This is a genomic window from Streptomyces sp. NPDC058284, assembly GCF_042881135.1.
Taxonomy (GTDB): domain Bacteria; phylum Actinomycetota; class Actinomycetes; order Streptomycetales; family Streptomycetaceae; genus Streptomyces.
Map to the genome: position 1 here is coordinate 1 of NZ_JBHVYE010000021.1, position 114925 is coordinate 114925.

General features: G+C 71.9%; 96 protein-coding genes, 2 tRNA genes, 1 pseudogene and 1 riboswitch (1 of these 100 cut by a window edge). Of the genes and pseudogenes, 49 read left to right on the forward strand and 50 right to left on the reverse strand.

Annotated features, from left to right (window positions below):
* Window positions 1-110 precede the first annotated feature (110 nt).
* The 6 genes from ACFVYR_RS26255 to ACFVYR_RS26280 form a co-directional block, all read right to left on the reverse strand.
* Entirely contained in the window at window positions 111-1427 is a 1317-nt protein-coding gene (locus ACFVYR_RS26255) for a hypothetical protein (protein ID WP_384255645.1), read from the reverse strand.
* A 62-nt stretch (window positions 1428-1489) separates the two neighbouring features.
* Window positions 1490-2647 carry a hypothetical protein gene (locus ACFVYR_RS26260; protein WP_384255642.1) on the reverse strand — a complete coding sequence of 386 codons (1158 nt, stop codon included), beginning with the start codon at window positions 2645-2647 and terminating at the stop codon, window positions 1490-1492.
* A 65-nt stretch (window positions 2648-2712) separates the two neighbouring features.
* Window positions 2713-3765, reverse strand: coding sequence for a hypothetical protein (locus ACFVYR_RS26265; RefSeq protein WP_384255630.1), 1053 nt, complete (start codon window positions 3763-3765; stop codon window positions 2713-2715).
* A gap of 57 nt (window positions 3766-3822) precedes the next feature.
* A complete protein-coding gene (locus tag ACFVYR_RS26270) occupies window positions 3823-4575 on the reverse strand; it encodes an LPXTG cell wall anchor domain-containing protein (RefSeq protein WP_384255628.1) in 753 nt (250 codons plus the stop codon).
* A gap of 245 nt (window positions 4576-4820) precedes the next feature.
* Complete coding sequence (locus ACFVYR_RS26275) at window positions 4821-5330, reverse strand: ATP-binding protein (RefSeq protein WP_384255626.1); 510 nt, start codon at window positions 5328-5330, stop codon at window positions 4821-4823.
* A gap of 250 nt (window positions 5331-5580) precedes the next feature.
* The gene (locus ACFVYR_RS26280; protein WP_384255623.1) at window positions 5581-5949 is read right to left on the reverse strand and encodes an STAS domain-containing protein; all 369 of its coding nucleotides are present in this window, start codon (window positions 5947-5949) and stop codon (window positions 5581-5583) included.
* A 247-nt stretch (window positions 5950-6196) separates the two neighbouring features.
* Here ACFVYR_RS26280 and ACFVYR_RS26285 point away from each other — a divergent pair, with 247 nt between their 5' ends.
* A complete protein-coding gene (locus ACFVYR_RS26285; protein WP_384255640.1) occupies window positions 6197-7135 on the forward strand; it encodes an RNA polymerase sigma factor SigF in 939 nt (312 codons plus the stop codon).
* A gap of 121 nt (window positions 7136-7256) precedes the next feature.
* On the opposite strand, the gene ACFVYR_RS26290 is transcribed toward ACFVYR_RS26285, so the two are convergent.
* Together ACFVYR_RS26290 and ACFVYR_RS26295 are read right to left on the reverse strand one after the other, a co-directional pair.
* Window positions 7257-7997, reverse strand: coding sequence for an ABC transporter permease (locus ACFVYR_RS26290; RefSeq protein WP_384255621.1), 741 nt, complete (start codon window positions 7995-7997; stop codon window positions 7257-7259).
* Between the two features lies 1 nt (window position 7998).
* On the reverse strand, window positions 7999-8925 hold the full coding sequence (locus tag ACFVYR_RS26295) for an ABC transporter ATP-binding protein (RefSeq protein WP_384255619.1): 927 nt from the start codon (window positions 8923-8925) through the stop codon (window positions 7999-8001).
* Between the two features lie 246 nt (window positions 8926-9171).
* Here ACFVYR_RS26295 and ACFVYR_RS26300 point away from each other — a divergent pair, with 246 nt between their 5' ends.
* From ACFVYR_RS26300 to ACFVYR_RS26340, 9 genes are all read left to right on the forward strand, one after another.
* A complete protein-coding gene (locus ACFVYR_RS26300; RefSeq protein WP_157877838.1) occupies window positions 9172-9342 on the forward strand; it encodes a hypothetical protein in 171 nt (56 codons plus the stop codon).
* A 76-nt stretch (window positions 9343-9418) separates the two neighbouring features.
* Window positions 9419-10012, forward strand: coding sequence for a VOC family protein (locus ACFVYR_RS26305; RefSeq protein WP_384255616.1), 594 nt, complete (start codon window positions 9419-9421; stop codon window positions 10010-10012).
* A 27-nt stretch (window positions 10013-10039) separates the two neighbouring features.
* Complete coding sequence (locus ACFVYR_RS26310) at window positions 10040-10966, forward strand: SagB/ThcOx family dehydrogenase (RefSeq protein ID WP_384255613.1); 927 nt, start codon at window positions 10040-10042, stop codon at window positions 10964-10966.
* Window positions 10963-12234: a coproporphyrinogen-III oxidase family protein gene (locus tag ACFVYR_RS26315; protein ID WP_384255610.1), complete on the forward strand. Its 1272-nt coding sequence runs from the start codon at window positions 10963-10965 to the stop codon at window positions 12232-12234. Before ACFVYR_RS26310 ends, ACFVYR_RS26315 begins: the two co-directional genes overlap by 4 nt.
* 21 nt (window positions 12235-12255) lie before the next feature.
* Complete coding sequence (locus tag ACFVYR_RS26320) at window positions 12256-13296, forward strand: TOMM precursor leader peptide-binding protein (protein WP_384255608.1); 1041 nt, start codon at window positions 12256-12258, stop codon at window positions 13294-13296.
* Window positions 13289-14644 (forward strand): YcaO-like family protein, encoded by a 1356-nt coding sequence (locus tag ACFVYR_RS26325; RefSeq protein ID WP_384255606.1) that lies wholly within the window; start codon window positions 13289-13291, stop codon window positions 14642-14644. The genes ACFVYR_RS26320 and ACFVYR_RS26325 overlap by 8 nt, the downstream gene beginning before the upstream one ends.
* Entirely contained in the window at window positions 14622-15506 is an 885-nt protein-coding gene (locus ACFVYR_RS26330) for a CPBP family intramembrane glutamic endopeptidase (RefSeq protein WP_384255603.1), read from the forward strand. Before ACFVYR_RS26325 ends, ACFVYR_RS26330 begins: the two co-directional genes overlap by 23 nt.
* The gene (locus ACFVYR_RS26335; RefSeq protein ID WP_384255601.1) at window positions 15503-16315 is read left to right on the forward strand and encodes a type II CAAX prenyl endopeptidase Rce1 family protein; all 813 of its coding nucleotides are present in this window, start codon (window positions 15503-15505) and stop codon (window positions 16313-16315) included. The genes ACFVYR_RS26330 and ACFVYR_RS26335 overlap by 4 nt, the downstream gene beginning before the upstream one ends.
* A gap of 84 nt (window positions 16316-16399) precedes the next feature.
* Complete coding sequence (locus tag ACFVYR_RS26340) at window positions 16400-17455, forward strand: LLM class flavin-dependent oxidoreductase (protein WP_384255598.1); 1056 nt, start codon at window positions 16400-16402, stop codon at window positions 17453-17455.
* An 82-nt stretch (window positions 17456-17537) separates the two neighbouring features.
* Here ACFVYR_RS26340 and ACFVYR_RS26345 read toward each other — a convergent pair whose 3' ends face one another.
* Both ACFVYR_RS26345 and ACFVYR_RS26350 read right to left on the reverse strand, forming a co-directional pair.
* On the reverse strand, window positions 17538-18176 hold the full coding sequence (locus tag ACFVYR_RS26345; protein ID WP_384255596.1) for a response regulator: 639 nt from the start codon (window positions 18174-18176) through the stop codon (window positions 17538-17540).
* 356 nt (window positions 18177-18532) lie between these two features.
* Window positions 18533-18910, reverse strand: coding sequence for an ATP-binding protein (locus ACFVYR_RS26350; RefSeq protein WP_384255594.1), 378 nt, complete (start codon window positions 18908-18910; stop codon window positions 18533-18535).
* Between the two features lie 115 nt (window positions 18911-19025).
* Between ACFVYR_RS26350 and ACFVYR_RS26355 the strand changes: the two genes are divergently transcribed.
* Window positions 19026-19877, forward strand: a complete 852-nt coding sequence (locus ACFVYR_RS26355) for a helix-turn-helix domain-containing protein (RefSeq protein WP_384255592.1) — start codon at window positions 19026-19028, stop codon at window positions 19875-19877.
* A gap of 1 nt (window position 19878) precedes the next feature.
* Window positions 19879-20229: a DUF397 domain-containing protein gene (locus tag ACFVYR_RS26360; protein WP_384255590.1), complete on the forward strand. Its 351-nt coding sequence runs from the start codon at window positions 19879-19881 to the stop codon at window positions 20227-20229.
* A gap of 64 nt (window positions 20230-20293) precedes the next feature.
* Here ACFVYR_RS26360 and hutI read toward each other — a convergent pair whose 3' ends face one another.
* The 4 genes from hutI to hutU form a co-directional block, all read right to left on the reverse strand.
* Window positions 20294-21475 carry an imidazolonepropionase gene (hutI, locus tag ACFVYR_RS26365; protein ID WP_384255588.1) on the reverse strand — a complete coding sequence of 394 codons (1182 nt, stop codon included), beginning with the start codon at window positions 21473-21475 and terminating at the stop codon, window positions 20294-20296.
* A gap of 295 nt (window positions 21476-21770) precedes the next feature.
* Window positions 21771-23138, reverse strand: coding sequence for a formimidoylglutamate deiminase (locus ACFVYR_RS26370; RefSeq protein WP_384255585.1), 1368 nt, complete (start codon window positions 23136-23138; stop codon window positions 21771-21773).
* On the reverse strand, window positions 23129-24331 hold the full coding sequence (locus tag ACFVYR_RS26375) for an allantoate amidohydrolase (RefSeq protein WP_384255637.1): 1203 nt from the start codon (window positions 24329-24331) through the stop codon (window positions 23129-23131). Before ACFVYR_RS26375 ends, ACFVYR_RS26370 begins: the two co-directional genes overlap by 10 nt.
* A 155-nt stretch (window positions 24332-24486) precedes the next feature.
* Entirely contained in the window at window positions 24487-26151 is a 1665-nt protein-coding gene (gene hutU, locus ACFVYR_RS26380; RefSeq protein ID WP_384255583.1) for a urocanate hydratase, read from the reverse strand.
* A gap of 213 nt (window positions 26152-26364) precedes the next feature.
* On the opposite strand from hutU, the gene ACFVYR_RS26385 reads away from it, so the two are divergent.
* From ACFVYR_RS26385 to ACFVYR_RS26410, 6 genes are all read left to right on the forward strand, one after another.
* Window positions 26365-27873, forward strand: a complete 1509-nt coding sequence (locus ACFVYR_RS26385; protein WP_384255581.1) for a diaminopimelate decarboxylase — start codon at window positions 26365-26367, stop codon at window positions 27871-27873.
* Between the two features lie 343 nt (window positions 27874-28216).
* The gene (locus ACFVYR_RS26390; protein WP_384255579.1) at window positions 28217-29599 is read left to right on the forward strand and encodes an APC family permease; all 1383 of its coding nucleotides are present in this window, start codon (window positions 28217-28219) and stop codon (window positions 29597-29599) included.
* A 228-nt stretch (window positions 29600-29827) separates the two neighbouring features.
* Window positions 29828-30310: a hypothetical protein gene (locus tag ACFVYR_RS26395; protein ID WP_384255577.1), complete on the forward strand. Its 483-nt coding sequence runs from the start codon at window positions 29828-29830 to the stop codon at window positions 30308-30310.
* Window positions 30307-31164, forward strand: a complete 858-nt coding sequence (locus tag ACFVYR_RS26400) for a transcriptional regulator (protein WP_384255574.1) — start codon at window positions 30307-30309, stop codon at window positions 31162-31164. Before ACFVYR_RS26395 ends, ACFVYR_RS26400 begins: the two co-directional genes overlap by 4 nt.
* A gap of 37 nt (window positions 31165-31201) precedes the next feature.
* Window positions 31202-31639 (forward strand): roadblock/LC7 domain-containing protein, encoded by a 438-nt coding sequence (locus ACFVYR_RS26405; protein WP_384255572.1) that lies wholly within the window; start codon window positions 31202-31204, stop codon window positions 31637-31639.
* A gap of 75 nt (window positions 31640-31714) precedes the next feature.
* A complete protein-coding gene (locus tag ACFVYR_RS26410; RefSeq protein WP_384255570.1) occupies window positions 31715-32089 on the forward strand; it encodes a hypothetical protein in 375 nt (124 codons plus the stop codon).
* 171 nt (window positions 32090-32260) lie between these two features.
* Here the strand turns inward: ACFVYR_RS26410 and ACFVYR_RS26415 are convergent, their stop codons facing one another.
* Window positions 32261-35326: a BTAD domain-containing putative transcriptional regulator gene (locus ACFVYR_RS26415; protein ID WP_384255568.1), complete on the reverse strand. Its 3066-nt coding sequence runs from the start codon at window positions 35324-35326 to the stop codon at window positions 32261-32263.
* A gap of 201 nt (window positions 35327-35527) precedes the next feature.
* On the opposite strand from ACFVYR_RS26415, the gene ACFVYR_RS26420 reads away from it, so the two are divergent.
* Genes ACFVYR_RS26420 through ACFVYR_RS26430 form a run of 3 tightly spaced genes read left to right on the forward strand, consistent with a single transcriptional unit; the run spans window position 35528 to window position 40870 of the window.
* On the forward strand, window positions 35528-36358 hold the full coding sequence (locus tag ACFVYR_RS26420) for a hypothetical protein (protein WP_384255565.1): 831 nt from the start codon (window positions 35528-35530) through the stop codon (window positions 36356-36358).
* Between the two features lie 13 nt (window positions 36359-36371).
* Complete coding sequence (locus ACFVYR_RS26425; RefSeq protein ID WP_384255563.1) at window positions 36372-38687, forward strand: PQQ-binding-like beta-propeller repeat protein; 2316 nt, start codon at window positions 36372-36374, stop codon at window positions 38685-38687.
* Window positions 38684-40870 carry a PQQ-binding-like beta-propeller repeat protein gene (locus ACFVYR_RS26430; protein WP_384255561.1) on the forward strand — a complete coding sequence of 729 codons (2187 nt, stop codon included), beginning with the start codon at window positions 38684-38686 and terminating at the stop codon, window positions 40868-40870. The genes ACFVYR_RS26425 and ACFVYR_RS26430 overlap by 4 nt, the downstream gene beginning before the upstream one ends.
* A 35-nt stretch (window positions 40871-40905) precedes the next feature.
* On the opposite strand, the gene ACFVYR_RS26435 is transcribed toward ACFVYR_RS26430, so the two are convergent.
* Window positions 40906-41739 carry a MurR/RpiR family transcriptional regulator gene (locus ACFVYR_RS26435; protein ID WP_384255559.1) on the reverse strand — a complete coding sequence of 278 codons (834 nt, stop codon included), beginning with the start codon at window positions 41737-41739 and terminating at the stop codon, window positions 40906-40908.
* Window positions 41740-42050: 311 nt separating this feature from the next.
* Between ACFVYR_RS26435 and ACFVYR_RS26440 the strand changes: the two genes are divergently transcribed.
* Both ACFVYR_RS26440 and ACFVYR_RS26445 read left to right on the forward strand, forming a co-directional pair.
* Window positions 42051-43478, forward strand: coding sequence for a purine-cytosine permease family protein (locus ACFVYR_RS26440; protein ID WP_384255557.1), 1428 nt, complete (start codon window positions 42051-42053; stop codon window positions 43476-43478).
* 11 nt (window positions 43479-43489) lie between these two features.
* The gene (locus tag ACFVYR_RS26445; protein WP_384255555.1) at window positions 43490-43915 is read left to right on the forward strand and encodes a hypothetical protein; all 426 of its coding nucleotides are present in this window, start codon (window positions 43490-43492) and stop codon (window positions 43913-43915) included.
* A 36-nt stretch (window positions 43916-43951) separates the two neighbouring features.
* Here ACFVYR_RS26445 and ACFVYR_RS26450 read toward each other — a convergent pair whose 3' ends face one another.
* The gene (locus ACFVYR_RS26450) at window positions 43952-44713 is read right to left on the reverse strand and encodes an SDR family oxidoreductase (protein WP_384255552.1); all 762 of its coding nucleotides are present in this window, start codon (window positions 44711-44713) and stop codon (window positions 43952-43954) included.
* A gap of 182 nt (window positions 44714-44895) precedes the next feature.
* Here ACFVYR_RS26450 and ACFVYR_RS26455 point away from each other — a divergent pair, with 182 nt between their 5' ends.
* The gene (locus tag ACFVYR_RS26455) at window positions 44896-45741 is read left to right on the forward strand and encodes a helix-turn-helix transcriptional regulator (protein ID WP_384255550.1); all 846 of its coding nucleotides are present in this window, start codon (window positions 44896-44898) and stop codon (window positions 45739-45741) included.
* A gap of 476 nt (window positions 45742-46217) precedes the next feature.
* On the opposite strand, the gene ACFVYR_RS26460 is transcribed toward ACFVYR_RS26455, so the two are convergent.
* Entirely contained in the window at window positions 46218-47609 is a 1392-nt protein-coding gene (locus tag ACFVYR_RS26460) for a cystathionine beta-synthase (protein WP_384255548.1), read from the reverse strand.
* A 164-nt stretch (window positions 47610-47773) separates the two neighbouring features.
* Here ACFVYR_RS26460 and ACFVYR_RS26465 point away from each other — a divergent pair, with 164 nt between their 5' ends.
* The 6 genes and pseudogenes from ACFVYR_RS26465 to ACFVYR_RS26490 all read left to right on the forward strand — a co-directional run bounded on the left by ACFVYR_RS26465 (window position 47774) and on the right by ACFVYR_RS26490 (window position 53603).
* Window positions 47774-48796, forward strand: a complete 1023-nt coding sequence (locus ACFVYR_RS26465; RefSeq protein WP_384255546.1) for an SGNH/GDSL hydrolase family protein — start codon at window positions 47774-47776, stop codon at window positions 48794-48796.
* A gap of 363 nt (window positions 48797-49159) precedes the next feature.
* Complete coding sequence (locus tag ACFVYR_RS26470) at window positions 49160-49825, forward strand: hypothetical protein (RefSeq protein ID WP_384255544.1); 666 nt, start codon at window positions 49160-49162, stop codon at window positions 49823-49825.
* Between the two features lie 23 nt (window positions 49826-49848).
* Entirely contained in the window at window positions 49849-50862 is a 1014-nt protein-coding gene (locus tag ACFVYR_RS26475; RefSeq protein ID WP_384255541.1) for a hypothetical protein, read from the forward strand.
* Window positions 50863-50922: 60 nt separating this feature from the next.
* Window positions 50923-51039: pseudogene (locus ACFVYR_RS26480) on the forward strand (DUF397 domain-containing protein); the annotation flags it as partial.
* Between the two features lie 236 nt (window positions 51040-51275).
* Window positions 51276-52496 carry an acetyl-CoA C-acetyltransferase gene (locus ACFVYR_RS26485; RefSeq protein ID WP_384255538.1) on the forward strand — a complete coding sequence of 407 codons (1221 nt, stop codon included), beginning with the start codon at window positions 51276-51278 and terminating at the stop codon, window positions 52494-52496.
* 252 nt (window positions 52497-52748) lie between these two features.
* A complete protein-coding gene (locus tag ACFVYR_RS26490; protein ID WP_384255536.1) occupies window positions 52749-53603 on the forward strand; it encodes a hypothetical protein in 855 nt (284 codons plus the stop codon).
* A 114-nt stretch (window positions 53604-53717) separates the two neighbouring features.
* On the opposite strand, the gene ACFVYR_RS26495 is transcribed toward ACFVYR_RS26490, so the two are convergent.
* Window positions 53718-54029: a hypothetical protein gene (locus ACFVYR_RS26495; RefSeq protein WP_384255533.1), complete on the reverse strand. Its 312-nt coding sequence runs from the start codon at window positions 54027-54029 to the stop codon at window positions 53718-53720.
* A gap of 102 nt (window positions 54030-54131) precedes the next feature.
* Between ACFVYR_RS26495 and ACFVYR_RS26500 the strand changes: the two genes are divergently transcribed.
* Window positions 54132-54362: a DUF4287 domain-containing protein gene (locus ACFVYR_RS26500; RefSeq protein WP_355807324.1), complete on the forward strand. Its 231-nt coding sequence runs from the start codon at window positions 54132-54134 to the stop codon at window positions 54360-54362.
* 157 nt (window positions 54363-54519) lie between these two features.
* Here the strand turns inward: ACFVYR_RS26500 and ACFVYR_RS26505 are convergent, their stop codons facing one another.
* The 3 genes from ACFVYR_RS26505 to ACFVYR_RS26515 all read right to left on the reverse strand — a co-directional run bounded on the left by ACFVYR_RS26505 (window position 54520) and on the right by ACFVYR_RS26515 (window position 58160).
* Window positions 54520-55449, reverse strand: a complete 930-nt coding sequence (locus tag ACFVYR_RS26505) for a Bax inhibitor-1/YccA family protein (protein ID WP_384255531.1) — start codon at window positions 55447-55449, stop codon at window positions 54520-54522.
* Between the two features lie 67 nt (window positions 55450-55516).
* A complete protein-coding gene (locus ACFVYR_RS26510; RefSeq protein ID WP_384255529.1) occupies window positions 55517-56869 on the reverse strand; it encodes an MFS transporter in 1353 nt (450 codons plus the stop codon).
* A gap of 109 nt (window positions 56870-56978) precedes the next feature.
* Window positions 56979-58160 (reverse strand): 4-hydroxybenzoate 3-monooxygenase, encoded by a 1182-nt coding sequence (locus ACFVYR_RS26515; RefSeq protein ID WP_384255526.1) that lies wholly within the window; start codon window positions 58158-58160, stop codon window positions 56979-56981.
* Window positions 58161-58287: 127 nt separating this feature from the next.
* Between ACFVYR_RS26515 and ACFVYR_RS26520 the strand changes: the two genes are divergently transcribed.
* A complete protein-coding gene (locus tag ACFVYR_RS26520) occupies window positions 58288-60039 on the forward strand; it encodes an IclR family transcriptional regulator C-terminal domain-containing protein (RefSeq protein ID WP_384255524.1) in 1752 nt (583 codons plus the stop codon).
* 48 nt (window positions 60040-60087) lie between these two features.
* Here ACFVYR_RS26520 and ACFVYR_RS26525 read toward each other — a convergent pair.
* Window positions 60088-60170 (reverse strand) — tRNA-Leu (locus ACFVYR_RS26525).
* A gap of 394 nt (window positions 60171-60564) precedes the next feature.
* On the opposite strand from ACFVYR_RS26525, the gene ACFVYR_RS26530 reads away from it, so the two are divergent.
* Window positions 60565-61335 (forward strand): ABC transporter ATP-binding protein, encoded by a 771-nt coding sequence (locus tag ACFVYR_RS26530; protein WP_384255521.1) that lies wholly within the window; start codon window positions 60565-60567, stop codon window positions 61333-61335.
* A 152-nt stretch (window positions 61336-61487) separates the two neighbouring features.
* Window positions 61488-64019, forward strand: a complete 2532-nt coding sequence (locus ACFVYR_RS26535) for an ABC transporter permease (RefSeq protein ID WP_384255519.1) — start codon at window positions 61488-61490, stop codon at window positions 64017-64019.
* 122 nt (window positions 64020-64141) lie between these two features.
* Here ACFVYR_RS26535 and ACFVYR_RS26540 read toward each other — a convergent pair whose 3' ends face one another.
* The 18 genes from ACFVYR_RS26540 to mfd form a co-directional block, all read right to left on the reverse strand.
* Window positions 64142-65437 (reverse strand): class I SAM-dependent methyltransferase, encoded by a 1296-nt coding sequence (locus tag ACFVYR_RS26540; protein ID WP_384255516.1) that lies wholly within the window; start codon window positions 65435-65437, stop codon window positions 64142-64144.
* Between the two features lie 279 nt (window positions 65438-65716).
* Entirely contained in the window at window positions 65717-67120 is a 1404-nt protein-coding gene (locus ACFVYR_RS26545; RefSeq protein ID WP_384255514.1) for an NAD(P)/FAD-dependent oxidoreductase, read from the reverse strand.
* A gap of 805 nt (window positions 67121-67925) precedes the next feature.
* Window positions 67926-68867: an exopolyphosphatase gene (locus ACFVYR_RS26550; RefSeq protein ID WP_384255511.1), complete on the reverse strand. Its 942-nt coding sequence runs from the start codon at window positions 68865-68867 to the stop codon at window positions 67926-67928.
* Window positions 68864-69403 carry a DUF501 domain-containing protein gene (locus ACFVYR_RS26555; protein WP_384255509.1) on the reverse strand — a complete coding sequence of 180 codons (540 nt, stop codon included), beginning with the start codon at window positions 69401-69403 and terminating at the stop codon, window positions 68864-68866. The genes ACFVYR_RS26550 and ACFVYR_RS26555 overlap by 4 nt, the downstream gene beginning before the upstream one ends.
* A gap of 37 nt (window positions 69404-69440) precedes the next feature.
* The gene (locus ACFVYR_RS26560; RefSeq protein WP_384255507.1) at window positions 69441-69920 is read right to left on the reverse strand and encodes a septum formation initiator family protein; all 480 of its coding nucleotides are present in this window, start codon (window positions 69918-69920) and stop codon (window positions 69441-69443) included.
* 133 nt (window positions 69921-70053) lie between these two features.
* On the reverse strand, window positions 70054-71340 hold the full coding sequence (gene eno, locus ACFVYR_RS26565; RefSeq protein ID WP_384255504.1) for a phosphopyruvate hydratase: 1287 nt from the start codon (window positions 71338-71340) through the stop codon (window positions 70054-70056).
* Window positions 71341-71683: 343 nt separating this feature from the next.
* On the reverse strand, window positions 71684-72415 hold the full coding sequence (locus ACFVYR_RS26570) for a transglycosylase family protein (RefSeq protein WP_384255502.1): 732 nt from the start codon (window positions 72413-72415) through the stop codon (window positions 71684-71686).
* A 4-nt stretch (window positions 72416-72419) separates the two neighbouring features.
* A riboswitch (cyclic di-AMP (ydaO/yuaA leader) is annotated at window positions 72420-72620 on the reverse strand.
* A 194-nt stretch (window positions 72621-72814) separates the two neighbouring features.
* Entirely contained in the window at window positions 72815-73903 is a 1089-nt protein-coding gene (locus ACFVYR_RS26575; protein WP_384255500.1) for a transglycosylase family protein, read from the reverse strand.
* A gap of 152 nt (window positions 73904-74055) precedes the next feature.
* Window positions 74056-75318 (reverse strand): cytochrome P450, encoded by a 1263-nt coding sequence (locus ACFVYR_RS26580; RefSeq protein ID WP_384255497.1) that lies wholly within the window; start codon window positions 75316-75318, stop codon window positions 74056-74058.
* 16 nt (window positions 75319-75334) lie between these two features.
* Window positions 75335-77290 carry a sel1 repeat family protein gene (locus tag ACFVYR_RS26585; protein ID WP_384255495.1) on the reverse strand — a complete coding sequence of 652 codons (1956 nt, stop codon included), beginning with the start codon at window positions 77288-77290 and terminating at the stop codon, window positions 75335-75337.
* Between the two features lie 42 nt (window positions 77291-77332).
* Window positions 77333-78361 (reverse strand): nucleoside triphosphate pyrophosphohydrolase, encoded by a 1029-nt coding sequence (locus ACFVYR_RS26590; protein WP_384255493.1) that lies wholly within the window; start codon window positions 78359-78361, stop codon window positions 77333-77335.
* Between the two features lie 58 nt (window positions 78362-78419).
* A complete protein-coding gene (locus ACFVYR_RS26595) occupies window positions 78420-79085 on the reverse strand; it encodes a SurA N-terminal domain-containing protein (RefSeq protein ID WP_384255490.1) in 666 nt (221 codons plus the stop codon).
* Window positions 79086-79237: 152 nt separating this feature from the next.
* Entirely contained in the window at window positions 79238-80791 is a 1554-nt protein-coding gene (locus tag ACFVYR_RS26600) for a protein kinase (RefSeq protein ID WP_384255487.1), read from the reverse strand.
* Between the two features lie 2 nt (window positions 80792-80793).
* Entirely contained in the window at window positions 80794-81378 is a 585-nt protein-coding gene (locus ACFVYR_RS26605; RefSeq protein WP_384255485.1) for a hypothetical protein, read from the reverse strand.
* A gap of 186 nt (window positions 81379-81564) precedes the next feature.
* Window positions 81565-82308, reverse strand: a complete 744-nt coding sequence (locus ACFVYR_RS26610) for an N-acetyltransferase (RefSeq protein ID WP_384255482.1) — start codon at window positions 82306-82308, stop codon at window positions 81565-81567.
* 326 nt (window positions 82309-82634) lie between these two features.
* A complete protein-coding gene (locus ACFVYR_RS26615) occupies window positions 82635-83393 on the reverse strand; it encodes an HNH endonuclease family protein (protein WP_384255480.1) in 759 nt (252 codons plus the stop codon).
* Window positions 83390-84109, reverse strand: a complete 720-nt coding sequence (locus ACFVYR_RS26620) for an MOSC domain-containing protein (RefSeq protein ID WP_384255477.1) — start codon at window positions 84107-84109, stop codon at window positions 83390-83392. Before ACFVYR_RS26620 ends, ACFVYR_RS26615 begins: the two co-directional genes overlap by 4 nt.
* Before the next feature lie 106 nt (window positions 84110-84215).
* Window positions 84216-87746: a transcription-repair coupling factor gene (gene mfd, locus ACFVYR_RS26625; RefSeq protein WP_384255475.1), complete on the reverse strand. Its 3531-nt coding sequence runs from the start codon at window positions 87744-87746 to the stop codon at window positions 84216-84218.
* Window positions 87747-88082: 336 nt separating this feature from the next.
* On the opposite strand from mfd, the gene ACFVYR_RS26630 reads away from it, so the two are divergent.
* The 3 genes from ACFVYR_RS26630 to ACFVYR_RS26640 all read left to right on the forward strand — a co-directional run bounded on the left by ACFVYR_RS26630 (window position 88083) and on the right by ACFVYR_RS26640 (window position 90544).
* Complete coding sequence (locus tag ACFVYR_RS26630; protein ID WP_384255472.1) at window positions 88083-88586, forward strand: SigE family RNA polymerase sigma factor; 504 nt, start codon at window positions 88083-88085, stop codon at window positions 88584-88586.
* Window positions 88579-88953, forward strand: a complete 375-nt coding sequence (locus tag ACFVYR_RS26635) for a hypothetical protein (RefSeq protein ID WP_384255470.1) — start codon at window positions 88579-88581, stop codon at window positions 88951-88953. The genes ACFVYR_RS26630 and ACFVYR_RS26635 overlap by 8 nt, the downstream gene beginning before the upstream one ends.
* A gap of 139 nt (window positions 88954-89092) precedes the next feature.
* Window positions 89093-90544: a DUF2079 domain-containing protein gene (locus ACFVYR_RS26640; protein ID WP_384255468.1), complete on the forward strand. Its 1452-nt coding sequence runs from the start codon at window positions 89093-89095 to the stop codon at window positions 90542-90544.
* A 90-nt stretch (window positions 90545-90634) separates the two neighbouring features.
* On the opposite strand, the gene ACFVYR_RS26645 is transcribed toward ACFVYR_RS26640, so the two are convergent.
* Both ACFVYR_RS26645 and ACFVYR_RS26650 read right to left on the reverse strand, forming a co-directional pair.
* Window positions 90635-93217 (reverse strand): ABC transporter permease, encoded by a 2583-nt coding sequence (locus tag ACFVYR_RS26645; RefSeq protein ID WP_384255465.1) that lies wholly within the window; start codon window positions 93215-93217, stop codon window positions 90635-90637.
* Window positions 93214-94002, reverse strand: coding sequence for an ABC transporter ATP-binding protein (locus tag ACFVYR_RS26650; RefSeq protein WP_384255463.1), 789 nt, complete (start codon window positions 94000-94002; stop codon window positions 93214-93216). The genes ACFVYR_RS26645 and ACFVYR_RS26650 overlap by 4 nt, the downstream gene beginning before the upstream one ends.
* A gap of 501 nt (window positions 94003-94503) precedes the next feature.
* Between ACFVYR_RS26650 and ACFVYR_RS26655 the strand changes: the two genes are divergently transcribed.
* Together ACFVYR_RS26655 and ACFVYR_RS26660 are read left to right on the forward strand one after the other, a co-directional pair.
* A complete protein-coding gene (locus ACFVYR_RS26655; RefSeq protein WP_384255635.1) occupies window positions 94504-96033 on the forward strand; it encodes an MFS transporter in 1530 nt (509 codons plus the stop codon).
* 50 nt (window positions 96034-96083) lie between these two features.
* Entirely contained in the window at window positions 96084-96425 is a 342-nt protein-coding gene (locus ACFVYR_RS26660) for a hypothetical protein (protein ID WP_384255461.1), read from the forward strand.
* A 26-nt stretch (window positions 96426-96451) separates the two neighbouring features.
* Here the strand turns inward: ACFVYR_RS26660 and ACFVYR_RS26665 are convergent, their stop codons facing one another.
* From ACFVYR_RS26665 to ACFVYR_RS26675, 3 genes are all read right to left on the reverse strand, one after another.
* A complete protein-coding gene (locus ACFVYR_RS26665) occupies window positions 96452-97354 on the reverse strand; it encodes a cellulose-binding protein (RefSeq protein WP_384255458.1) in 903 nt (300 codons plus the stop codon).
* Window positions 97355-97609: 255 nt separating this feature from the next.
* Window positions 97610-100393, reverse strand: a complete 2784-nt coding sequence (locus ACFVYR_RS26670; RefSeq protein WP_389612826.1) for an SUKH-4 family immunity protein — start codon at window positions 100391-100393, stop codon at window positions 97610-97612.
* A 7-nt stretch (window positions 100394-100400) separates the two neighbouring features.
* On the reverse strand, window positions 100401-101387 hold the full coding sequence (locus tag ACFVYR_RS26675; RefSeq protein ID WP_384255454.1) for an SMI1/KNR4 family protein: 987 nt from the start codon (window positions 101385-101387) through the stop codon (window positions 100401-100403).
* A 329-nt stretch (window positions 101388-101716) separates the two neighbouring features.
* On the opposite strand from ACFVYR_RS26675, the gene ACFVYR_RS26680 reads away from it, so the two are divergent.
* Entirely contained in the window at window positions 101717-102325 is a 609-nt protein-coding gene (locus tag ACFVYR_RS26680; RefSeq protein ID WP_384255452.1) for a YwqJ-related putative deaminase, read from the forward strand.
* Window positions 102326-102398: 73 nt separating this feature from the next.
* Window positions 102399-102917 carry an SUKH-3 domain-containing protein gene (locus tag ACFVYR_RS26685; RefSeq protein WP_384255450.1) on the forward strand — a complete coding sequence of 173 codons (519 nt, stop codon included), beginning with the start codon at window positions 102399-102401 and terminating at the stop codon, window positions 102915-102917.
* A 60-nt stretch (window positions 102918-102977) separates the two neighbouring features.
* Here ACFVYR_RS26685 and ACFVYR_RS26690 read toward each other — a convergent pair whose 3' ends face one another.
* Window positions 102978-104354: a sensor histidine kinase gene (locus ACFVYR_RS26690; RefSeq protein WP_384255448.1), complete on the reverse strand. Its 1377-nt coding sequence runs from the start codon at window positions 104352-104354 to the stop codon at window positions 102978-102980.
* Between the two features lie 167 nt (window positions 104355-104521).
* On the opposite strand from ACFVYR_RS26690, the gene ACFVYR_RS26695 reads away from it, so the two are divergent.
* The 6 genes from ACFVYR_RS26695 to pth all read left to right on the forward strand — a co-directional run bounded on the left by ACFVYR_RS26695 (window position 104522) and on the right by pth (window position 109652).
* Window positions 104522-105400 carry a hypothetical protein gene (locus tag ACFVYR_RS26695; RefSeq protein WP_384255446.1) on the forward strand — a complete coding sequence of 293 codons (879 nt, stop codon included), beginning with the start codon at window positions 104522-104524 and terminating at the stop codon, window positions 105398-105400.
* Between the two features lie 26 nt (window positions 105401-105426).
* A tRNA-Gln gene (locus ACFVYR_RS26700) sits at window positions 105427-105501 on the forward strand.
* A gap of 125 nt (window positions 105502-105626) precedes the next feature.
* Window positions 105627-107075 carry a bifunctional UDP-N-acetylglucosamine diphosphorylase/glucosamine-1-phosphate N-acetyltransferase GlmU gene (gene glmU / locus ACFVYR_RS26705; protein WP_384255443.1) on the forward strand — a complete coding sequence of 483 codons (1449 nt, stop codon included), beginning with the start codon at window positions 105627-105629 and terminating at the stop codon, window positions 107073-107075.
* Window positions 107076-107188: 113 nt separating this feature from the next.
* A complete protein-coding gene (locus ACFVYR_RS26710) occupies window positions 107189-108163 on the forward strand; it encodes a ribose-phosphate diphosphokinase (protein WP_358776299.1) in 975 nt (324 codons plus the stop codon).
* A gap of 197 nt (window positions 108164-108360) precedes the next feature.
* Complete coding sequence (locus tag ACFVYR_RS26715; RefSeq protein WP_384255441.1) at window positions 108361-108954, forward strand: 50S ribosomal protein L25/general stress protein Ctc; 594 nt, start codon at window positions 108361-108363, stop codon at window positions 108952-108954.
* 95 nt (window positions 108955-109049) lie between these two features.
* Window positions 109050-109652, forward strand: a complete 603-nt coding sequence (pth, locus tag ACFVYR_RS26720; RefSeq protein ID WP_384255438.1) for an aminoacyl-tRNA hydrolase — start codon at window positions 109050-109052, stop codon at window positions 109650-109652.
* A gap of 130 nt (window positions 109653-109782) precedes the next feature.
* Here the strand turns inward: pth and ppc are convergent, their stop codons facing one another.
* Window positions 109783-112527 carry a phosphoenolpyruvate carboxylase gene (ppc, locus tag ACFVYR_RS26725; protein WP_384255436.1) on the reverse strand — a complete coding sequence of 915 codons (2745 nt, stop codon included), beginning with the start codon at window positions 112525-112527 and terminating at the stop codon, window positions 109783-109785.
* A gap of 280 nt (window positions 112528-112807) precedes the next feature.
* Here ppc and ACFVYR_RS26730 point away from each other — a divergent pair, with 280 nt between their 5' ends.
* Both ACFVYR_RS26730 and ACFVYR_RS26735 read left to right on the forward strand, forming a co-directional pair.
* A complete protein-coding gene (locus tag ACFVYR_RS26730) occupies window positions 112808-113848 on the forward strand; it encodes an acyl-CoA desaturase (protein WP_384255433.1) in 1041 nt (346 codons plus the stop codon).
* Window positions 113845-114531 (forward strand): TetR/AcrR family transcriptional regulator, encoded by a 687-nt coding sequence (locus tag ACFVYR_RS26735; RefSeq protein WP_384255431.1) that lies wholly within the window; start codon window positions 113845-113847, stop codon window positions 114529-114531. Before ACFVYR_RS26730 ends, ACFVYR_RS26735 begins: the two co-directional genes overlap by 4 nt.
* A 26-nt stretch (window positions 114532-114557) precedes the next feature.
* On the opposite strand, the gene ACFVYR_RS26740 is transcribed toward ACFVYR_RS26735, so the two are convergent.
* A complete protein-coding gene (locus ACFVYR_RS26740) occupies window positions 114558-114920 on the reverse strand; it encodes a VOC family protein (protein ID WP_384255427.1) in 363 nt (120 codons plus the stop codon).
* Window positions 114920-114925, reverse strand: the 3' portion of a protein-coding gene (locus tag ACFVYR_RS26745; RefSeq protein WP_384255424.1) for a trans-aconitate 2-methyltransferase. Its footprint extends 828 nt past the window's final position; only the last 6 of its 834 coding nucleotides appear in the window; its start codon lies beyond the right edge, outside the window; its stop codon occupies window positions 114920-114922. Before ACFVYR_RS26745 ends, ACFVYR_RS26740 begins: the two co-directional genes overlap by 1 nt.

Here is a 114925-nt window from a genome sequence, read left to right on the forward strand (position 1 = left end):
GGGGGTCGCCCGCGCCGCCCCCCCCCCCCCGGCGGGGCCCCACCCGCCGGCCCCCCTAGGGGCGCGGGGAACTGCGCGGCCAGCCACGTACTACCCGCACCCGCCAAGCGCTAGCGAAGCGTGCCCCGGCGCCTGGGGAGGAACGTGAAGACCGCGCCTCCCAGGAGGATCACCGTGCCGGCGACCAGGCCGAGCGCACGGAGCGCGCCGTCGTGCTCGGCGCCGGTCTCCGCGAGGCCGCCACCGGACGCGGAACCGCCACCCGACGTGGAACCGCCACTGGACGTGGAACCGCCACCCGTGGTCGAGCTACCCGTGGTCGAGCCACCCGCGGCGGAGCCGCCCGGTTGCGCCGCCGTGTCCAGTTCCAGGGAGACCTCGCTCTTGGTCGGCGTGCACGTCGTCGTCGTGCCCAGCGCCTTCACCGTCAGGACGCCCGGCGAAAGCGTCGACTTCCCGTCCGCGCCCGGCTTGTACGTGCCGGTCAGGTCGGGGATCGTCATCGGGTCACCGGACTTGATGGGCGCCTTGTTGGTCGGGCCCTCGACATGCACCGTCCCCTTGTCCGCGCCGCCCAGCGCGACCTCCATCGACGGCTTCACGGAGTCCGCGGGGATGTCCGCCGGGCTATCCATCACCGCCTTCTTGAACTGCACCGTCAGGCCGTAACTCCCGCCGTTCTTCTTGGCGTTGATCTGGACCGGCGACGTCGCCTCCTTGTCGCCGATGGGCGTCTTGCACTTGTACGGGGTCTGGACCTCCTTGCCGGGGAAGTCGGTCTGCCCACCACCACCACCGGACGTACCACCACCGGACGTACCGCCACCGCTGGACGTACCGCCACCGCTGGACGTGCCGCCGCCGGAGGCACCCGCGGACGTACCCCCGGAGGACCCGGCGGTACCGCCCGAGCCACCGCCCGAGCCACCCGAACTCCCCCCGCCCGCCGTCACCTTGATCGTCACGCCCGGCTTCACCTGCTCCTCGGGCTTGCACTTCGTGTCGGTCGAGATCGGCTTGCTGACGTTGATGTCGTACGCGTCCGGCGTCAGCGTCACCTCGCCCGGCGCCGTCAGCTTCAGCTTGCCCTTCATGTCGGACAGGAGCATCGGGCTGTTCTTCTTGATGGGCGGGTTGACGCGCTCACCCGCCACCGCGAGGTCTCCGCTCTGCCCGCCCGTCACCTTGATCGTGCCCGTCGGCTTCACCGTGTCCTTGTCGAGATCGAGGACGTCGGGGTTGTTGGACGCGGCCTGCGTCGTCTTCCACACGATGTCGACCTCGTCGCCGACCTTCGCCGTGGCAGGCGCGGTGATCTCCGCCTTGGTCGTGCCGTGCACGGGCGGCAGGCCGGAGATCGACGGGGGTATGCATTCGGTCTTGTAGGCGACTTCGGCGGCCCGGGCGGGGCCGGCGGACAGCAGCATGCCGCCCGCTCCGCCCAGCAGGAGCGCGACCGAGGCCGCGCCCGCTCTCCGTCGATGCGTGATCACGTGGTTCCCTTCGTCGGACTGTTGTCGGACGGTGCGGAGAGCCGGCCCGCGGGTGCGCCGGGGTCTGTGTCGGGGGTGAACCAGGGCAGCGCGGCGGTCGTCGGCTCCCCCGCGCCGGGACCGGTGGCGGGGCCGGGGGCGGGGGCGCTCGTGCCGGGGCTGCCTGGCTGCCGCGTACGGGCCCGCCGGTCCGCCTCCACCGCCCCCTGCGGGAGCCTCAACCGCGGCAGCCGCCGGGCGAGTTCGGCCAGCCGCCCGGTGCGGTGGCGTCCCGTGTGCGAGCCGCGGCGCCGGTTCGGGCGGAGCCGGTCGACGAGCACCATGCCGACGCGGAAGACGGCCGCGGGCACCACGACGCAGAGCAGGATCCAGAAGACCGTCACGCCCCAGGGGCGGCCCACCCCCCACGGCTGCTCGGCCAGCACCCTCCCGCCGAACTTGAGCGAGACCAGGTAGTCGCCGTGCGTGCCCGCCGAGAGCTCCACCGGCAGCTCGATCCGCGCCTTCTCGCCGGGCGCGATGGTGCCGCGCCACTGCTGCTCCTCCCACTGCGGGGCGAACACGCCGTGGGAGGTGCCGACCTGGAATACCGGGTCCTTGACGGGGGCCTGGCCGACGTTGCCCACGGTGAATGCGAGCTTGCGCTGCGGCGGGGCGCCGAACCAGGTCAGGACCCCGCTTGAGCCTTCGAGGCCGGTGTCCGTCAGAACGGTGAGCCTGCCGCCGCCCGCCTGCTCGGGCAGCGCCTTCACGGGATGCCCCGCGACCTTCAGTACGGCGTCGACCTGCTGCTTCTCCCCCGTCACCGTCGCGACGTGGACGACGCAGGGGCAGGGCTCGGGCGGCTCAGCCACGGGCAGCTTCCTGCGGAAGGCACCGTCCGCGTCCGTGGTGACGGCCCGTCCTTCGGAATTGGCACAGGAGTTGGTGCCGCCGACGACACCCCTGCCCGGCTCGGACCGACCGCAGACGAGCATCATCAGGAGGGCGTCGGGCCGCCACCCCGCGCCCCTGACGGTGACGGAGCCGCCCTTGCCCGCCTGGGACGCCGAGAGCCGCACGGTGGGCGCGGGCCTGTCGTCGGCGGCGGACGCGGACGCGGAGGCCTGCGTCGGCAGCAGCGCGAAGCCGAGCACGGCGAGCACGGCGAGCAGCGCCAGCAGGGCCGGACCGACCCGCCCGCTGTGCCCGGCCTGCCCGGCCTGCCTCTTCTTCCCGTTCACAGTCCCTCTCCCGTCCCCGCTCGGGCCATCTCCCGCGTACCGTCCGTACCGTCCGCGCCCCCGCTGTTCTCCCGGTCGGTCACCGGCCCGGACTCCTGAAGGCGCCGCCTCCGTCCACGTACGAGGGCGATCACCGCGCCCGCGACGCCGAGCATCAGCGCGCCCCCGCCCGCCACCGCACCCCACGGCACGAAACGGGCCGACGCCGTGGCGCTGTCGCGGGCGCCGCCCGATGCCGTGACCGTCAGCTCGACGTCGACCGCGTCGAGCGCGGGAGCATCCCGCCACGGCTCGGTCAGGGAGACCCGGCGGCCGGGCATCAGCTCGACCGGCAGTGTGCGTGCGGGGCGGTCGATGAGCGTGCCGAAGACACCGTCGGCGTGCACCGCGAGCTTGGGGGTCAGCACGGTGTTGCCGCGGTTGACCAGGTCGTACGTGACGCGTCCTGCGTCACCGTCGACCTTGACGCGCTCCACGGTGAGCGCCGGGAGCGTCGGTCCGCCGACCCTCAGGTGTACGCGCACGCCCACCGTGCGGCCGCCGCCGCTCACGACGATCGCGCCCGGGTGGTCGCCGGGCAGCGCGTCGGCCGGGACGGTGACCGTGAACGGCACCTCGGCGCGGGTCCGCGGCGGCACCTTCACCCGCCGTTCCGCGAAGGTGAGCCACGCCCCGGTCTCCTTCGGCCTGCCCTTGGCCGGGGTGATGGAGACCGCCCCGGAACCGGTGTTGTCCGCGTCGGCGCCCCGCAGGGTGACGGTGCGGGGTTCCGGGCCGGGGTTGGTGACGGACAGGGTGTCCTGGAGCACCGTGCCGGGGGCGCCCTCCGCGTAGAAGGCGGGCCGCCCGTCCTTCGCGGGGCGCGCGCCGCCGCCGCTGCCCGTGGAGGGTGCGACGGACCACTGCGCGGAGCCGCCGCCGTCCGCGAGCGCGGGGGCCGCGGCCGTCGTCACCAGGGCGGCGGCACACAGTACGGCCCCCGCTGTGGCCCGCACCGCGGCCCGTGCTCCGGCCCGTGCTGAGGACGGCATGGGCGGCTTCGGCGGCATCGGCGGCTCCCTGATCTCCTCGCGTGAACCCGTGTCTTCCGGCCGGCGCTGCCCGGTCTACCGCGAACGCGCCGCCTGGTTCCTGCGGGTCAGCCAGAGCGTGCCTGCCGCGCCGGCGAGCAGGACGGTGCCGCCGAGCGTGCCGAGTGCGACGGCGGAGTCCGCGGGGCCGGTCTGCGGGAGCTCGCCGCCGGAGGGGGCGCTGTTCGAGTCGCCCGAGGTGCCGGAGCCGCCGGTCGAGCCACCCGTCGTACCACCGGATCCGGAGTCGGAACCGCCCGAGCCGCCGGAGCCGCCGGAGCCCTTGACGTCCAGTTCGAGGGACGGCTTCGGGCTGTTGGACGGCGTGCACGTCGTGGTCGTGCCGAGTGCCTTGATCGTGAGGACCCCGGCGGTGAAGGTGACCTTGCCGCTCTTCTTCGGCGTGTACGTGCCCGACAGGTCACTGATCTTGATGGGGGTGTTGGCGGGGATCGCCGCGGAGTTCGGCGCGCCGGAGACCGGCACGTTGCCGCTGTCGGCCCCGCCCACCTTGATCACCGCGCTCGGCTTCATCGCGCCCTTGCCGAGCTCCACGGGGCTGGAGGAGACGCCCTTCTGGAAGGACATGGTGAGCTTGTAGGCGCTGCCGCTCTTGACGCTCTTGATGTCGATCGGCGAGACGGCGCCCTTGTTGCCGATGGGCGTCTTGCACTGGTAGTTGACGTCCTGGACGGTGGCCTGCGCGGCGGGGGCGGCCAGCAGCACCGCTGAGCCGCCGGCCAGGGCGGCGGCAAGCGCGAGCGCGGCCGACTTCTTCGTGTGCGACACCTCGTTGTCCCCTCATGCCGGTCGTGGCGTGCCGCGGTGCGGAGTTGCCTGTGTTGCTGACGGCACATCAGATTGGGCGCTCAAGGTACGCCCGGGGCCTTGTCGAGGGAAGACAAAGGACGCGCCGGATCCGTAGTGATCCGGCGCGTGTGCGAACCGCGGGTAACGGCGGCGTGTGCGCGGCGTGAAACCGGGCGTGGCTGTGGTGTGCGGCCCGAGGGCGGGCGACCGCCGCATACGAGGGACTAGGCCGGCGCCCCCAGCTCCGCCCATACCGTCTTGCCCGCGACCCCGGGGGTCCGGACGACGCCCCAGTCCAGACAGAGTCGCTGGACGATGAACATGCCGTGCCCGCCGGGCCGCCCCGCGCGGTGCGGGGTGCGCGGCGCGGGCTGGCCCGTGCCGCGGTCGGTGACCTCGATACGCAGCACCTTGCCGTCGCTGGAGAGCCAGAGCTCGTCCGGCCCCTCGGCGTGCAGGCAGGCGTTGGTGACCAGCTCGGAGACGACGAGGAGGACGTCCTCGGCCGCGGCGCGCCGGTCGGCGCCTTCCGCGGGCAGCCAGCCCCAGGCGTGCAGCGCCTCACGGGTGTAGTCGCGGGCAAGTGGCACGATGCCGCTCGCGCCGTCCAGGCTCAGCCTGCGGACCTGGCGGCCCGCGGGCGTTCCGGAGACCCGGTCCGCAGGAGCTTCCGCGACCACGGCCTCGGGCTCCGGGCCGCGGTCGCCCGGCGAGTAAGGCCGGGTGGTGCTCATCAGCGCTTCACCTCACCGACAAGAGGGCTGAGGACTCTGGAGAAGTAGAGAACTCTGGGCGAGTAGGGGACATCGGCTGCTTGCCGTTCTGACTGTTGACGTGAGGTCCGTTGTCGACGGATCCAGGTCTCTCCTGCCCGGACGAACCGTGAGAACACCCACTTGTTCGGCGCGGTCCTTGTGACGCTGGTAACGCCTTGATCACGCAGAGACAACTGCCGCGTAACTTTCGCGCGTGACCTTCACGGACTCACTCACCGAGCGCTTCCTCGAGCGTTTCGTGGACCGTGAAGACGGCCTCAGCGCCGGTGATCTCGAAGACCCTGGCCACCACCGGCTGCATCCCGGCCAGGTGGACCCCGCCGCCCGCGGCCTCCGCCTTGAGGCGCGCGCCGAGCAGGACGTTGAGCCCGGTGGAGTCACAGAACTCAAGACCCGAGCAGTCGACGACAAGTCGCGCGTACCCATCTTCCAGGCACTTCTCGAGTGGTTCGCGCAACACATCGGCGGTGTGGTGATCCAGCTCACCCGCCGGGGTCACGACGGCACTCGTGCCCGTCTTTCGCACTTCGACCAGAAGCCGGCCCCTGTGCGTACTGCCGACCGTCCCGCGGTCCATCGTCACTCTCTCCGACCGTCGTGGCTGTTGATGACGCCCTTGAACATTACGCCCTCGCCGCCGTCCGGGGTACCCGAACATCCCCCCGAATTCGGACATTTCGGCGCAGAACGCACTTGCGACTGACGCGCGGAAGCGGGTAGGGGTAGTAGAGACAGCAATCGACACGGACGGCTTTGGAGGCGCCGCACACCGCAGTGCACGTATTGGCATCGGCAGCCATATGCCGAGAACGATGGAGGACACCATGTCACCCCGGCTCGACGAATCGCATACTGACCAGGCGACGTCGACACTCCCGCCGCACCGCTCCGCAACCGCGATCCCGGGCCCCGCCCACGAAGCCCTGCCCGCCCCGGACGCCGTGGAAGAACTCCACGACCTTTCCGGGCTGCCCGAGATCCCGCCGTACGACGAGGTGGGGCCGCTGGACGCGAGGGCCCTGTCCAAGACCCTCTTCGAGCGCTTCGAGTCGCTCGAGGAAGGCACACACGAACACGCGTACGTCCGCAACACCCTGGTCGAGCTGAATCTCGCCCTCGTGAAGTTCGCGGCCTCCCGGTTCCGCTCCCGCAGCGAGCCGATGGAGGACATCATCCAGGTCGGCACGATCGGCCTCATCAAGGCCATCGACCGTTTCGAACTCAGCCGCGGTGTGGAATTCCCCACGTTCGCGATGCCGACGATCGTCGGTGAGATCAAGCGCTTCTTCCGCGACACCAGCTGGTCGGTGCGGGTCCCGCGCCGCCTGCAGGAGCTCCGACTGGACCTCGCCAAGGCGGGCGACGAGCTCGCCCAGCAGTTCGATCGCGCCCCTACGGTGGGCGAGCTCGCCGAGCGCCTGGGCATCTCCAACGACGAGGTCGTCGAGGGGATGGCCGCGTCCAACGCCTACACGGCCAGCTCGCTGGACGCGCAGCCCGAGGAGGACGACTCCGAAGGCGCGCTCGCGGACCGCATCGGCTACGAGGACCACGGCCTCGAGGGCATCGAGTACATCGAGTCGCTGAAGCCGCTGATCGCCGAACTGCCGCCGCGCGACCGGAAGATCCTCTCGCTGCGCTTCGTCGCCAACATGACGCAGTCCGAGATCGGCGAGGAGCTCGGCATCTCCCAGATGCACGTCTCGCGCCTGCTCTCGCGCACCCTCGTCAAGCTCCGCAAGGGACTGACGGTCGAGGAGTGAAGCGGCGCCGCCGCTTCGCCGCGCCGCGCCCGAACGGCTTGCCGTGCTCGAACGGCTCTGTGGGGCCCGCCTGTTGAAACAGGCGGGCCCCTCATCGTTCCCCTGCCCCCGCGGCTCGACCTCACACCCGGGCGAGCACCGCCGCCCGCGAACGGCTCAGGACCAGGGCGCCGAGTACCGCGCCCCAGCAGACGAGGACCAGGAGCGGGCGCAGCCATGGCGTGCCCGCGCCGCCGGGGGTGACGGCCGCGGCCAACTGGTCGAGGCAGTGCGTCGGGAGGTAGTCGGCGGCCCGGCGCAGGCCCGTGGGGAAGTCGTCGAGCGGGAACCAGAGGCCGCCGAGCAGCGCCAGCGGGAAGAACACGCCGAGGCAGGTGAACTGCGCGGCCTCACCCACCGCGAGGAGGCCGACGGCCAGCCCCGCGACCACGAACACGACGCTGGCCCCCCAGATGACGGCGAGGGCGGCGAGCCAGTCGGCGGCGGGCATCGACACGTCGTTGACCGACGCGCCGAGGGCGAAGACCACCACGGTCGCGGGCAGGGTGGCGAGCCACGCGGTGAGGGCCTTGGCGCCCAGGTAGGCGCGGCCCGAGAGCGGGGTCAGGAGGATCTGCCGGGCCCAGCCCTCGCCCCGTTCCGCGCCGAGCCGGATGCCCGCGCCGTTCAGCGCCCCGAAGAACGCGCCGGACACCGACATGGAGAGCATGTAGTCGCGGGCGAAGTGCGGGCTGTCCGAGATGGCGTCGGACGCGACGACGGTGAACATCAGGTAGAAGCCCGCGGAGAACAGCACGGAGAAGGTGAGGAAGTAGCCGCTGCGGATGAGGCACAGGGTGTCCAGCTTCGCGTAACGCAGCACGTCAGCGCTCCTCTTCGAGCAGGGAGGCGACGGCGTCCTCCAGGGACGCCGACGTGAGGGCGACGCGGCGGGGCACGGTTCCGGCCGCGCCGCCGGCCTTGGCGTAGAGCGCGGCGAGCGTCGCGTCGCTGTCGGCGGTCGTCAGGACGTGCGTGCCGTCGTCGTGCTTCTCGGCGGTGCGCACTCCGGGCAGGCCGCGCAGCATCCCGTCGGGCAGCGGCTCGTCCGTGCGGAAGGAGATGCGGCTCTCGGTGAAGGCCGAGCGCAGCGCGGCGACCGTGCCGTCCGCGACGATCCGTCCCGCCCTGAGCACCACGACGCGGTCGGCGAACCGCTCGGCCTCGTGCAGGTAGTGGGTGGTGAAGAGGACCGTCGCGCCGTTCCTGGCGCGTTCGTCGAGGATCTCCCAGAAGCGGGCGCGGGCCGCCACGTCGAGGGCGACGGTGGGCTCGTCGAGGAAGAGCAGCCGCGGCAGCCCCGCGAGGGCGAGTCCGAGGCGCAGGCGCTGCCGCTCGCCGCCCGACAGCTGCGTCACCTGCCGCTTGCGCAGTTCCCCGAGGCCGCACTCGGCCAGCACCTCATCGGCGCTGCGCCGGGCGTACAACCGGGTGACCAGGGTGAGGAGTTCGCCGACGCGGACGTTGCGCATCAGGCCCGACTCCTGGAGCATCGCGCCGAGTTCGCCCGCCGCGAGCGCGGGGCCCGGCGGGCCGCCGAGCACCTCGACGGTGCCCGCGCTCGGCCGCAGCAGGCCCAGCATGACGTGGGTCAGCGTCGTCTTGCCCGCGCCGTTGGCGCCGAGCAGCGCCACCCGCTCGCCGCGCCGTATGTCGAGGCCGACCCCGGACAGGGCCCGTACCCGGTCTCCGCCGCGCCGCCGGATGACGTCGACATCGCGTACGCGCACCAGAGCATCTGCCGCCGCCATCCTCGCCCCTCGCCCTGTTCCGACGTTCCGACGTCCCGAGCTGCGCCAGAGTAGCAGTAGATCGTTTATACAAAAGGCGCGGAATCGATTTCCCATGACATTTGTCATCGGTAATTGATGACGCACCCTCTGGAATCCTCCGTTGACAGGCGAGCTCTCCGCTTCCAATACTTTGGGAACTTGTGCGGAACAATCCCCATTCGCGTTCCGCGCTTCTCCGATAAATGATCCGGGAGGTGAATTCACTTGAAGATCGAGAGCGTGATCGTTGTCGAGCACCGCAGTTCGGCCCTGCAGCCGGGCCTGGTGTCCGCAGCCGACGGTGCCGCCTTCGGTGTCGTGGTGCCCGGGGCGTCCTCCTGCTGCGCAGGCTGTACGTCCACGTCCTGCGGGGCCGTGGTGCGCCCGCTGGCGTGAGCGACAAGGGGTGCCGGGCGCACGGGTCCGGCCCGGCACCTCCAGGGGCGCCCCGTTCGCCGCAGGAAGGAGAGAGATGATTCCCAAACCCGTCATCATCAATGTGCCCGTCGACGACGTCGACGCCGGAATCGAGTTCTACGAGGGGTTTCTCGGGCTCCGGCTCGCCCGCTCGCTCTCGCCCGACCAGATATCTTTCCACGCGCCGGTGTCGAGCGACGGGATACTCCTCACCGTCAATAAGCGGAATTTCCCCGGCGAGGGCGTGACGGTGATGTTCGCCGTCGAGGACATCGACGCCGCGCTCGCGTCCTGGACCGCGGCGGGCGGTACCGTCGTCGCCGGTCCGTACGACCTTCCCCTCCCCCGCAGAATTCGCGACGAGTTCCGCGACCAATTCCGGGACAGCCCCTTCTACCGGGGTGAGGCGGGCGATTCGATGGGCCGGGGCGCGAGCCTGCACGACGCCGAGGGCAACCGCATGGGGATCGTCGAGCTCAGCGAGTGGGCGCACGCGACGTTCGCCCTCGGCGCGTACGCGAACCCGGTGAGCGAGGAGCAGTTGAAGGACCAGTCCATCGCGCTCGCCCGGCGGGTGCCCGCCACCACCGAGATGTTCGACACCGAGACGGTCGGCGCAGCAGGCGACCGGGACGACCGGGACGGCTGAGCGGCACCGGTCAGGAGGGCCCACCGCATGAACGAGGATTCCGGTCTCACCCAGTTCAGCCTCGGCATCAACGCCTATCGCGTCCTGGCGCCCGAGTCACGGGCGGTGGGCGTACGCACGCACCAGCTCAGGTTCGACAATCTCGGCGCCGAACCGGCCGCGGCGTCCGGCAGCCGGGTCGCCGAGGAGTTCCTGACGGCCAGCCGGCTGCGGGCGCACGACCGCGAGGGCGTCCTGTCCGCGTCGGACTACTTCGGCGACGCCATGGTCACCACGCTCGCCCAGCTCGACGACGACCCGGTCGCCACCCACCAGCGCACCGAGCTGCCCGCCTCCGTCGCGGCCACGATGGAGCTCGGCGAGGCCCTGATGCGGCGGCGCAGCGTACGCCGCTACAGCGGGGATCCCGTCACCGCGGCCGAGCTCGCGACCGTACTGCGGCTCGCCGACGGGCTCACCGCGGAGGCCGACGTGGAGCTCCTGCGCGGCGGCCACGAGACGTTCCGCTTCCGTACCGCGCCGAGCGGGGGCGGCCTGTTCCCCCTCGCCCTGCACGTCGTCGCGCTCGACGTGAGCGGCCTGGACGTGGGCGTCTACCGCTACCAGCCGGTCCGCGACGTGCTGGTCAGGGAGGACGGCCAGGCCGGCGTCGACCGCATCCTCGACGCCTTCACCACCCCGGGCACCGCGATCGCCTTCGACACCGCGGCGGCGCTCGTGCTGCTCGTCGCGAGCCCCTGGCGGAGCATGCGCAAGTACGGGCCGCGGGGCCTGCGTTTCGTGCTGCACGAGGCCGGCGCCATCGCGCAGAACATGCATCTCGCGGTGACCTCGCTCGGCCTGGGCTCGACCGACTGCGCCAGCTTCGTCGACGACGAGCTGCACGCAGCGCTCGGCATCGACGGGGTGCTGCGGGCGGCCGTGCACTCGGTGGTCCTGGGGAGGCTGGAGTGAACGGCGACGTCGGGGCGGGCGGCGCGGAAGGGCCCGGCGCGGGCCGGGACCTCCTCGTATACCTGCACATTCCGTTCTGCCGTTCCAAGTGCCACTTCTGCGACTGGGTGACGGAGGTGCCCACCGCCGAGCTGCTGCTCAAGGAGACCGACCAGCCGCGGCTGCGCTACATCGACGCGCTCTGCCACGAACTCGCCGAGCGAGGAGCCGCGTTGGCCGCCGCCGGCTACCGGCCGAACATCCTCTACTGGGGCGGTGGCACCGCCTCCATCCTCACCCTGGAGGAGATCGCCAAGGTGGCCGCGGCGCTGCACGAGGCGTTCCCGCTCCGCGCCGGGCTGCGCGAGGCGACGATCGAGTGCAGCCCCGAGACCCTCGACCCCGAGAAGCTCGCGGCCTTCCGCGAGGTCGGCTTCACCCGGCTGAGCAGCGGCGTGCAGTCCTTCGACGACGCGCGGCTGCGCACCCTGGGCCGCAGCCACGACGCGGGCCAGGCCCGGCGCATCGTCCAGGAGGCGGCCGACGCGGGGTTCGACGACATCAGCATCGACCTGATCACCGGCTTCCCCGGCCAGCCGCCCGCCGAGACCCGCGACGCCGTACGCACCGCCCTCGACCTGCCTCTCACCCATGTCGCGCTGTACCCCTACCGGCCCGCGCACGGCACCGTGATGCGCCGCCAACTGGGGCGCGGCAACCGGCACATCGACCGCGACGAGCAGAAGCGCGGGTACGCCGTGGGCGCCGAACTCCTCGTCGACGCGGGCTTCCCGCAGTACGCGATGAGCCACTTCGGGACGCCGGACCACCTCTGCCACAGCGACCTCGCCTACTTCCAGCTCCGCTCCGACTGGGCCGGCTTCGGCTCGGGCGCCACCTCGGTGCTCGGCGGCCGCTACCTCTCGCACGCCCGCGGGCGCCTCCTGGACTACAACCGCGACCCGCTCGCCTTCGAGGAGGAGTACGCGCTCGCCTCCGCCGCCATCGCGCCCCGCCTGCTCTACCAGTCCCTCACGACGTACGAGGGCGCGCGCCGGGAGTGGTGGGAGCGGCGCACCGGGCGCCCGTTCGACGAGGTGATGGACCAGCGGGCCTGCCGCACCCTCCTGGACTTCTTCGCCTCCGTCACCACCGTGGTGCGCGACGAGGACGGCCTCCGGCTGCCTCCCGGCGACATCGCCGACGCCTTCATCGAGCTGCAGTACCTGAACGCGCCCCGGCAGGGGCGCACCGATCTGTCCGTGACTGCCGCCGCACTCATGGGCTGACCCGACCGGGAGGAGAAGTCCGTGTCCACGCGACGTACCAGCCGCACCGTGCGCATCAAGTCCGTCTACTCGGTGGTCCCGCACGACCGCGACACGGTGGAACTGCGCTCCGGCGTATGGAATCCGCAGTCCATCACGCTCGTCGACCACAGCGGCGCGGGCCGCCTCAGCACCCTCGTCGGCGGGCTCGACGGCACCAGGGACCGGGCCGGACTCGCCAAGGAGGCGGGCGTCACCCGCACCGAACTGGAAGCGCTCATCGACCACTTGGACCAGCTCGCCGTCCTGGAGCACGGCCCGTCCACGGCGCTCGACGCGTACGTGGACCGCACGGCGGGCGGACGCGTCGAGCAGGCCACGCTGCCCGCCGTACGGGTCCTGGGCGGCGCGGCGGCGGCGCAGGTCGCCGGGCTGCTCGGCGCCCACGAGGAGCTCACCGTCTCCATGCCCGGCGAACACGCCGAACAGCTGCGGCTGCTGGACCAGTGCCCGCTCGACGTCCTGGAGGACGGCCTCGCCTTCGAGCGGTTCGTGGAGCGGTTCGAGGACTGGCGGGGCTGCCTCCTCGTCCACGTCGGCGACGCGGTGCACCCGCTGCGCCTCGCCGTCCTGAACCGGGTCGCGCTCGCGCTCGGCACCCCCTGGATCCAGGCGGCGCTGGACGGCCCGATGCTCCTGGTCGGCCCGACGTTCGTGCCCGACAGCACGGCCTGCTTCACCTGCTTCGAGACCCGCGTGGTGATGAACCTGCGCGAGGGCGCCGCCTACCAGCGCTACAAGCAGGCCCTGGCCGCGTCCGACGGTCCCGGCGCCGAGCACGGCGACGGCGGCACCGGCGTGCTGTCCTCGCTGCTCGCCTCGCACACCGCACTCGAAGCGCTGAACATGGCGGTCACCGGCATGACCAGCACGGTCGGCAAGGTCCTCGGCGTCTACCTGCCTTCGATGGAGATGGTCTACTCCGAAGTGCTCAGGCTGCCTGGCTGCCCGTCCTGCGGCGCGGTGCCCGAACGCGACGGCACCGAGGTCTACTTCGACGTCAGGCGGTGGATCGATGCCTGAGCTGCGCACCGCCTCGGGCCTGCGCCTGGTCGAGCCGCCCGACGTGCAGACCAGGCGCCTGCGCCGCCGCATGCACGCACCGCTGTGCGGGCTCATGCCCCAGCTCGGCTTCCTCACCCGCCCCCGGTACGCGCCCCGCCTGATGGTCTCCGGCGGCGACCTCACCGGCGTACACGTCCTGCGCGGACAGCCGCGCCCGAAGCTGGGCAGCTACCACATCGGCGGCTACGGGGTCCGCCCGTACGAGTCGCACATCCGCACCCTGGGTGAGGTCGTGGAGCGCTACGCCGGGTACGTCGCCGCCGTGAGCGGGGCGTTCCCGGTCCGGTTCGCGACCGAGGCCGAACTCGCCGGCGAACCGCACTTCCCGGTCGGCTCCTACCTCCCGTACACCAAAGAGCAGTTGGCCACCGAAGGGTTCCCCTTCCGCCGCCCGCGCCCCGCCGACCCGCTCGGCTGGAGCCGCTTCACCTGCCTGCGCGACGGCACGGACACCTGGGTGCCCGCCCAGCTCACCACGGTCGGCTACGTGATCCGCGACGCCGAGGGAGAGCCCTGGGTGCAGCCCGCCGTCACCACCGGCACCGCCGCGCACACCGACCCGCACAAGGCGGCGCTCGGCGCGCTCCAGGAGATGGTGCAGATCGACGCGGCCGTCGGGCACTGGTACGGCGGGACCAGGTCGGTGCGCATCCGGCCCGGCGCGCGCTGCGCCGCGCTGTTCCGCCTCGTCGCCCGGCACTGCCATCCCCTGGGCGGGCAGCCCGAGTTCCACCTGCTGCCCAGCGCCGACCTGCCCGGCTTCACCGTCGCCTGTCTGATCCGCGAGCCGGGCGGCCAGATCCCCGCGGTCGCCGTCGGCCTCGGCGCCGACGTGTCCCTGGAGCCCGCCATGTACAAGGCGTTCCTGGAGGGCGTCGGTGTGCGGGCGCTCGCGACCTGGACGAGCGTCCAGGACCACGCGGCGGGCGTGGCCCCCGGCGACGAGGCGATCTTCGACCTGGAGAGCAACGTCGTCCTCGCCGCGTCCCCCAAGGGCGCCCGCGTGGTCGAGGCGCGCTACGGCGACTGCGAGGAGGCGGGCGCCGACGACCTGCCGCCGGACCCGGGCTCCCCCGACCCCGAGACGTCCGTACGCACCCTCATCCGCGCCTTCCACGACACCGGCAAACGCCTCTACTGCGGCGATCTGACCACCGTAGACGCCGCCGACCTCGGCTTCGTCGTCGCCCGGTTCTGGAGCCCCGACCTGCTCACGCTCCCGCTGCCCAGCGCCCCGACGGCGGCGCATCCCCGGTTCTCGGCCTACGGAGGGTTCCAGCGGCATGTCCCTCATCCGTTCCCCTGAACTGATCCGCTCCGCTGAACTGATCCGCTCCCCGGAGCTGACCGGTGCCGTTCCGGCCGATACGCGTCCGCTGCTCGCCGCCACCGTGGTCGTCCTCGGCCTCGCGTCGATGACCGTCGCCTCCCACCTGCACACCCGCTGGGCGGGCCTGCGCCGCCTCCCGATGCTCGGCCTGCACCTGGGGGTGTGCGCGCTGGCCGTGTCGGGGGGCGCCGCACTGCTCGGGACCGGCGTGCTGCAGCCCGTGCGGGACGCCGGCTGGGCGGGGCTCGCGGCGGGTCTGCTGCTCGGCCCGCTCGTCGGGTACGCGGCCACGGGCGCCGACCGGTCCGTGACGCGGTGGTGGGGACGGCGCGCCGGGCACTCCGTACGGGACAACCGGCCGGTGGCGCTGCGCTCGGGGCACGCGCGGCCCGCCGGGGTCGCCGTCGGGGGCGCCGCCGCGGCCGGGCGGCGCACCGGACTCATCGAGGCGCGCAACGACTTCGCGCCGACCTCGGCGGACCTGCGGGTACGGCTGCCGCTGCTGCTCGCGGTGGCGGTGGCGGAGGAACTGGTCTACCGGGGCGCCCTGTTGGGCCTCGCGCTGCGGGCGGGCCCGGTGGTCGTCGTGGTCGCCGCGGTCCTCGGCGTCCAGTTCGTCTTCGCCGTCTCCCACGTGTTCTTCGGCTGGGGCCAGGTCCTCTCCAAGCTGCCGCTCGCCGCGCTGTGCACGGCGGCCGTGCTGCTCACCGGAACGGTCCTGCCCGCCGTCATCGGCCACGCCCTCTTCAACACCCTGGTCTGGCGCTACCACCGGGCGCGCCCCTCGGCGGCCCGCCCCGCCCGACCCGCCGCCTCGGCCTGGGGGACGACGCGATGAGTACGCCGCTGCGCGTCCTCGTCCTGGTCTCGGTCGTGGTCGTCTACTACTGGCTCGGCAAGGCCGTGCTGTTCCGCGCCGTGCGGCACCTGGCGGCCGTGACCCGGCTCGGCCCGGCGCGCTGGGGCACCGCCCAGCGCGCGGACGTCTTCGAACTGGCGGCGGCGGGGGCGAGCCACGTCGTCGTGGTGGCGGCGCTCCTCGCGGTGACCGGCATCCCGCCCGGCATGGTCGTCAGTGGCCTCGCCCGGCCCGAACTCCTCGGCCTCGGCGCGCTCCTGGGCGTCGGCGAACTGGCCATCGGCTCCCTGATCTGCCGGGCGCTGATCGAGGTGAGGCTGGCGCGGGGGGCCGGGGCGCGACCGGCTCCTGTCCCGGCGGGCGTGGCGGCCCACTCGGCCGTGGCCGTCCGTCCGCGGGCCAGGGAGGACCACGGCCTCTCCCTGCGCTCCTGGCTCGGGCGCTCGCGCGGCGGCTGGATCCGCCACCACCTCACCGCGTTGAAGGTGCTGCCGCTGTGGGCGGCCCTCGGCCTCACCGGGGTCCAGGTCGCCTCGGAGGAACTGGTGTTCCGCGGCATCGCGCTGACCTGGCTGCGCGACGCGGGCCCCGCGGTCGCGCTCTCCACCTCCGTCGTGCTGTTCGTCGTCATGCAGGCGTTCTTCATGTCCTCCTGGCAGGGCGCGATGTTCCCCGTCGTGGGCGGCGTCGTGATGGGGGTCGTGCACGGCCTGGTGTTCTGGGCGGTGCCGGAGGTGGCGCCGCTGGTCGTGGCGCACGTCGTGTTCTTCGTGTTCGCCGTCATCTGACGTGTGCCGTCATCGGGCGCGTGCCGTCATCGTGTGCGCGCCGTCATTCACCGCGTGGAGTGAGAAGGGTCAGGTACATCCGCCATGGAGCACGGTCTGTCGTTCCTTCCCGATGCCGAACCCCGCGGGCTGCCCGCGCCGGAGTACTTCCGGACGCTGCTCGACCTCAGCCGGTACGCCGACGAGGCCGGGCTCAGCCATGTGAAGATCACCGAGCACTATCTGCGCGCGTACGGCGGCTACTGTCCGAGCCCGCTGGCGTTCCTGGCGAGCGTCGCCGCCGTCACCACCCGGATCCGCCTGATGACCGGCTGCGTCCTGCCCGTCTTCCACCACCCGATCCAGCTCGCCTCGGAGACGGCGATGGTGGACGCGCTCAGCGGGGGACGGCTCGACGTCGGGTTCGCGCGCGCGTACCTGCCGTACGAGTTCGAGGCGTTCGGCGTGCCCATGGACGGCAGCCGCGAACGGTTCGTCGCCACGGTGGACGCCGTCCGGCGCCTGTGGACCGAGGAGAAGGTCGCCACCGACACGCCGTTCTTCCGGTTCGCCGACGCGACGGCGCTGCCCCGCCCGGTGCAGTCCCCGCACCCGCCGACCTGGATCGCGGCGGTCCGCTCCCGTTCGAGCTTCGCCTGGGCGGGCGAAGAGGGCCACGGACTGCTCGTCACCCCGGCGCTGACCCCGCTGGAGGAGATGGCCGACCACATCGCGGTGTACCGGGAGAGCTTCGAGCAGGCCGGGCACCCCGGCGGGCGCTCACGCGTCCTCGCGTCCCTGCCGCTGTACGTCGGCGAGGACGACCGCGCGGCCTTCACGACGGCGGACCCGCTGCTCGCCCACTACCTGCGGGTGTGGGCCGAGTCGGCCGACGCGTGGACGTCGACGGTGTCCACGGACTACCGCGGCTATACGGGGATGAGCCGGGCGATCCGCGCGATGACCCCCGAGTCGTTCCGCACGCTCGGCGGCGCGGTCGTGGGCGGCGCGCACCGGGTCACGGACCGCATCCACCAGATCGCCGACATCCTCGACGTGGACGGCTTCCTGTGGCAGGTGGACTTCGGGGCGGTGGGCGGGGCGGTGGCGCGGGGGTGTGTGGAGCGGTTCTGCGGGGAGGTGTTGCCTGAACTCGGGTGAGGGGGTGGGGGCGGGGGCAACGATCCCTGCCCGGCGCCCCCCGCTACACCTTCTCCCCGTCGCCTCGAGGGCGGACAGGCTCTCAGATCCAGCCGAGCCGGGCGGCAGCGGCGGCGGCCTCGTGACGGTTGCGGGCGCCGGTCTTGGTGATCGCCCGGGACAGATAGTTGCGTACCGTGCCGGGAGACAGCGAGACGGCGGCCGCCACCTCGGCCACCGTCGCCAACCGCCGCGAGACGCCGAGGACTTCGCACTCCCTCGGCGTGAGGGGACATCGCTCGGTGAGCAGGGCGCGTACGGACAGCTCCGGATCGAGCACGCACTCCCCGGCCATGACCCGCCGGATCACCTCCCGCAGCCCCGTGACCGACACGGCCTTGGTGACGAAGCCGCGCGTCCCGGCCGCCACCGCCCTGCGCAGCTGCGCCACGTCGCCCGCCGTGGTCAGGACGATGCAGCGGGCGCAGGGGCAGCGTCTGCGCAGGGCCGCCACGGTCTCCAGGGCGTTCTCGGTCCGCTCCAGGTCGACCAGGACGACGTCGGGCGTGAGCCGGGCGGCCTCGCGCACCACATCGGTCCTGGCCCCGGCGCCGCCGACCAGACGCAGCCCCGGTTCCTGCTGCAGAAGGCGGGTGAAGGCCTTCCGGTCGAGCGTGTCGTCCTCCGTCACCAGCACGGTGACCTCGCGGTGCCGGGTCCTCACGACGTTGTCGGTCCCCACTCCGTGCCTCCCCCGTAAGACATGCGTGGACGTCCTTTCCAGGCTGCCATGCCCTACCGGCCATGCACCCCATGTGATTCCGGCCAAGGCCGGGCGTCCCAGCCACCCCAGACCTTCACACCGGGCCCAGGCCGCGGCCGCGGGCGGACGCCGGCCGTGGAAGCGGGGGGCGTCCCCGGCGGCGGCGCCGACCCCCCGGTGGCCTGCACGCATACACGCACCCCCGCCGCGCACGGAGCACGGCCCGAGCCGCCCGGCACCCCCGGCGGAGCCCCTGCCCCGCCTCACCCGCGACCCGGACCATTTCCGCCACCCGACGTGCCCCGCCCCGAAGCCGGAAGGAGCCGGTCACGCCCTCACCCCTCCTCCAACTCGCACCACACGGTCTTGCTGTCGGGCCCTTGCTCCACGCCCCACCGCAGCGACACGGCGTCGAGCAGGGCCAGGCCGCGGCCCGTCTCGTCGTCGCCGCCGGCGCGTCGGAGCAGGGGCCAGGCGCGGGGATCGGGATCGGTGACGGCCACGCGGATCCGACTCCGCGTCCCGGTGAGGCGGACGGTCACGGGGGTGCCCTCGCCGAGGTGCCGGATCACGTTGCTGAGCAACTCACTGACGCAGAGCTGTACGTCGGGGTGCGGGCCGTAGGGGTGCCCGCTCAGGGTGTGGCGAAGCTCGGGGACCGCCTTGGGGACGGCGAGGAGTGCGAGTTCGAAGTCGGGGGCGGGGTCTCTCATCGCGGGGTACACCCTTCCGTGCTCTCTGTGATGGTTCAGTCACACAGTGGCGTGGGGTGGCGTAGCGTGACAGGGGTTTGAGCTCCACTGCGCGAAGTGTGGAAGGCGGTCAACTGTGGCGGCACGCAAGGACATCGACGGCTCGGCGAGTGTCCCCGCCTTCTACGGCAAGGAGCTGCGCTGGAAACGCGAGGCGGCGGGCCGCACGCTCCAGGAGACCGTGGAGGGCAGCTACTTCGGGGCGTCGTACCTGAGCGAGATCGAGCGGGGCGAGCGGCGGATGCCGGTGGAACTGGCTCGGCATGTGGATCAGCTGCTGGGGACGGACGGCTTCTTCGAGCGGCGGTGCGGGGACGTGCGGAAGGCGCGGCAGGGCGCGCATGCGGAGTACTTTGCGCAGGTTGCGGAGGCGGAGCCACGGGCGAGGCTCATCGAGGAGTGGAACAACACCCTCATCCCCGGGTTGCTGCAAACCACGGCGTACGCGCGAGCGGTCATCCACTCCACGCATCCGCTGGACCTCCCGAAGGAGGTCGACGCCAAGATCAACGCGCGGTTGCAGCGGGCCAAGCTCTTCGACGACCCGAAGAAACCGGAGTACTGGACGATCCTGCACGAGTCCCTGTTGCGTGAGCCGATCATCCCGGCGGAGGAGATGGCCGAACAGCTGGACCGCATCGCGGCGTTGGCGAAGCGACGCCGCATCGTTCCACAGATCCTCCTGTGGAACGCTCCGACCCGGCCGTTCATGGGGCTGTCGCTCATGTTCATGGAGTTCGACGACGCGCCTCCCCTCATGTACACGGAGGGCCCGTATCACGGCCAGTGCGTTGACGATCCGGCCCTCGTGAAGCCGTACCGGAAGGCATACGATCGGCTCAGGGCCGCCGCACTGCCGCCGGAGGCGTCCCTCGCCATGATCGAGGATGCGGCTGAGGATTACCGAAATGGCAAGCCACGAGATTGACTTGAGCACCGCTGTGTGGCGCAAGAGCAGCCACAGCAACGGAGACGGCGGCAACTGCGTCGAGGTAGCCGAACACTTCCCCGGCGCCGCCCGCTGGCGCAAGAGCAGCTACAGCAACGGGGACGGCGGCGACTGCGTCGAGGTAGCCGAACACTTCCCCGGCGCCGCCCGCTGGCGCAAGAGCAGCCACAGCAACGGGGATGGCGGCGAATGCGTCGAGGTAGCCGACTGCCTCCCCGGCATCGTCCCCGTCCGCGACTCCAAGGTCACGGGCAGCCCCGTCCTCGTCGTCCCGGCGACCGCATGGGCCCCCTTCGTCGCCGCCGTCAGCCGCGGCGAACTGCCCGCCTGACGGAGAGCAAGGGGCCACCCGCGAAGGTGGCCCCCGCTGACGGCCTCTCTCGTTGAGCGATGAATCACCTATCCGATTTGACTCGCGTACCTCCACGCCACACCTCGCCGACCAGCGGCACCCCCGGCCGGTACGCCAGGTGGACGTGGCTCGGGGCATCCAGGAGGGCGAGGTCGGCGCGCGCGCCCTCGCGGAGTACGCCGATGTCGTCGCGGCGCAGGGCCGCCGCGCCGCCCGCCGTGGCGGACCAGATCGCCTCGTCGGGGGTCATGCCCATGTCCCGTACCGCCAGGGCGATGCAGAAGGGGACCGAGGAGGTGAAGGACGAGCCGGGGTTGCAGTCCGTGGAGAGGGCCACCGTCGCGCCCGCGTCCAGGAGGCGGCGGGCGTCCGGCCACTCGGCGCGGGTCGAGAATTCCGCGCCGGGCAGGAGCGTCGCGACCGTGTCGCCCTGGGCCAGGGCGTCGACGTCCGCGTCGGTGAGGTGGGTGCAGTGGTCGGCCGATGCGGCGTCCAGTTCTACGGCCAGTTGGACGCCGGGGCCGTACGAGAGCTGGTTCGCGTGGATGCGGGGGTGCAGGCCCTTCGCCTTGCCCGCCGTCAGGATCGCGCGCGCCTGGTCGCCGTCGAACGCGCCCTTCTCGCAGAACACGTCGATCCAGCGGGCGTGGGGCGCGCAGGCGTCCAGCATCTCGCCGGTGACGAGGTCCACGTAGGCCGCCGGGTCCTCCGCGTACTCCGGGGAGACGATGTGCGCGCCGAGGAACGTGACCTCCTCGGTGTGGCGGGCCGCGATGCGCAGGGCGCGGGACTCGTCCTCCGTGGTCAGGCCGTAGCCCGACTTCGTCTCGAAGGTGGTCGTGCCCTGGCGGAGCGCCTCGCGGAGGTAGTGCGTGACGTTCGCCTCCAGCTCCGCGTCGGTCGCGGCGCGGGTCGCCGCCACCGTCGTACGGATGCCGCCCGCCGAGTAGGCGCGGCCCGACATGCGGGCGTTGAACTCCTGGGTGCGGTCGCCCGCGAAGACGAGGTGGGAGTGGGAGTCGACGAAGCCGGGGATGGCGGCTCGGCCCTGTGCGTCGTGGGTCTGGTCCGCCGCGGGGGCCTCGGCGGCCGGGCCCACCCAGGCGATCTTCTCGCCGTCCAGGACGACGGCGGCGTCCGTGAGGAGGCCGATGGGGGTGCCGTCTCCCTGCGCGGGGTCGTTGGTGACGAGGCTGGCGATGTTGGTGATGAGGGTGGTGGTCATGGGGTCCTCTGCGGGTTGGTGGGGGCGGGCGTCGTGCCTCCGGCGGTTCCTTCCCCGATCCCGCCCCTTCCCGAGAATTCCGGCTCCGCCGACCGGGGTGGCCGTCGATCACCGGCTTCGCCGAGTTCGTCCTCAATCGCCGGACGGGCTGAAGACTCCGCCCCTGGGCAAGGGAGAGCGGGGTCAGGGGCGGGACCCCAGCCCGTCCTCAATCGCCGGACGGGCTGAAGACTCCGCCCCTGCGGCAAGGGAGAGCGGGGTCGGGGGCGGGGCCCCAGCGGGGTCGGGGGACACGTCAGTCTCTGAGTGCCGCGATCGCCTCCGTCAGTGCCGACGGCACGTCGGGGACCAGTGCGTGGGAACCGTCCCGTACGATCACGCGGCCCCCCGCCAGCACATGGCGGACATCCGCCCCCGTCGCCGCGAACACCGCCGTCTCCGCGGCCAGGCGCGGGACCGGGCCCGCCGTGCGGACCGAGTCCAGGGTGATGGTGGTGAGGTCGGCCAGGGCGCCCTGCTCGATCACGCCCGCCTCGGGCCAGCCCAGCGCCGCGTGGCCGTCGGCCGTTGCCGCGCGCAGCAGGGCCGCCGCCGTCCAGTGGCCGCGCGTGTGCGAGCGGAGGCGTTCGTTCAACTCCATCGCGCGTGCCTCTTCGAGGATGTCGATCACGGCGTGGCTGTCACTGCCCAGGGAGAGGGGGCTGCCCGCGCGCTGGAGGGCGACGGCGGGGCCGATGCCGTCCGCCAGGTCGCGTTCCGTCGTCGGGCACATGCACGTGCCGGACGCGGTACCGCCGAGGAGGGCGATGTCCTCCTCGGTGAGGTGGGTGTTGTGGACGCCGGTGGTGCGCGCGCCGAGTACCCCGTGGTCGGCGAGGAGGCGCGTCGGCGTACGGCCGTGGACGGCGAGGCACGCCTCGTTCTCCGCCGTCTGCTCGGAGAGGTGGACGTGGAGGGGGGCGCGGCGGGCCGAGGCCCACTCCGCCACCGTGCCCAGCTGGCGCGCCGGGACCGCCCGTACGGAGTGGATCGCCGCCCCGATCCGGGCGTGCGCGCGCTCCTTGAGCAGCGAGACACGCTCCGCCCAGGCCTCCGTCGTGCCGTCGGAGAAGCGCAGCTGGTGGCGGTTGGGCGGCTTGCCCCGCGTCTCGGAGAGGAGTCCCGACGCGACGTACGCCGTGTCGAGGAGCGTGATGCGTACGCCCGCGTCCGACGCCGCCTGGATCAGGGCCTCGCCCATCGCGTTGGGGTCGGCGTAGGGGGCGCCGCCGGGGCCGTGGTGGAGGTAGTGGAACTCCCCCACCGTCGTGATGCCGGCCAGCGCCATCTCCGCGTACACCGCCCGCGCGAGCGCGTGGTACGTCTCGGGGGTCAGGCGGTCCGCCACCGAGTACATGACCTCGCGCCACGTCCAGAACGTGCCGGAGCCGACCTGGACGGTGCCGCGCAGCGCGCGGTGGAAGGCGTGGCTGTGGGCGTTGGCGAGGCCGGGGACGGTCAGGCCGCGCAGGGCCGTCGCGCCGGGCGGCGGGGCGTCGACGTTCTTGCGGACCGTCGCGATCCGGTCGCCCGTGACCTCGACGGCCACCCCCGGCTCGACATTGGTGTCGAGCCAGGCGTGCTCCAGCCAGTATGTGTCCGTCCGCTCCGTCGTCACCTGCACGCCAGCCCTTCCAGTACGTCGGCCAGTGCGGTCACCCCGGCCAGGCAGTCGTCCTCGGCGGCGTACTCGGCCGGGGAGTGCGAGACACCCGTGGGGTTCCGTACGAACAGCATGGCGGTGGGGATCGAGCCGGACAAAATGCCCGCGTCGTGTCCGGCGCCCGTGCCGAGGACGGGGAGGCCCCTCTCCGAGCGCGCCCCGAGGATCGCGCCCAGCTCGTCGCGCAGGGCGTCCTGGAACTCGACGACCGGCGTGAACGACTCGCGGACGACGTCGAGGTCGATGCCGTGCCGGTCCGCGTACTCGCGGGCCGCCTTCTCGACGGCCGTGACGACCGTGTCGAGGGTGGCCTGGTCGGCCGCCCGCGAGTCCAGCCAGCCGCGGACGAGGGAGGGGATGGCGTTGACGCCGTTCGGCTCCACGGAGATCTTGCCGAACGTGGCCAGGGCGCCCGCGAGTTCGGCCTCCCGGCGAGCGGCGATGACCGTCTCCGCGTACGACAGCATCGGGTCGCGGCGGTCAGTGATGCGGGTCGTGCCCGCGTGGTTGGCCTCGCCCCGGAAGTCGAAGCGCCAGCGGCCGTGCGGCCAGATCGCGGACGCGATGCCGACGGGGTCACCCGAAAGGTCCAGGGCGCGGCCCTGCTCCACGTGCAGCTCCACGAACGCGCCGATGCGGGCGAGCCGTTCGGGGTCGGGTCCGATGCCGTACGGGTCGTACCCGGCCGCCTCCATCGCCTGCGGCAACGTCACCCCGTCGCCGTCCCTGAGCTTGTGCGCGGCCTCGACGGTGAGCTGCCCCGCGGTGAGCCGGGAGCCGACGCAGGCCAGGCCGAAGCGGGCACCCTCCTCGTCGCCGAAGTTGACGATGGCGATGGGGCGGGTGAACTCCGCGCCTCTGGCGCGGAGTTCGTCCAGCGCGGCGAAGGACGAGACCACGCCGAGGGGGCCGTCGAAGGCGCCGCCGTCGGGGACGGAGTCCAGGTGCGAGCCGGTGACCACGGCATTCCCGGCCGCCGGGTCGCCGAGCCAGGCCCACTGGTTGCCGTTGCGGTCCAGTTCGTAGGTCAGGCCCCGCGACTGCGACTGCTGCACGAACCAGGCACGGCAGTCCGCGTCGGCCGGTGTCCAGGCGTAGCGGCGGTAGCCCCGGGTGTGGGCGTCCCGGCCGATGGGGCGCAGGTCCCGCCACATCTCCTGGAAGGACGGGAAGGAGGGGGTGGACTGGAAGGAGGGGGTGGACGGCGCGGGGCTCTGTTCCGGACTCCGCTCCTCGACCGCCCAAGGGGCTGAATCACTCCCGCCCGGAGGGGTTGAATCGCTCCCACCCGCCGGCTCTCCCGTGCGCTTCACGCGCCGTCACCCTCCCGCATCGGAACCCGCACGCCCTTCTCGTCCGCCACCGACTCCGCGATGTCGTACCCGGCGTCGACGTGCCGGATGACACCCATCCCGGGGTCGTTGGTCAGGACGCGGCGGATCTTCTCGCCCGCGAGCTTCGTGCCGTCGGCGACCGAGACCTGGCCCGCGTGGATGGAGCGGCCCATGCCGACGCCGCCGCCGTGGTGGATGGAGACCCAGGAGGCGCCCGACGCGACGTTCACCATGGCGTTCAGGAGCGGCCAGTCGGCGATCGCGTCGGAGCCGTCGAGCATGGCCTCGGTCTCGCGGTACGGGGATGCGACCGAGCCGCAGTCGAGGTGGTCGCGGCCGATGGCGAGGGGGGCCGCGAGGGTGCCGTCGGCGACCATGTCGTTGAACATGTCGCCCGCCTTGTCGCGCTCGCCCTGGCCCAGCCAGCAGATGCGCGCGGGCAGGCCCTGGAAGTGGACGCGCTCGCCCGCCATCTTGATCCAGCGGTGCAGGGACTCGTTCTGCGGGAAGAGGTCGAGGAGCGCCTTGTCCGTCTTGTGGATGTCGGAGGCTTCGCCGGAGAGCGCCGCCCAGCGGAACGGGCCCTTGCCCTCGCAGAAGAGCGGGCGGATGTAGGCGGGGACGAAGCCCGGGAAGGCGAACGCCCGCTCGTAGCCCGCGAGTTGGGCCTCGCCGCGGATCGAGTTGCCGTAGTCGAAGACCTCGGCGCCCGCGTCCATGAAGCCGACCATCGCCTCGACGTGCTTGGCCATGGACTCCCGCGCGCGGGTGGTGAAGCCCGCCGGGTCCTTGGCCGCGTACGTCTGCATGTCGTCGAAGTCGACGCCGACGGGGAGGTACGCGAGCGGGTCGTGGGCCGAGGTCTGGTCCGTGACGATGTCGATGGGGGCGCCCTCGGCGAGCATGCGCGGGAGCAGGTCGGCCGCGTTGCCGAGCAGGCCGATGGAGAGGGGCCTTCGCGCGTCCCTGGCCTCCACCGCCAGCTGGAGTGCGTGCTCCAGGGAGTCGGCCTTCACGTCCAGGTAGCGGTGCTCGATGCGGCGTTCGATGGCGCGCGGGTCGACGTCGATACAGATCGCGACGCCGTCGTTCATCGTGACGGCGAGCGGCTGGGCACCGCCCATGCCGCCGAGTCCCGCGGTGAGGGTGATCGTCCCGGCGAGGGTGCCGTCGAACCTCTTGGCGGCGACCGCGGCGAACGTCTCGTACGTGCCCTGGAGGATGCCCTGCGTGCCGATGTAGATCCACGAACCGGCCGTCATCTGCCCGTACATGGTGAGGCCGAGCGCCTCCAGGCGACGGAACTCCTCCCAGTTCGCCCAGTCGCCCACGAGGTTGGAGTTGGCGATGAGGACGCGGGGGGCCCACTCGTGGGTCTGCATCACGCCGACCGGGCGGCCGGACTGGACGAGCATCGTCTCGTCCTGCTTGAGGGTCTTCAGCGTGCGGACCATCGCGTCGAAGGAGCGCCAGTCGCGGGCCGCCTTGCCGGTGCCGCCGTAGACGACGAGCTTGTCGGGGTGCTCGGCGACCTCGGGGTCGAGGTTGTTCTGCAGCATCCGGAGAGCGGCTTCCTGCTGCCATCCCAGGGCGCTCAGTCCACTGCCGCGCGGTGCCCGTACGGGGCGGGGTCCTGACATGGCGTTGCCTCCTCGCGTGAAGCTGCTGTGAGCCTGCTCGATGCGACTGCTCAGGGCGATTGCTCGATGCGACTGCTCGATGCGACTGCTCGATGTGACTGCTCGATGTGACCTTGGTATTCACATCCTGGGGTTCTGAATAGAGCTAGTCAATAGCGAACGAATGCGCGAGTACGTCAGCGGGGTCCCGTGCCGGATGATTGGCTGGATCGCATGGGCCACGACGCAGACAGCGCAGACAGCCATGACGACGACCACGACCGGACCCAGGTCCTCCGCGCGGACGGCACGCCTGAACCCGTACGCGACCCTGTAGGCGGCCCTGTAGGCGGCCCTGTACGCGACCCCGCCCCCGGCACCGCACCCGTCACCGCCCCCGTCGGCACGCCAGGGCCCTCCGCCGCCGCCCGCCGCGACCAGGCCGTTCGCGCCGCCGTCGAGCAGGGTGTCGTCGGGCCCGCCGCCCCCGTCGCGGGGCTGCTCGACGTCGTCGGCATCCGCGCGAGCGCCGCCGCCCTGCGCGCCGCCTTCGAGGCCGTCACCCCGCCCGGCACCCCCGTTCTGCACGCCTTCGCGGTGAAGGCGGCCCCGCTCGTCCCCGTACTGCGGCTGCTGCGCTCGGCCGGCATCGGCGCCGAGGTGGCGAGCCCCGGTGAGCTGGCCCTGGCCAGGGCCGCCGGGGTGCCGCCCGAGAGGACCGTCCTCGACTCACCCGCCAAGACCCCGGCCGAACTGCGCGAGGCCCTGGCGCTCGGCATCGCCGTGAACGCGGACAACCCCCAGGAGCTGGCCCGCATCGACGCGCTGACCCACTCGGCGCCGACCGACTCCCCCATCGGCATCCGCGTCAACCCGCAGATCGGCGGTGGCGCGATCGGCGCCCTGTCGACGGCGACGCCCACCTCCAAGTTCGGGGTGCCGCTGCGGGACGAGGGCGCCAGGGAGTGGGTCGTCCGGGCCTGCCTGGAACGGCCGTGGCTGACCCGCCTGCACGCGCATTCCGGGTCGCAGGGCATGCCCCTGGAGATGATGGTGCGGGGCGTCGCGGCGACGTACGAGCTGGCCGAGGAGATCAACGAACGTGCCGGGCGCCGGCAGATCGACACCCTCGACATCGGCGGCGGCCTGCCGGTCAACTTCGGCTCGGAGGACGAGACCCCGACCCACGCCCAGTACGCGCGCCGCCTCAAGGCACGGGTGCCGGGGCTGCTCGACGGGCGGTACGGGATCGTCACCGAGTTCGGCCGCTCGCTGCTCGCCAAGCACGGCACGGTGCTGGCGCGCGTCGAGTACACGAAGCGTGCGGGCGGCAGGTCCATCGCCGTGACGCACGCGGGCGTGCAGGTGGCTACGCGGACCGTGTACATGCCCGCCTCATGGCCGCTACGGATCGCCGCGTACGACGCCGGGGGCCGGCTCAAGACTGGGCCTGCCGTCGGCCAGGACGTCGCCGGGCCCGCGTGCTTCGCGGGCGACCTGCTCGCCGAGAACCGTCCGCTGCCGCTGCTCGAACAGGGTGACTACATCGCCGCGTTGGACACCGGCGCCTACTATTTCGCCCACCACTACTCGTACAACAGCCTTGCAAGGCCGGGGATTCACGGGTTCTCGGCGTACGGTGACGCGGTGCGGTTCGCGGTGGTACGGGAGCCGCAGACGCTGGACGCGATCGTGGCGGAGGCGGGCGGGGGCCCCGAACGGGACGCCCTGCACCACCTCTGACCCTGACCTCCACCCTTCTGCCGACCTTCGGGGGCCTTCCCCCAGGGGCGCGAGGAACTGCGCGACCAGCCGACGACGAGCCGCACCCGCCAGAAACCCCCCAGAGACAGACGCGACTGCGGGCCGTCCGTGGCTGAGCGCGCAGTTCCCCGCGCCCCTTGACCACACCTGCGCGCACCGGCCCTCAGGGGCGCGGGGAACTGCGCGACCAGCCCAAAACGGGCCGCACCCGCCAGGAAACCACCGCCCGTCGAAGCTCTGCGATTGCTCAAGTCGCGCATAGCGACGTGCCGCACGGGCAGATCCTTGGCCAGACGTGTTCCCGGTCTCGGGGGAGGCTCCAGTGACGGCATCCGGCACACCCAGCGCACCCGGCACACCCGGCACCACTTCATCGCCCACCGACGACGGCGCCCTGCACCGTGCCATCGGGCCCAAGTTGCTCATCCTCTTCGTCATCGGCGACATCCTCGGCACCGGCATCTACGCCACCACCGGCAAGGTCGCGGGGAAGGTCGGCGGCGCGCTCTGGCTGCCGTTCGCGATCGGGTTCGTCGTGGCGATCCTGACGGCCGCCTCGTACGTCGAGCTGGTCGGCAAGTACCCGAAGGCGGCAGGCGCCGCGCTCTACACCCAGAAGGCGTTCAAGACGCCGTTCCTCACCTTCATCATCGCCTTCATGGTGATGTGCTCCGGGCTCTCGTCCGCGAGCGCCGCCGCCCGCGCCTTCAGCGGGGACTACCTCGGCGAGCTGACCGGGGACGCGCTGCCACCCACCCTGATCGCGATCACCTTCATCGTGCTGCTCGCGGCGTTGAACATGCGCGGCGTCTCGGAGTCCGTGAAGGCCAACGTCGTCCTGACGCTCGTCGAGGTGACCGGCCTCCTCGTCATCCTCGCGATCGGCGCGTACGCCGTGCTGACCGGGGACGGCGAGCCCTCGCGCCTCACCGACTTCGAGGCGAACGGCACCGGGTACGCCCTGATGACCGGGGTGCTCGGCGCCACAGCCCTCGGCTTCTTCGCCTTCGTCGGCTTCGAGGACTCGGTGAACATGGCCGAGGAGACGAAGGACCCGGTGCGCACCTTCCCGCGGGCCATCTTCATCGGCGTCGCGGTGACCGGCACGATCTACGTTCTGGTGGCCCTCGTCTCGTCCCTCCTCGTCGACTACAGGACCCTGGAGGGAAGCAGCGGTCCACTGCTCGAAGTCGTCAAGGCGGGCGGCGTCGACTTCCCGCACAAACTCTTCGCCCTCATCGCCCTGTTCGCGGTCACCAACTCGGCACTGATCAACATCATGATGGCCTCGCGGCTCTGCTACGGCATGGCCAACGAACGCATCCTGCCGCGCGCCATGGGCCGCGTCCTGTCCGAGCGCCGCACCCCCGTCGTCGGCATCGTCTTCGTCTCGCTGCTCGCGATCGGCCTGGTCTCGACGGGTGAGATCGAGGGGCTCGGCGACACCACGGCGTTCCTGCTGCTGTGCGTGTTCGCGGTGGTCAACGTGACGGTCCTGGTCCTGCGCCGCGACCCCGTCGGGCACATGCACTTCCGTACGCCCACGGTGCTCCCGGTCCTCGGCGCCATCACGGCCCTCATTCTCGCGAGTCCCCTGGCGGACCGGCCCGCCGAGGTCTACATCCGGGCCGGTGTGCTGATCGCCATCGGCGTCGTGCTGTGGGGCGTGAACAAGGTGGTGCTCCGGGTGCGCGGCGAGGACTGACACCGCCCCGGGGGACATCTCGATCACGTGACCGACACATTCGGTCAGTGATGGGCTGCCCAACGCCAGCACCGAACGCGTCCCGTCGGGCTCGGACGCATTCCCGCGGAATATGCCCTTTCACCGCGAACCCCGGCCCCGCTGCGTACTTTCCTCTCCACCGGGTCGCGGGAGCGGCCCGGTCGGGTGGTGGGGACCACCCGGTTCCACCTGGGAGGGGGAGGCCGCGTGCCCGGAATCGACGAGTGTCTGTACGAAGCCATGACACTGCCCGGCGCCCGCGGAGCCGCGATCGTCGACTGGACCAGCGGCCTCGCGCTCGGCTCCGTCGGCGACTCCCCCAACGGTGACTACGAGGCGACCGCCGCCGAGACCGCCGAGGTGGCCCGCGCCGCCGCCGAGTACCAGGCGTTCGCACCCGTCGACGACCCGGACGGCGCGGACGGTATGGACGGTATGGACGGTATGGACAGTGAGCGCGGTGCGGACGGCTTGGGCGGCTTGGACGGTGTGGGCGGTGCGGCCCGAAAGGGGCTCCCGGTCGAGGACCTCATGCTGACGACCCGGACCGGCTTCCACCTGATCCGCTACGTGGAGACGACCTTCGACAGCAGCGTCTTCCTCTACCTCTGGCTCGACCGGCACACCGGCAACCTCGCCATGGCGAGGCTACGGCTGCGGAGCCTGGCCGAACGGCTGGTGCTGGTATGAGCACCCTGCGGGCCACCGAGCCCGCCACCGCCCCGGGGGCCACCGTCTCGCAGGCCCTCCTCCCGGGGGCCACCGTCCCGCAGGCCGTCGGCGCGCCCGCCGTCTCACCCCTGCTGACGCGGCTCGCCGCCGAACGGGCCACCGGCGCCTTCCTGCGCGCCCAGGGCACCCTCTACCTCGTGGACGGGCGCGTCGTGCACGCCGAGAGTCCCGCGGCGCCCGGCATAGACGTCCTGCTCACCGCCGGCGGCGCACTCGCGCCGCAGGGCTGGCAGGAGGCGCTCTCCATGGCGGGCACCAGGCACGAGGTGGGCAGGGAACTGGTCGCCGGGGGCCATGTCACCGCGGGTGAGCTGGAGATGTGCCACCTCGGCGCGCTCTTCGACGCCGCGTTCTTCGTCCTGGGAGCGGCGAGCGGACCCACCCGGTTCCGCTACGGCGTCGCGCACTGGCTCGGCCGGGTGCGTCCGGTGCCCGCCGCCGTCCTCGAACGCGAGACGCTGCGGCGCAGGGCCCTCCTCGACAGCATCTGGCCCCGGCCCGACGTCGACACGGCGCCGGTCGTGCCCCGCAGGCCCGCGCCCGGCCAGCCGGTCACCACGCGCCAGCGTGCGCTGCTGCGGCTCGCGGACGGCGTCCGGACCCCGACGGCCATCGCCTGGACCCTCGGCAGGCCGTCGTTCCACACCCTGGTCGAGGTCAGGCGGCTGGCGGCGGCCGGACTCGTGGAGGCCCCCCAAATGCCGGTGCGGGAGCCGGTCTCCGTGGCCCTCCCCTTCCCGGCCGTGACGGACTGCGCCGACCCCGACATCGCGCTGCTTCGCCGGGTCCGTGACGCGCTGGAGGCGCTGTGAAACCCCCTGCCGCCCCCCGGGCCGGGACCTCGACCGGATGAAATTCTTCGCGTCCTGGCGACGCGCAGGGAGGAGAGAGCTGGTGGCTGCCGAAGCCGACGTACTCGGCGAACTGAAACGGCTGCGGACCCGGATTCCCCAGCTCCGCGGCGCCCTGACGGCCAGCGTCGACGGGCTCCTGCTGGCGCAGGACGCCTCCGACGTGGAGGCGGAGGGCATCTGCGCGCTGACCGCCGCCGCGCTCGGGGTGGCGCTGCGGCTGTCCGACGCCACCCACCAGGGCGGCTTCCGTGAACTGCTCATCCGCGGCGAACAGGGCTACGTGGCCACCTACGCGGCCGGCTCGTCCGCCGTGCTCACGCTGCTCGCCGAGCCTCGCATCAACGTGGGCCGACTGCATCTGGAGGCCCGCCGTTCCAGCGCGGTCATCGGAGAGCTTGTCGACACCGCCGTCGATCGAGCGGAGGAAACCTGACCCATGCCCCCCACCACACCCTCGTCGTCCCCTTCACCGAGGACGCCCGGCAGACGGAAAGGAAGCACCAGGCACATGACCGACACGGAGACCGCACTCAAGGATGCGACCACCACGATCGAGGGCGCCATCGGTGCCGCTCTGGTCGACTACACGAGCGGCATGGCCCTCGGCACGGTCGGGGGCGGAAAGGACCTCGACCTGTCGGTGGCGGCGGCCGGCAACACGGACGTCGTACGCGCCAAGCTGCGCACGATGGAGATGCTCGGGCTCAAGGACGAGATCGAGGACATCCTGATCTCGCTGGGCAGCCAGTACCACCTCATCCGGCTGATGAAGGGGCGCAACAACAACGGCCTCTTCCTCTACCTGGCCCTCGACAAGGACCGCGCCAACCTGGCGATGGCCCGCCACCAGCTCAAGCGCATCGAGACCGGCCTGGACGTCTGACGTCTGACGTCTGACATCTGACGTCTGACATCTGACGTCTGACATCTGACGTCTGACATCTGACGTCCGGCCGCCCGGCGGCGTCGCGCTCCCCCCGGGCGCGGCGTCGCCTTCATGCCTCCATGCCTTCCTGCCGCCTTCCCGCCCGTTCCGCCCGTTCCGCCGAAGGCCCTACGCCGGGCCGGCCAGAGCCCGGGCGATGTGGAACTGCCGCTCCGCCTCGGCCGGGTGGCCCGCTGCCTCGTAGGTGCGGCCGAGGCGGCGGCGGACCTCCACCTCCAGGGGCCTGCTGGTGTGCTCGGTGAGCGTGGCCAGGGCCTCCCGCTGGAGAGTGATGGCCAACGGCAGGTCCCCGCGGCCGTGTTCCGCGGCTCCGAGCAGGGACAGGCTCGTCGCACGCAGTTGCAGGTCACCGACCTCCTGGGCCAGTTCCGCCGCGCGCCGCGCCAGGTCCTTGACCTCGGAGTGCCGGCCGAGTGCCAGGTGGGCCTCGGCGGTGAAGCACAGGGTCTTGCTGATCATTCGGGGGCGGCCGATCTTCTCGGCGAAGGTGAGGGAGGTGGCGTAGTACGTGAGCGCCTTCTCGTGCCGTCCCTGCTGGTCGTGGAGGGCGCCCAGCTGGCAGCTCGACATTCCGGCCAGCCAGTCGTCGTCGAGCCGGGCCGCCATCCCGATGACCTCGCTCAGGTGGGCGGCCGCCTCCGGCAGGCGGCCCAGCGCACGCTCCGCCGCGCCCATCACGGCGATCGCCCGCGCCTGCTCGCGCAGGTCGCCCCGGTGGCGGGCGAGGCGCAGCGCGTCGGTGCACCAGGCGTGAGCCTGCTGGAAGCGTCCCTGGTAGATGTCCGCGACGGCCAGGCAGTTGCGCAGGGACGAGGGCATGCGCCGGTCGTCGGCAAGGTCCGCGCCGGGCAGCGCGAGCTCCAGGGCGGAGCGGCACTCATGGAAGCGGCCCTGGCGGACCAGCGGGTCGACCAGGGACTCGGCGATCCAGCAGGCGTGGTCGTGCTGACCGGCGGACGCCGCGAAAGCGACCACGTCGAGCAGCTGGCCGCCCGCGGCCTCCAGCCACGCGTCGGCCTCCCGCCAGTGCGAGAAGGGCGAGTCTGAGACGTCGGGTCCCGTCGGGTAGCCCTCGGGGCCCCAGTCGCTGGCGACGCGCCCGGCGGCGGTGTAGAGGTGCAGGACGGCGGCGCGGTCCGCGGCGGCCTCCTCGGGCACGGCGGCGGCGAGGCGGCGTGTGTGGTCGCGTACGAGATCGTGCAGCCGGTAGCGGCCGGTCCGCGGCTGCTGCAACAGGCTCGCGTCGACCAGCCGTTCCAGGAGGTCCTCGGTGTCCTGGAGCGGGTGGCTCAGCATGACGGCGGGGGTGAGTCCGTCGAACTCGGCGGTCGGGGCCTGGCCCAACGCCCGGAAGCCACGTTGCAGTTCGGGTGCCAGCAGGTCGTAGGACATCCGGAAGGCGGCTTCCACGCTGCGGTCCTCCGCCCGGAGTTCGACGAGTCGGCGTTCGTCGCCCGACATCCGGCCGACCAGGTGGGCGACCGTCCAGGACGGGCGGTTCTGCAGCCGGGCCCCGGCGATCCGCAGCGCCAGCGGGAGGCCGCCGCAACGGTGCGCGAGCTCCTGTGCGGCCTCCGGCTCCTGTCCCGCGCGCGTCTCGCCGAGGAGGCGCGTGAGCAGGGTGACCGCCTCGCCCGTGTCCAGCGGCTCCACGGTGAGCCGCCGGTCGGCGTCGAGCCCCGTCAGGCGCTGGCGTCCTGCCACGAGGACCCGGCTGCCCGGACCCGCGGGCAGCAGGGGACGTACCTGTTCCGCGCTGCGGGCGTCGTCCACGACGAGGAGCAGCCGCAAGGAGCTGGTGGCGGCCCGCCAGGCTGCGACCAACTCCCGCAACTCATCGGGCAGTTCGTCGCCCGCGCCGTTGACGGAACGGAGCAGCTGGTGCAGGGCGCGCTGCGGGCGCAGGCCCTCGTGGGGCGCGCCGTGCGTGTGCAGGTCCACGAACAGGCAGCCGTCCGGGTACTGGTCCTGGAGCGTCCAGGCGGCGCGGACCAGCAGCGCGGTCTTGCCGACGCCCGCCGTGCCGTCCACGGCGGCCACGGAGACGGAACCGGCGGGCACCGGCGCGGTGAGCAGGGCGAGTTCCGCCTCCCGGCCGACGAGCCAGGCGGTGTCGCCGGGGAGTTCGTTGCGGCGGGGGCGGGGCGGGGACGGGGACGGGGAGGGGTGCTGCTCGGGTGCCGGGGGCTGTGCGGGTACGGGTACGGATACGGAGACGGGGGACCGGGGCGGTGTGCCGGTGGCGGCGGAGCCGGTGGTGGCGGAGCCCGTGGCCCGGGGTGACGGGCCCGCGCCGAGCAGCATCGCGTCGTCCCGGCGCAGCACGCCCTGGTGCACCCGCCGCAGTTCCTCGCCGGGCTCCACGCCCAGTTCGTCGCGGAGCCGGTCCCGGACCTCCCGGTAGGCGGCGAGCGCTTCGGCCTGCCTGCCGCCGCCGTACAGCGCGCGCATCCGCAGGGCGGCGAGCGGTTCGTCGTACGGCTGTGCCGTCGGCGCGGCATGCAGCTCGTCCAGGGCCTCCGCGTACCGGCCCAGGAGCACCAGGCACTCCACCCGCTCCTGGTGGAGGGTGCGCCGCTGCCGGGCGAGACGCTGCCGCTCGGCTTCGGCGAGCGGTCCCGGCAGACCGGCCAGCGGCTCCCCGCGGAACAGGTCAAGCGCGCGCGTACAGCCGTCGAGGGCGGCGGCGAGGTCACCGGCGGCCTTCGCGGCGCGTATCGCGGTTCCCTGTCCGGTCAACTCGCCGATGTCCGTGCGGGCTTCGCCGGGTACGAAGCGGTAGCCGCCGCGCTCGCCGCGGATCACGGAGGTGGCGGGGCCGGTGCCGGGCACGTCAAGGGCCTTGCGCAGGGGGTAGACGTAGCTGGGCAGGACCCGGCGGCCCGTGCCCGGTGGCTCAAGTCCCCATACGTCGTCCAGGAGTTGCTGATGGGTGACGAGCGCCTCCGCGCGCAGGACGAGGGCGGCGAGGACCGCCTGGCGCCGCACGGGCCCGAGATCGAGCGGTACGTCGCCCCGGTGGGCGGTGACCGGACCGAGCAGGGCGAGCCGCAGCGGCCTCGCCGGGCCCTCCGCGCCACCGCCACGGGTGGCCACCGCACCGGCCGTGCCTGCCGCACCGGCCGTGCCTGCCGCACCCGCCGCTTCGGCCCTGCCCCCTCCGGTCCTGCCCACTCCGGCCCTGCCCCCTCCGGCCCGACCCACTGCGAACTCGCCCATCGAACTCCCCCGTGTTCCAAGCGCTTTCCCGCGGTTCCCCGTTGTCCCCGCGGCAACCGAATCCACTGCTTCAGCGGAATTTCATCGGCATTGCAGTGTCTCGCGGGAGGGTGCGGCGGGTCATGTCCGGTCCCGGTCGAGGAAGCGAGCTGTTCCGTGAGTGAGAACCCGCAGGTTGATCCCCGGCAGGGCTTCGGCCAGGCGCCGCCCCCGATGCCCGGCCAGGCGCCGCCGCCTCTCCCGCCGCAGGCGCCGGGCGCGCCCTCCGCCTGGTCGCAGCCGGTGCCGCCCGGAGGCCCCGGCGGCCCCGGCGGTTCCGGCCCTCGCGGCGGACGCTCCCGCGGCTGGCTCATCGGTGGCGCCGTGGCGCTCGTCGCGGCTGTCGTCGTCGGCGTGGTCGTCGTCACGTCGGGGGACGACGACGGCAAGAGCGCCGCGTCGGGCAAGCACCCCGGCGGCGTGCCGGGAGGCGCCGCCAAGCCGGAGGCACCGTCGCAGGACAAGGCGTTCAGCAAGGTGCCCAAGGGGTGCGAGCTGATCAAGGCGGCCACCATCGAGAAGATCGCGCCGGGCGGCAAGTGCACGCCCGGCCTGATGGACGACAAGGACCTGGCCACGATGATCACCAGGATGCCGACGTGGGAACCGGCCGACTACGGGCGATACCAGAGTCTGAGTGTGGACCTCACGGTCGGCGCGAGCGTCAAGGGCCAGTACGACCTCAAGAAGAGGGGCGTCCTCAGGGCGGTCGCGGGGAAGGTGGAGGACCCCCACTCCGTCGACGGGCTCGGCCAGGAGGCCTTCGCCGCTCACCACGTCGACGACCGGGGTGGGACGCTGACCTACGCCAAGGTGGTCGTCCGCGAGGGCAACGCCTCGCTCAGGGTGGACCTCGCCTACAGCTCGGACACCTCGGACCTCACCCGCAAGCAGGCCGAGGACACCGTCGTCACCGCCGCCCGTGACGTGCTCTCCTCGTTGAGCTGACCGCCGCGACGACGTGCACACACAACCCTACGGAAGCGGCGACCCCACAGCCGTGCGGCCCGCGCACCCCACGGTGCCGCAGCCGTCACAGCTGTCACAGTCGTCACAGCCGCCCGCCCAGGCCGGCCCCCGGCAGCAGAGCCCCACCCGCATCGGCCCCTACGAGGTCTTCCAGCTTCTCGGCGAGGGCGGCATGGGCCGGGTGTTCCTCGCCAGGTCGCCGGGGTCGAGGCTGGTCGCCCTGAAGGTCATCCGGCCCGAGTACGCCGAGACGCCGAACTTCCGCGGACGGTTCCGGCGCGAGGCCGAAGCCGCCCGCCGCGTGAGCGGCTTCTTCACCCCGCCGGTTCTCGACGCGGACGCGGACGCCCCGCAGCCCTGGCTGGCCACGGCCTACGTCCCCGCGCCGTCGCTGCACGACGTCGTACGCGGCTTCGGCGTGCTGCCCGAGGCGGGCCTGCGGGCCCTGGGCGCCGGTCTCGCGGAGGCCCTGCCCGCCATCCACGACGCGGGCATCGTCCACCGCGACCTCAAGCCCGGCAACGTACTCATCACCGAGGACGGGCCCCGCGTCATCGACTTCGGCATCAGCAGCGCGGTGGACGCCACTCAGGTGACGCGGACCGGCGCCGTGATGGGGACGCCCGGGTTCATGGCGCCCGAGCAGATCATGTCGAGCCGCGAGGCCGGTCCTGCCGCCGACGTGTTCTCCCTGGGCTGCGTCCTGGCCTACGCGGCCACCGGGCAGGGACCCTTCGGTTCGGGAGGGACGGCCGAGATCCTCTACCGTGCCGTCCACGAGCCGCCCCGACTGAGCGGCGTACCCACGGCATTGAGGCCGTTGATCAGCGCCTGCCTGGACAAGGAGCCCGCGCGCAGGCCGTCCGCCGCCTCGGTACTGGCCGCGCTGGGCGCCACCGATCCCGCCGCGCTGCTCACGGAGGGCCTGCGGGAGGACCTGGCGCGACGACAGGCGCACGCCGCCGTTCTGGTGTCCGCGCCGCCCGTGCCCGTGGCGTCCCTCGCACCGCCCGTCGAGCCCAGCGCGGGCCCGAGCCGCCGCAGGTTCCTGTGGATCGCCGCGGCAGGCACCACCGTCGCGGCGGGCGGCGGGGCCGCGGCGCTGGCCGGGCTGCGGTCGAAGACCGGCGCGGCCCCGGACGACAGCGGCGGCGGCAGTGGCGGCGGCAGTGGCGGCAGCAAGGGCACCACCGGCCGGACCGCCGCCAAGCTCCCGGCAGGACCGAAGCCGCTGTGGTCGGTCCCGCTGAAGAAGCTGGCGACGCCGCAGCTCCAACTCCTGGGAGGCGTGTTGGTGCACTGGGAGCAGAGACGCGCGATCGCCTACGACAGCACCACCGGGAAGGAACGCTGGACGGGATCGCTGCGCCTGCCCTCCGGTGTCGCGGGGGGCCCGAAGTGGCTGGGCGTGCGCGGGTCGACGCTGTTCGCCTCGGCCTGGAGCGGCGAGCGCGGCCATCTGTTCGGTGTGGATGCCGCGGGCAGGCAGAAGTTCGCCCATGTGGTCACCGAGCAGGGCGCCGGCGCCCAGTCCGCCGACTTCGTCGAGAGCGTCCTGTCCGTCGCAGGTCCGGTCGCGGTCGTCGGCACCAGTGGTCACGAGGGGTACGGGGTGCTCGCGGCCGATCTCGGTTCGGGCGAGGTGCTGTGGTCGCGCAAGGTCAGGGGCAGCGACTTCCAGGCGTACGCCGACGGGGGCCGCTGCTTCCTCCAGGACAACGGCACACTGCGCTGCCTCGGCCTGCGCTCGGGCGCCGAACGGTGGAAGGCGGGGGACGTCGTCAGACCCGGCGCCTACCCCCACCTGTCCACCGACGGCGAGACCCTGCTCGTCACCAGCACCAAGGTGCAGGCCTTCGGTGCGGCCGACGGCGAGAAGCGGTGGACCGCCGTCAACGAGACGACCACCCTCAGCCCGGCCGGGGTCCGCGGCGGGCGGGCCTATCTCCACGACGGTCCCGGCACCGTGTTCGCCCTGGACATGCGCAGCGGTGAGCAGGTGTGGCACAGGGCGAGCCCGGTGCACCTGTCGACCACCGGCGGCGCGCTGGACCAGGGGCCCGCCGTCTCCTCTTCCGTCCTCGCCATCCCCACCTATGCCGCGGGGGACGTGCCGGGGTTCGTCGTGCTGCGCGCGTCCGACGGCAAGCCGCTCTGGGCCCACCAGCCGTCCGGCGGCAAAGCCGGGAGCAGCGCCGAGGGCAAGAACGCCGGGGGCACGAGCACATGGCTGCTGCAGATCTCCGGCGACACCCTCTTCGCCGCGTCCGAGACGACCCTCCACGCCTTCCGGAGCGACACGCCGTGACCCTGCCGACCACGCCACCCACCCCGCCCCTGCCACCGTCCGGGCCGCCCCCGCAAACCGCCTCCCCGGCCCCCGCCGCGTACATCGGCCCCTACCGGGTGATCCGGGAGCTGGGCGCGGGCGGCATGGGCCGCGTCCATCTCGCCGCGTCGCGCAGCGGCCGTGCGGTGGCCGTCAAGGTCGTACGCCCCGAGCTGGCCGCCGACCCCGATTTCCGCCGCCGCTTCAGGGCCGAGGTCGACGCCGCACGCGCGGTGTCCGGGGCCTTCACCGCGCCGGTCGTCGACGCCGACCCCGAGGGGCCGCAGCCGTGGCTGGCCACCGCGTACATCCCCGGCCCCTCCCTCACCGACGCCCTGGGCTCCCACGGGCCCATGCCCGAGCCGACCGTGCGCGTGCTCGGCGGCGGCCTGGCGGAGGCGCTGGCCGCGATCCACCGTGCCGGGCTCATCCACCGCGACCTCAAGCCGTCCAACATCCTGCTCACCTCCGACGGGCCCCGGGTCATCGACTTCGGCATCAGCCGTGCCGTCGACGCGACCGTGCTCACCGCCGAGGGCCAGGTCGCGGGGTCGCCCGGTTTCATGTCGCCCGAGCAGTCGAGAGGACACGAACTCACCCCCGCGAGCGACGTGTTCGCCTTCGGCGCCGTGCTCGCCTTCGCCGCCACCGGCGTCCCGCCCTTCGGCACCGGCGCGGTCCACGCCCTGCTCTACCGGGCCGCCTACGAGGAGCCGCGGCTGGACGGCGTCCCCCACGGCCTGCTCGGCATCATCGCCGCGTGCCTCGACAAGGACCCCGCCCGCCGCCCCACCGTCGAACAGCTCCAGGCCTGGCTGCGCCCGGAGACCACCGCGGGCTGGCTCGGCGCGGTCGAGCTGCGGGTGACCGAGGACCGGCGGACGCTCCAGGACGCGCTGCGCGCCCCGCTGTTCAGCCGGCGCCGGCTGCTGACCGGTGGCGCCGTACTCGCCGTGACCGCGGCGGCGGGCGGCGCCACCTGGTTCCTGCGCTCGCGCGACGAGGACGGCGCAGCCACGGCCGCCCCCGAGCTCGCCTGGACCAAGGAGCTCCCGCAGCCCGGCATGTTCTTGCGCGCGGTGACCCGGTCCACGCTGCTGTGCACCGAGAAGGCCTCCGGCGCCTGCTTCGACCGGGGCACCGGCAAGCTCCTGTGGAAGGATCTCGGCGGCCAGAACACCGACGCCCTGCCCGACGACAAGCGCGTCTACACAGTGCGTACCGACGGCAAGGTGCACGCGTTCGACGGCCGGTCGGGCAAGAAGCTGTGGGAGTCGCCCCCGGCCGCGGACGGCGCGCCCAAGCTGGACTTCTCGGACGGCGAGCTGGTCATGACCACGAGCGGCAGCCGCTTCCGGGCACTTGAGGCGTCGAGCGGCGAGGTGCGGTGGAGCTCACGTGACAAGCAGGACATCGGCATGACCATCGGCGCCACTCCGGCGGGCGCGCCGCTCACCTCGGGCAGCCCATCGAAAGTCAATCCGGGCGCGATGCTCAGCGGCTACTCCGCGCTCGACCGGCGGACGGGCGACCGCGTCTGGACGAAGGACCTCGTCGCCCTCTACCCGCCGGAGAAGAGCAAGCTGCTCTACGGCATCGACGCCGACATGAAGCTGCTCGCCCTCGACCCCGAGGACGGCAGGACACGCTGGAGCAGACCCACCGGACTCCCCCGCACGAACAGCGAGATCCTCGGCTACACGAGGTCCCTGAGCCTGCTCGAAGGCACCCTGTTCTGCTATCCGAGCACCGGCTTCAACGGCTCGACCCGCGGTCTGCTCACCGCCTTCGACCCGGCGTCGGGCAGGACTCTGTGGACGGTGCGGACCACCGCCCGCGGCAACCGCGGCTACGCACGCGCCGGTGCGACCGTCTGCTACCTGGACAAGCGGGTCCTGCACGGGATCGACGCCGCGACCGGCGCCGAGCGCTGGACGGCGGGGTCGGGCCTGGGCGACCTCGAACTCCTGGGCGCCCTGCGCGGGCTCTTCGTCGCCGCCGGTACGAAGGGCCTGTACGCCTTCCGCGCCGACACCGGCGAGCGGATCTGGCACCACCGGGCCACCGGCGGCTCCGGCTCCTGGTCGGCCGAGACCGTCGGCGACGACCTGTACGCCGCCTGGTCCGGCAAGCTCTTCCGCTTCTCGGTGCCCCACACGTAACGCGCCCGTTCCCCCATTCCTACGACTCCTACGGCTCACTCCACGAACAGCCCCCGCGCGGCGGCCCGTACGTCGAACTCCTCCAGGCGGGCCTGCGCGTCGGGCAGGTCGTCGCACATGGCCTCAAGGAGGACCCGGCCGAGCAGCATCGGCGCGCACGCCGTGTCGAAGGCGAGGCCCGTGCCGACCGCGGCAGGCAGGAGGAGGTCGGAGTGGGCGGCGACCGGGGCGAAGGCGGAGTCGGCGACGGTGACCACGGTCAGGCCCGCGGACCGCGCGTGGGCGAGCGCGTCGACGACCTCGCGGGGGTGGCGGGGCAGCGCGAAGCAGAGCAGCGACGTGGCGCCGGCGCGGACCGCCGCGTCGATCCGGTCGGCGAGCATCGTGCCGCCCTCGTCGAGGAGGCGTACGTCGGGGTGGACCTTGGCGGCGAAGTAGGAGAAGCCGTACGCCTGGGAGGCGGCGGCGCGCAGGCCGAGGACGGGGAGGGGGCGCGAGGCGGCGAGGAGGCGGCCCGCGCGCTCCACCGGGGCCGGGTCGGCGAGGACTTCGGCGAGGTGGCGGAGGTTCTCGATCTCCGCCTCGACGGCCTGCTGGTACTCGTTGACGGCCGTCGCCCCCGAGCTGTCCGCGGGGGCCACGTCCCGCAGGTGCCTGCGCAGCGCCGGGTAGCCGTCGAAGCCGAGGGCGACCGCGAAGCGGGTGACCGAGGGCTGGCTCACCCCGGCGAGGTCGGCCAGCTCCACGCTGGAGAGGAAGGGCGCGTCGGCGGCCCTGCGCACCATGCAGTGCGCGATGCGCCGCTGCGTGGGCGTGAGCCGGTGGCCCTCGAAGAGCACTTGCAGTCGCGCGGCAGGGCTGTCGCTCATGCCGTCCCCCTCACCATGTCCGTACCCGCGGTCGCCGCCGCGCCGAGTTCCGACCAGATCCCGGTCCTGTCTTGCCCATCGGCCACTCGTTACCCGGATATTCGCGCCGAGGCGCCACTGACTATTGACAACCTATTCAAACAGCAAGAACTCTGCATGACGATATACAGCCGGGCAAGGGATTCCCACACGATCCAGTTCGACACGGTCCACGGACGCTTCCCGAACGGCACCAGGACAAGAAGGACCAGTAGCCCGCACGACAGCACGCGCACAGGTACACCCGTACAGGCACAGGGGAGTTGACCGGCATGGCAGCTGAGGACCTGGTGGAGCGGCGCTCCATCGACGTCGTCCCCGACGACGAACGGCACGGCACGGCGTTCAGCCAGTTCACGCTCTGGCTCGGCGCCAATCTGCAGATCACCGCGGTCGTCACCGGCGCGCTCGCCGTCGTCTTCGGCGGCGACGTGGTGTGGTCCCTCGCCGGTCTCGTCCTCGGCAACCTCCTCGGCGGCGCGGTGATGGCCCTGCACTCGGCGCAGGGGCCGAAGCTCGGCCTGCCGCAGATGATCCAGTCGCGGGCCCAGTTCGGCGTGAAGGGCGCGGTCGTCCCCCTGCTCCTCGTCATCCTGATGTACGTCGGGTTCTTCGCGAGCGGCAGCGTCCTCGCCGGACAGGCCACCGCCGAGCTCACGCACACCAACGACACCACCGGCATCGTGATCTTCGCCGTGGTCACCGCGGTCATGGCGGCGGTCGGCTACCGCGTCATCCACGTGCTCGGCCGGGTGGCGAGCGTGATCTGCGCGCTCGCCTTCATCTACCTCGGCATCCGCCTCCTCGACCGCGTGGACCTGTCCACGCTCCTCTCCGACGCCCACTTCGACCTGCCGATGTTCCTGCTCGCCGTCTCCCTCTCGGCGTCCTGGCAGCTCGCCTTCGGCCCCTACGTCGCGGACTACTCGCGCTACCTGCCGCGTACGACCTCGGCGAAGGCCACCTTCTGGTGGACCCTGTCGGGCTCCGCGCTCGGCTCGCAGTGGTCGATGACGTTCGGGGTGCTCGTCGCGGCGAGCGCGGGGGACGCCTTCCTCGCCGACCAGGTCGGCTACGTCGTCGGCCTCGGCGGCACCGGCCTGATCGCCTCCTTTCTGTACTTCGTGATCGCGCTCGGCAAGCTGACCATCAACGTGCTCAACACCTACGGCGGCTTCATGTCGATGGTGACCAGCATCAGCGGCTTCCGCGGCCGGCGGGTCCTCGGTCCCCGCGGGCGGGCCGCGTACATCGCGGTGATCATGGTGGCGGGCACGGCGGTCGCGCTGCTCGGCAAGGACAGCTTCCTGTCGTCCTTCAAGGACTTCCTGCTGTTCCTGCTGACCTTCTTCACACCGTGGTCGGCGATCAATTTGGTCGACTACTACCTCATCTCCCGCGAGCGGTACGACATCCCCGCCCTCTTCGACCCGCACGGCCGCTACGGCGCCTGGCGCTGGGACGCCCTCCTCGTCTACGGCGTCGGCCTCCTCGCCCAGCTGCCCTTCCTCGTCACGCACTTCTACACGGGCCCGCTGGTCGGTCCGCTGGGTGGCGCCGACATCTCCTGGCTCGTGGGGCTCGTCGTGCCCGCGGCGCTGTACTGGGCGCTGGCCAGGCGGAACGCGTCCGCCCCGGGGGCCTGGACCCGGACGGAAAGGGGGGTTAGCCCCACCGCGACGGAGGCTCCGGCGCCGTAACGTGAACGGGTATGGAAGCCCGTGACGCCGAACTCAAGAAGGAACTCGACGCCACTCTGCATGCCCGCAGAGAGCTCGGCGAAGAGTACGACTCCGCCTTGGTCGACTCGTTCCTCGGGAAGATCGAGCAGCGCCTGGACGGCACGATCGACCGCCGTATGCGCCGCCACCTGGCCGAGCAGCAGATGGTCGTCGCCCGTGGCGCCCGCTCGCCGGGGAGCCCGGTCGACTCGTGGGGCGAGCGCTTCGGATTCGGCGTGGTCTCGCTGATCCTCGCCATCCCGCTCTCCGCGATCGCCGTGGTCAACGCCGGTCTGACAGGGCTCTTCGTGTCCTGGGCCGGCATCTTCGGCGTGAACGCGGTGCACTCCCTGCGCGGCGTGCGCTTCGGGCGGCGGCGCGAGGAGCGCGAGCGCAGGTCGGACTGGGACGACTGAGGCCGGTCCCGCGGCCGGGGCCGGTCCCGCGGTGGCTCACGCCTGACGCGTGGGCAGCACGATCAGCTGGCGCAGGTTGACGCGGCGCGGCCGGCTCGTCGTGTACGCGATGAGGTCGGCGACGTCGTCCGCGGCCAGCGACCCGACCGCGTCGAACATGCCCTCCAGCTGCTCACTCAGCTCGTCGTTGTCGACGTGCCCGCGCAGCGGGGTGTCCGTGAAGCCCGGCTCGACATTGGTGACGCGCACGTCGCGCGGGCCGAGCTCGGTGCGCAGCGACTCCGACAGGTAGGTCAGCGCGGCCTTCGTCGCCCCGTACACCGCGTAGTTGGTGAACGGGATGTGCGCGCCGATCGAGGAGATGTTGACCAGATCGGCCGCTCCGCCCTCGGCGGCCGCCGCGATCAGGTCCGGCGTGAAGGCGCCGATGATCCGCAGCGCGCCCGCCACGTTGGTGTCCAGCATCCGCTGCCATTCGTCGGTGCGGGCCTCGGTGACGGGGTTGGGGAACATCACGCCCGCCGAGTTCACCACCAGGTCCACGCGGCCGTACGTCGCGTGGACGCGCTCCGCGGCGGCGTCCACCGACGCCTGGTCGGTGATGTCGGCGGTGACGGCGAGCGCGCGTCCGCCGTCCGCCTCGATCTTCGCGGCCAGCTCGTCGAGCCGTTCCGCGCGCCGGGCGAGGAGGACGACGCGCGCGCCCCGGGCGGCGAGCAGCCGGGCGGTGGCCTCGCCGATGCCGCTGGCGGCGCCGGTGACGAGCGCGGTGCGGTCCTGAAGACTCTCGTACGACATGTCTGAACTCCCTTGAGGTTTCCGCCGCCCGGGTCCTGCCCGGTGGAGTCCGGTGGTGTCCGGGGCTCCCCTTGGCGGCGAGAACCACTCTGCGCACCGCGCGCACCGCTACCCAGGGCTGTGCCTTTCCTGGGTCTGCCAGTACCAGGCTCACCTTCCGCCTCAGCCCTAGGATCGAGCGCATGGACGGCGACCTCGGTGACTTCCTGCGCTCACGGCGCGCCCGCATACAGCCCGCGGACGTGGGCCTCACCGCGTACGGGCGCCGGCGCGTGCCCGGGCTGCGCCGCGAGGAGGTCGCCCAGCTCGCGGGCGTCAGCGTGGACTACTACATCCGCCTCGAACAGGGCCGCGGTCCCTCGGTGTCCGACAGTGTGCTCGACGCGATCGCCCGCGTGCTGCGGCTCGACGAGACCGAGCACGCCTATCTGCGGACGGTGGCCCGCCCGGTGCCGCCGCCGCGCCGGGCCAGGGCCGCCGGGCAGCGGGTCCGGCCCGGTCTGCGGCTCCTGCTCGACACGATCGACCGGGCACCGGCGTTCGTCTTCGGCCGCCGTATGGACGTCCTGGCCTGGAACCCCCTCGCCGACGCCCTCAACGGCTTCTCCCGCATGACGCCCGCCGAGCGCAACATCCCCCGCCAGATCTTCCTCGAAGGGCCCGGCCGCGACTGCTATCCCGAGTGGGAGGCGGTGGCGGCGGAGACGGTCGCGTATCTCCGCCTGGACGCCGCGCGCTGCCCCTCCGACAGTGCGCTCTGCTCGCTGGTCGGCGAGTTGTCCGTCAAGAGCGAGGACTTCCGCCGGCTGTGGGCGGACCACCAGGTCAAGGAGAAGACCCACGGCGTGAAGCGGATCAGCCACCCCGTCGCGGGCGAGCTGGTCCTCCCCTACGAGACGCTGGCGCTGCCCGGCGATCCCGAGCAGCTCCTCGTCGTCTACACCCCGGAGCCGGGCTCCGAGACCGCGGACCGACTGTCCTTGCTGGCCAGCTGGTCCGCGACCCCGGCCAGATCCGACATCCCCTGACGGGGTGGGGGGCGCCATTTCCCTGCGGGCCGGTGGGGGTTGATCGCGCAGTTCCCCGCGCCCCTTGACCGCACCTCCGGCCGAGCGGCGACGAGGACTACCCAGGGGCGCGGGGAACGGCGCGACAAGCCCCCACCAACCCGCAGAAAAGAACCCAAGGCCCACCCACCCAAGGGGCGCGGGGAACGGCGCGACAAGCCCCCACCAACCCGCAGACGAAAACCGCCCAACCCAGCGGAGCGTCACCGCGGGGACCGCCGCACCCCCGACAACCGGGGGGCGGGACGACGACGGTCCCCGCGAAGGGCGCCGCCCGGGTCAGAGCCGGGCCGCGCCCAGGCGTCCGTGGAGGTCCGGGAGCCGCTCCGGATGTCCTGACGCCGACGAACACCACTGTGCCGGAGCCGTGTTAAGCGAGTGCTGCGCGCACGTGACGTGCTCGTACCAACCCAGCGAAGACACGGCCCCGGCGCACCTCACTGCCCCTGCTGCTCCGCGAGGAACGCGAGCAGGTCCTGCCGGCTCACCACACCCGTCGGCTTGCCCTCGACCAGGACGATCGCCGCGTCCGCGCCACCGAGCACGGACATCAGATCGGCCACCGGTTCCCCGGAGCCGACCTGCGGCAGCGGGTCCGACATGTGCTTCTCCAGCGGGTCGGAGAGCGAGGCCCGCTGCGTGAACAGCGCGTCGAGCAGCTCGCGTTCGACGACCGAGCCGATGACCTCCGCGGCCATCACGTCCGGGTGCCCCGCGCCCGGCTTCACGATCGGCATCTGCGAGACCCCGTACTCGCGGAGCACGTCGATGGCCTCGCCGACCGTCTCCTCGGGGTGCATGTGCACCAGCGAGGGCAGCTCGCCGCCCTCCTTGCGGCGCAGCACGTCGCCGACGCGCGGCGCGTCCCCGGCCTGCTCGAGGAAGCCGTAGTCGTTCATCCATTCGTCACTGAAGATCTTGCTCATGTAGCCGCGGCCCGAGTCGGGCAGGAGCACGACGACCACGTCGTCGGGACCGAGCCGCTCCGCGACGCGCAGCGCCGCCACGACGGCCATGCCGCAGGACCCGCCGACGAGCAGCCCCTCCTCCTTGGCCAGGCGCCGGGTCATCTGGAAGGAGTCCTTGTCGGACACGGCGATGATCTCGTCGGTCACCTTCCGGTCGTACGCGGTCGGCCAGAAGTCCTCACCGACGCCCTCGACGAGGTAGGGCCGCCCGGAGCCGCCCGAGTACACGGACCCCTCGGGGTCGGCGCCGACGACGGTGACCTTGCCGCCGGAGACCTCCTTCAGGTAGTTGCCCGTCCCGGAGATCGTGCCGCCGGTCCCGATGCCCGTCACGAAATGGGTGATCTTCCCCGCCGTCTGCTCCCAGAGCTCAGGGCCCGTGGAGTGGTAGTGGGAGAGCGGGTTGTTGGGGTTGCTGTACTGGTCGGGCTTCCAGGCGCCGGGCGTCTCGCGGACGAGGCGGTCGGAGACGTTGTAGTACGAATCCGGGTGCTCGGGGTCGACGGCGGTCGGGCAGACCACCACGTCGGCGCCGTACGCGCGCAGCACGTTGATCTTGTCGAGGGACACCTTGTCCGGGCAGACGAAGATGCACTTGTAGCCCTTCTGCTGGGCCACGATGGCGAGGCCGACCCCGGTGTTCCCCGAGGTGGGCTCGACGATCGTGCCGCCGGGCTTCAGCTCCCCGCTCTGCTCCGCCGCCTCGATCATGCGCAGGGCGATGCGGTCCTTCACGGAACCGCCTGGGTTGAAGTACTCGACCTTGGCCAGGACGGTCGCCTGGATGCCCGCAGTGACGTTGTTGAGTCTCACCAGCGGGGTGTTGCCGACGAGGCTGATCATCGAGTCGTGGAATTGCACCGTTGTCTCCGGGCTGCGATGTAGTGCGACGAATTGGTGCGGTCAGCCTAAGGGGCCACCTCATCCGTTCACCTCCGCCCGCGATTGGCCGACCGTGCTTACGGGGCAATGAGTGGATGTACGGCCGTATGGAGCGGTACGGCACGAGGAGGTGGCTGCAGGGCATGTCGAGGGCGAGGGTGGCACGGCGGATCGCCGCGGGCGCGGCGTACGGCGGAGGGGGCATCGGACTGCTCGGGGCCGCCACGGTGGGCGTGGTGCTCGCCGAGGTGCAGCTGGCGAAGCGGAGCGTGGGCAACGGCGGGCGCGCGGATCCGCCGCGCGCGGACGGCCGCTACGGCGGGGCGTTCGCCGAGAACGCCGCGCGGGCCGCCGCGCGCGAACCCCTGCGGTTCGCGATGCTCGGCGACTCCACGGCCGCGGGGCAGGGCGTCCACCGGGCCAGGCAGACCCCGGCCGCGCTGCTCGCCTCCGGGCTCGCCGCGGTGGCCGAGCAGCCCGTCGACCTGCGGAACGTGGCGCTGCCCGGCGCCCAGTCGGACGACCTGGACCGGCAGGTGACGCTGATCCTCTCGGACCCCTCCTGGGTGCCGGACGTCTGCGTCATCATGATCGGCGCGAACGACGTGACACACCGGATGCCGCCGACCCGCTCCGTGCGCCACCTCTCCGCGGCGGTGCGCAGGCTCCGTACGGTCGGGGCGGAGGTGGTGGTCGGCACCTGCCCCGACCTGGGCACGGTCGAGAACGTCTACCAGCCGCTGCGGTGGATGGCCCGGCGTGTCTCGCGGCAGCTGGCCGCGGCGCAGACGATCGGCGTGGTCGAGCAGGGGGGCCGGACCGTGTCCCTCGGCGACCTGCTCGGCCCCGAGTTCTACGCGAATCCGCGGGAGCTGTTCGGTCCCGACAACTACCACCCCTCGGCCGAGGGGTACGCGACGGCGGCGATGGCCGTCCTCCCCACGCTATGCGCGGCGCTCGGCCTCTGGCCCGAGGAGGAGCGGCCCGATGTCTCGCGGCGGGAGGGGTTCCTGCCGGTGGCCAGGGCAGCGGCTCAGGCGGCTTCGGAGGGCGGCACGGAGGTCACGGCAGCGATGCCGACAGGCCCCCGCGGCCCGTGGGCCCTCCTCAAGCGCCGTCGCCGCCGCCGCATCCACGCCCCGGAGGCGGCGCCGCTCCCCCACTGACCCTGCCGGCTCCTCGCCTACGGGCGGGGAGCTCGCCTACGGGCGGGGAGTACGAAATGGCGCGTCCGGTACGGCGGGCCGCCTTGCCCCCGGTGGAACGAGTTGCGCAGGAAAGCAAAGGAGCGCCCCCTCCGGCCTCCCACACCTCCTCCCATGCCCGAATTTGCTCTCCGAGACAGCCACCCACTTCTCGGCTCATGGCGGTGAGCGACGCATACGAGCCAAGAGTGATCAAAAGCGGCCCCAACTCTGCCGATATGGGCCTATACATGCCATCGCCCGCCGCCCCCGCCGCTGGCGCCCCCACCCCCTCCTGGATAGCTTGGTTCGCTCCAGAGAACCCTCCCCCCTCAGGAGCTGAACGTGAACCGCCGCCCCACCCTGCTCGCAGCGGCCGCCCTGACCGCTGCCGCGGTCCTCTCGCTCTCGGCGTGCGGAGGGGGTGACGGCGACTCCAACGACAAGATCGCGGGCGCCGACTCGGACTCAGGTGGCAAGAAGAAGGAGTCGCCGACTCCGAAGTCATCTGACGACGGGATCGACCGCCCGGAGATCAAGCTGCCGAAGGACGTGAAGAACGTCTTCGAGGGGGGCAGGACGGGGGATCCGAAGAAGGATGCGGTACTCGCCGACAACGAGCGTCGGATCAACTCGATCGATGAAGCGATCACGGACGACGCGAAGACGCAGCCGGCACTGAAGTTCTACTCCTCCGGCGACGCCCTGCTCACGGCTGCCGACTACATCCAGGGCTTCCGCAAGGAGGGCAAGAGCTTCGTCGGGACCACCCGCTACTACGACCGCCGGGTCACCTTCCTCAAGGAAGGTGTCGCGGCAGTCGCGTACTGCCAAGACGCCACCAAGACGTATCCCAAGGACCTCAAGACCGGGAAGGTGGACCGGTCCATCCCGGAGTCGGCGGACGATTACGGCTTCTACAACACGCGGTTGAGGAAGAACGCCGACGGCGTATGGCAGACGGAATCTGTCACGTACGTGGAAGAAGCGACCAAGAAGTGCATGAAGTGACTCGTCGACATCCGAGTCGCTGGGTGACCACATCCCTGGCCTTGGCCATCGCCTCGACTCCCTGCTCCGCGTACGCCGGCGGAGGCAAGACGACGGGTGAGCGGAAGGAGACTCAGCAGACCACGGCCACCCGCCAGGACAAGAACCTCGGCATCGAGACGAAGGTCCGGACGACGGTCGAAGGCAGCAGCCCCCGGTCCGCGAAGACCGGCACGCTCACCCCTGCCAACAGCAACTGGGACCCGCCCGCCTGCTGGTACGAACCGGCGTACTCCCCGAAGGAGATCCAGGCCACGGTCAAGGCGATCCGCCAGATCAGGGTCCTCAACATCGGTGACCTCGTCGGCGGGATCTTCGACTCGTACTTCAAGGAGGGCCACCCCTACATGAACTACAACCTCGACAAGCAGGGCGAGGGACAGTTCTGGGCGGCGGCGGTCGACGAGAAGCGCAAGGACGAACCAGAGGCCCAAGCCTGCGACAGGATGCCGTTCTGGGTGCCCAAGGGCAAGCCGCCCGAGGAGCCGCTCGCCGTTTCCCCCAGGGTCCTCGCCGAGTACGCCTACGGCCAGATCCCGGTCCCCGACACAGAGATCAAGATGGCACCCGAGGGCGAGACGAAGGTCAATCTGCCGACCTGGGTGTGGCTGGACAAGGCCAAGTTCAAGAAGATCTCGGTGACCGCGAGCCTGCCGGGAACGGGCCTCTCCGCGACGACGACCGCCGAGCCCGTCTCCCTGAAGCTCGACCCGAAAACGTCGGACGCCGAGACGTACCCGTCATCCGGCGAGTGCCCGATCGGGGACGACGGCCGGATCGGCACGCCCCGCGCCAAGGGAACTCCGGGGGACACGGACCCGCCGTGCGGCGTGCGCTACCTGCGCTCCTCCGCAGACACCCCCTACGAACTCGGGGCCACCATCACGTGGCGGGTCACTTGGAAGAGCACCACTGAACCGGGCGGCGACCTGCCCCCCGGTGAGTTCGGCACGACGCAGGACGTAGTCGTACGCGAAATCCAGTCCGTCAACCGCTGACCACATACCGCAGACCACGACCACGACCACGACCACGACCAAACAGGGAACCCGGACACCGACATGAGCGCCCCGGACAACATCGTCACGACCACCCGCAAGAAGTGGGACGCCTTCGCACTCGGCGTACGGGCGGGCGAGTTCGACCACTTCGTGGAAGGTGTGGAGGGGGCGTAGCCACGGCTCACCTGCGGCCCGGTGGGGGCTTGTCGCGCCGTTCCCCGCGCCCCTGAGTGGTCCACCCGAGGGCCCGAGCAAAGGTGCCGATTCCGTTCACGGCCCCGTGGTCTGAGCGCCCGCTTAGAAATGCGGCCCGAGTCACACCCCCCACCCGATGACCCACCCCATTACGTGCGGGTAACTTCCCAGTGAGTCATGACAGTCCAGCCTGCCCCTCGCCACTGGAGCGCCTGATGCCCGAAGCCGTGATCGTCTCCGCCGCCCGTACCCCGATCGGCCGCGCCTTCAAGGGCTCGCTGAAGGATCTGCGGCCGGACGACCTGACCGCGACCATCATCGAGGCCGCCCTCGCCAAGGTCCCCGAGCTCGACCCGAAGGACATCGACGACCTGATGCTGGGCTGCGGGCTGCCCGGCGGCGAGCAGGGCCACAACCTCGGCCGCATCGTCGCCGTGCAGATGGGCATGGACCACCTCCCGGGCTGCACCATCACCCGGTACTGCTCGTCCTCGCTGCAGACCTCCCGCATGGCCCTGCACGCCATCAAGGCGGGCGAGGGCGACGTCTTCATCTCCGCCGGTGTCGAGATGGTGTCGCGGAGCGTCAAGGGGACCAGCGACGGGCTTCCCGACACCCACAACCCTCTCTTCGCCGACGCGGAGGCCCGCACCGAGGCCGTCGCGAAGACCGAGGGCAGCACCTGGCACGACCCGCGCGAGGACGGCCTGATCCCGGACGCGTACATCGCGATGGGCCAGACCGCGGAGAACCTCGCCCGCGCCAAGGGCATCACCCGCAAGGACATGGACGAGTTCGGCGTCCGCTCGCAGAACCTCGCCGAGGAAGCCATCAAGAACGGCTTCTGGGAGCGGGAGATCACGCCGGTCACCACCCCGGACGGCACCGTCGTCAGCAAGGACGACGGCCCCCGCGCGGGCGTCACCATGGAGGGCGTCCAGGGCCTCAAGCCCGTCTTCCGCCCCGACGGCCTCGTCACCGCGGGCAACTGCTGCCCGCTGAACGACGGCGCCGCCGCCCTCGTGATCATGAGCGACACCAAGGCCCGCGAGCTCGGCCTGACCCCGCTCGCCCGCATCGTCTCCACCGGCGTCACCGGCCTCTCCCCCGAGATCATGGGCCTCGGCCCCGTGGAGGCGTCGAAGCAGGCCCTGTCCCGCGCGGGTCTCACCGTCGACGACATCGACCTCTTCGAGATCAACGAGGCCTTCGCCGCCCAGGTGATCCCCTCCTACCGCGAGCTGAACATCCCGCTCGACAAGCTCAACGTCAACGGCGGCGCCATCGCCGTCGGCCACCCCTTCGGCATGACCGGCGCCCGCATCACCGGCACGCTCATCAACAGCCTCCAGTTCCACGACAAGCAGTTCGGCCTGGAGACGATGTGCGTCGGCGGCGGCCAGGGCATGGCGATGGTCATCGAACGCCTCAGCTGAGTCGCCGATTTCGTCGACACACAGTTCCCACTGATGACGCTCAGTCCCTGCATCACTTCGTGACCCAATCTCCCCCAGGATGTGACCTATCTCCTGGGGGAGCCGTATAGGCGCAGCTCAGGGCCGGTCCGGGGGTAGCCACCGGGTCCAAAGACCTGTCCAATTCGTGACGTAATGCACTGACAGGTGGATCGTGCAGGCTTCAAGCTGATGTAGGAAGTCGGGGGTCGACTTGAAACCGGGAGTACGTCAGTGAGCGCCTTGCCTCTTGCCCTGCTGCTCTCCACGGCCGCTGCCACGGCCGTGGGCGCCGCTGCCCTGCACGCGGTGCACGGCCTGCGGAAGCAGCTCGCCGAGATCACAGCCCTGCACGCCGAACTGGCCGACAGCCGTGCCGCGAGCGGTCCGCACCCCACGGTGCCGGCCGCCCGCACCACGGTGGACACCGACGAGATACGCGCGGCCGTGACCGAGGCCCTCGCCGAGGAGCGGGAGCGCGAGCTCGCCGAGGCCCGCGCCTTCTGGGCCGCCCAGGAGGCCCGCGAGGGCTCCGACGGACCGCTGCTCAGCGGGCTCTCCGACCTCTCCGGCCTGCCCGAGGGCATCGCCGACGAGCTGTTCCTGCCGCGCCAGGCGGACTTCGCGGGCCTTGAGGCCGAGAGTCTCGAACCGGTCACCGAGCCCTTCGCCGACCCGGTGGGCACCGACGAGTTCGCCGGGGACTCCCCGGAGCTTGCCGCCGCCCGGCGCCGTCACCCCTCGCACCCTGACTTCGTGCCGGTGCAGACGCCCGCGCCCGAGGGGCACGGCGACCACGAGCGCACGGTCGCGTGCCTGGAGGAGCTGGCCCAGGCCCGCACCGCCCTCGCCGACGTCCGCCCTGGCCCGCTGGGCACCCTGGACGTGTACGTCTTCTCGGACGGTACGACGCTGTGCATGACGCCCGGCCACCGCGAGACCGCGGAGCTTCTCGCGGCGGCCCTGCGCGAGGGCAAGACCCCGTTCCTGCTCGGCGGCTCCGGGATCTCCGGGGCGTACGCCCTGACCTTCGAGTGCGGCACCGAGAACATCTACATCCTGGCCGACCGCGTCATCGCGTCGGTCTGAGCACCTGTCTTTCGCGGACCCCGCAGACCCCGCGGACCCCGCAGACCCCGCAGACCCCGCAGACCCCGCGGACCCCGCGGACCCCGCGGACCCCGCGGACCCCGCGGCCGGCGCCTACACGCCGGCCCGCTTCTGCGCCTGGGCCACCAGTTCCAGCGCATGCGCCAGCTCCTGGGGGTCCGTCAGGACGAGGGCGAGATCGCGCCCCGCGACGGTGATCTGGTCGGCCGCGGCGAACATCCCCGCGTCCGGCATCTCCCGCGGCTCCGCGTCCGGCGTCTCGATGCGCTGTGCGCGCACCGCCAACTCCCTGGCCAGAGCGAGCGCTTCGGTCGCGGCCCCGCGCTGCAGGCGGCTCTGCGGCGCGGCCCGCAGACGGTCGGCGAAATGGTCCACTGCGGCTGTCAAAGGCGTCGTATCGAGCACCCCGCGACCCTATGTGCCTTTACGGGACTGTTGCCAACGCCCCGGCGCTCAGGCACGGTGGCGTGAAGGACGGAACACATCGCGACGCGTCCGGAGGCGCCGATGTCCCAAGTCTTCTCCGAGGAGACCCACCGCAACCTGCTCGCCCGAATCCCCCAATGCACCGGTCGTGAAGTGTCCGACTGGCTGCGCGCCGTGGACGAAGGCCCCTCTCTCTTCCGCTTCGAGGAGAAGGTCAGCTGGCTCCGCGCCGAGCACAACCTCGCGTACGGCCACGCGAAGGCGATCATCCACGAGTACGACCTCAGGCGGGCCGCTCGCAAACTGCTCTGAGTCCCCCATCCACACCCCTCACACGCAACACCCCTCACACGCACCTCCTCACGTACAAAGGCGAAGGCCGTACAAAGGCGAAGGCCGTACAAAGGCGAAGGGCCCGCGGACCGTCTCCGGTCCGCGGGCCCTTCGGCCGTCACTGATGCGAATCGACTCAGTCGTTGCCCGAGAAGATCGCGATCAGGCGCAGGAACTCCATGTAGATCCAGACGAGCGTCATCGTCAGACCGAACGCGGCGAGCCAGGCCTCTTCCTTCGGCGCGCCGTACGCGATGCCGTCCTCGACCTGCTTGAAGTCCAGGGCCAGGAAGCACGCGCCGAGCAGGATGCCGACGATGCCGAAGACGATGCCGAGGCCGCCGCTGCGGAAGCCGAGGCCGTCACCGCCGCCGAAGACCATGAACAGCAGGTTCACGGCGGTCAGCAGCAGGAAGCCCATCGCCGCGGCCATCACGAAGCCGTAGAAGCGGCGGTTGACGCGGATCCAGCCCGCCTTGTACGCCACGAGGACGCCGATGAAGACGGCCATCGTGCCGAGGACGGCCTGCATGGCCGCGCCGCTCGCGATGCGGTTGTCGACGACGCTGGAGACGACGCCGAGGAAGACACCCTCAAGGGCGGCGTACGTCACGATCAGCGCGGGCGAGGCCTTGCGCTTGAAGGCCTGCACGAGGCCGATGACCATCGCGATCAGACCGGCGCCCACGGCGATGCCGTACGACTTGCTGATGTGGGCGTCGTCCACCGGCAGCAGCGCCCAGGCGAGCGCGGCCGTGACCACGAGCGTGCCGAGCGTGGTCGCCGTACGCATGACGACGTCGTCCATCGTCATGCGGCCGGCGGTGGTCACCGGGGCCTGGGGCGCGCCGTACTGCACGTCCTGCTGGGCGTACGGGTTGGTGGCGTACGGGTTGCCCGGGGCCTGCTGGCCTCCGGCGTACGGATTGCCCTGCACGTACGGGTTGCCCTGCTGGGTCTGGGTCGCGGCTGCGGGTCCCCCGGCCTGCGGCTGCCGGCCGAAGCCCGCGTAGCCGTTGTCGCGGCTGAACCCCCGTCGCGAGAAGACCGGGTTACTGCTCCTCATTTCACTCCTCCATGGGCCACCGTGTGTGGCTTTGCCTCAAGAGTAATGCGTAGGCAAAAGGATGGACCTAGTGCTTGGGGAGGATCTTTCCCCCTCTGTGACCGAGAACGCGTGGCATCGCCCGCACTGTTCCCGGATCGGAACCGTTCCCCCGCACGAGTGCCACCAGTGAGATCGCGACGGCGCCGAGGACCGCGGCGACCGCGAAGGTGGTGAAGCCGAGCGAGGCGTTGCCGTCCTCGACCACCGCCCCGCCCAGCCAGGGCCCCACCACCGCCCCGGTGCGCCCGACGCCCGCGACCCAGCCGAGCGCCGTGGCGCGCTGCGCCTGCGGATAGAGCGAGGGAGCGGCCGCGTACACCATGACCTGCGCGGAAAAGAGCCAGATGCCGGTGACGAAGACGACGCCGTAGGCGACACCGAGGGGCAGCTGGGCCTTGAGCAGGAAGGCGCCGCAGGCGGTGAGCAGGAACCAGATCGCGGAGACCTTGAACGGCCCGAAGCGGTCGGCGGTGCGCCCGGCGGCCAGCAGGCCGACGATGCCGCCCGCGTTGATCACCATGAGGAAGGTGACGGAGGAGGAGAGGGAGTAGCCAGAGGCGCGCATGAGCTCCGGGAGCCAGGTGGAGACGCCGTACACCAGGAGCAGCCCGGCGAAGGAGGCGAGCCACAGGAGCGGGGTCGCGAGGCGGCGGCCCGGGGTGAAGAGCGCGGCGACGGCCGTGACGCTGCCCCGTACCCCGGCCCCGGGGGCTTCGGCGGGGCTCGGGACCGGCAGCCGGTAGCGCTCGGCGACCGCCGCCGCCTCCCGGCCCCGTCCCTTGGCGAGCAGGACGCCCGGCGACTCGGGCAGCCACTTCCACACCAGCGGCACGGCGACGAGGGCGGGGACCACGCCGGTCCAGAAGACGACGCGCCAGCCGTGGTCGGGGCCGAGCGCGAGCCCGAGGCCCGTCGCCGTCATGCCGCCCGCGTGGTACGAGGTCATCATGAGGCCGGTGGCGAGCGCGGCCCTGCGCGGCGGCGCGAACTCGGCGACCATCGCGAGCCCGATCGGCATGAGCCCGCCGAGTCCGAGCCCGGAGACGAACCGCCCGGCGCCGAAGGCCGCGGCGCTCGGCGCGAGCGCGCAGAGCGCGGAGCCCAGCGAGAAGAGGACGACGCTGCCCGCCACCATCGGCTTGCGTCCGGCCCAGTCGGTGAGGGTGCCGCAGCCGAGGGCGCCGATGAGCATGCCGAAGGTGGTCCAGGAGCCGATGGTGCCCGCGGTGGAGGCGGTGAAGCCGAGGTCAGGGTCGTCGACGAGGTGCGGGAGCACTGCGCCGTAGATGTTGACGTCCATGCCGTCGAAGAAGACGACCAGCCAGCACAGGGCGATGACGGGCGCGACGGATCGGAAGGTGCGCTCGGGAGGGTTCACGGGGGGGCTCTTCCTTGTGGTCCGGTCGTGGTCCTCTGTGGTTCGGGGGTGGTTCTCCGTGGTGCGGGCGGGGTGCGGGCGGGGTGCGGGCGGGGTGCGGGCGCGGTTCTCAGTGGTCCAGGGGGAAGCCGGTGTAGGCCTCCGCGAGGTCGGTCTCTGCGGAGCGCGCGGTGGTGATCCGGTCGAGGCCCGCGATCTTGAGGCGGTCGTCGAAGGGGGTGGCGTCGGGGGCGCGGTGGAGCAGCGACGTCATCGCGCAGGAGAAGCGCTCGGCCTGCCAGACGCGGCGCAGGCAGGTCTCGGAGTACGCGTCGAGGCGGCTCGGGTCGCCCCTGTCGCGGTACCGGATCAGCGCGCGGGCGAACGTGACGACGTCGCCGACCGCGAGGTTCAGGCCCTTCGCGCCGGTCGGCGGGACGATGTGCGCGGCGTCCCCGGCGAGGAAGAGCCTGCCGTGCCGCATGGGTTCGTGGACGTAGCTGCGCATGGGCGTGACGGAGACGGCGGTCACGGGCCCGCGCCGCAGCGTCCAGGCCGGGTCGTCGGTCTCCAGGCGGCGGTCGAGCTCGTCCCAGATCCGGTCGTGGGTCCAGTCCGTCGCCACCGTGTCGCCCGGAACCTGCAAGTACGCGCGCGTGACGGTCGGCGAGCGCATGGAGAGGAGGGCGAAACCGCGGTCGTGGCGGGCGTAGACCAGCTCGTCGTGGGAGGGCGGTACGTCGGCGAGGATGCCGAGCCAGCCGTAGGGGTACGTGCGCTCGAAGGTCCTGGAGAGCCCTTCGGGCACGGCGCGGCGGGCCACGCCCCAGTGGCCGTCGCAGCCCACCACGTAGTCGCATGCCAGGGTCTGCTCGCGCCCCTCGTGCCGGTAGCGCACGCGCGGGCTCCCGGTGTCGGCGCCCGTCACCTCCAGCGCCTCCGCCCCGAAGAGCAGCGGCCCGCCGTCGTCCAGCTGAAGGGCGATCAGGTCCTTGCAGACCTCGGTCTGCGCGTAGACCATGACGGATTTGCCGCCGGTCAGCGCCGGGAAGTCGACGCGGTGCCTGCGCCGGTCGAAGCGCAGCTCCATGCCGTTGTGCGCCAGGCCCTCGCGGTCCATGCGGGCCGCCGCTCCCGCCTCGCGCAGGATGTCGACGGTGCCTTGCTCCAGGATCCCGGCGCGCTGGCGCTGTTCCACGTAGGCGCGGTCGCGGCTCTCCAGGACGACGGAGTCGATGCCGGCGTTGTGCAGCAGGCGGGCGAGGAGCAGCCCGGCCGGTCCGGCTCCGATGATCCCGACGGTGGTGCGCATCACTCGCCCGATCCCCTCTACCCTTGTTCGCCTGGTGAACTTTCGTTCATAATGTGCTGCCGGGAGTCTCGGGCCGCGACTCCGCGCTGTCAACGGTCGTGCGGCACCTGATGCGAGGAGTGGCGCCGTGTCCGAAGAGTCCGTACGTCCCCTGGAGCGCGGTCTCACCGTGTTGCGGGCCCTCGCGCCGCCGGGCCCCGGGCGAATGCGCGCGAGCGACCTCGTGCGCGCGACGGGCCTGGCCCGCTCGACGGTCGACCGGGTCGTGGCGACGCTGGAGCGCCTCGGCTACGTCCGCGTCCGCGGCCAGGAGCTCCATCTCGCCCCCCGCCTCATGGAGCTCGGCAACGCCTACCTCGCAGCCAGCGGCCTGACCGGCGAGGTCGCGGCGCGCACCGCCCGGCTCGCGGACGAGCTCGACGAGTCGGTGTCCCTCGCGGTGCCCGACGGCGACGGGGTGCGCTTCGTGACGCAGGCCGCGCGGCGCCGCGCGATGTCGGTCGCCTTCCGCATCGGCGACCTGCTGCCGCCCGAGCGGTGCGCGCCCGGCGCGCTGTTCGCGGACGCGTGGGACGAGGAGCGGTGGGCGGCGTGGCGGGCCCGCACCGCGGCCGGGCCCGCGGAGGACGCATTCCCCGCGCTGCCGCCGGGGCCCGCGCCGAGGGGCCTGCCGGATCTCGCCGCCCGGGTGGCACGCTCCCGCGAGACGGGCTGGGCCCTGGACGACCAGTTGATCGAGCCGGGGCTGATCGCGGTGGCGGTCCCGGTGCGCGACGCCTCGGGCCGGATCCGGTACGCCCTCTCGGCGGTGAGCCACACCAGCAGACACACGGCGGAGGGCCTCGCCGACGCGGTACTGCCGCGACTGCGCGCGGAGGCGGAGCGGCTGGCGGTGCTGGGGGAGGCGGGGGGCGCGGACCTGGGCGCGGGCGCGGGCACTGCCACCGCCAGCACCAGCACCAGCACCAGCACCACCGCCACTGCCACTGCCACCGCCAGCACCAGCACCAGCACCAGCACCAGCACCAGCACCAGCACCAGCACCAGCACCACCCTCGCCGCCAAGGCCGACCTGGGCGCCAAGGCCGACCTGGGCGCCGGGTTCCTTCAGTCTCTCGCCCGCGGTCTCACCGTGCTCCGCGCCCTCGGCGAGGCCAGGGGCGACGGGCTGCCGCTCACCGCGCTCGCGGCGGCCACGGGGTTGCCGAGGGCCACCGCGCGGCGCTGTCTGCGCACCCTGGAGCTGGCCGGGTACGCGGCCCACGACGGGCGCCTGTACCGCCCGCTCCCCCGCATCCTGGAGCTGGGCCACGCCGCCCTGTCCCGGCTCACCTTCGCCGAGCTCGCCGAGCCGCATCTGCGCGACCTGACGGACCGGGTGCGCCAGTCGGCTTCCGCCACGGTCCTGGACGGGACGGACATCCTGTACGTCGCGCGGGCGGCGTCGGTGCGGGTCATGAGCGTGCACATCACGGTCGGCACCCGCTTCCCCGCGTACGCCACCGCCATGGGCCGGGTCCTCCTCGCCGGGCTCCCGGAAGCGGAACGCGCCCGGCTCCTGCGGGCCGCACCGCCGCGCGCCCTCACCGCGCGGACCCTGACGGACCCCGGCGAGCTCGCCCGGCTCCTCGACCGGGTCGCCGCCGAGGGCCACGCCACCGCCGACGAGGAGCTGGAGGAGGGCCTGCGCTCGGTCGCCGTGCCGGTGCGGGACGCGCGGGGAAGGGTCGTCGCGGCACTGAACGTCGCGCAGCACGCCGGCGCGGGCCCCCTGGCCGCGACGCGCGACGTCCTGCTCCCCGCGCTGCGCGAGACCGCGGCGGCGATCGAGGCCGATCTGCACACGGCGGCCCGCTTCAACAGCGTGCGGATGCTTTAGGAGACCCGCCAACGGGGTTGCGCGGCAAGGGAACTGACGCAGCGGAAGTGCCCGGAGCCGGACTCGAACCGGCACGCCCCCGAGGGGCAGCGAGGTTTAAGCTCGCCGTGTCTGCATTCCACCATCCGGGCAGGCCATGGGCTCCGCGTCGAGGCTTCGACCCTATCGGGAGGCGTCCCTCGAACAGCGGAGGGACGGACCGATGTTGTCTTATTTTATTGACGTCTGAGGGTGCATCAGTCCTCGGCACAGTCCATCGGTACTTGCCGGAGGCCTTTCCCCGGCCCCGGCCGGTCTCGTGGGCCTCTGCACGGAATGACGGAATTTAGCCGCCCTGACGTTCCCGTCCCCGCTTTCACCCCCTTTCCGCATCAGGGACACCTGTCATCCCCAGGTATGACAGGACGTCCTCAAGTCCGACTGGAGAGGGCCCCCGGAACCGGATCAGCGGGTGACTTCAGGGCGCTGATCGGCCAGGACGATGGAGTACGTCCCCACTCGTCGTACCGACAGGAGCACCGCCCCGTGACCACCACCCCCTTCGCCACCCGCGCCACCTCCGTGGCGGCGCGTGCCACGGATCTCTCCAAGGTGTACGGACAGGGCGAGACCCAGGTGGTCGCCCTGGACCGGGTGTCCGTCGACTTCGGGCAGGGCGAGTTCACCGCGATCATGGGTCCCTCGGGCTCCGGCAAGTCGACCCTGATGCACTGCGTCGCGGGTCTGGACTCCTTCAGCTCCGGTTCCGTACGCATAGGCGACACGGAGCTGTCCACGCTCAAGGACAAGCAGCTCACCAAGCTCCGCCGGGACAAGATCGGCTTCATCTTCCAGGCGTTCAATCTGCTGCCGACCCTGACGGCCCTGGAGAACATCACGCTGCCGATGGACATCGCGGGCCGCAAGCCGAACAAGCAGTGGGTCGAGCAGGTCATCGAGATGGTCGGCCTCTCCGGGCGCCTCAGCCACCGGCCCACCGAGCTCTCCGGCGGCCAGCAGCAGCGCGTCGCCGTGGCCCGCGCGCTCGCCTCCCAGCCGGAGATCATCTTCGGTGACGAGCCGACCGGAAACCTCGACTCGCGCTCGGGCGCCGAGGTCCTCGGCTTCCTGCGCAACTCCGTGCGCGACCTCGGCCAGACCGTCGTGATGGTCACCCACGACCCGGTGGCCGCCTCGTACGCGGACCGCGTGATCTTCCTCGCGGACGGGCGGGTCGTCGACGAGATGCACGGTCCCACGGCGGACGGGGTGCTCGACCGGATGAAGCACTTCGACGCGAAGGGTCGGACCAGCTAGTTCGTGGCTCGGCCTCGGGTGGTCCCCCACCGCCGTCGAGGCCCGGCATCCGTCGGGGCTGCGGGCCTTTCGTGGCTTGTCGCGCAGTTCCCCGCGCCCCTGGGAGGCCCCTGCGGGGCTCCCCCCTCTCACTTGACCCAGGACTCACACCCATGTTCCGTACCGCCCTGCGCAACGTAATGGCGCACAAAGCGCGGCTGCTGATGACCGTGCTCGCCGTCATGCTCGGCGTCGCCTTCGTCTCCGGCACCCTGGTCTTCACCGACACCTTCGGCAACGCCTACAAGAACAAGTCGGCGAAGAGCTTCGACCACGTCTCCGTGGCCGTCCAGTCCGACGGCAGCTCCTCGGACGAAGGCAGCTCCTCGGACGAAGGCGGCAAGCAGCGCTCCAGGCTCACCGACTCCCTCCTCAAGAAGACCCGGGAGCTGCCCGGCGCGGACTCCGCCATCGGGTCCGTCTCCGGCTTCACCGCCCTCGCCGACAAGGACGGCAAGCTGGTCGGCGGCGAGTGGGGCACCACCGGCACCAACTACTACCCGGGCAAGGACGGCAAGGACCCGCGCTACGCCTTCACCGCGGGCGCCGCCCCGAAGTCCGGCGGCGAGATCGCCCTGGACAGCAGGACCGCCGAGCGCACCGGCTTCACAGTGGGCGACAGCGTCCGCTACTCCACCGACGGACCGGTGCGTACCGCCAAGGTCAGCGGCGTCTTCGACACCGACGACGGCAGCGTGGTCGCGGGCGGCAGCATGGTGGTCTTCGACAACAAGACCGCGTTCAAGGCGCTCAACAAGTCCGGTTACGACGAGATCGACGTGAAGGCGGCCGCCGGCACCTCCGAGGCGGCCCTGAAGAGCGCGGTCGAGAAGATCTCGCCAAAGGACTCCTCGCTGATGACGGGCGGCGAGCTCAAGTCGCAGCAGGACGACATGATCGAGCGCGGGACCAGCTCGATGAGCCAGGTCCTGCTGATCTTCGCCGGCATCGCGCTCTTCGTCGGCATCTTCATCATCGCCAACACCTTCACCATGCTGGTCGCCCAGCGCACCAAGGAACTGGCCCTGATGCGGGCCGTCGGCGCCTCGCGCCGCCAGGTGACGCGCTCCGTACTCATCGAGGCGTTCCTCGTGGGCCTGGTCGCCGCCGTCGCGGGCTTCGCGCTCGGCATCGGCGTGGCCGTGGGCCTTCAGGCCCTGATGAACTCCGGCGGCGCCTCGCTGCCCGACGGCCCCCTCGTCATCGGCCCGACGACCGTGCTCGCCGCGCTCCTGATCGGTGTGGTCGTCACCATGCTGGCCGCCTGGCTGCCGGGCCGCCGCGCCGCCAGGATCCCGCCGGTCGCCGCCATGAACAGCGTCCACGCGACGCCGACGACGCGCGGCCTGGTCATCCGCAACACCATCGGTTCGGTCATCGTCGCCCTCGGCATGGTGCTGTTCTTCAACGACGACAACTACGTGATGGCTGGGGGCGCGGGCGTCATCCTCGTCGGCGTCATCGTCCTCACCCCGCTGCTGTCCCGCCCGTTCATCGCCGCCTCCGCGCCGCTTCTGAAGGCGTTCGGCGTCACCGGGAAGCTGTCCCGCCTCAACTCCGTCCGCAACCCGCGCCGCACCGCCTCCACCGCCGCCGCCCTGATGATCGGTCTCACCCTCATCACGGCGATGACGGTCATCGCGACCTCCATGAGCAGCGCCATCAACAAGATGGCGGCCGGTTCCATGAAGGCCGACTACAGCGTCTCCATGGCGAACTTCGAGCCGCTGACCCCCGAGGTCCGCGGGAAGCTGGACAAGATCCCCGAGGTCGAGGCGACCACGCCGCTGCGCACCGCGTACGGCGAGGCCGACGGCAGCTGGTCCACCGTCTCCGGCGTCGACCCGAAGACCTTCGGCAAGCTGATCGGTGTGGACTTCACCAGCGGCTCGGTGGACGGCCTCGCGGCCGGCGGCGCGCTCATCGACGAGGACACCGCCAAGGACAAGGGCCTGAAGGCGGGCGACACCTTCCCGCTGAAGTTCGACGACGACCACAAGACGGTCAAGCTGAAGGTCGCCGGGGTCTACGAGGGCAACGAGATGCTCAGCGGCGTCTTCGCGCCCACCTCCGTCGTCGACCCGCACCTCGACAAGGTCGTCGACAAGCAGGTGCTGGTGAAGATGAAGGACGGCACCTCCGACAAGGCCGAGGACGCCATCATCGACGCCCTGGGCGACAACCCCGCCATCACCGTCCAGGACAAGGACGCGATCAGCAACCAGGTCGCGGGCGCCATCAACATGATCCTCAACATGCTGTACGGCCTCCTGGCGATGGCCATCCTCATCGCGGTGCTCGGCGTCATCAACACCCTGGCCATGTCGGTCTTCGAGCGGAAGCACGAGATCGGGATGCTCCGGGCCATCGGCCTCGACCGCGCGAAGGTCAAGCAGATGGTGCGCCTCGAAGCGGTCATCATCTCCCTGTTCGGCGCGGTGCTCGGCATCGGTCTCGGCGTCTTCATGGGCTGGGCCGTGGGCACCAGCATCCGCGACTCGATGACGACGTACGCCATGGAGGTCCCGTACGCCCGCATCGCGCTCTTCCTGGCCCTCGCGGCCCTGGTCGGCGTCCTCGCGGCGATGTGGCCGGCCCGCAGCGCGGCGCGGCTGAATCCGCTGATGGCCATCAAGAGCGAGTAGCGCTCCCGCTAGGGGGGACCGGTTGAAGGGCCCCGGGCGAGATTCCTTGCCCGGGGCCCTTCGGCGCGTCCGGCGAGAACGCCGCTTCGCGGCTCGTCCTCAAACGCCGGACAGGCTGGATCTCACCGCCAGTCCCTGGCCCGCAAGGGCATTCCCGAAGCCCCCTCCTCCGGGGTCTTCACCGCAAGGACCTGGTTCACGCCGATGCGGTTGCGTTCGAAGGCCAGGGCTGAGGCGGCCATGTAGAGGCGCCAGATGCGGGCGCGGCCCGGTGAGGTGAGGCGCTGGCCCTCGGCCCAGTGCGCCTCCAGGTTCGCGACCCAGCGGCGCAGCGTGAGGGCGTAGTGCTCGCGGATGGCCTCCAGGTCGCGGACCTCGAAACCGGCCCGCTCCAGGAGCGCGACCGTGCTGCCCACGGGCGCCAGCTCCCCGTCGGGGAAGACGTACGCGTCGATGAACTCGTCCACGCTGTACGCCGATTCGTCGGCCTGCGGGCGCCGTGCGATCTGGTGGTTGAGCAGGCGTCCGCCGGGCTTGAGGAGGGCGTACAGGTCGTGCGCGTACTCCAGATAGCGCTCGGCGCCGACGTGTTCGGCCATGCCGATGGAGCTGATGGCGTCGTAGGGCCCGTCGCGCACGTCGCGGTAGTCCTGGACGCGGATCTCGATGCGGTCGGTGAGGCCCTCCTCGGCGATCCGCTTCCTGGCGTAGGCGGCCTGCTCCTGCGAGAGGGTCACGCCGACGACACTGACGCCGTGCTCGCGGGCCGCGTGGATCGCCATGGAGCCCCAGCCGCAGCCGACGTCGAGCAGGCGCATGCCGGGCTTGAGGGCGAGCTTGCGCGCCACGAGTTCGAGCTTGTCGCGCTGGGCGCCCTCCAAGGTGCTCTCGGGCGACTCCCAGTACGCGCAGGAGTAGACCATCGAGGGGCCGAGGACCAGCTCGTAGAAGTCGTTGCCGACGTCGTAGTGGTGGCTGATGGCCTGCCGGTCGCTGCCCTTGGTGTGCCGGTGGAGCCTGCCGTGCCTGCGCATCTCCTCGGGCGGCGGGGACGGCGGCAGGAAGGGCGCGGAGAGGGCGAACAGGGAGCGGGCGGCGGCGCGGACCTTCGGATCGCGCAGCGACTCCCGCAGGCCCCTGGCGTCGTCGCCCCGCTCCCAGATGAACTCCGCCATCAGGTCGAGGGCCGCGTACAGATCGCCGTCGACGTCCAGGTCGCCGGCCACCCAGGCGCGGGCCAGGCCCAGCTCGCCCGGCTTCCAGAGCAGATGTCTCAGGGCCCGGCGGCTCCGCACGACGAGGACGGGGGCGCCCGGCGGGCCCGCCTCCGACCCGTCCCAGGCGCGGATACGCACGGGCAGCGGGGCTCCGATGAGCTGCTCGGCGAGATTCTTCAGCCGCAGTGCGGCGTCCTGCATGACGCACACCTCCGAATGGGCCTCCTTCGCCCCGACGGAGTCGGAGTTCGGGCAGGCGGGTCCCGGGGACGGTCCAACACCACGTAAACACCAAAGGCCCCCGGGCGCAGTCCCGTTGCGGCGTCACGGTACGGCAAAATAGATGCCCATCCCATCTACCTGCCTCCGGCCCTCGGCTCCGGTCGCGGGTGCGGCCCTCTTCCTCCGGGTACGCCGAAGGGGGCCGCCCGCACCACGGATGGCGGGCGGCCCCCTTCGGGGTGGATCAGCGACGCGGGGTCAGGAGGCCTTGGCCTTCTCCTCGGCCTTGACCGCCGGGGCGGGCTCGGCCGCGGCCTGCGGCTTCGGGGCGGGCTTGGCCGCCTCGTAGAACTCCTCGCGCGGCGTCTCCATGGCGCCGAGCGAGACGACCTCGCGCTTGAGGAACATGCCGAGCGTCCAGTCCGCGAAGACGCGGATCTTGCGGTTGAACGTCGGCATCGCCATGCCGTGGTACGCGCGGTGCATGTACCAGGCGAGACGGCCCTTGAGCTTGATCTTCATCTTGCCCATGACGATCATCGCGACGCCCTTGTGCAGGCCGAGACCGGCGACCGCACCCTTGTTGGCGTGGCTGTACTCCTTCTGCGGGAAGCCCCGCATGCCGGAGATCACGTTGTCGCCGAGGACCTTGGCCTGGCGCAGCGCGTGCTGGGCGTTCGGCGGGCACCAGGCGTTCTCGTTGCCGGCCTTGCGGCCGACCACGTCCGGCACCTGGGCGTTGTCGCCCGCGGCCCAGATGTAGTCCGTGCCCTGCACCTGGAGCGTCGTCTGGGTGTCCACGTGGCCGCGCGGGCCGAGCGGCAGACCGAAGCGGGACAGCGCCGGGTTCGGCTTGACGCCCGCGGTCCACACGATCGTGTTGGAGTCGACCTCAAGGCCGTTGTTGAGGACCACGTGGCCGTCCACGCAGGAGTCCATGCCGGTCTTCAGGTAGACCTCGACGCCGCGGCCCTCGAGGTGCTCCTTGCCGTAGGCACCGAGCTTCGGGCCGACCTCGGGGAGGATCTTGTCGGCGACGTCGACCAGCACGAAGCGCATGTCCTCGCGCTTCACGTTGTTGTAGTACTTGGCCGCGTCGCGGGCCATGTCCTCGACCTCACCGATGGTCTCCGCACCCGCGAAGCCACCGCCGACGAAGACGAAGGTCAACGCCTTGCGGCGGACCTCCTCGTCCGTCGTGGAGTCGGCCTTGTCCAGCTGCTCGAGGACGTGGTTGCGCAGGCCGATGGCCTCCTCGATGCCCTTCATGCCGATGCCCTGCTCGGCGAGGCCGGGGATCGGGAAGGTGCGGGAGACCGCGCCCATCGCGATGACGAGGTAGTCGAAGGGCAGCTCGTACGCCTCGCCGACGAGCGGCGCGATCGTGGCCACCTTGCGGTCCTGGTCGATGGTGGTGACCCGGCCGGTGAGGACCTCGGCCCTCGGCAGTACGCGTCGCAGCGGTACGACGACATGCCGAGGCGAGATGCTGCCTGCGGCGGCTTCGGGGAGGAAAGGCTGGTAGGTCATGTACGACCGGGGGTCGACGACCGTGACGGTCGCCTCTCCGAAGCGCATCTTCTTGAGAATGCGCCGAGCTGCGTACAGGCCTACGTACCCACCGCCTACTACGAGGATCCTGGGACGCTCCGTGGTGCTCATGCCATCGAGTATCCACCCGCCGGACGGGGGTCGCTCGTGCGCCCCTTCACAAGCATGCACAGACCCTCTGCTACACTTCGCCGCCCACGTGACGGAGGTCATGGCGTCGCGAGGGAACCACGTCGCCTCGCGAGTCGTTGTCCACCCCTTGTGAGCTGCGCTCCGAGGCTCCGGCCCGGACTGGACCAACGCCCGGCGCCCCGCCCGGTCCCCACCCGCGAAGCCGTCCGGCCACGCGCTCCGGAGCCCCCTGGAGCCCCGCTCGGGCGCCCATCGCCCCTGAACCTCGCCCAACAGGGCCGTTTTCCTTGTGAAGAACTTCACGAACTTTCCCGACGGAGTGTCGCCGGAGCGCCTCTGGACCCCTCTGGCGACCGCTCAGACGGTACAGGTCCTGCTCAGGCGCACACCTGAGCACCGGTCGAGCCGTCAGGCGACGGCGTGCTCGATCGCCTCGAAAATGTCCGCGTCGGTCTCCCGCGGCCACTCGGGAAGCGCCGGCCAGTCGGCCGCACGGAGGAGCCACGCCCGTCCGCCACGAGGGAACGGCGACCGGGCGCGGGCGGCGTGGGGTCCTCAGGTCGTGGCTACGTCCAGGTGAGGCGTTGCCCATCGGGGCAAGCTCGGTGGTGAACGTCTCCGCTGACGACAGCCTCGGTCATGGATCGAGGCTGGCGGCGCTCCTGGGCCCGATTCGCCCTTGTACCCACCGTCGGGTGAACGTCCAGCGCGAAAGGCCGAGCGCCCCGGCACCCCGGCACCGCCAGAGGCGCCGGGGCCGCCGCATACCCGGGCAAGAACCCCCTCAGGCGATGGACCAGCCGATGCCGTCGAGAATGTCGTGCTCGCTGACCACGACCTCCCGCGCGCCCACCCTGTCCATGATCGCGAGCAGGACGAGGGAGCCCGCGGCGATGACGTCGACGCGGCCCGCGTGCATCACCGGGATCGCGGCGCGCTCGTCGTGCGTGGCGTGGGTCAGGCGGTGCACGATCTGCTTGACCTGGTCGTAGGGGATCCGGGAGTGGTGGATCGCCTGCGAGTCGTACGTGTCGAGGCCCAGCGCGATCGCGGCCACGGTCGTCACCGAGCCCGCCAGGCCCACCAGCGTGCGGGCCTCCTTGAGGGGGACCGTGCTCTCGGCGAGGTCGAGTGCCGCCTCGATGTCGGCGCGGATCGCGTCGAGCTGCTCGGGGGCCGGCGGGTCGGTGACGGCGCCGTCGCGTACGAGGTGGCGCTCGGTCATCCGGACGCAGCCGACGTCGACCGAGCGGGCCGCCAGGACGGAGTCGGTGCCGACCACGAACTCCGTGGAGCCGCCGCCGATGTCCACCACCAGGTAGGGCGTGGCGAGGTCGTCGCGGCCCGTCAGCTCCTTGGTCGCGCCGGTGAAGGAGAACTCCGCCTCCTCATCGCCGCTGATGACCTCGGGCTCGACGCCAAGGATGTCCAGGACGCCCTGGGCGAACTCGTCGCGGTTCTCGGCGTCGCGCGACGCGGAGGTGGCGACGAAGCGGACGCGTTCGGCGCCGTGCTCCTTGATGACGGCGGCGTACTCGCGGCAGGCCGCGAAGGTGCGCTCCAGCGCCTCGGGGGCGAGGCGGCCGGTCCTGTCCACGCCCTGGCCGAGGCGCACGATCTGCATCCGGCGGTCGAGGTCGACCAGCTCGCCGGTGGCCGGGTCGGCGTCCGCGACGAGAAGGCGGATCGAGTTCGTGCCGCAGTCGATGGCGGCGACCCTGGTCATGCGGTCTCCTCCTCGGGGGCCACGCACGGCGTCACGCACGGGCCCTTCGCCCACCACTCGGGCAGCATCGCGATGGCCTCGTCGCCCAGCGGGTTCACGCCGGGGCCCGCGGCCAGCGAGTGGCCGACCAGGACGTGCAGGCACTTCACGCGGTCCGGCATGCCGCCCGCGCTCGGGAAGCCCTCAAGGACCTCGATGGCGTCGCGGCGCGCGATGTAGTCCTCGTGCGCGGCGCGGTACGCGGCGGCCAGCTCCGGGTCCGTCGTGAGCCGCTCCGACATCTCCTTCATCACGCCGTTGGCCTCCAGCGTGCCGATCGCGGAAGCCGCCCGCGGGCACGTCAGGTAGTACGTCGTCGGGAACGGCGTGCCGTCCGGGAGGCGCGGCGCCGTCTCGACGACGTCCGGCTGCCCGCAGGGGCAGCGGTGCGCGATGGCCCGCAGGCCGCGCGGCGGGCGGCCGAGCTGCTGCTTGAAGGCCTCGACGTCGGCGTCGGTCGGCTCGGTGCGTTCGGTGGTCGGCGGGGGCGTTTCCATGCCTGTCTTTCGATAGTCCGTGGGTCAGTCGCGGGGGTCAGTCGTCGGGGCGGTCGGCCTTGTCGACGCCGTCCCAGACGTTCGAGTACCAGGGCCGCGCTGCCGCCCCCTGGTCCGCGCGCCGGCTCTTCGCCGCCGCGGGGTCGATCACCGTGAAACCGGTCTCGCCGGGCATCACGTAGTGCAGGCGGTCCCGGATGCGCTGCTCCGCGTACGCGTCGTCCTGCCAGCGGGCCTTCTCGTCGCGCAGCTTCTCGACGTCCGCCTGGTGCTCGGCCTGCTGCCGGCGCAGATCGTCGATCTCGGCGCGCTGCGAGACGTACTGCCGCATCGGGTACGCGAGCGCGACGACCAGCGAGCAGAGCACGAGCGCGAGGAGGGCGGCGCGGCCGGTGAGCCGGGAGCGGCGGGCCTGGCGCTTGGTCTGGGAGCGGTAGACGCGCTCGGCGGTCTGCTCCCCGAGCAGCCGGAGCCGGGTCGCGGTGGAGAACCGGTCCTTGGTCCCGGCCTTGGCCATGGTGCGGTCTCCCCAGAAGCAGCGCCTATACGTACGTACGTCCCCGCACACGGTACGGGACCGGGTGCGGGGACGTAGGTAACTACGTGGCTACGAGAGCTGCTCGGGCCATGCTTCGGCTGCGCGGGGCCTGCTACTCCGCGGAGCGGAAGCGCGGGAACGCGCTGCGTCCGGCGTAGACCGCGGCGTCGTCGAGGATCTCCTCGATGCGCAGGAGCTGGTTGTACTTGGCGACGCGCTCGGAGCGGGCCGGGGCGCCGGTCTTGATCTGGCCGCAGTTGGTGGCGACGGCCAGGTCGGCGATGGTGACGTCCTCGGTCTCGCCGGAGCGGTGCGACATCATGCACTTGAAGCCGCTGCGCTGGGCCATCTCGACGGCGTCCAGCGTCTCGGTCAGCGAGCCGATCTGGTTGACCTTGACGAGCAGGGCGTTGGCCGAGTTCTCCTCGATGCCGCGGGCCAGGCGCTCGGGGTTGGTGACGAACAGGTCGTCGCCGACGAGCTGCACCTTGTCGCCGAGCTGCTCGGTGATGGTGTTCCAGCCGGCCCAGTCGTCCTCGAACAGCGGGTCCTCGATGGAGACCAGCGGGTAGGAGGCGACGAGCTCCGCGTAGTACTCGGTCATCTCGGCGGCCGAGCGGGACTTGCCCTCGAACTCGTAGGAGCCGTCCTTGTAGAACTCGGACGCGGCGACGTCGAGGGCGAGCGCGACCTGCTCACCGGGGACGTAACCGGCCTGCTTGATGGCCTCGAGGATGAGGTCGAGCGCGGCGCGGTTGGAGTCGAGGTTCGGGGCGAAGCCGCCCTCGTCGCCGAGGCCGGTGGAGAGGCCCTTCTCCTTCAGCACCTTCTTGAGGGTGTGGTAGACCTCGGTGCCCCAGCGCAGGGCCTCGGAGAACGACTCGGCGCCGATCGGCGCGATCATGAACTCCTGGATGTCGACGTTCGAGTCGGCGTGCGACCCGCCGTTCAGGATGTTCATCATCGGGACGGGCAGCAGGTGCGCGTTCGGGCCGCCGAGGTAGCGGAACAGCGGCAGGTCGCTGGCCTCGGAGGCGGCGTGCGCGACGGCGAGCGAGACGCCGAGGATGGCGTTGGCGCCGAGCGAGCCCTTGTTGTCGGTGGCGTCCAGGTCGAACATGGCCTGGTCGATCAGGCGCTGCTCGGTGGCGTCGTAGCCGACCAGCTCCGGGCCGATCTGCTCGATGACGGCGAGGACGGCCTTCTCGACGCCCTTGCCCTGGTAACGGTTGGGGTCACCGTCACGGAGTTCGATGGCCTCGAAGGCACCGGTGGAGGCACCGGACGGGACGGCGGCACGACCGGTGCTGCCGTCGTCGAGGCCGACCTCGACCTCGACCGTGGGGTTGCCTCGGGAGTCCAGGATTTCCCGGGCTACGACGACGTCGATGGACGGCACGAGCATCTCCTTCTGGGATGTGACGCGTTTACGCGAGCCGCTTCGGCCCTGCGTCTCCTGAGCCTAACCGGCTCCGGGCCTTCAGCCAGCCGACCGCCCGTCCCGTGGGACGGACAAGAGGCCAAATCCCCGGGAAGCAGGACGGAGGACCACGTTTCTACTCGCTAGTAGCGAACACGCGGCGAACCCGGAGTCGTCGGCCGCGACGCGTCCGGGGACGTTTCCGGCGGCGGACATGGCCCCGCCCCGGTGCGTACGGGGGATACGCGCACCGGGGCGGGGAGCCCGTGGGGACGGGGCGGCCGTGCGTCCGCCGAAGCACGGCCGGGTGGGGCCGCAGCGACTAGCTGAGGTGCAGCTGCTGGCCCGGGTAGATGAAGTCGGCGTCGCTGATGATGTCGCCGTTCAGCTTGTAGACCTTCTGCCAGCCGCCCTTGACGTGGTGCGACTCGGCGATCTTGGACAGGGTGTCGCCCGTCTTGACCTTGTACTCGCCGTCACCCTTCTTGACCGTCTTGCCGGTCGGGGTCTCGACGGTCTTCTTGGACTCGGTCTGCGGCGCGGGCTGCGGCTTCGGAGCGGCCTGCTGCTGCGGAGCCGCCTGCTGCTTGGGCGCAGCCTGCTGCTGCGTCTGCGGCTGCGGCTTCTGCTGGCGCTGCTGCTGCGGGGCCTGCGTCTGCGAGCCGCCGCCACTGCTGGGCGAGGCGCCCGAGAGGCCGACGCCGCAGGACGGCCAGGCGCCCTTGCCCTGGCTCGCGAGGACCTTCTCGGCGATTTCGATCTGCTGGGCCTTGGAGGCCTTGTCGGCGGTCGGCGCGTACTTCGTACCGCCGTACGCGGCCCAGGTGGAGGGCGAGAACTGCAGACCACCCTGGTAACCGTTGCCGGTGTTGATGGACCAGTTACCGCCGGACTCGCACTGGGCGACGGCGTCCCACTCCTGGCCGGTGGCGGCGTTGGCCGAACCGGCCGCCATCAGCGGGGCGGCGACAGCGGCGCCGGTCACGCCGACGAGCGTGGCGACACGGGTGGCCTTGGACGGGCGACGGTGCTTGCCCTTGCCGGAAAGCAGCATGAGTTGATCCCCTACACCGACGCCTGCGAGGTGAGCTGTCGGGTTCGGGCCGATGTGGTTGCCCGGTCGCCCTCCTTGAGCGCGACTCCACCCCTAGCCGTTCCCGTCCGTCCCGCGGCGCAGCCTGATGGCTGCTCAGCCGCTCGACGGACGGAACCGGCGCAAACCTTGGTTCCCCCGCTCCTGCCCACGGCGCTCGAAGCGACGACTGTTCCCGTCCGGCCGTTGGCAGGATTCGGCGTACCGACCGGCGGGGCTCACCAGTGGCGAGCGGTGACGACGGTAATCACGTCTTCCACACAATTTCAAAGACGATCACGGCTTCTGAGACCCATGTCTCACTTACGCCAAACCGGGCATACGACGCGAAGGCCCCGGCCGACTCTTCGTCAACTACCGTTACTTTTCGCCCAGATCGAGGCTCTGACCGGGAAGAATGAGGTCCGGGTCGGTGCCGACGGTCTTCTTGTTCTCGGTGTAGAGCTCGTGCCAACCGCCCTTCACGTCGAGGTCGTCCGCGATGCGCGAGAGGTTGTCCCCCGAACGCACCGTGTACGTCCCGTCGGCGACCGCGCCGGTGCGCTCCTCGCCGCGCGAGGCGTGCCGTCCGGGACGGCCGCCGGCGCTCTCGCTCTCGTCCGCGCGGTCGCCGCGGTGGCGGCCGGAGGAGCCGTCGGAGCCCTCCGAGGGGGCCGTCGCGTCCTCGGAGCCGGGCGAAGTGCCGCCCTCACCGCCGGACTTGCCCGAGCCGTCCGGGCCGCCCTCGCCGTCCTCCTCGTCCGCCCCGCCCTTGCCGGGATCGGCGTCCGTACCGGCCTTACCGCCCTTGTCGTCCTTTTCGCCGGACTCGTCGTGATTCTTCTCTCGCGCGTCGGCGTCGGTCCCGGGCGTGTCGCTCGCGTCGTCGGAGGGGTCGTCCGAATCCGCCGCGTCCGCCGAACCCGCCGGGTCCGAGGGCTCGTCGGACCGTTCGTCCTTCTTCTCGGAGTCCTTGGACCCCTTGGCGTCCGCCGAATCCTTGGGAGCCTTGGAGCCCTTGGAGTCCGAGGAGTCCGACGAGCCGGACGGCTCCTGCTCGATGGGGGCGCCCGGGTCGACGTCGGCCGCGGCGCCGCCGTCGGTGAGTCCGGCGATCGGGGCGCAGCTCGGCCAGGCGGCGGTGCCCTTCGCGTCGAGGACGTTCTCGGCGACGGCTATCTGCTGGGACTTGGAGGCCTGGTCGGCGCTGGGCGCGTAGGCGAGGCCGCCGTGGCTCTCCCAGGTCTCCTGGGAGAGCTGGAGCCCTCCGTAATAGCCGTTGCCGGGGTTCGCGCTCCACGCGCCGCCGCTCTCGCACTGGGCGAGCTTGTCCCACGTGTCGGTGGAGGCGGCGCTCGCGCTGGTGGCGGCGAGCAGCGGGATGGCGATGGCTGATCCGGTGACGCCTGCCGCGACGATGAGAGCCGGGGCCTGGCGGGGGCGTCGGTGACGACCTTGACCGGAGAGCATGCGGTTGCCTTTCAGGAGACTGCAGCGAACGGCTGGGGCGCCCGGGGGCGCCCAAGTCGTCGTGAACGTAGCCGCAGTCGAACGCTTGTCACAAGTCGATGCAGCGGAGATCACGTGAACATCACAGTCCTGACGGCCCGTCAGCCGGGCCGTCACCGCTGTGCGTCTGTGAACTCCACCGGCAGCGTGCGCAGTCCCCGCATGATGAGCCCGCCACGCCACCGCAAATCGGCGGGTTCCACCGCGAGTTGCAGGTCGGGAAGGCGTCTGAGCAGCGTCGCGAGGGCGGTCCTGCCCTCCAGGCGGGCCAGCGGGGCGCCGAGACAGTAGTGGATTCCGTGCCCGTATCCGAGGTGTTGGTTATCACTGCGCGAAAGGTCGAGGGTGTCGGGCCGGTCGAAGCGGGCCGGGTCGCGGTCCGCGGCGGCGAGCACCACGAGGACGGGGTCGCCCGCGGCGATGTCCTCGCCGCCGATGGTGAGCGCCTCGGTCGCGAACCGCCAGGTGGCGAGCTCCACGGGCCCGTCGAAGCGGAGCAGTTCCTCGACACCGGTCTCCAGGAGCCCGGTGTCGCCATCCGCCAGCGCCCGCTGCAGCCGCTCGCGCTGTTCGGGGTGGGTGAGGAGCGCGTACAGGCCGTTGCCGATGAGGTTGACGGTGGTCTCGAAGCCGGCGAAGAGAAGGATGAAGGCCATGGCGGCGGCCTCGTTCTCGGTGAGGTGCTCGCCGTGGTCGGAGGCCTTGATGAGACCGGAGATGAGGTCGTCGCCCGGGTCGAGGCGCTTCCTGTGGATGAGCTCGGCGAGGTAGCCGCGCATCTTCTTCACCGAGCGGGCCACGCCGCCCCGGGGCCCGCCGCCGTGGCGGATCATCATGCCCGCCCAGTCGCGGAAGTCGTCCTGGTCCTCGCGGGGGACGCCGAGCAGGTCGCAGATGGCGTAGATGGGCAGGGGGAAGGCGAACTCGTGGATGAGGTCGGTGCCGCCCCGCCCCGCACCGTGCTCGGCGACGATCGAGTCGATGAGCCGGTCCGTCAGCTCCTGCACGCGGGGCGCGAACTCGGCCACGCGGCGCGGCGTGAACGCCTTCGCGACGAGCCGGCGCAGCCGGGTGTGGTCCGGCGGGTCGATGTTGAGCAGATGCGTCATCAGCTCGGCCTTGCGCTCACCGGGGATGCCGGTCTTGCCCTTGGCGTGCGCGGGCTCGTCGTGATGCGCCGGATTCTTGCTGAGCCGCTGGTCGGCGAGGGCGTCGCGCGCGTCCGCGTACCGGGTGACGAGCCACGCCTCGACCCCGCTGGGGAGCGTGGTGCGGTGCACGGGAGAGTTCTCGCGCAGCCAGGCGTACGCCGGGTAGGGGTCGGTGGCGAACTCCCAGGTGAAGAGTTCGGGCTGCGGGGGCGGCTGGTCGTGCATGCGGTCGACGGTATCCCTAGGGCGGATCCGGTTCCCGTCCGGTCGGGCGCAGCAGGCCCTTGAGGCGGTGGGCCGCCGCCTCGTCGCCGTCGGCCGCGGCGATGCGGAAGTAGTGGACGGCCAGGTGCTGGTGGACCTGGCCGAGGAGGGCGGCCGCCCCGGCCTCGCCCGCGTCGGCGGCGGCCGTCAGGTGGGGGACCGCTTCCGGGTACGCGACGCGGGTGGCGAGGAGGTGGCCGAGGCGGCCGGCGGCGCGGGTGTTCCCGCGGGCCGCGGCCTCCCGGAACCAGTGCTCGGCGCTCTCCGTCTCCCCCTCGTCCTGGGCCAGCTGGCCGAGCCACGTCATGACGTGGGCGTCCCCGCCCTCGGCGCGGGGCGTCAGGGCCGCGCGGAAGGCGGCCACCAGGCCCTCCAGCTCGGCCGGGTCGTGCGGCTCCAGCTCCTCGTACGCGCGGGTCCACACGCGGTCCGGCACCGCCGGGTCCGAGCGGGCCGCGTCCGCGACCAGCGAGCCGTACGCCCGCCAGGTGCCGGGCCACTCCCCCGGTACGAGCAGGCCGGTCACGCCGTGCCGGGGCGCGGTGGCCCAGGCGAGCGCCTCCTCGAAGGGTTCCCCGGCCGTGTCGGCCGCCACCGGCTCGTACTCCTGCCTGATCTGCCTCAGCAGCTTGGGCGTGACGCCCCGGGTGAGCCCGCACCGCGCGAGGTCGATCGCGGCGCGCACCAGGAGGTGTCCGAGCAGCCGCCCGCCCGCGCGCCGCGCCCTGCGCCACTCCTCCCACAGGTCGGGGCCGAGTGCGAGGAACTCCGTGATGCCCAGGTCCCCGCGCCACCGGACGGCGTCCGTGAAGCGCGGGTCGTCGACCGTCGCGAGCCGCGCCAGCTCCGCCTCGCTCCACTCGGCGGCGACCTCGACCGTCTGCGCGACGCTCAGCACGCGGGCGCCCGGATGCTGTCCGAAGCGATGTCTGTCGTACGCCTCGTCCCGCATCGTCGCCAGGACCAGGACGCGGTCGTGGGTGAGCTGGGCGAGGACACCGGGGGTGCCGGGCTCCGCGAGGTGGCCGTCGAGGTCGTCGAGCCACACGATGTGGGTGCCCGTGGCGTCGCGGCCCCGGAGCTGGTCGGGCAGGTCGCGCAGGTCCGTTCCGCCGCCCGCGACGAAGACCCGGGAGTCCTCCGGCACGCTCGCCCGCAGGGCCGCCCACGCCGTGGAGGTCTTTCCGGACAGGGGCGCGCCTGTGACGATGACGAGGCCGCCGTGGTGCGCGGCCTGCCGCAGGAGGACGGACAGCTCCGCGTCGCAGTCCCGTGCGACGTAGGGAGGCAGGGCCTTCACCCAGGTGAAGCGGCGGGTGGGGCGCACGCCGAGGCCCAGGCGGCGCAGCTGGTCGACGCGGGGCCAGCTGTCGGCGGGGGCGGTGTGCGGGGGCGTGGGCGGGGCGGGCGGCGCGTTGACGGTGAGGGACTGGATGGAGCCGGCCTGCACGACGGCGCTCTGCGCGCCGCCGGTGACGGAGTTCCGCGCGGCGGGTTCGGCCGGTGCGTCGGAGTCCTCCGCGCTCGTGGCCCGGGTGTACCAGGCGGGGGGCGCGTAGTCGATCTCGACGTGCCCGGTGGCGTCGGCCGTGCCGGGCTCGGCGCCGGCCGCCGGGGGCAGGGCACGGCCGGAGTCGAGGTCCAGGGAGGCCATGACGAGCCGCAGGCGGCCCTCCCGCACCCGCCCGCCGGTCCGCAGGCAATGGAGCACGACCCCGGCCCAGGCCGCCCGCAGCCGTTCCGGGTCCACGGTCTGCCTCTTCGCGCGCATCCTGTCGACGTCGAGGTCGGTGTCGGCCCCCACGACACGCGAGTGCCGGAAGAACATCACGAACGCGTCCCGGGTCGTCTCCCAGCGGTCCTCGTCCCCCTGCATCGCCGCCACGAGGACGTCGGCCGCCTCGGCGGCCAGTACCTCCGACTCCGCTGCCACACAAGCCCCCACGCCCTCGTACCGCTTGAGGGGGCAACCGTACTAAGCGCCCGCCCCCTCCGCCGCCCGCACCGCGTCCCGGTAGGCGCGTGCGGCAGCGCGGAGGGCGGTCTCCGGGTCGACGCCCTCGGACTCGGCCCGCAGGGCCAGGGCGAGCAGCTCGTATCCGACGCCGTCCCCGGTGGGCACGTCGACCTCAAGTCCCGCCGTGCGTACACGCGATGCCAGCTTCGCGGCCAAGGCCAGGCCGGGCTGGCCGAGCGGGATGCCCTCGGTGACCGAGGTGCGCCGCTTCTCCTGCGCCTTCGTGCGCAGCCAGTGCGCCTTGACGTCCTCCGGGGTCAGCGCCGTGTCGTCGCCGAAGACGTGCGGGTGGCGGTGGATGAGCTTCTCGACGATGCCTGCCGCCACGTCGTCGATGGAGAACGGCTCCTCACCCGGCTCGCCGGAGCCCTCCTCGGCGATCCGCGCGTGGAAGACGACCTGGAGCAGCACGTCGCCGAGCTCCTCGCGCAGTTCCTCCCTGTCGCCCTCCTCGATCGCCTCGACCAGCTCGTACGCCTCCTCCAGCGCGTACTTCGCCAGGCCCTTGTGGGTCTGCTGCGAGGTCCAGGGGCACTCCTCGCGGATCCGGTCCATCACCTGGACGAGGTCGAGCAGGCGGGCGCCCGGCAGGTCGTACGAGGCGGGGAGGAGCTCCAGGTCCGGCATGGCGACGCGGCCCGAGCCCGCGAGCCGGGCCAGGCCGTCCGTCAGCGCGGACTCGCCGTCGTCGGCGGCGACGACCAGGACCGTGCGACCGCCTGCGCAGGCGTCCACCAGCTCCTGCGCACCGGGCGCCGCCTGCTCGACGCGCACACCGGCCTCGCGCAGGTACGGCAGCTGGGGGTGGTCCGCGTCGGCGCACAGCACCTCGTCCGCGCCGTGCAGCGCCTGCCAGGCGGGCCAGGACAGGAGTCCGGGCGCGACACGGTGGCTGGTGGTCAGCAGGATGACGCGGCCGACGGCGGTGTCAGGGGTGCCGGGGGCGTCGGGCGCGTCGGCCGGGGGCGTGGTCTCGGTCTCGTTCACCCGTCGAACGTAACCCAGCCCGCCGACACCACCCCGGCCCCCGCTCCCCCACCGCCTGCTACGCTCGCCCGCCCTGCGCCGTCCCCGCGTCGGTGACCTCGCGCAGCCAGGGCGTCTTCGTGTCCCCGCGCTTGTTCTTGTCGACGTCCCACGTGCCGTAGCGCGGGTTCAGGTCGATGTCGAGCTTCTTGGAGGCGCTGGAGAGTGCCTTCCAGAAGACCGCCTGGCCCTGGGGCGAGTTCATGTCCGCGCCCAGCTTCCGTGCGAGCTTCTGCGCCTCGATCTCCGTGCGCAGACTGTCCTCCAGGTGGTCCGGGGCGACGCTGTACTGCTGCAGCCAGCCGCGCTCCAGGGCCTTGCGGCCACCGGCCTGCTGTTCGAGCCCGGCCCGCATCGTCTGGATGTCGCGGCGCGTGACGCTCACCCCGGCGTCGGTGGCCGCGCGGTGCAGGACCTTGTCCAGGACCATGGTGTGCAGCGTGCTGCGGGTGAGGCCGCCGGACTTGGCGATGGCCTGCGAGTACTGCGCGTCGTCGGGGACGGCGGCACGCTGCGCCGCGCGCACCTCGTTCACCCGGCCCTCCAGCTGCGCGACCGTGATGCGGTCCCCGCCGACGACGGCGGCGGCGCCTGGGTGCGCGTCGCTGCCGCAGGCGGTCAGGAGGGGGGCCGCGGCGATCGCGGCGGCGGAGAGGACGAGCGCTGTGCGACGACGGCGGTGCAAGGAGGGCCTCCCAGGGAGAGATTGTGCGGCGGTGCACAAAGTCTTGCGGTGATCGATGTTAGGCAGTGGCCGTCGTCCCGGCCAGCCATTCGACATCTATTCGACCAACGATTTCCCGGGAGTTGGGGCACCCTCCGCCGCACTGGAGGGGCTTACCCGCGCACCTGTCCGAGCCACTGCAGCGTGCGCCGGATCTCCGCGGGGAACGGGTGCCCGGGTCCTTGCAGCATCTCTGCGTCGTACAGCAGCCGGTTCAGGGTGTCGTGCGCGGCGGCCCGGTCGCCGAGGGCGAGGAGCAGGTGGCCGATGCGGCGGCGGATCTCCAGGGAGTGGCGGCGGTCCTCGGTCGCGTACTGGTTCTCGTAGTAGGGGAGCAGGGCGCGGTACTCGGCGAGGGCCGCCACCGGTTCGCCGAGCTGCTCCAGGCAGTGCGCGGCGTCGTGGCGGAACTGGAGCGCCTGCGGGTCGGCACGGCCGGACTCGGCGGTCCGCTCGTCGGCCAGGCGCCGCAGCTCGGGCAGGGCGCGGCGGTACTGGCCGTCGTCCATGAGCGTGGCGGCGTACTGCTTGCGCAGGGTGCGGACGACGGGTGAGTGCTCGCCGTGCCGGGCGGCGGCGTCCGGGAGGATCGCGCCGAGGATGTCGACGGCCTGCGTGATGCGGCCCTCGCCGAGGAGCCGCTTGACGTCCTCGACGGCCTGGGCGAGGTCCTGGCGCGGCGGCGCGTCCGGCGGGCGCGGCGGCATGCCGGGGGCGGGCGCGGGCGTCGCCGCGCGGTCCGGCCACGGTGCGTGCGGGCGGAGGAAGGGGCGGGTGGGGTCGAGCGGGCGGCCCGAGGGGACGCCGCGGGCGGGCAGCAGCGGCACCAGCTCCTCGTACACCTCCTGGGCGCTGGAGTGGCGGTGCTCCGGGTCCTTGGCGAGCAGCCGCAGGACGAGGGCCTCCAGGGCCTGTGGCACCTCGGGGCGCAGCCGGCGGACCGGCAGCGGCGGCTCGTAGAGGTGGCGATGGAGCACGCCGAGCGCGGTGGATCCGGAGAACGGCACGTCGCCGCTGAGCAGTTCGTGCAGGAGTACGCCGAGTGCGTACAGGTCGGTGTACGGGCCGACCGCGCCGCCCATGGCCTGCTCGGGGGCCATGTAGGCGGGGCTGCCGATGGGCGAGCCGGTGTGGGTGAGGCGGGTGGTGTCGGTGTCCATGACCGAGGCGATGCCGAGGTCCAGGACGGTGAGGGTGCCGTCCTGCTTGACCATGACGTTCCGCGGCTTGAGGTCGCGGTGGACGATGGGCACGGCGTGCACCGCGCAGAGCACGGCGCAGAGTTGGGCGGCGACGGCGACGGCCCACTGCCACGGGTAGGGGGCGTGTCCGGCGAGGTGGTCGCCGAGGTCCGCGCCGTCGACGTACTGCATGACGAGGTAGAGGTCGTCGCCCTCGCTGCCCGCGTCGTACACGGTGACCAGGCCGGGGTGGTCGACCTGCGCGGTGACGCGGCACTCGCGCGCGAAGCGGCGGCGCAGTTCCTCGGCCTCGGCGCCCGCGACGCGGTCGGGGCGGAGCAGCTTCACGGCGACGCGGCGGTCCAGGCGCTGGTCGTACGCCGTCCAGACCTGGCCCATGCCGCCCTGGCCGATGAGCGTGGAGAGTTCGTAGCGCCCGGCGACGACGCGGCCCGCCGCCGTCCCCGGCGGCGTACCCGGTGACACGGTCAGCTGCCGCCTTCCTGCTTGCGCAGGTAGTCGCTGAGCTCGTCGAGTTCGGCGCGGACCTGGTTGATGCGGGCGGGGGCGGGACGCGCGGGCGGCGGCGGGGGCGGGGTGGGCTGCTGCGGGTAGCCGTAACCGTGCTCCGGCCGGGTCTGGAGCTGGGCGTGGGCCTGGGCGTGTGCCTGGGGTTGCGGCGGTATGCAGCCGGTGAACCGCGGTTGCCGGTCCGCGGAGAGGCGGCCGAAGTGGCGGATGTCCGCGAAGAGGTAGTAGGCGACGGCGGCCGTCATCGTGCACAGCAGGACGATCATGCCCGCGCTGCCCGGCTCCTGGAACTCCTCCTCGCCCGGGTCCATGCCGATCAGCACCAGGGCCGTGATGTCGAGCGCCGTCACGACGGTGAAGAGCAGCCAGTCATGCGCCTTGCGCGTCACGAACGCGAGCCGCAGCATCGGCGCCCAGCCGAGCATCCCGCACGTCATCACCGCGAGCGCCACGAACACCACGCGCCACGTCACCCGTGTGCCGCCGGAGCCGCCGGGAGGGGGCGGCGGCTGGTGCGGTGACGCATAGCCGGGGCCGTGCATGGCTGCTCCTGGTACCTCAAGACGGACGAATGCGGATTCGAGCGTATAGGCCCGCGCCGGGTACCGGTCCCGGGTTGTACCGAACCGTTGCCGTACTGGTCACCTGGTCACCGCCGCCCCCGGTCGCCGCCGCCACGGGAGTGAACCCTTCCGTCACTTTCGTGGCGCAGGAGTCCCGCCGTCCCCTCAGCAGGCGTGCCGTATCCAGACGTTCGGCTCGACGTACACGGCGTAGCCGCGCGCCGGGTCGCAGTGGACCGGCACCAGTGCGCCCGGCACCTCGACCGGGCCCTCCTCGTCGAAGGGCAGCCCGGTCCACTCGCGCCACTGCGCGGTCGATCCCGACACCGTCATGGAGGCGTGCGCGATCTTGTCGATGACGCCGCCCGCCCGCACGTGCACCCGCAGCCACGGGTCGCGGGGGAGGCCGTCCTCGCGGGTGCGGTACGCGTACTCGTCGATCAGCGCGGCCGGTTCGCGGTGCTTGGCGTTGGGGCGTACGGGCGCGACGACCTCGCCGAAGCCGCGGGCGCGGGCGTTGTCCCGCATCGCGGCGAGCATCCGGCCCGATATCCCCTTGCCCTGCTCGGCGGGGTCGACGGTGATCTCGATGGCGCTGACCGTGTCCGCCTCCTTGCCGTGCCGCAGGTCGGAGAAGGCCCACAGCAGCACCTGGTCCCAGCCGCCGTCGGGCAGTTCGCCGCCGGTGCGGGCGCGCAAGGCGAGCGGGACGCTGAAGCCGCGGGCCACGACCTTGCCCTCGTCGTCGGTGGCGACCAGGACGTACTCCGGGAAGTCCGCGGTGATCCGGCCGATCAGCGACCAGCCGACGGGGTCGTGCTGGATGAACGGCGGCCAGTCCTGGGGCATGGCCCAGAGCGGCTCCTTGAGGTCGGGGCGCTCGGAGAGGGGGGTGATCTTCAGGGGCATGTTCAGCACGGTACGCGTTCCGCGGGGTGGGCGGAATTTGATTTCTGCGGGGCCGTTTGGGCTGGTCGCGCAGTTCCTCGCGGGCCCCTTCGGGGGGTGTTCGTCGTGTGTTTGCTGCGGCGCCGTTGTGGCTGGGCGCGCAGTTCCCCGCGCCCCTTGCGGGGGCATCGGGCTTCTTGTCTTCTGCGGGCTCGTTGTGGCTGGGCGCGCAGTTCCTCGCGCCCCTTTTGGGGGCGTCCAGTCGTTGTTTTCTGCGGATTTGGTGTGGCTGGGCGCGCGGTTCCTCGCGCCCCTTGAGGGCCCTTCGGGCCCCTCGGGGGTGTCGGCTAGTGGGCGTGGAAGCGGCTTGGGGCGGTTGTTGGGGCTGGGCCTGTGGGGAGGTTTTGGGTGGGGCAGGTGGACAGGACCTTCTTCATGGCGGTCCGTTCCGCGGCCGTTACCCACACCCCGTACTTCTTCTTCACCGCTACCTGTCCGGCGACATAGACGCAGCGGTACGCCTTGTTCGGCGGCAGCCAGGTCGCGGTGTCGCCGTCGCTCTTGCCGCGGTTGGTCGCCGCGTCGACGGCGAGGAGGTTGAGCGGGTCGTTGGCGAAGGCGATGCGCTTGGCCGGGGCCCACTGGAAGGCGCCCTTCTGCCAGGCGTCCGAGAGGGCCACGAGGTGGTCGATGTCGACCTGGCTGCGACCGCGCCGGAACGTTACGTCCCTGCCGGTGTACGGGTCGGGCGCGAGCTTCCCCGACGCCACCCGGCACGCGCCGCCTTGGTACCTGACGTCCTTCAGGTCGCGCTTGAGGATGTCGTCCCGGGTCGGGCAGCGGTTGGAGTCGGTGTCCGCCCAGGCCGTGCCGAACCTGGACCGCTCGTAACCGGTCTTCGGCGCGCGCCCCTTGACGGTGAGCGTGTCGACGGCGGCGAGCGCGGAGCCCGCCTTGGCGTCGGCCCCCGGGGCTCCTCCCTGTGCCTTGTCGTCGCCGCTCTCGCAGCCGGTGAGCAGGGCCGGGACGGCGAGCAGCGCGATCAGGGCCGATGCGGTGCGCCGGTTCAGGCGGTTCAGGCGGTTCAGGCGGTTCAGGCGGTTCATCGGATCACCACCGTGTCTCCGAGGGCGAGCGGCGCGGGCGTCACCAGGTCCGTGTGGATTCCGATGCACATGCCGCGGGCGGCGGTGAGGGTCTTGAGGACGCGGTTGTCCACGGGGAGGCCGGGCTGAGCCTGGGTGACCATGACGCAGCGTTTGACGCGCTTGAGGCCCCGCAGCGTCAGGGCCGCCGTCCCCCGGCTGCCGCCGCCTCCGAGGACGATCTCCCGGCCGATCCAGTCCTCCTCGATCCAGGGTTCGTCGGTCTCCACGACGATGTTCTTGCGCAGCCGCCGTACGTCGACGGGGTCGGCGTCGCCGAGCAGGTCGCCGAGGGCGCGGAGCGAGGCGGTGCCCACGATGGAGACGGCGGAGGCGTCCTTGTGACTCTCCGCGCCCTCCTCGACCAGTTCGACACCGGCGCCGAAGCGCTCGGGTATCCGCGGATCGCCGGGGCGCAGCGTGGCGCCGTCCGGCGCGGTGATCACGGGCAGGCCGTCCTCGCCGTCCTCGCCGTACGTGGCGTAGTGCTCCAGCAGGCCGGGCGTACGGCGGAAGCGCGCGTTGTTCTTTCCGCTGCTCAGCTTGCCGTCGGCGTGGCGCAGGGCCCACCGCCGGTCGCCGACGGCGCCGCGTGGGCCGAAGTCGAGCCGCTCGTGCTCCTCGCCGAGCAACGACTTCACCGGAAACCGGCGCAGACCGACGACCTTGAGCGTCACGGTGCTCTCCCCTCCCCTGGGCATACTCTCGCGGCCAACGGTAACGTCCCGGCCACAGGGCCTTGCCGACCCCGGACCCCTACGACCCCTACGACCCCTACGACCCCTACGACCCCAGGATCGACGTCAGGAACTCCCCGACCCAGCCGAGCAGTTCGCGGCCGACCAGCGGCTTGCCGCCCACCTTCGCGGTTTTCGGGCGCGGGACCAGGATCTGGTGTGCCGTCGCCTTGATGACCGTTCCCGGGTAGAGCCGCTTCAGCCTGAGCTCCTGCGATTCGCGCAGTTCCACCGGGGCGAAGCGGATGTTGTTGCCCTGGAGGACGATCTCGCCGACCTCGCAGGCGCGGGCGAGCATGCGCAGGCCCGCGACCAGGAGGAGGTTCTCCACCGGCTCCGGCAGCTTGCCGTAGCGGTCGGTGAGTTCCTCGCGTACCGCCTTGATGTCCTCCTCCGTGTTGGCGGAGGCGATGGCGCGGTAGGCCTGGAGGCGCAGGCGCTCGCCGGGGGCGTAGTCGTGCGGGACGTGGGCGTCGACCGGAAGCTCGATCTTGACCTCCAGCGGCGGCTCCTCCTCCACGCCACCCTCAAGGGACGCGCGGTAGTCGGCGACCGCCTCGCCGACCATGCGGACGTAGAGGTCGAATCCGACGCCCGCGATGTGCCCCGACTGCTCGCCGCCGAGGAGGTTGCCCGCGCCGCGGATCTCCAGGTCCTTCATCGCCACGTACATGCCCGCGCCCATCTCCGTGTGCTGGGCGATGGTGGCGAGGCGCTCGTGGGCGGTCTCTGTCAGGGGCTTCTCGGGGGGGTACAGGAAGTACGCGTAACCTCGCTCGCGGCCTCGGCCCACCCGGCCGCGCAGCTGGTGGAGCTGGGAGAGGCCGAAGTTGTCGCCGCGCTCCACGATCAGCGTGTTGGCGTTGGAGATGTCGATGCCCGACTCGACGATCGTCGTCGAGACGAGCACGTCGAACTTCTTCTCCCAGAAGTCCACGACGACCTGTTCGAGGGCCTGCTCCGACATCTGGCCGTGGGCGGTGGCGATGCGGGCCTCGGGGACGATGTCCCGGAGCCTGGCCGCCGCGCGGTCGATGGACTCGACTCGGTTGTGGATGTAGAAGACCTGGCCCTCGCGCAGGAGTTCGCGGCGGACGGCCGCGCCGATCTGCTTCTCCTCGTACGGGCCGACGAAGGTCAGGACCGGGTGGCGCTCCTCGGGCGGCGTGGTGATCGTCGACATCTCGCGGATGCCGGTGACCGCCATTTCGAGCGTACGGGGGATGGGCGTGGCGGACATCGTCAGGACGTCGACGTTGGCGCGGAGCTTCTTCAGCTGCTCCTTGTGCTCGACGCCGAAGCGCTGCTCCTCGTCGACGATGACCAGGCCGAGGTCCTTGAACCTGGTCTCGGAGGAGAAGAGGCGGTGCGTGCCGATGACGATGTCCACGGAGCCCTCGCGCAGGCCTTCGAGCGTCGCCTTGGACTCCGTCTCCGTCTGGAAGCGGCTGAGCGCCTTCACGCTGACCGGGAACTGCGAGTACCGCTCGGAGAACGTGCCGAAGTGCTGCTGGACGAGGAGGGTCGTGGGGACAAGGACCGCGACCTGCTTGCCGTCCTGCACCGCCTTGAACGCCGCGCGGACGGCGATCTCCGTCTTGCCGTAGCCGACGTCGCCGCAGATCAGGCGGTCCATCGGGACCGTCTTCTCCATGTCCTCCTTGACCTCGGCGATCGTGGTGAGCTGGTCGGGCGTCTCCACGTACGGGAAGGCGTCCTCCAGCTCGCGCTGCCAGGGGGTGTCCGGCGCGAAGGCGTGTCCTGGCGCCGCCATGCGGGCCGAGTAGAGCTTGATGAGGTCGGCGGCGATCTCCTTGACCGCCTTCTTCGCGCGCGCCTTCGTCTTCGTCCAGTCGGCGCCGCCGAGCCGGTGCAGCGTGGGGGCCTCACCGCCCACGTACTTGGTGATCTGCTCCAGCTGGTCGGTGGGGATGTAGAGGCGGTCGCCGGGCTGGCCGCGCTTGGCGGGCGCGTACTCCACGACGAGGTACTCGCGCGTCGCGCCCTGCACCGTGCGCTGCACCATCTCGATGTAGCGGCCGACGCCGTGCTGCTCGTGGACGATGTAGTCGCCGGACTCCAGGGTCAGCGGGTCGATCGTCTTGCGGCGGCGGGCCGGCATGCGCTGGCCGTCCTTGCCCGCCGCCTTCTGGCCCGACAGGTCGGTCTCGGTGAGCACGGCCAGCTTGAGCGCCGGGTCGATGAAGCCGTAGTCGATCGAGCCGCAGGAGACGTGCACGAGGGACGGCGTCAGCTCGCCGAGGTCACCGTCGAGGCGGGCCGCGATGCCCTCACTGCCGAGGACCTCCACGGTGCGGGCTGCGGGGCCGTGGCCCTCGGTGACGTAGACGGTGCGCCAGCCGTCGGCGAGCCAGCCCTTGGTGTCGGCGAGGGCCTTCGCCGTGTCGCCGCGGTACGTCTCCGGGGCGTGCATCCCCAGCTTCAGCGTGTCCTTCGACAGCTCCTCGTCGGCGGCGAAGGGGCTCACCGACCACCACATCATCCCGAGGCGTGCCGCGTGCTCCCTGACGTCCGCGATGCCCCACAGGGACGCCGCGCCCACGTCGATCGGGGCCTCCCCGCCGCCCGCCGTCGCCGCCCAGCTGGCCTGGAGGAACTCCTGCGAGGTCGCCACCAGGTCGGCCGCGCGCGTCCGCACCCGCTCCGGATCGCAGACCACCGCCATGGAACCCTCGGGCATGACGTCGAGCAGCAGCTCCATGTCGTCCACGAGGACCGGCGCGAGGGACTCCATGCCCTCGACCGCGATGCCCTCGGCGATCTTCCCGAGCAGCTCGCCCAGCTCCGGGTGGAGTCCGGCGAGGGCCGCGGCCCTCTCGCGCACCTCGTCGGTGAGCAGCAGCTCACGGCAGGGCGGCGCCCACAGGCCGTGCTCGGCGACTTCGAGCGAGCGCTGGTCGGCGACCTTGAAGTACCGGATCTCCTCGACGTCGTCGCCCCAGAACTCCACGCGCAGCGGGTGTTCCTCGGTCGGCGGGAAGACGTCGAGGATCCCGCCGCGTACGGCGAACTCGCCGCGCTTCTCGACCAGCTCGACCCGGGAGTACGCCGCTGCAGCCAGCGCCTCGACGATCTCGTTCAGGTCAGCGGTCTCCCCGGACCGCAGCGCCACGGGCTCCAGGTCTCCCAACCCCTTGACCTGCGGCTGGAGCACCGAGCGGACCGGCGCGACGATCACCGAGACCGGGCCGGTCTCCGGGTCGTCCGGACGCGGGTGCGCGAGGCGGCGCAGCACCGCGAGGCGGCGGCCGACCGTGTCGGAGCGGGGCGAGAGGCGCTCGTGCGGCAGCGTCTCCCACGAGGGGTACTCCGCGATGCCGTCCGGCGGCAGGATCGTGCGCAGCGCGGCGGCCAGGTCCTCGGCCTCCCGGCCGGTGGCCGTCACGGCGAGGACGGTGCGGCCGGACTCGCGGGCGAGGGCGGCCACCGCGAAGGGCCGGGCCGCGGGCGGGCCGACCAGGTCGACGTGCATGCGGTGGCCGTCGGTCGCGGCCTTGGCCGCTTCGGCGAGTGCCGAGTCCTTGACGACGGCGTCGAGCAGACCGTGCAGGCTCATTGAAGGCTTTCCGTCCAGATAACCGGAGAGGTGGGGATGACCGGGGTGGATTGGGGATGACCGGAGTGGTGGGGCTGACCGGGGTGGGTGGGCAACGCGAACCGCCCGGCACGTCGCACGGGCCGGGGGTCTCCAGCGTACGACTCCGGGGTGACCGGCGCGGCCGGGGCGCCCCGTGGGCCCGGCGGGCGGGCTCACGCGCGGCCTCCCGCACAATGTCCAAAAACCGTCCGTCCCAATTTTCTCGCGCCGTCGTGTAAACCGGACGGGTGTGCCAGGCGTACTGCCTTCGAGAAGCCCCGACCTTGCCTTCACGACCACCAACCCGGAGCCCCCTTGACCGACGAGGAGTTCGAGGCGTTCTACGCGCACTCCGTGAGATCGCTGGTCGGGCAGGTGTATCTGATGACGGGCGACCTCCACGAGGCGCAGGACGTCGTCCAGGAGGCCTTCGTGCGCGCCTGGGCCCGCCGCTCCCGCCTGGAGCGGGACGCCGGGCCCGAGGCGTGGATCAGGACCGTCGCCTGGCGGCTCGCCGTCAGCCGGTGGCGGCGGCGCGGGCGGGCCGCGGAGGCGTGGCGGCGGCATCACGGGGAGCGCGCGGGCGCCGCGCCCGAGCCCGACCCCGGGACCGTCGCCCTGGTCTCCGCGCTGCGCCGGCTGTCCGAGCGGCAGCGCCGGGTGGCCGTCCTGCACTACGTGTGCGACCTGTCCGTGCGGGAGGTCGCCGCGGAGACCGGGATCTCCGCCGGGACCGTGAAGTCCCACCTGTCCCGTGCCAGGGCGGCACTCGCGCCGCATCTCGACGACGCGCCCACCTCGGAGGAGCACCGTGACTGAGTCCCAGTCCCCCGCCGACGACGGCCTCGCCGTCGCGCTGAAGCGGGCCGCGGAATCGGGGGGCCGGTCCGCCTCACCGGTGCCTGCCGGGCAGGTCGCCGCGCGCGGTGTGCGGCGCAGGCGGCGGATGTACGCGGCGGGCGCGGCGGTCGCGGTGTGCCTGGTCTCCGGCGGGGCGGCGGCGGTCGCGTCGCAGTTGGGCCAGGAGGGTGAGTCGGTGGGTCCTGCGGGGCCGGTGCGGCCGACGACCTCCGTGTCCTCGCCGGGGGCGTCCGCGGGGCGGTCGTCGTCGCCTCCCACGCCGAGCTCCTCGCCGTCGACGTCGCCTTCCACGTCCGCGCCTTCGGCGACGGTTTCGGGGGGCTGAGTTCTCCGTGCGTGCCGCCGCCCCACGGGGCTCCGCCCCGGACCCCGCTCCTCAAACGCCGGAGGGGCTGAAATGCCCGCCCCAGGGCCTGGAAGCGCCCGGCCCCTCCCTCTCGTCCCTCTCACCAGAAAGCCAGCCCATGCCCGGAGCACAGACCGACGCGCTCATACCCGGGCGAGGTCGGGCCGGATCCTCCGTCACCGGTCCCGCCTCCGCTCTTCGTACCGTCGGGCGGCGGCTTTGGGAGCGTGCGCCCCTGCTGCTCGCCGCCGGGCTGTTCGTCGCGTACGCGCTCGTGTCCGTCAACCGGTACCGGCGGCTGGAGAACCGTTCCTGGGACCTCGGGATCTTCGAGCAGGCCGTGCGCGCGTACGCGCATCTGCGGGCTCCGGTGGCCGATCTCAAGGGGCCGGGGGCGAACATCCTCGGCGATCACTTCAGCCCCGTCACCGCCATCCTCGCGCCCTTCTACCGGGTCTTCCCCTCGCCGGTGACGCTGCTCGTCGCGCAGGCGCTGCTCATCGCCGTCTCCGTCGTGCCGGTCACCCGCGCCGCGAACCGGCTCCTGGGGCGGGCGCAGGGGCTCGCCGTCGGGGTCGCGTACGGACTGTCGTGGGGGATCCAGCGCGCCGTCGACTTCGACTTCCACGAGATCTGCTTCGCGGTGCCGCTGATCGCCTTCTCCCTGGAGGCGCTGCTGCTGCGACGCCGGCGGGCGGCCCTGCTCTGGGCGCTGCCCCTCGTCCTCGTCAAGGAGGACCTGGGGGTGACCCTCGCGGCCATCGCCGCGGTCGTGGCGATCCGGTGCCGCCGCACCGAGCCGAAGACCGTGCCCTACGCCCTCGGTGTCGCCGCCTTCGGCGCCGTCGCCACCCTCGTCACCCTGACCACGATCATTCCCGCCTTCAACTCGGTCGGCGCGTACGACTACTGGGACAAGGTCGGCGACGCGGGCGGCGCCACCGGCGTGTTCGACGGCTTCGGCACCAAGCTGCGCACCCTGCTCTGGCTGCTCCTGCCCACCACCGGTCTGCTCGCCCTGCGCTCGCCGCTGCTCCTGGTCGCGCTCCCCACCCTCGGCTGGCGCTTCGTCTCCGCCGACGACCACTACTGGGGCACCGACTGGCACTACAGCGCCGTCCTGATGCCCGTCGTCCTGCTCGCCCTCGTCGACGCCGCCCACACGGCGCGCCGCAGCGGAAAGCCGTGGCTGCGCCGGTACGCGGACCGGCTCCCTGCCTGCGTCGCCGCCGCGGCGCTCGCCCTCACCACGTCGCTGCCCCTCGCGGGCCTCACCGAGTCGGCGACGTATGAGAAGAGCAAGCAGGTCAGCGCAGTGGAGCGGATGCTCGACCGCGTCCCGGACGGCGCCACCGTCGAGGCGAACATCGGGCCGATCAGCAGGCTGACCTCCCGGACCCGGGTCTTCTGGACGGGTGCTGCCCGCCCCGTCGTCCCCGACTATGTCGCGCTCGACGTGCGGGACGGCTGGACGAAGGACCCGGTCGGGTACGCGAACAAGCTGCACCCGGGCACCCGTTACGCCCTGGACGACACCGCCTATGGGTACGTGTTGTTGCGCAGGGCGTGACGACGACCGACGGGGCCCGGACCGCGGCCGGCCCCGGCGGGCGCTTCGCGCACCCGCCGGGGCCTGTCCCCCGCACCCCCGTGGCGGTGGCTATTCGGTGGCGATGGCGTTGAGGACGTTCATCCGGCCGGCCCGGAACGCCGGGACCAGCGCCGCGAACAGGCCCACGAACGCCGACCCGATGAAGACCGCGATGATCGTCGGCCACGGGATCTCCAGGACCTTCAGGCCCTCCAGGGCGAGCAGCTTCTGTGCCGTCGCCCCCCAGCCCATCCCCAGGCCCAGGCCGAGCAGCGCGCCGAAGAGGGCGATGACCACCGACTCCATGCGGATCATGCGGCGCAGCTGGCGGCGCGAGAGGCCGACGGCCCGCATCAGGCCGATCTCCCGGGTGCGCTCGACCACGGAGAGCGCCAGGGTGTTCACCACGCCGAGGATCGCGACGATGATGGCGAGGCCGAGCAGGCCGTAGACCATGTTCAGGAGCTGTCCGACCTGGTCCTTCAGGGTCTGCTTGAAGTCGGTCTGGTCCATCACCTTGTACTGCGGGTACTTCTTCAGGGAGTCCTTCAGGGAGGCGTACGCGGCGTCCTGGTGACCCTTGTCGGCCGTCGCGAACATCATGTCGTTCTGCGGGATGCGGTCGGCCGGGACGTACTTCTGGAGCGTCGTGATGTTCAGGTACATCGCGCCGTTGTCGAGGGTGCCGTCGTCCTTGGTGATGGCGGCCAGCTTCAGCTCGGCCGTCCTGCCGTGCTCGAAGGCGATCTTCAGCTCGTCGCCGACCTTCAGGTGGTGCTTCTTCGCGAACTCGTCGCCGACCGACATGGCGTCCTTGCCGTACGCGGCGGACAGGTCGCCGGAGAGCGTCTCGCGGCGCAGGTCCTTGGCGTAGGTGGGGTCGGCGGCGCTCAGGCCGACGCCGTCCACGGTCTTGCCGTCGGGCGTGGTCATGTCGGCGTCGATCGCCTTCAGGCGGGTGATGTGGCCGATGTGCTCGGCCTTGCCCATCGCCTGCGCGGCCTTGTCGGTGATCGAGATGCCCGGCTGGGTGGGCTGCACGATGAAGTCCGTACCGACCGACTTGTCGAGCTCGTCGGTGGCCGATGCGACCATCGAGGAGCCGACGACGGAGAGGCAGGCGACCAGCGCGAGGCCGATCATCAGGGCTGCGCCGGTGGCGCCGGTGCGGCGCGGGTTGCGCAGCGCGTTGCGCTCCGCCATCCGTCCGACGGGGCCGAACATCCGCAGCAGCAGCACGCTGATGACGCGGACCACGCCGGAGGCGAGGACGGGGCCGATGACGACGAAGCCGATGAGGGTCAGCACGACACCGCCGCCGAGGAACAGCGAGCCCTCGCTCGCCTTGTCGGCCTGCGACGCGGCGTACAGGGCGAGGACTCCGGCGCCGGTGAGGACCAGGCCGATGACGGCGCGCAGCGCGCCCGCCCTGCCGTCGGCCGGGGTTCCGGCGTCGCGCAGCGCGGCCATCGGGGAGACCTTGCCCGCCCGGCGGGCCGGGAGGTAGGCGGCGAGGACGGTGACGACGATGCCGAGGACCATGCCGACCACGGGGGTCGTCCAGTTGACGGTGAGGTCGCCGGTGGACAGCTCCATGCCCATGCCGGCCATCAGCTTCATCAGGCCGATGGCGAGGCCGACGCCCGCGCCGACGCCGAGGACCGAGCCGAACACGCCGAGCAGCAGCGCCTCGACGAGCACGGAGCGGTTGACCTGCTTGCGGCTGGAGCCGATGGCGCGCATCAGGCCGATCTCGCGGGTGCGCTGGGCGACCAGCATCGAGAAGGTGTTGATGATGAGGAAGATGCCGACGAGGAAGGCGATACCGGCGAAGCCGAGCATCGCGTACTTCATGACGTCGAGGAAGCTGCCGACGGACTCGCGGTTGTCGTCCGCGGTCTCCTTCTGCGTCTTGACGTCGTACGCGCTCCTGCCCAGGACCTTCGACACGTTCCGCTTCAGCCGGGCGTCGCTGACGCCCGCGTCCGCGGTGAGGTTGACGTGCGTGAACCGCCCTGTGGCGCCGAGGAGTTCGCGCTGCGAGGTCGCGGTGTCGAAGTAGAAGATGGCGGCGCCGGGGTTGGTCACCTTGAAGGTGGTGATACCGGAGATCCTCGCGGTGTGGTCACCGGTCGCGGCGACGGTGCGCAGCTTGTCGCCGATCTTGAGGTCGTGCTTGTCGGCGGTGTCGGCGTCGACCATCATCTCGGTCGGGCCGCGCGGGGCGTGGCCCGAGGTGATGTCCATCGAACGCAGGTCGTTGCGCGTCCAGTTGCCCGCGATGGTCGGGCCGCCGCTGGTGGGGCCCATGTTCTTGTTCTCGGCGTTGACGACCGTCACGCTCTCGCTGCTGACCGCGCCCTCGGCGGACTTGACGCCACCGGCCTTCTTCACCTGCTGCACCACCGAGGCGGGCAGCGACTCGGGCTTGCCGCTGCGCGGCGTGTCGCCCGCGTCCCCGGCGGACTTGGGGGTGACCGTCACATCGGCGGAGGTGGCCGCGAAGAGCTTGTCGAAGGTGGTGCTCATGGTGTCGGAGAAGACGAGCGTGCCGCACACGAACGCCACCGAGAGGATGACGGCGACCGCGGAGAGCGCCATGCGGCCCTTGTGCGCGAAGAAGTTGCGCATCGAGGTCTTGAGGACGGTCATGACGTCCGCCCGCGCGCGTCGAAGGACTTCATGCGGTCGAGGACCTGGTCGGCGGTCGGGTGGTGCATCTCGTCGACTATCCGGCCGTCGGCGAGGTACAGGACGCGGTCCGCGTACGAGGCGGCGACCGGGTCGTGCGTGACCATCACGATGGTCTGGCCGAGCTCGGCCACCGAGCGGTGCAGGAAGCCGAGGACCTCGGCGCCGGCCCGGGAGTCGAGGTTTCCGGTCGGCTCGTCACCGAAGATGATCTCGGGCCGGGAGGCGAGCGCGCGGGCCACGGCGACGCGCTGCTGCTGGCCGCCGGAGAGCTCGGTCGGGCGGTGCTTGAGGCGGCCCGCGAGGCCCACGGTCTCCACGACCTGGTCGAGCCAGGCGCGGTCGGGCTTGCGGCCCGCGATGTCCATCGGCAGCGTGATGTTCTCGATGGCGTTCAGGGTCGGCAGGAGGTTGAACGCCTGGAAGATGAAGCCGATCCGGTCCCGGCGCAGCTTCGTGAGCTTCTTGTCCTTCAGCCCGGTGATCTCGGTCTCGTCGAGGAAGATCTGCCCGCCGCTGACCGTGTCGAGCCCCGCGAGGCAGTGCATCAGGGTGGACTTGCCGGAGCCCGAGGGGCCCATGATCGCGGTGAACTGGCCGCGGGCGATGTCCACGTCGATGTGGTCCAGGGCGACGACGCGGGTCTCGCCGGAGCCGTACGCCTTGACGACCTGGCGCGCCCGCGCTGCCACGGCCGTGCGTCCTCCAGTGCCCCCGTGCCTGGGTGTTGTCACAGCCGTTGTCACGGTAAGTCTCCTATGTCGGTCATGCGATGCGTCAGGTGTGTGCGGTGTGCGTGTCCGCGCCGCGGTGTGGTGCGGGTGGACGCGCCGCGGTGCGGTGCGGGTGGATGCGGTGCGTGCGCTGTCGCGCCTCAGTCTGCTGTCCGGACCAGGTCCGGCGCGCTGGTGCTCGGCACACTCTTCTCCGGGGGAAAACCCCACCCCCGATGGTGTGGTTGTCCGAGCCGGCCCCGTGCCCGGCTCGTAAAGCCAATCTAAGGACCGATCCGGCCCGCCTCATCCTCCAGTGGGACGATCGCTCCCCGGTCCGTTGTACGGAGGTACCCCTAGGGGATCTCCACCCGCCGGTGGAGCGGGACTCGGGGTCGGCTCCACCCCCGCTCTCCACCCTGCCCTCCGCTCCGGCCGGGTGAGAGGGTGACCACAGCAACTGGTTGCAGGGGGAAGGAAGTTCCGTTGGGCACGCAGGAAGCGGCTCCGGGCGCCGCGGACGCCCCGGGCGCGATACCGGGCGGGACAGCGGGTGACCCGCGCGGCAGGGGCCCGGTCGTCGCCGCACTCATGCTCGCCATGGCGCTGGCCGCCGTCGACTCCACCATCGTGTCGACCGCCGTCCCGCAGATCGTGGGCGCGCTCGGCGGCTTCTCGATCTTCTCCTGGCTCTTCTCCGGCTACCTCCTCGCGGCCACCGTCACCCTGCCCGTCTACGGCAAGCTCTCCGACACCTTCGGCCGCAAGCCCGTCCTCATCACGGGCTGCGTCCTGTTCCTGCTCGGCTCCACGCTCTGCGCCCTCGCCTGGAACATGGCGTCGCTCATCGCCTTCCGCGTCGTCCAGGGACTCGGCGGCGGCGCCGTCCAGGGCACCGTGCAGACCCTCGCCGCCGATCTGTACCCCTTGAAGGAACGCCCCAGGATCCAGGCCAAGTTGTCGACGGTGTGGGCCACGTCGTCCATCGCGGGCCCCGCGCTCGGCGGCTTCATCGTCGCGTACGCCGACTGGCGCTGGATCTTCCTGATCAACCTGCCCATCGGGGCCCTCGCGCTCTGGCTCATCGTCCGCCACCTGAACGAACCCGAGCGCGAGACCGTCCCGCGCGGCCGCATCGACTGGCCCGGCGCGCTCGCCGTCTTCGCCTGCGGCGGCACGCTCCTGACCGCGCTCGTCCAGGGCGGCGTCGCCTGGGAATGGCTGTCGGCGCCCTCCCTCGCACTGTTCGCCGCCGGGCTCGCCCTGATCGCCGCCGTCGTCCTGATCGAACGCCGGGCCGCGGAACCGATCATCCCCGGCTGGGTCTGGCGCAGGCGCACCATCGCCGCCGTCAACCTCGCCCTCGGCGCGCTCGGCCTCCTCATGGTCGCCCCCACCGTCTTCCTGCCCACGTACGCCCAGTCCGTCCTCGGACTCGCGCCGGTCGCCGCCGGATTCGTGCTCTCCGTGATGACGCTGAGCTGGCCGGTCTCGGCGGCGCTCAGCCAGCACGTGTACCGCAGGATCGGCTTCCGCAACACCGCCGCCACCGGCATCTCCGCGGCCGCGGCGCTCCTCTTCGCCTTCCCCCTGCTGCCCTACCCCGGCACCGCCTGGCAGCCCGCCCTGCTGATGCTGCTGCTCGGCGCCGCCCTCGGCCTCTTCCAGCTCCCCCTGATCGTCGGCGTCCAGTCCACCGTCGGCTGGGCCGAACGCGGCACGGCCACCGCCTCCGTCCTGTTCTGCCGCCAGATCGGCCAGACCCTGGGCGCCGCCCTGTTCGGCGCGGTGGCAAACGGCGTACTGAGCGCGCGGCTCGGCGGCTCAGGATCCCTCGACTCGGTGGCGCGCGTCCTTGAGGACCCCGGCGCGGTGGCCGACCCCGAACGGCTGCGGCGGGCGGTCGACTCGGCGGTCGACTCCGTGTACGTGGGGGCGGGATGCGCCGCCGTACTGGCCCTGGGCGTCCTGCTCCTCCTGGCACCCCGACGCTTCCCCGTACTCCAGGACAAGCAACCGGAACCACGCCACGATCAGCTGTCGCCCACGCAACAGGCCGACTGACCGGTCTGCCACCCGTGCCGACACCGCGGCTCGTCACGGATGATGGGCCCATGGAAAGCGAGCCCTGCCACCGCGTCACGGACGACCGGTTCACCGCCCTCTTCATGCTGGGAGCGGACGACCGTGCCGAGGACGTCGAGAACGTCGACGCCGAACTCCGGCTGCCCGACGGCACGAGGTGGAGCGCCTGCTTCATGACGCTCCGCGAGATCGCCGCCGTCATGGACCGCTGGAAGCAGACGGGCGAATGCGCGGGCGGCGCCTTCTTCCAGTGCGCGGACCTCGTCGTCGTCCCCACCGCAGGGGTCGACGCCATGACGGCCGCTTTCCACGCGATCCTCGACGAGGGCGGCCCCGAGGGCGTCCTGCCCCGACTGCCCGCACTGGACTGACCCGGCGGGGCGCCATGACGGGGCCGTCAGGGAGCCTCCTCCACCGGCGCCCGGCCCGTCAGCGTGGCCAGACTGTTGCGTACGTGGTCCATGTGCGCCCGCACCTCGTCCCACCGCTCACCGTGCTCGCGCAGCACCCGCTCCGTCTCCCGCGCCAGCCGCTCCTCGCGCACCCGGGCCTCCGCGACCAGTTCGGCGGCCCGCGCCTCCGCGTCCTCCTGCCCGTGCCGCGCGGCCTCCTCCGCCTCGGCGAACATCCGCTTGGCCTCGGAGAGCCCGGCCTCGGCGGCGGCAACCCGCTCCGCGACCCGCGCGTCCGACGCGGCCTCACGCTCCGCCGCCTCCCGCTCGGCCGCCTCCCACCGCTCGTCCTGCTCCTTCTGCTGGTCGGCGAGCAGACCCTCGCACCGCTGCCGCATCTCACGCAGCGCCGCCAGCGAATCGCCGCGCCACGCCTTCACGTCCCGCCGCGCGGAGACACGCTCCTCATCGGCCGTCGCCCGGTCCGCGAGGAGCCGCTGCCGCGCCCACTCCTCCGCGTCCGCGCCGACCTGCTCGGCGTAGGCACGCGCGGCGTCCCGCGCCTCCCGCGCCGCCCCTTCGGCCTCCTCCGCCAGCCGCTGCGCATCGGCCCCGGCACTCTCGCGCACGGCGGCCGCCTCGGCCTCCACCTCCGCCAGGATCTCCCGGGCCCGCGCGCTGAGCGTCTCGTACGTCTGGGGGGCGAGCCGGGCCACCACGTCCCGCAGCCGCTCGGCCTCCGCCTCCATCTCCTTGGCCAGGACGGTCAGCCGGGCGGCACGCTCCCACGCCCCGTCCCGCTCCTGGGAAAGACCGGCGGCGTACGCCTCCACCTGCGCGGGACGGTAGCCCCGCCCCCGCCCGGTGAAGAAGCCGTGCGGCGACGACGGTGCACCGCTGCTGCTCATCCTTGGATCCCCTCTCCGACGTACCACTCGCGTACAGCACGATTGGCGCACATCTTGATGGATCAAGCGGAAGCGCTCATAACGCGACACTCCGCCCACTCCACCCGGTCAAGGATGCGGCAATCGGGGCCGGAAGCCGGAATCGGGGCGACACTCATCGGCTCCCGCGCCCCGTACGGGCCGGCACGGACGAGGCGCCCGGCCCGTTCCCCCGGGTCGGGCGCCTCGTCCGTCACCTGCCGCTCGGGACGCGGTCTAGAGCAGGCCGTCCCACATCTGCTCCAGAAGCACCGACCACCAGCTCTCCGGCGACGCGAGCGCCGCCGGGTCGAGCGCGGCCAGCTGGTTCTGGAAGTCCACCGTCCAGCGGCCCGCCTGCTCCGGGTTGAGCCCGAAGCGCAGCCGCCACATGCGGCCGAGCAGCGCCATGCAGCGCGCGAACTCCGGCAGCCCCGTGTTCACGAACTGCGGCGGCACCGGCGCACCGCCGGGACCCGCCTCCACCGGCACGGCCACGATGTTCGCCGTGCCGTACTGGACGCAGAGCGCACGGCCGAAGTCGCTGCCCATCACCAGGTACGAGCCCGCGTCGGACCCCGGCTGCACACCGCGCTCCTGCGCCAGCTCCGCCAGCGTCGGCACCGGCCGTCCCGGCTGGGCCTGCGCCCAGAAGAACGGCCCGAAATCGACGGGCAGACCCGCCACCACGAGGGTGTGCGCCACGATGTCCGGCACGCCCTGCCGCGACACCGCCCGCTGATCGAACCGGAAGATGCCGGGCCCGAAGGCCGCAGCCAGCTCCTGCGCGACGCCCTCCGGCGGAATCGGCGGGGCGGGCGGCATCTGCTGCACCGGGGCGCGCACCGGCGCGGGCCTCGCGGGGCCGTCCGCGACCTGGTGCAGCTCCCCCTGGTGCGCGAGCAGTTGCCGCATGCCCTGCTGCCGGGACGCGTGGTCCCTGCCGTACGGCGCGATGGACGTGATCCGCGCCTGCGGCCAGGTCTCCCGGATCATCCGGGCGCAGTACGCGCCCGGCAGCTCGCAGGACTCAAGCTCCGTGTGGAGTTCGAGCACCTGCTGCGGCGGCACGTTCATGCCGCGCAGCTCGTGCAGGATCTGCCACTCCGGGTGCGGGGTACCGGGCGCCGAGCGGCGGATGAGCTGCTGCTCGGACCCGTCGGCGGCACGGAAGCGCAGCACTGCCTGGTAGCCGGGCCCGACGGTGGGCCGCCCGAGGGGCGGCTGCGGATAGCCGTACGGCTGACCACCGGGCATCCCGGGAGCGCCGGGCGCACCGGGCGCACCGGGGCCGTGCTGCATCGGCGCGGGCGGCGGAGGCATGCCGGGCGCACCCGGGCCGCCGACCGCGGGGCCGGCCAGCATGGTCGCGGCGTGGTGGACGCCGCCGCCGGGGGGCGGGGTGCCGGGGGCGGGTGCGGCGGGGGGCAGCGGAGCACCTGGGGCGCCGGGCGGGCCGGGGGGCTGGGGTGCGCCGGGAGCACCGGGCGCACCCGGTGGCCTGATTCCACCGGGGCCGCCCAGGCTCGGGTCGGCCAGCATCGTCGCCGCGTGGTGCACGCCACCACCCGGAGGCGGCGGCGTACCGGGCGGGCCGGGGGGCTGCGGAGCACCGGGAGGCTGCGGCGCACCCGACGCGTCCGGAGCCGCGGGAGCCGCCGGTGCCGCGGGGCCCTCCGGGCCGAGCGAGGAGACGAGCTGCGTCGGAACGTAACCACCGGCGGGCGTGCCGGGGGCGCCGGGCCCGGAAGGCGGCGGCGTACCAGGCGTACTACCGGCGGGCGCACCAGGCATACCGGGTGCACCAGGCGCGCCGGGCGGCGGCGTACTACCGGCGGGCGCGCCGGGCGGTCCGGGAGGCGGTGGCGTACCGCCCCCGCTCCCGCGCGAACCCCGGGGCGGCAGCCCCTCGGCCTTGCTGGTCGCGGCGTCGGCGATGTCCCCGGCACTCGCACCGGCATCCGCACTCGTACCCGTACCCGTACCCGCGTCAGCGCCCGCGGCGACCGGCCCCTGCGGATACCCGTACGCGGAAGCACCCGGTGCACCCGGGGCACCCGGGGCGCCCGCCGCATCCGGCGCGGCCTGCGGCGGAGGCATCGGTGGCGGGGTCGGCGAACCCGCGGGCGGCTGCGGCGCGTTCGGCGGCGGACCGGCGGGCGCGGCGGAGGCCGCGGGAGCCGCGGGCGTGCCCGGCGCCGGGGTGTCCAGCGCCGGGGCGAGCGCCGTCCGCGGCAGTTGGCTGCCCCCGTGCATCAGCGCCGTCTTGGCGTCCGGCGCGGCGCCCGGCGGCGGGGTGTCGCCCTCGTCAAGGCCGGTCAGCGGCGGCGCGAACACCGTCGCGGGCAGCGGCACCGAATGGTCCTCGCCCCCGTCGGCGTTGGTGTCCGTACCGGCCCACGGGGTCGCCCCTGCGGGCACGCCCGGCGAGGCTCCGGACGGGCTGCCCTCGCTGTCCCCGCTGCCATCACTGTCATCGCTCTCGTCACCGTCGGCCCCGGCGGCCATGGGCCACGGCGTACCGCCACCCGGCGCGGCAGGCGCGGCAGGCGCGTCGGGGGCCCGCGGAGCCGGGCTCCCGGCATCCACCGGGGCCGGCCCGTCGGACGGAGCCGCCGGCTCCGAGCCCGCACGGCGGTCCGGAATACCCATCTTGTCCGCCGCTTCCTGGAGCCACTCCGGAGGCGTCAGCAAGAACGACGTCTGGTTCAGGTCGACCCGCTCCGGCGGCGCCGGAGGCGTGTCCCGCGGCACCGCGTCCGGCAGGCCGTACTCCTCCTCGTACCGCCGGATCACCTCACCCACGGCGAGCGCGGGCCAGAGCGAGGCCTCACCGCTGTCCCGCGCGATGACCAGCCGCTGGCCGCCACCGTCCGACACCGGACCGTTCTCGCGGTCCTCGGCCCACGCGACGAACCCCAGGTCGAACTCCCGGACCCGCACCTCCCGGTGCTGATAGGCCGGCACGTCGCCGTTGATCCACTCCTCGGCGCGATCCTGCGCCTGCGCGAACGTCACCATCGCTACGTCACTCCCCACCCGAGGACACGGGAACGGCCTGCGCGAAGCCGCCGTCCACCATCAGGTTCGCCACGGTCTCCAGCTCCGGCGGATTGCCCGCGAGCCGGGACAGGAACGCGTCGAAGTCGTCACCGCACGGCAGCAGCAGCCGCCGCACCCGCTCGGCCGGCGGCCACGCGTCCTGATCCCGCACATCGTCGTACGCGCAGAACCACACCGAACCGACCCGGTCACCCTTGACCTTCACGGCCAGCAGACCACCCTGCACGAAACCGACCCCCAGGTAGTCCTTGGTCAGGTGGTCGCGCAGACACTTGTTCACGTACACCAGGTCGTTGACCGCGGCCTCGTCCCGCACCGTGAAGAACGGCTGGTCGACCAGGAGCCCCAACTCGGCGTCGAGCGCGGCGCCGACCGGCGCGCAACCACCCGCCGCCTTCAGGAACGAGCGGTAGGCACCCGGCAGGCGGTAGCCCAGGTCCTCCTCCACCCCCTGCACCTGCTGCTCCGTCACCGCGACCGCCGCCTTCGGCAGCCCGAAGTGCGCGGGCCGCGTCTCCTGCAGCGGACGCGTGCCCCGCTTGTCCTGGTCCACCGGCGTCGTCGCGATCCCGCCGTGGTGCCGCAGCAACGCCTTCACCTCGACGGGCACCAGCTCAAGACGGCGACTGCCCCGCACGTGGTGCCACGTCCAGCCGTGCGGCGTCGCCACCGCGGGAATCGTGTCCCACAGCTCGTGACCCACCGCCGCCAGCGCCGCGTTCGCCGACACGTAGTCCGTCAGACGCAGCTCGTCGACCCCGAAACCCTCCGGCGGCTCGGCGATCTCCGCGGCGGCACGCGCATAGGCGGAGAAGTCCGGATAACCGTGCTCGTCCACGCGCACCCCCCGGGGATGGCGCGCGGCACGGACCGGGTCCGGGAAGTGCACGACCTGCCCGGCGTACGCCGCGTTCGGCGGCGCGGCCTGCTGCCCCAGCCGACCTGTCGTCATGGCGGTTGCCCCCTGCGGCACTGTGGAAGATTCTGAATTCTTTCGTGTGAACCGATCCGCGGAACCGGTCCACGCGTGTGCGTCTCGTTCCGCATCTCGTTCAGCGATGCCGACACAGCCTATGCGCAAGCACGGCACCGGTCACCGGCCCTCCGATTCCATGACCACCAGCCACCGCACGGTCACCGTGCGGCGAAACCCGACGCGAAGCCAGGCGTGTCGCAGTGCCCCAGCTTCCGCACCACCCGCCCCATTTGGCAGGCTGTCCCCGCAACGCGGGGGCGTGGCACACGCGGTGACGACCGCGAGCAGGGGGAGGGAAGAGCACCATGCAGACCACACACAGCGGCATGCCCGGCAGCCACACGCTGCCCACGACGGCGGCCACCACGACCGACGACACCACCGGCGAGGGGCACGCACACGGCCACGGCCCGGCCACCATCCCGACGCCGGGAGACCGGGACCCACGCGTCGGCTGGAGCGCCACCGCCGCCCACGCGCCCTTCCTCCGCCAGCGCCGCGACGGCATCCTGCCGACCGTCGCCGCCGCCCTCTCCGTACGCGGCCAGACCACACTCACCTGCACCGCGGGCCGCGGCGAGGAACCCCCCGCGCTCCACCCGCTCGTCCAGGACTTCCTCGACGCCCTCACCAGCGGCCAGCGCGAACGCTTCACCGGCCGCTGCGCCGAGGCCATCCTCATCTCCCGCCACCTCACGGCGGCCGACGCGAGCCGCTCCAAACGCGCCGCGCGCAAACCCATGACCAACGGCGAGGCCCGCAAAGCCCTCAAGCACGCCAAACTCACCACCCGCCGCATCCGCGAGGACGGCGACCCCCTGCACGGCGGCTTCGCCCCGCCGTGCCGCTCCTGTACCGCCCTGACCGCCCACTTCGGCGTACGCGTCGTGGACCCCGCGACCACCGAGAACTGACCCTCGACCGGACCGCCCGTCCCCGCGACCGCCCCAACGACCGCCCGAACGACCGAACGAGGGCCACCACCCGATGCACCCCGACCGCCCCGCCACCACCACCGGCGGCAGCACCCGCTTCCCCGTACCCGTCGACGCCGCCCTGCGCGCCGCCGGCTGGCGCCCCGGGCACTGGGACATAAAGCAGGCCGAGATCTGGGCCGACGCCCTGCGCCGCCACACCTCGCCCGCCGGACACCGGCACACCGTCTTCCCCGCGGCCGTCGAAGCCTGGGCCGAGTTCGGCGGCCTGCACATCACCCCGCAGGGCCCCGGCCGCCAGATAGCACCCGCCACCGTCCACCTCGACCCCATGTACGGCCTGCACCTGGCCCGCACCCTCGGCGACCTGGGCCGCGCCCTGGACACCGAGGTCTGCCCCATCGGCGAGGAACCCGACAACCAGGCACTCCTGGCCATCGACACCGAAGGCCGCGTCTACAGCCTCGACCACAGCGGCGACTGGTTCCTCGGCGCCCACATCGACCAGGCACTCGCCACCCTCATCACGGGCGCCCAGCCGACCCGTCTCTCGGCGAGCACGGGAACGTAACCCTCCGGAGGCCCTAGGTGTATTGATCACGAGCGTTGTTAACGCTCGTGATCAATACACCTAGCCCTGGCCCATCGCCACGGCCGCCGCGGGCAACACCGCCGACACCCGGAAACCCCCGCCGTCCGTCGGCCCCGACACGAACACCCCGCCGAGCCCCGTCACCCGCTCCTTCATCCCCACGAGCCCATTGCCGCCACTGGGCAGCCGCGCGTCCTCCGCGCCGCCACCCGCCTCCGGCGGCGGCTCGTTCTCCACCTGCATCGCGATCTCCGCCCCCCGGTACGCCAGACGCACATACGTCTTCGCACCCGCCGCGTGCTTGTGCACGTTCGTCAGCGCCTCCTGCACCACCCGGTACGCGGTCTGCTCCACATCCGCCGAACAGTCGCCCGGCTCCCCCTCCACCGACAGATCCACCGCCATGCCCGCCGCACGGGACTGCCCCACCAACTCGTCCAGCTCCGCCAGGCACGGACCGTCCTCGTCCACCGCACGCGACGCCGCCGCAGCGGCCGCGAACCCCACGGCGGCGAGCGGCAGCGGCTCCGCGGACCCCCCGGGCGTCCCGGACCCCCCGAACCTCTCGGGCCTCTCTGGTCTCTCCTTCTTCACCCCGTCGCCCGACCGCAGCACCCCGAGCATCTCCCGCAGCTCCGTCAGCGCCTGCCGTCCCATGTCACCGACGAGCGCGGCGTTCCTGACCGCCTTCTCCGGATCCTTCCGCGCCACCGCCTGCAAAGCCGCCGCGTGCACCACCATCAGACTCACCCGGTGCGCCACCACGTCGTGCATCTCCCGGGCGATCCGCGTCCGCTCCTCGTTCCGCGCCCACTCCGCCCGCTCCTCCGCACGCTCGGCGAGCAGCTGAAGCTCCCGCTCCAGACTGTCCGCGCGCTCCCGCATCCCCTCCACGAGACGGCGCCGGGCGCCGACGTAGAGACCGAGGAGCACCGGTGGCGCGGTCACCCCGACCGCGGCGGTGACCGCGAAGAACGGGAGGAACTCACTGCCGATCGACGGGCTGCCCTCCGCCGCGTCCTGATTGGCCCGCACCAGCGCGACGATCAGCGTGCCCGCCATCGACATCCCGGCAAGCGCCCCGGTGATGCGGCGCGGCAGCTCGGAGGCGGCCAGGGTGTAGAGGCCGACGACCGTGAGCAGCACGCCCATCTGCGCGGGCGTGATCGCGATCGATATCAGCACGACGGCGACGGGCCAGCGCCGCCGGAGCAACAGTGACGCGCCCGCGAGCGCGCCGAAACCGATGCCCACCGGCATGGGCAGCCCGGAGTCGCCCGCGAAGGCCACGCCCTCCGCCCCGCACTCCGCCGCGGACAGCGCGCCGAGCCCCACATCCAGCGCGGCCCCGCGCCACCTCTCCCACCACCACGGCCCGGTCATGGCCGTGGTGCGGTCGTCCCCCGTCGTGGTCATGCCTTCCAGCGTACGGGCGTTCCGCCCCGGTTTTCCGGTGAGTTTCCGGCTCGGTGATCCAGCACACGCCGTGTTCGACCGGAAGCGAAACCTGCCGGTATCCCTCGAACTGTTGAACCGTTCCTGCTTTCACGCCGGACGTCCGCATTCCGGACGAGGGTCGTCCCATGACAGAGATCACGCCCGCGAGGGGCACACCGAAGAGCAAGTACGAGGACTTCGAGGGACTGCGGGAGAGGGCGGTCGCGTTGCGGCGGGAGGGGCTGAGTCTGCGGCAGATCGCCGATGAACTCGGCGTGCACAGCAAAGAGGTCCTGAGCCGCTTGGTCCAGGGGGAGCCACCCGCCGAATGGACCCGGCGCCCCCGGGCCAAGGACGGCCTGCGAGACCGGGCTCGCGCACTGCGTCGCCAGGGCCGGACGTACAACGAGATCCAGGCCGAACTGGGCTGCTCGAAGAGCTCCGTCTCCCTATGGGTGCGCGACCTGCCGTCGCCCGCGCCGCGCTGCACCCCGGAAGAACAGCGAGCCCGCATGAACGCCGGCCTCGCCCGGCTGCGAGCGACTCAGGACGCCGAACGCCAGACGGTCAAGCGATCGGCGGCCGCCGCGGTCGGCAAGCTCTCCGACCGCGAGCTGTTCCTGGTGGGAGTGGGTCTCTACTGGTCCGAAGGCACCAAGGACAAGCCCTACCGCCGCACCGAGATGCTTCAGTTCATCAACAGCGACCCGACCATGATCCGGGTCTACCTGCGCTGGCTGGCGCTGCTCGGGGTCGGTGCCGATCGACTGACCTTCCGCGTCAGCATCCATGAATCGGCGGACGTGCAAGCCGCGGAGCGCCACTGGGCCGAGGTGGCGGGTGTCGACGTGTCCGCCTTCAACAAGCCGACCCTGAAGAGACACAACCCCCGCACCACACGCAAGAACACGGCGGACGCGTACCACGGGTGCCTGGTGATCTATGTGAAGCAAAGCGCCGATCTCTACCGTCGCGTCGAAGGCGCTTGGTACGGCATAGTGTTGGGTGCCGATTCGGCGACCTGACCAAATGTCCGGTTTAGCCGATTCATTCCCCCGTGGTGTAATTGGCAGCACTGTGGCTTTTGGTGCCATCTGTCCGGGTTCGAGTCCTGGCGGGGGAGCCAGCCGTTCCGGGTCCTGACCTACAAGGTCAGGACCCGCCCTCATTTCCGCCCCCCAACGCCCCGGTATCCTGCGGATGTCCACCCCACCAGGCACCCCAAGCCATCCGAAGCCGAAGGGCACCCCCGTGAGCGCCAACCGCCCGGCAGCCGTCGTCGTCCTCGCAGCGGGTGAGGGCACCCGTATGAAGTCGGACCTCCCCAAGGTCCTGCACGAGATCTGTGGCCGTTCCCTCATCGGACACGTGCTCCACGCCGCCTCCGCGCTCTCGCCCGAGCAGCTCGTCACCGTCGTCGGTTTCCAGAGCGACCAGGTGCGCGAGCACCTCGGGGCCATCGCGCCGCAGGTCCGCACCGCCTACCAGGCCGAGCAGAACGGCACGGGGCACGCCGTGCGCATCGGCCTCGAGGAGCTGGGCGGGACGGTCGAGGGGACGGTGATCGTCGTCTGCGGCGACACCCCGCTGCTGACCGGCGCGACGCTCCAGGAGCTCGCGGCGGTGCACGAGGGCGACGGGAACGCCGTGACCGTGCTGACCGCCGAGGTGCCGGACGCGACCGGCTACGGCCGCATCGTGCGTGACGGCGCCGACGGCTCCGTCACGGCGATCGTCGAGCACAAGGACGCCACCGAGGCGCAGCGCGCGATCCGGGAGATCAACTCGGGGGTGTTCGCGTTCGACGGGCGGCTGCTCGCGGAGGCGCTCGGCAAGGTGCGTACCGACAACAGCCAGGGCGAGGAGTACCTCACGGACGTCCTGGGGATCCTGCGCGAGGCCGGGCACCGGGTCGGCGCGGCCGTCGCCGGGGACCACCGGGAGATCGCGGGCATCAACAACCGCGTACAACTGGCCGAGGCGCGCCGTACGTTGAACGACCGGCTGCTCACGGAGGCGATGCTCGCGGGCGTCACCGTCGTGGACCCGGCCTCGACGTGGGTCGACGCGACGGTCACGTTCGAGCGGGACGCGATCGTGCAGCCGGGCACGCAGCTGCAGGGTGCCACGCAGGTGGGCAAGGGGGCCGAGGTCGGACCCAACACCCGCCTGAAGGACACCAGGGTGGGTCCCGGGGCGCGGGTCGACAACACCGTCGCCGACGGCGCGGAGATCGGGGAGCGTGCGGTCGTCGGCCCGTACACGTATCTGCGGCCGGGCACCCGGCTCGGGGTCAAGTCCAAGGCGGGCGCGTACGTGGAGATGAAGAACGCGACGATCGGTGAGGGCTCCAAGGTGCCGCACCTGTCGTACGTGGGGGACGCGACGATCGGCGAGCACTCCAACATCGGCGCCGCGAGCGTCTTCGTGAACTACGACGGTGAGGCGAAGCACCACACGACGGTGGGGTCCCACTGCCGTACGGGTTCGGACAACATGTTTGTGGCTCCTGTCACGGTCGGGGACGGTGCCTACACCGCCGCCGGGTCCGTGATCACGAAGGATGTGCCGGCCGGTTCGCTGGCCGTCGCGCGGGGCCAGCAGCGGAATATCGAGGGCTGGGTGGCCCGTAAGCGTCCGGGGAGCGCGGCCGCGAAGGCGGCGGAGGCGGCGTCCCGGGAGCCGGACGGCGAAAGCTGACCGGAAACAGGTGCGTCTGACACGGCGTACCGTGATAGTGCACATTCGGCCGACTCGACGCACCGGGACGCGTGAGTACGGCAGCGGGAAGAACTCTCTGAGGAGACAGTGCTGTGACCGGGATCAAGACGACCGGCGAGAAGAAGTTGATGCTCTTCTCCGGCCGCGCCCACCCCGAGTTGGCCGAGGAGGTCGCACACAAGCTGGGTGTCGGCATCGTGCCGACGAAGGCCTTCGATTTCGCCAACGGTGAGATCTACGTCCGCTACCAGGAGTCGGCGCGCGGCGCCGACTGCTTCCTGATCCAGAGCCACACCGCTCCGATCAACAAGTGGATCATGGAGCAGCTGATCATGATCGACGCGCTGAAGCGCGCGTCGGCCCGCTCCATCACCGTCATCGTGCCGTTCTACGGTTACGCGCGGCAGGACAAGAAGCACCGCGGGCGTGAACCGATCTCGGCGCGTCTGATCGCGGACCTGATGGCGACCGCGGGTGCCGACCGCATCCTCACGGTCGACCTGCACACCGACCAGATCCAGGGCTTCTTCGACGGCCCGGTGGACCACCTGTTCGCGCTGCCGATCCTCGCGGACTACGTGGGCGCGAAGGTCGACCGTTCGAAGCTGACGGTCGTCTCGCCGGACGCCGGTCGTGTACGGGTGGCCGACCGCTGGTGCGACCGTCTCGGCGCTCCGCTGGCGATCGTCCACAAGCGTCGTGACAAGGACGTCGCCAACCAGGTCACCGTGCACGAGGTGGTCGGTGAGGTGAAGGGCCGCGTCTGCGTCCTGGTCGACGACATGATCGACACGGGTGGCACGATCTGCGCCGCCGCCGACGCGCTGTTCGCGCACGGCGCGGAGGACGTCATCGTGACGGCCACGCACGGTGTGCTCTCGGGTCCGGCCGCGGACCGTCTGAAGAACTCGAAGGTCAGCGAGTTCGTGTTCACGGACACGCTGCCGACACCGGGTGAGCTGGAGCTCGACAAGATCACGGTGCTCTCGATCGCGCCGACGATCGCGAACGCGGTGCGCGAGGTCTTCGAGGACGGTTCGGTGACGAGCCTCTTCGAGGAGCAGTGACCGGAGCCTCGATCTGAAGATCGATTTCTGGGCGGCCTCCCCCGCCGGGTAGACTCACGGAGTTGCTCGGCGAGGGAGGCCGCACACGCTTCTGATGAGGCGCGGTGTGCGGCGGTCCGTTATCGACGCGCTCTTCGTAGCAGGCCAGTCGTATGGCCGGGTAACCCCATCCGACACCTGTTGTACGAGGAGTGCACATGCCCGAGGTCAAGCTTTCCGCCGAGACCCGCACCGAGTTCGGCAAGGGCGCCGCCCGCCGCATCCGCCGCGAGGACAAGGTCCCCGGCGTTCTCTACGGCCACGGTGCCGACCCCGTCCACCTGGCGCTTCCGGGTCACGACCTGCTGATGGCGCTGCGTACGCCGAACGTCCTGATCTCCCTGGACGTCGACGGCAAGACCCAGCTGGCCATCCCGAAGGCCGTGCAGCGCGACGCTCTCCGTCAGGGCATCCTGAAGCACGTCGACCTGCTGCTCGTCCGCAGCGGCGAGAAGGTCACGGTCGAGATCCCGGTCCACACCGAGGGCGAGCTGGCCCCGGGCAGCAACCTGCTCGAGAACGTGCTGAACACGCTGCCGGTCGAGGCCGAGGCCACGCACATCCCGACCGAGGTCACCGTCTCCATCGCGGGCCTGGACGCCGGTGCGTCCATCCTCGCCAAGGACATTCCGCTGCCGGCCGGCTCCACGCTGGCGATCGACGAGGACGCGGTCGTCATCCAGGTCCTGGCCGCGCAGGCCGAGGAGGCCCCGGCCGAGGGTGCCGCCGACGACGCGGCCGCCGAGGCCTGAGCCTCGCCGACCACACGCGTATTGCGGCAGCCGTCGCTCCCTGACGGGGGCGGCGGCTGCCGCGTGCGTACCGGACATGGGCGTATGAAGGAGACATGCACGTGACGACGGACGCCAGCGCCCCCTGGCTGATCGCGGGCCTCGGCAATCCGGGCCCCGAATACGCCATGAACCGGCACAATGTGGGGTTCATGGTGGCGGACCTGCTGGCGCAGCGCATGGGCGGCAGGTTCAAGCGCGCCGGGAAGGCGCAGGCCCAGGTGGTCGAGGGCCGGGTCGGCGCGCCGGGTCCTGCGAGCCGTCGGGTGATCCTCGTGAAGCCCATGTCGTACATGAACGTGTCGGGCGGCCCGGTGACGGCGCTGCGGGACTTCTACAAGGTGCCGACGGAGCACATCGTCGCGGTCCACGACGAGCTGGACATCGACTACGGCACGCTGCGCCTGAAGCTGGGCGGCGGCGACAACGGCCACAACGGTCTGAAGTCGATGACGAAGGCGATGGGCTCCGACTACCACCGGGTGCGGTTCGGCATCGGCCGCCCGCCGGGCCGGATGCAGGTGGCGGACTTCGTCCTGAAGGACTTCTCCGCGGCGGAGCGCAAGGAACTCGACTACTTCGTGGACCGGGCGGCCGACGCGGTGGAGGCCCTGGTCATCGAGGGCCTGGAGCGAGCGCAGAGCACGTACAACTCCTGAGCGGCGCGCAAGCGCCGCTTCAGGGGCGCGGGGAACTGCGCGACCGGCCACGACGGACCCGCGGCCGACATACGACGGACAGGCCCCGCACCGCCGAAGCGATGCGGGGCCTGTCACGTGGGCCGGGGCGTCAGCCCGTGTTACGAAGCCCCGCGGCCACCCCGTTGACGGTGAGCAGCAGCGCCCTCCCGAGCAACGGGTCGGGCTCCTCCCCCGCCGCCGCGGCATCCCGCTGCCGCTTGAGCAGCGCGACCTGGAGGTAGGAGATCGGGTCCAGGTAGGCGTCGCGGATGGCGAAGGTCTGCTGGAGGGCCGGGTGGGAGCCGAGCAGCTCCGTGTCGCCGGTGACCCGCAGCACCTCCCGCACGGTCAGCTCGTGCTCGGCCTCGATGGTCTCGAAGACGTGCTTGAGTTCGTCCGGCACGAGGGTGTCGACGTAGTGCCGGGCGATGCGCAGGTCCGTCTTGGCCAGGGTCATCTCGACGTTGGAGATGAAGTTCCGGAAGAAGTGCCAGTGCTCGCGCATCTCGTCGAGGACGGTGTCGAGGCCGGCCTCGCGCAGTGCCTTGAGGCCCGAGCCGACACCGAACCAGCCGGGCACGATCTGCCGCGACTGGGTCCAGCCGAAGACCCACGGGATGGCGCGCAGGCCGTCGAGCGAGACGCCCGAGCCGGGGCGGCGCGAGGGCCGTGAGCCCAGGTGGAGCTCGGCGAGCTGGTCCACGGGGGTCGACGCGAGGAAGTACGCGGGCAGGTGCGGGTCCTCGACGAGCCGGCGGTAGGCGGTGTGGGCCGCGTCGCTCACCACGTCCATGGCGGCGTCCCAGCGGGCGAGGGCCTCGTCGGACTGGCGCGGGGCGGTGTGCAGGGCGGAGGCCTGGAGGGTCGCGGCCACCGTGAGTTCGAGGTTCTCGCGGGCCAGGGACGGCACGAGGTACTTGTCGGAGATGACCTCGCCCTGCTCGGTCACCTTGATCTCGCCCTCCAGGGTGCCCCAGGGCTGGGCGAGGATGGCGTCGTGGGAGGGGCCGCCGCCGCGGCCGACGGTGCCGCCGCGGCCGTGGAAGAGGCGCAGGCGGACCCCGTAGCGGTGGGCGACGTCGCGCAGCCTGCGCTGGGCGCGGTGGATCTCCCACTGCGAGGTGGTGATGCCGCCGAACTTGGAGGAGTCGGAGTAGCCGAGCATGACTTCCTGCACGTCTCCGCGCAGGGCGACCAGGCGCCGGTACGAGGGGTCGGCGAGCATCTCGTCGAGGATGACGTCGGCGGCGCGCAGCTCGTCGGTGGTCTCCAGGAGCGGCACGATGCCGATCTTCGCCCAGCCCGCGTGCAGGTCGATGAGGCCGGCCTCGCGGGCGAGGACGGCGGCGGCGAAGACGTCGTCGGCGCCCTGGCACATCGAGATGATGTACGACTCGACGACTTCGGGTCCGAAGACTTCGAGGGCCTTCTTGACGGTGTGGAAGACGCCGAGGGTCTTCTCGCCCGCGGCGTCCAGCGGGGCCGGGGACGGCGCGAGGGGCCGCCGGGACCTGAGCTCCTTGGCGAGGAGCTTCTGGCGGTACTCGCGGGGCATGTCCGTGTAGCGCCAGGACTCCTCGCCGAGGCGGTCGAAGAGCTGGCCGAGCGCGTGGTGGTGGGCGTCGGCGTGTTCGCGTACGTCCATGGTGGCCAGCTGGAGGCCGAAGGCGGCCAGGGTGCGGATGGTGCGGTTCATCCGGCCCTCGGCGAAGAGGGCGCCCTTGTGCTCGCGCAGCGAGGTCTGGATGAGCGTGAGGTCCTGGAGGAGCTCGGCGGTGCCGAGGTAGTCGCGGCCCTCCTCGTGCGCGGTGCCCTTGGCCAGGCGCTGCTTGGTGTTCTCCAGCTTCTGCCGGATGCAGGTGGCCTTGAGGCGATAGGGCTCCTCGGCGTTGAGGCGCTTGTAGCGGGGGCTGATCTCGGGCAGCCGCTCCAGGTCGCCCTGGAGGGAGGCCTTGAGCTCGTCGGTGGCTCCGGTGTAGCGGATGGAGTTGGAGAGGAAGCCGCGCAGCTCGTCGATCAGGTCGAGCGCGTCGTTGATGCCGTGCTCGTGCTGGAGGATGAGGACGTCCCAGGTGACCTGCGGGGTCACGTTGGGGTTGCCGTCGCGGTCGCCGCCGATCCAGGTGCCGAAGCTGAGGGGGCGGGTGCCTTCGGGCAGCTCGACGCCGACGCGTTCCAGTTCGGCGGTGAGGTCTTCGAGGACGTCCCCGACGGCGCCCGCGTGCAGCTCGTCGAGGTAGTAGATGGCGTTGCGGGCCTCGTCGGCGGGCTCGGGGCGTACGACGCGCAGTTCGTCGGTCTGCCAGATGAGGTCGATGTTCTCGGCCAGTCGGGTGTCGTGGCGGCGCCGGTCGGACTCGATGACCGGCGTCTCCAGGAGTTCGGCGACGCGGCGGAGCTTGTTGAGGACGGAGCGGCGGGCGGCCTCGGTGGGGTGCGCGGTGAAGACGGGGCGCACGTTGAGGTTGCGCACGGTCTGGCGCAGGTGCTCGGGGTCGGCGTCCTTGAGACGGTCCGCGGTGCGGGCGAGCAGCCCGCCCTCGGCGGCGCGCCGGGTGCGCAGCTCGCGGCCGCGGTGGACCTGCTCGGTGACGTTCGCGAGGTGGAAGTACGTGGAGAAGGCGCGGACCAGCTTGGCGGCGGTCTGCAGTTCCGTGCCGCCGAGGAGCCTGGCGGCGGCCTCGCCGTCCTCGCGGGTCAGGCTGCGGACCTTTTCGACCAGTTCGAGGAGTTCGGGGCCCTCCTGGCGTACGAGGGTCTCGCCGAGCAGGTCGCCCAGGCGGCGGATGTCGGCGCGCAGCTCGGTGCTGGCGTTGCTGGTGGCCTGCTGGCCCTGGTCGTCGGCACTGCTCACAGGTGCGGCTCCTTGCAGTGTTGAAGAGCTTCAAGACTGGGAGGGTCCTTGCGGGGAACCCGGGGGAGATACAGAGCGGACCGCGCTGTCCGACCGATCCCAAGGATAGGTGTCACTTCGGGCTCGGAGCTCGCGGCCTCTTGCCGCGAGGCTCCGCACTGCCATACTTACGTCGCCGTAGGTTACGGAACCGTAGGAAGCGCGGTATGACAGCCGCTGCGGGAACCGTGCCCGTGCACCGAACCCACTTCAAACCCTCGACCCCCCAGGGGACGTGCCCATGACGACATCCTCCGATGCGTACTCCGACACCGATGTGATCGACAACGCTCCGCCGGCGGCCGATGCCCCCGCGGGGCCGCCGCCGCCTCCCTCGACGCTGGGCGGCGAGCAGAAGCGCTCGCTCGAACAGCTCGCGCTGCTCCTCTTCATCGTCGTGCCCTTCCTTGCCGTGCTCGCGGCGGTGCCGCTGGCCTGGGGGTGGGGGGTGAGCTGGCTCGATCTCGGGCTGCTCGTCCTCATGTACTTCCTCGGGTGCCACGGCATCACCATCGGTTTCCACCGCTACTTCACGCACGGCTCCTTCAAGGCGAAGCGGCCGCTGCGGATCGCGCTCGCGGTGGCGGGGTCGATGGCGGTGGAGGGCCCGGTGGTGCGCTGGGTGGCCGATCACCGCAAGCACCACAAGTTCTCCGACGCGGAGGGTGACCCGCACTCCCCCTGGCGCTTCGGCGAGACGGTCCCGGCCCTGATGAAGGGGTTGTGGTGGGCGCACATCGGCTGGATGTTCGACGAGGAGCGCACGTCGCAGGAGAAGTACGCGCCCGATCTGGTCAAGGACCCGGCGATCCGGCGGATCTCGCGGCAGTTCCTGCTCTGGACGATCGTCTCGCTCGGCATCCCGCCGCTGGTGGGCGGTCTGGTGACGATGTCGTGGTGGGGCGCGTTCACGGCGTTCTTCTGGGGCTCGCTGGTGCGGGTGTCGCTGCTGCACCACGTCACGTGGTCCATCAACTCCATCTGCCACGCGGTCGGCAAGCGGCCCTTCAAGTCCCGTGACCGTTCGGGCAACGTGTGGTGGCTCGCGGTGCTGTCCTGCGGCGAGTCCTGGCACAACCTGCACCACGCCGACCCGACGTCGGCGCGGCACGGTGTGATGAAGGGCCAGATCGATTCGTCCGCGCGGATCATCCGCTGGTGCGAGCGGCTGGGCTGGGCGTACGACGTGCGGTGGCCCTCGCAGTCGCGTATCGACGCGCGCCGCAAGCCCGAGGGGGCGGCCGGCGCCCGCCGCGAGGCATCCGTGTCAGACGCGGCATGATTGACGACGTGGCGACCGACTCCAGCAATTCCATCCCTGCCGGCAAAGAGAAGCAGCCCCGGCGCACCCGCCGGACCCGGATGACGGGGGCCGAGCGCCGGGAACAGCTCCTCGACATCGGTCGCACGCTGTTCGCCGCCAAGGGCTTCGAGGGCACGTCGGTGGAGGAGATCGCGGCGAAGGCCGGGGTTTCCAAGCCGGTCGTGTACGAGCACTTCGGCGGCAAGGAGGGCCTGTACGCGGTGGTCGTGGACCGCGAGATGCGCCAGCTCCTGGACATGGTGACGGGGGCGCTCACCGCGGGCCACCCGCGTGAACTCCTCGAACAGGCCGCCTTCGCCCTCCTCGACTACATCGACACGTACACGGACGGCTTCCGCATCCTGGTCCGCGATTCGCCGGTGGCGCAGTCCACCGGCACCTTCGCGTCCCTGATCTCCGACATCGCGACGCAGGTCGAGGACATCCTGGGCCAGGAGTTCAAGGGCCGCGGCTTCGACCAGAAACTGGCCCCGCTCTACGCGCAGGCGCTGGTCGGCATGGTCGCGCTGACGGGCCAGTGGTGGCTGGACGCCCGCAAGCCGAAGAAGGCGGAGGTGGCGGCCCACCTGGTCAACCTGGCCTGGCACGGCCTGGACGGTCTGGAACCGAAGCCGCGCCTGATAGGCCACAGGAAGAGCTGAGGGCCTGTCTTCGGACCCCCGCCCGGTCAGGCCAGTGGTTCGAGGAATTCGAGGCGGTTGCCGGCCGGGTCCTCGGAGTAGAAGCGTCGGTGGCCCGGCAGATCGTCGTCCCAGGTGACCTTCGCGCCCCGGGAGGCGAGCCGGGCCGCGTACTCCTCGATTCCCCGCACCCGCAGCCCGGGGTGTGCCTTCCTCGCGGGTCTGAAGTCGTTCTCGATGCCCAGATGCAGGCGTACGCCGCCCGCCTCGAACCAGCAGCCGCCGCGTGCCGCGAGCACCGGCGGCTTCGGCGTCTCCGTCATGCCGAGCACGTCGACGTAGTACGTGCGAAGGGCGGGCTCGCTGCCGGGCGGGGCGGCGAGCTGTACGTGGTCGAGGGCCGTCAGCATCAGGC

Excerpts from the sequence above, each read along its gene's own strand:
- ACFVYR_RS26645 (WP_384255465.1), bottom strand. The coding sequence starts at position 93,217 with ATGACCGTCCTCAAGACCTCGATGCGCAACTTCTTCGCGCACAAGGGC.
- ACFVYR_RS26665 (WP_384255458.1), bottom strand. The coding sequence starts at position 97,354 with ATGAGCAGCAGCGGTGCACCGTCGTCGCCGCACGGCTTCTTCACCGGG.
- hutI (WP_384255588.1), bottom strand. The coding sequence starts at position 21,475 with ATGACCACCACCCTCATCACCAACATCGCCAGCCTCGTCACCAACGAC.
- ACFVYR_RS26375 (WP_384255637.1), bottom strand. The coding sequence starts at position 24,331 with ATGTGGCGGGACCTGCGCCCCATCGGCCGGGACGCCCACACCCGGGGC.
- ACFVYR_RS26455 (WP_384255550.1), top strand. The coding sequence starts at position 44,896 with ATGGACGGCGACCTCGGTGACTTCCTGCGCTCACGGCGCGCCCGCATA.
- ACFVYR_RS26715 (WP_384255441.1), top strand. The coding sequence starts at position 108,361 with ATGCCCGAGGTCAAGCTTTCCGCCGAGACCCGCACCGAGTTCGGCAAG.
- ACFVYR_RS26295 (WP_384255619.1), bottom strand. The coding sequence starts at position 8,925 with ATGGCGGCGGCAGATGCTCTGGTGCGCGTACGCGATGTCGACGTCATC.
- ACFVYR_RS26275 (WP_384255626.1), bottom strand. The coding sequence starts at position 5,330 with ATGAGCACCACCCGGCCTTACTCGCCGGGCGACCGCGGCCCGGAGCCC.
- ACFVYR_RS26680 (WP_384255452.1), top strand. The coding sequence starts at position 101,717 with ATGCAGACCACACACAGCGGCATGCCCGGCAGCCACACGCTGCCCACG.
- ACFVYR_RS26465 (WP_384255546.1), top strand. The coding sequence starts at position 47,774 with ATGTCGAGGGCGAGGGTGGCACGGCGGATCGCCGCGGGCGCGGCGTAC.
- ACFVYR_RS26285 (WP_384255640.1), top strand. The coding sequence starts at position 6,197 with ATGTCACCCCGGCTCGACGAATCGCATACTGACCAGGCGACGTCGACA.
- ACFVYR_RS26575 (WP_384255500.1), bottom strand. The coding sequence starts at position 73,903 with ATGCTCTCCGGTCAAGGTCGTCACCGACGCCCCCGCCAGGCCCCGGCT.
- ACFVYR_RS26485 (WP_384255538.1), top strand. The coding sequence starts at position 51,276 with ATGCCCGAAGCCGTGATCGTCTCCGCCGCCCGTACCCCGATCGGCCGC.
- ACFVYR_RS26340 (WP_384255598.1), top strand. The coding sequence starts at position 16,400 with ATGGAGCACGGTCTGTCGTTCCTTCCCGATGCCGAACCCCGCGGGCTG.
- ACFVYR_RS26450 (WP_384255552.1), bottom strand. The coding sequence starts at position 44,713 with ATGTCGTACGAGAGTCTTCAGGACCGCACCGCGCTCGTCACCGGCGCC.
- ACFVYR_RS26400 (WP_384255574.1), top strand. The coding sequence starts at position 30,307 with ATGAGCACCCTGCGGGCCACCGAGCCCGCCACCGCCCCGGGGGCCACC.
- hutU (WP_384255583.1), bottom strand. The coding sequence starts at position 26,151 with ATGTCAGGACCCCGCCCCGTACGGGCACCGCGCGGCAGTGGACTGAGC.
- ACFVYR_RS26335 (WP_384255601.1), top strand. The coding sequence starts at position 15,503 with ATGAGTACGCCGCTGCGCGTCCTCGTCCTGGTCTCGGTCGTGGTCGTC.
- ACFVYR_RS26695 (WP_384255446.1), top strand. The coding sequence starts at position 104,522 with ATGACAGAGATCACGCCCGCGAGGGGCACACCGAAGAGCAAGTACGAG.
- ACFVYR_RS26605 (WP_384255485.1), bottom strand. The coding sequence starts at position 81,378 with ATGCACGGCCCCGGCTATGCGTCACCGCACCAGCCGCCGCCCCCTCCC.
- ACFVYR_RS26640 (WP_384255468.1), top strand. The coding sequence starts at position 89,093 with ATGCCCGGAGCACAGACCGACGCGCTCATACCCGGGCGAGGTCGGGCC.
- ACFVYR_RS26685 (WP_384255450.1), top strand. The coding sequence starts at position 102,399 with ATGCACCCCGACCGCCCCGCCACCACCACCGGCGGCAGCACCCGCTTC.
- ACFVYR_RS26550 (WP_384255511.1), bottom strand. The coding sequence starts at position 68,867 with ATGACCAGGGTCGCCGCCATCGACTGCGGCACGAACTCGATCCGCCTT.
- ACFVYR_RS26555 (WP_384255509.1), bottom strand. The coding sequence starts at position 69,403 with ATGGAAACGCCCCCGCCGACCACCGAACGCACCGAGCCGACCGACGCC.
- ACFVYR_RS26330 (WP_384255603.1), top strand. The coding sequence starts at position 14,622 with ATGTCCCTCATCCGTTCCCCTGAACTGATCCGCTCCGCTGAACTGATC.
- ACFVYR_RS26540 (WP_384255516.1), bottom strand. The coding sequence starts at position 65,437 with ATGCAGGACGCCGCACTGCGGCTGAAGAATCTCGCCGAGCAGCTCATC.
- ACFVYR_RS26730 (WP_384255433.1), top strand. The coding sequence starts at position 112,808 with ATGACGACATCCTCCGATGCGTACTCCGACACCGATGTGATCGACAAC.
- ACFVYR_RS26500 (WP_355807324.1), top strand. The coding sequence starts at position 54,132 with ATGTCCCAAGTCTTCTCCGAGGAGACCCACCGCAACCTGCTCGCCCGA.
- ACFVYR_RS26535 (WP_384255519.1), top strand. The coding sequence starts at position 61,488 with ATGTTCCGTACCGCCCTGCGCAACGTAATGGCGCACAAAGCGCGGCTG.
- ACFVYR_RS26255 (WP_384255645.1), bottom strand. The coding sequence starts at position 1,427 with ATGCTGCTGTCCGCCGGCCCCGCCCGGGCCGCCGAAGTCGCCTACAAG.
- ACFVYR_RS26615 (WP_384255480.1), bottom strand. The coding sequence starts at position 83,393 with ATGAACCGCCTGAACCGCCTGAACCGCCTGAACCGCCTGAACCGGCGC.
- ACFVYR_RS26735 (WP_384255431.1), top strand. The coding sequence starts at position 113,845 with ATGATTGACGACGTGGCGACCGACTCCAGCAATTCCATCCCTGCCGGC.
- ACFVYR_RS26690 (WP_384255448.1), bottom strand. The coding sequence starts at position 104,354 with ATGACCACGACGGGGGACGACCGCACCACGGCCATGACCGGGCCGTGG.
- mfd (WP_384255475.1), bottom strand. The coding sequence starts at position 87,746 with ATGAGCCTGCACGGTCTGCTCGACGCCGTCGTCAAGGACTCGGCACTC.
- ACFVYR_RS26440 (WP_384255557.1), top strand. The coding sequence starts at position 42,051 with ATGGCAGCTGAGGACCTGGTGGAGCGGCGCTCCATCGACGTCGTCCCC.
- ACFVYR_RS26305 (WP_384255616.1), top strand. The coding sequence starts at position 9,419 with ATGATTCCCAAACCCGTCATCATCAATGTGCCCGTCGACGACGTCGAC.
- ACFVYR_RS26675 (WP_384255454.1), bottom strand. The coding sequence starts at position 101,387 with ATGACGACAGGTCGGCTGGGGCAGCAGGCCGCGCCGCCGAACGCGGCG.
- ACFVYR_RS26580 (WP_384255497.1), bottom strand. The coding sequence starts at position 75,318 with ATGCACGACCAGCCGCCCCCGCAGCCCGAACTCTTCACCTGGGAGTTC.
- ACFVYR_RS26505 (WP_384255531.1), bottom strand. The coding sequence starts at position 55,449 with ATGAGGAGCAGTAACCCGGTCTTCTCGCGACGGGGGTTCAGCCGCGAC.
- ACFVYR_RS26570 (WP_384255502.1), bottom strand. The coding sequence starts at position 72,415 with ATGCTGCTTTCCGGCAAGGGCAAGCACCGTCGCCCGTCCAAGGCCACC.
- ACFVYR_RS26350 (WP_384255594.1), bottom strand. The coding sequence starts at position 18,910 with ATGAGAGACCCCGCCCCCGACTTCGAACTCGCACTCCTCGCCGTCCCC.
- ACFVYR_RS26310 (WP_384255613.1), top strand. The coding sequence starts at position 10,040 with ATGAACGAGGATTCCGGTCTCACCCAGTTCAGCCTCGGCATCAACGCC.
- ACFVYR_RS26660 (WP_384255461.1), top strand. The coding sequence starts at position 96,084 with ATGGAAAGCGAGCCCTGCCACCGCGTCACGGACGACCGGTTCACCGCC.
- ACFVYR_RS26545 (WP_384255514.1), bottom strand. The coding sequence starts at position 67,120 with ATGAGCACCACGGAGCGTCCCAGGATCCTCGTAGTAGGCGGTGGGTAC.
- ACFVYR_RS26280 (WP_384255623.1), bottom strand. The coding sequence starts at position 5,949 with ATGGACCGCGGGACGGTCGGCAGTACGCACAGGGGCCGGCTTCTGGTC.
- ACFVYR_RS26325 (WP_384255606.1), top strand. The coding sequence starts at position 13,289 with ATGCCTGAGCTGCGCACCGCCTCGGGCCTGCGCCTGGTCGAGCCGCCC.
- ACFVYR_RS26410 (WP_384255570.1), top strand. The coding sequence starts at position 31,715 with ATGACCGACACGGAGACCGCACTCAAGGATGCGACCACCACGATCGAG.
- pth (WP_384255438.1), top strand. The coding sequence starts at position 109,050 with ATGCACGTGACGACGGACGCCAGCGCCCCCTGGCTGATCGCGGGCCTC.
- ACFVYR_RS26560 (WP_384255507.1), bottom strand. The coding sequence starts at position 69,920 with ATGGCCAAGGCCGGGACCAAGGACCGGTTCTCCACCGCGACCCGGCTC.
- ACFVYR_RS26670 (WP_389612826.1), bottom strand. The coding sequence starts at position 100,393 with ATGGTGACGTTCGCGCAGGCGCAGGATCGCGCCGAGGAGTGGATCAAC.
- ACFVYR_RS26385 (WP_384255581.1), top strand. The coding sequence starts at position 26,365 with ATGGGCCACGACGCAGACAGCGCAGACAGCCATGACGACGACCACGAC.
- ACFVYR_RS26740 (WP_384255427.1), bottom strand. The coding sequence starts at position 114,920 with ATGCTGACGGCCCTCGACCACGTACAGCTCGCCGCCCCGCCCGGCAGC.
- ACFVYR_RS26435 (WP_384255559.1), bottom strand. The coding sequence starts at position 41,739 with ATGAGCGACAGCCCTGCCGCGCGACTGCAAGTGCTCTTCGAGGGCCAC.
- ACFVYR_RS26405 (WP_384255572.1), top strand. The coding sequence starts at position 31,202 with ATGAAATTCTTCGCGTCCTGGCGACGCGCAGGGAGGAGAGAGCTGGTG.
- ACFVYR_RS26610 (WP_384255482.1), bottom strand. The coding sequence starts at position 82,308 with ATGCCCCTGAAGATCACCCCCCTCTCCGAGCGCCCCGACCTCAAGGAG.
- ACFVYR_RS26515 (WP_384255526.1), bottom strand. The coding sequence starts at position 58,160 with ATGCGCACCACCGTCGGGATCATCGGAGCCGGACCGGCCGGGCTGCTC.
- ACFVYR_RS26265 (WP_384255630.1), bottom strand. The coding sequence starts at position 3,765 with ATGCCGCCGAAGCCGCCCATGCCGTCCTCAGCACGGGCCGGAGCACGG.
- ACFVYR_RS26445 (WP_384255555.1), top strand. The coding sequence starts at position 43,490 with ATGGAAGCCCGTGACGCCGAACTCAAGAAGGAACTCGACGCCACTCTG.